Below are 99,805 nucleotides of genomic sequence, written 5' to 3'. Positions count from 1 at the left end.
TTTATCCAAAAATTGCCTAAGGCAACACAAAACCAATTAAAAATGATTGCTTGAAACTAAATTTATTGCTTCTTTGCTTGATATCATGCGGTTTATAATCATTTTTTATGTTTCAAGTTTTAGTTTAGTTATCTATGAATTTACACCTAAGGCTACAACCGATAAAAATGAATTTATATTTCTGATTGCATCAATGATACTACCGATACTTGTTCATCACTTTGCCTTATATTTTTTCAAAATAGATACGTCCATCTTAAAGGCAGAGGATGAGTTTGTTCAAAAGGATATTATTCGTCCTCTAAATTTCCTGCTCTTGACATGTTTTACTATACTACTTATCATATACGGCTTTGAAGTTTATTTTGAAAACTCACCAGTGGCGGAATTCAGTAAGTACATAATGTTTATTCTAATGTTCATGTTCCTCAGCATTATCGGATTCCTCAGCAACAAAACCAGAGCTTACTTACAGCATCAGATATATAAATCCAACGAAAAACAGCTACAACAACTAGATTTGTACACCAGAGAAATTGAATCCATGTACCAAGCCTTGAGAGGTTTTCGCCACGATTACACCAATATGTTAATTAGTCTGAAAGAAAGTATCGACTCTGGCGAAATCAGTCAGGTAAAAGACGTTTACGATGAGATTCTGGTCTCTGCCAACTTGAGAATGGTTAACCAAGCCGAAAATACAAATATCAATGAACTATCCAACATTAAAAACTCCGCCTTAAAAAGTGTCCTCTTCTGGAAAATAACTGAAGCCAGAGAACATGGTGTAGCTATTAATGTTGAAATCAAAGAACCAATAGTTGATTTGAAGATGGATATCTTGGATGCTATTCGTATGATTTCTATTCTGATTGACAATGCCATTGAAGAAGCAAAACAAACAGCTAAACCTACTATAGAATTGGCTTTTGTGAAAGAAGCTGATAGCATCATTGTTACGGTAAGGAATAGCAAGACAAGTAAAGACATCCCTATTGGAAGACTGTTTGAAGCTGGATTCTCTACTAAGGGAAGCAACCGAGGGATGGGGCTATTTAATGTAAAGGAAATTTTGTCGGCCTATAATTATGTGGATATTGATACCGAAATTTTGGATGATTCTTTTACACAAATGATAAGGATAAGGGGTAATGATGAGTGAATATTTTTATCTTAGAGGATGATGTACTTCAACGCAAAAAGATGGAAACTATTGTAGCAGATTCCTCAAAGAGATTAGGAGTACCCATACAACAATTAGTGTCGACAGGGAAACCTACTGAACTATTAGATAGTATTGATGGACAAGGTAGCAATCAGCTGTATTTTCTTGATATCGATATTAAGAATGCAGAGAAAAAAGGTCTAGAAGTCGCCAAAGAAATCAGAGAAAAAGATGAACTGGGCATGATTGTTTTTGTGACGACGCATTCGGAGTTTGCTCCCTTAACCTATGCTTACAAAGTGAGTGCCTTAGAGTTCATTTCCAAGGAGGTGCCAGACCTTGAGAAGCGGATTGAGGAGTGTATAAAGCATGTCTATTCAAGAAAAGACAACCGAGATTTTGGGGATCCCTTTATTTTTGAGAACAAGTATCGAAAGTTTAAGCTACCATTTTCAGACCTTTTGTATTTTGAAACATCTGACCAGCCTCACAAGCTTGTTTTAATCTCAAAAAAGAGAAGAATCGAGTTTTACGCAAAACTTTCCGAGATTGAAAGCCTAGATAATCGCTTGTTCAAGTGCCACAAGTCCTTTGTCGTCAATCTGGATAACGTTATTGAAGTCGATAAAACTAACCTAGTCCTCTACTTTTTTAATGGTGAAAGCTGCTTAGTTTCTCGTAGAAAAATGAAATATGTATCAGATTGGCTAAGTAAGAAAAAAGCCAAGACGGGTCTTGAATCCTAAAGAAGTATATACTTTTGATAGTTGATTCAATAGGTCATAAGTGACACAAGATGAAACAGCAGGAATAAGAGAGTTTTGAAGCTTTCACAAGAGTCGAGATAGTATTTGTATTGTAACGCTTTGGTACCATCATGTTTGAGTTACGGAGGTGACTAGGATTGATTGAAGACAATAGAATAAAATTATCCTTACGACTGAAAGAGTTATTTATTGACTGGCTTTTCATTTGTTGCTATTTAGGAGTTTTGTTTTTATTAAGCGCCATATTCTATTATTTGGTTTATAAAGGCATTCCGTCATTTTCGGAAGCTGAGTCACAACTTATAGCAACCGTAACGTCTGTTATTCCAGTTGTTCTGATTTTTTCTTATTTAGACTTTAAGGGTGGGAGTTTAGGAAAGAGAACATCAAAGCTATTTGTTTATTTTAAACAGAAGAAATTTAGATATAGCTTGATAAGAAATATCATAAAATTTCTACCGTGGCAATTAGGTCATATAGGAACGATACGAGGGATATATATGGGGTTCGACAATACCAGTTTGGTAATGCAAACTACTGCATATGTATTGCTTATAACCTTGCTAATGATGGGGGTGTTTCGAAAAGATAAACGACATTTAGGGGATATGCTTGCAGGAACACAGGTACAAATAGTTCATGATGAATTTTAGTCTGACTTTTTATTTGCAAAAGAGAGGAAATGGAGCTTGAATTCGAGTATAGCTTCTTTATATTTATGAAAGGTGGTTAAACATGTTCGAATGGATTCAAAGTGCCGATTGGGCAATTTTATTCTGGATACAGCAGACCATGAAAAGTGGATTTCTTGATGTTGTCATACCCTTGATTACCAAACTTGGAGATGTGGGGGCTATTTGGCTCTTGTCAGCTGTCGTTATGTTATTTACAAAAAAATACCGCAAATGCGGCATTATGCTTTTGGTTGGTCTTGCTATTGGTTTTCATATAGGGAATTTGTGGCTGAAACCAATGATTGCTCGTGACCGACCTTCTTGGATTGACTCTAGTGTGCAGATGTTGGTATTTAATCCAAAAGATTTTTCTTTTCCTTCAGGTCATACGCTTTCCTCTGTCATTGCAGCGACGATTCTAACCCTTAATAACCGAAAGTTTGGTCTCATTGCCATCCCGCTTGCACTATTGATTGCTTTTTCAAGGATGTATCTATATGTTCATTTCCCATCCGATATATTAGTTGGTGCATTCTTGGGTGTTTTGATAGGCTACGCTGTCGTTTGGAGCTTCGATAAGTTCCCAACTCTTATCCAACGGCTCCACAAGAAGCGAGATTCCTATGCTTAACGAAAGGAAATAGTTAATAGGATGATGTTTAACTAGTCACAACAACCGCTTGCACCTTTCATATTGATAAATTGCTGAAACTAAGCTCTTAGAAGGTAAAATTTTATCACGAATAGTAAGGTCTATTTCAAGAATATTTGGTGTTTTTTATTGACTGGTGTTGAATTATTTTATACTATAGCAGTACTTATGATATAAGAAAGAGGTGAGTATCTTGCATATCCAAAAGAGTGATATAGGTTCAATTATACTAAACTTAGTATTTCTTGTAGTAACTGGCTATAATTTTACTAGGAATTTAAGTCCATTATTTTTGGTGTTAAATACTATTGGGTTTGTTGTGTTTCTATTTGTTACAGCAAGTATTGTAACAAGAAGTTTTTTAAAGGAATAATTTAGATAACAGAAGGCTGGGAGAAAATAAGTATCACAGGAAAACAAAAGAGTTCTAAAAAAGTTTATCCGAAATAACGGTGTAAAGCATAGCTGACGCACAGTGGATGTTTCGACTTTAGTCGATTACAGCCACGTAGACAGCTAAGCCGTGAGACCAAGGCTCATGGCGGTGCCACCGTTCTCATTTCGGATAAACTTTTTTAGAACTCTTTTGTTTTTTAGAGATAGAGCCCCTTCTCATTTCTGAGCGATTATATTTCTAAGCAGAAACAATCAGTCTAGTTATCTATCACCATTATAAATACTATTCTTAACAATCACATAATCAACCTTACGAATGGCTTCAAGGTCTTTACCGCCTGCATACGAAATAGCAGACTGCAGGTCTTCTTGAATTTCTTTCAAGGTATCACCAAGGTCACCACGTTGCGGAATCATCTCGATTTTTCCTTCAACATTGGTACGAGTGCCTTTTTGGTATTCAGAGGCACTACCGAAGTATTCTTTGTAGAGCTTGCCATCGATTTCTTTTTCAGAGCCTGGAGATTGCTTGTGTCCGGCTAATAGAGAACCAACCATGACCATGGAAGCACCGAAGCGAACGGATTTTGCAATATCGCCGTGGTTACGGATTCCGCCATCAGCGATAATCGGTTTGCGAGCAGCCTTTGAGCACAGACGAACGGCTGCTAATTGCCAACCACCAGTACCGAAGCCCGTTTTCAGCTTAGTAATACATACACGACCTGGTCCAATCCCAACTTTAGTCGCATCAGCGCCAGCCAACTCCAGCTCACGCACGCCCTCAGGAGTTCCCACGTTTCCAGCAATCAAGAAAACTTGCGGAATAATAGCTTTAATATGTTTAATCATAGAAATAACCGTATCTGAATGGCCATGAGCCACGTCGATCGTAATATAATCAGGGACAAGATTCTTTTCTTTTAATTCTTCAACAAAAGCATATTCATTTTCCTTAACGCCAACACTAATCGAAGAAATTAAGCCTTTTTCCTTCATCATAGCGATAAATGGTATGCGGCTTGCTTCGTCAAAGCGGTGCATAATATAGAAATAGTTGTTTTCTGCCAACCACACAGCAAGCTCTTCATTAATAACGGTTTGCATATTGGCTGGAACGACAGGGATGTTAAAGGTATGTGGGCCAAAGGTAACTTGAGTGTCACATTGAGTTCGGCTGGTCACGATACATTTATTTGGTACCAGTTGTATATCTTCATAATCAAATACATCCATTAAGGTATCCTCATTTCTTTATTGTAATCACACAGTCTATAGAATAGCACAAATCATTCATTTTGAGAAGAAATAAAACCAACCGCCCATCATGGAGAAAAGCCTGCTAACTGTGCTATACTTTTCTTAATACAAAACATACCGAGGTGAAATGACATGTTAGAAGAAGAACGCAAGCAAATCGATGCCATCGACGCCCAACTGATTCCGCTTTTGGAAAAACGATGGGACTTGATTATCCAAGTGGCTAACCAAAAACGAGCCCATAATATTCCCGTATTCGATGCTAGGCGTGAACAGGCTATTTTAGAAAAAGTGGCAGAAAAGGTCAGCAATCCTGATTACAAGGAAAGCCTACAAGACTTATACAGCCACTTATTTGACCTGTCTCGAGCTTACCAAACCAAACTATTAGACCAAGACTAAAAGTGTTAAATTTCTATAAATATTGCACAAAGTAACCCAAAGTCAGTATAATAGAAGTTAGTGAATAGAAAAATGGAGGGAAACCGATGAAATCAGATACTAGTGAGCAAATTTTAAAATTACTCGAAACAGATAGCCGTCTGACCCCAGAAGAGATTGCTGTATTACTAGGTTTAGACGCAGAAGAAACCAAAAAACGTATTGAAAAGTTAGAAGAAGAAAATGTTATTTGTGGTTACCATACCCTTATCAATTGGGAAAAAACAGATGATATAAATGTGTCTGCCGTTATTGAATTACGGGTTAATCCGCAACGTGGGATGGGATTTGACCGGATTGCTGAAAAAATCTACCAATTCCCTGAAGTGGATGCCCTCTATTTGATGTCAGGTGGTTATGATTTTATGGTGCAACTGAAAAAGGCGCCAATGCGTGATATTGCTTCATTTGTTTCCAACCGTTTATCCATTATTGAAGAAGTTCAATCAACCGCTACCCACGTAGTCTTGAAGCAATACAAAGATCATGGGACCCTATTTGTCCAAAAATCCGGTGACCAACGGATGGTGATCACTCCATGATGGAAGGTTTTTTAAGTAATAAAGTCAAAGACATCAAACCATCTGGCATTCGCCGCTTTTTTGAAATCGCTAGCGAAATTGAAGACGTTATCTCACTTGGGGTGGGGGAGCCGGATTTTGATACACCTTGGCATGTTCGTGACGAAGGGATTTACTCGCTTCAAAAAGGACAAACCTTCTATACGGCTAATGCAGGTTTAAAAGAACTGCGCCAAGAGATTTGTAACTACATTTACCGCAAGCAGGGGGTTCTTTATGACCCAACAACGGAAGCTTTAGTAACAGTTGGTGGTAGTGAAGCCATTGACTTAGCCATGCGTGCCCTTTTGAATCCGGGCGACGAGGTTATCTATACGGAACCTTGTTATGTGTCCTATTTGCCTTGTGTAGTCTTATCTGACGGTATTCCAGTGTCTATTTCTTTAAAAGAGGAAAACCAATTCCGCTTAACCGCTCAAGAGTTGGAGGATGCCATTACACCTAAAACCAAGATCGTTGTCTTGTCCTTCCCTAACAACCCGACTGGTGCTGTGATGACTCGCCAAGATTTAGAAGCTATCGCTCAAGTTATCAAAGAGCACAACCTCATTGTGATTTCGGATGAAATTTACAGTGAGTTAACCTACTCCGATACACCACATACGTCTATCGTTGAGATTGATGGCATGAGAGAACGCACCATTTTGATTAACGGATTTTCAAAAGCCTTTGCCATGACCGGTTGGCGGATGGGCTATGCCCTAGCACCTGCTGCCGTTATGGAGCAAATGATTAAAATTCACCAATTCACCATCATGGCGGCACCGACTACCAGTCAGTATGCCGGTATTGATGCCTTGAGAAACAGCGATGAAGATGTTGCCATCATGCGTGAGAGCTATAACCAACGCAGACGCTACCTTTTAAATCGTATGGAACATCTAGGCTTGCCATGCTTTGAACCATTTGGCGCTTTTTATATCTTTCCTAATATTTCTGAGTTTGGTATGACCTCAGAAGATTTTGCTACCAAATTGATACAAGAAGAGCGGGTGGCTGTTGTACCCGGCACAGCTTTTGGAGAAAGCGGCGAAGGCTTTGTACGGATTTCTTATGCCTATTCTTTGGATAGCTTGAAAAAAGCCATCGAACGAGTAGAACGCTTTGTGAACAAGCTTAGACAAGAAGGTTAAACTTGCTTACGAGTGCGAGCCTCTAGCTTATCGGTCGGAAATAAGAACGGTGGCACCGCCGAAAGCCTTGGTATCACTGGCTTAGCTGCCTACGTATCTGTAATTCGGCTGACGCCGAAACAGCTACAGTGCGTCAGCTATGCTGATACACCGTTATTTCCAACCGATAAGCTAGAGGCTCTTTGATAAGTCGAACTCTTATTATAGATAAAGCTTTTTGTCTTAAGGGTAAGCCTATTATGAGAAAAATCATTCGTTAAAGAGCTCCAACGAGGAATAAACCACTTTTATTCCTCGTTGGAGCTCTATTTTTAGGTGGGTTTCTCATAATCCAAGGGCAGCAGAGTACTTTTGGGCAAAATATGACCTATTTGCAGGTCAATTATTAGAAAACCCACTGATTATGACTACCTAACGAGGAATAAACCTTATTTATTCCTCGTTAGAATAGCGTTTTTGGTTGATTTTCTCATAATTCATTAGTTTCAGGGCGTATATTGCTTGAATGGACCCTGTTTTTGAGGTAATTATGAGAAAAAGAGTTATTTTTAGTTTGCTAACGAGGAATAAAAGTGGTTTATTCCTCGTTAGAGGTCAAATTTTGATTGGTTTTCTCATAATCTTCCCTTATTGAGCCTTTTAAAGACCTAAACCAGTCAAAAGGGAACAAATTATGAGAAAGACTATCTATATTATGTCATTTACTGGGAGTAGATCACTTCTACTCCCAGTAAATCATCGACTTTAGCCTCCTTTTCTAATAATTCATAACAAATTTCGCTTTTATCACTTATATTGTAGGATTATCAGTTGAATTATGAGAAAAACTATCTATATTATGTGATTTACTGGGACTAGAGTACTCTACTCCCAGTAAATCACTGTATGGAGCACTATCTTCTCATAATTCATTACTATATGACCTTTCTTTACTAGCTCAACAAAAGTATTTCCGTACGCTGAATCCAAAATGACGGGGGGTAACGCATAGCTGACGCATAGTAGCTGTTTCGACTTTAGTCGATGACAGATACGTAGGCAGCTAAGCCGTGAGACCAAGGCTCACGGCGGTTCCACCGTTCCCATTTCCGATTCAGTTTACGGAAATGCTTTTCTGATTTAGAAATAGAAGTTATTGATACAGACTTTTTTCTATCCCTGCAGTACTACCGTTTTCATTTCTAAGCTCATTATCTGGTGATTCGACTATCTTAAGTAAAAAAACCTACATTTATTAGATTTAGGCTTGCTATTGTAGAAAACTTATAATAAAATGACCTTATCGATGTAAAATCGAAAAATTAGGAAAAGGAGGAAACACTTATGCGTATCATTGCTAGAACTACTCATAAAACAGTTGAATATTGCAACAAAATCCTCCTTACAGCATCTTTGTAACCATTTGAACTTCATGTATAATGACTTTTTATGGCTATTTATCTGCATTTGTGTAGGTGAATAGCCTTTTTTTGCGCATTTTCATGTGTTGGTAGCATAGGTGTTGATAAGGGGAATCATTAACAATGTAAGAAAAGGAGAACAGTTATGAAACTTATTATAGAAGAGCTAGGCTTCTTCTTTAAACAACACAAATTCCGATATGTTTTAGCCTTCATCTCCATGATTATCAGCACGATTGCCTTGGTTTTACCAGCACGATTTGTTGGGCAGGTGATTGACGAGATTGTTCGTCAGACCTTGACTTGGGAGACGTTATATCGGTATATTGTATACTTTTTATTAGCTATTATTACAGCCTATATTTTTGAATTTATCTGGACCTACTTTATTTTTGTGGGTTCCTACCAAGTCCAAAGTACCTTTAGGGAGCGGATGATGCAGCACTTGCTCAGTCGCAAAGCACCATTTTATAGTCGGTTTCGCACGGGGGACTTAGTGACTCGTGGGAGTGAGGATATTCGTGTGCTGGGCATGACGACTGGTTTTGGTATGTATGCCTTTTTGAATTCTAGCTTGATTCTGATTGTGGTCTTGACCATGATGAGTGTCTTCGTTTCGTGGAAGCTCATGCTGGTTGCTATGATTCCATCCCCAATTCTGGCCTATCTTTTGTATAAATTAGGGACTTCCGTGGACGCTAAATTCAACAAATCCCAAGAAGCTGTTTCTGAGATGAACAATGATGTGCTAGAAGTTATTGATGGTACTTACGTGGTTCGAGCGTTTGGACAAGAAGAAGCCATGATTAACAACTTCAAGAAAAGCACGTCAGAAGCTTTGGAAATGAATTTAGAGGTTGCCAAAATCGATACAATTTTCTGGCCACTAGGCGGTATCTTTATGGCAGTTAGCTTGGCTTTGGGTCTGATGCTAGGTGGTTATTTAGTGCAAAGTGGTGAAGTGTCTGTAGGGGGAGTGGTTTCCTTCCAAGTTTATATCGGGCTAATTGTTTGGCCGGTCATGACTATTGGGGAAGTTGTAAACGTTGCCCAACAAGGAAATGCCTCTATAAAAAGACTTCGCGAAGTCTTCACAGCCAGTGATTCTATTGAAGAAGGTGGACAAACTAAGCTGGACGAAATCGAAAATATTCGCCTCAAAAATTTCAGCTTCTGGTACCCAAATGAAGAAACTCCAATCCTTAAAGACTTGGATTTGCAGATTAAAAAGGGTGAAACAATCGGTATCGTTGGGAAAACTGGTGCTGGTAAAACGACCCTAGTCCAACAGCTCTTGCACCAATACCCTTATAAGGGGCAAGATATCACTATCAACGGCCAATCCATTTTAGACTTTGATGCCCAAGAGCTTCAAAGCAAGATTGCCTATGTGCCGCAAGAACATATCTTATTTTCTAGGTCTATCCGTGAAAATATGTTCTTCGGGAAGGAGGATGCTAGTGACGAGGAGATTTACCGTGCTCTGCATCTAGCGTCGTTTGAGGCGGATGTGAAAAGTATGCCCAAACAGCTAGATACCCTAGTTGGGGAAAAGGGAATTAGTTTGAGTGGTGGGCAAAAGCAACGCCTGTCCATTGCCAGAGCCTTTATTCGTGACAGTGAAGTATTGATATTAGATGATGCCCTGTCGGCAGTAGATGCCAAAACAGAACAAACCATTATCAGCCACATCCAAGAAGAACGAAAGGGACGCACTAACCTGATTACTTCTCACCGATTGTCAGCTATTCGCAATGCTGACTGGATTTTCGTCTTGGACCAAGGCCAAGTTCTGGACCAAGGGACGCACCAAGACTTATTGGCTAAACAAGGTTGGTATTACCAACAGTACAAACGCCAAGAAATGGAGGGAACAGAAGATGCTTAAAACTGTCAAACGCCTCCTCTCTTATCTTAAATACCATAAGGCAAGTTTTTTCATGGGAATTGGCCTCCTTATGTTGACAACCTTAATGGGACTATACTCGCCAATGGTTATCAAAACGATCATTGACCAAGTCATCACCCCAGCTGGACAAGGGGATGGTCTACAAGCAGGACTCTTATTCCAACTGCTAGCCTTTTATCTTTTCTTAAATCTGGCTTCGTCACTAACCAGTATCTATGGCAGATATACCTTAAAAAAGGTATCAAATCGTATTGTCAAAGACTTGAGAGACCAAGTTTTTGCTCATGTACAAAAATTACCAATTCAATATTTTGACTCCTTGCCAGCTGGAAAAGTTGTTTCTCGTATTACTAATGATACAGAAGTCTTGCGTTCGCAATTTTATGAGAGCACTATTTCTACTATCTTTAATAGTATCATCTTGATTATTGGAACCTATACCGCTCTATTTCTGCTCAACCCATCCCTGACTACAGGGCTCTTGCTCATTGTTCCGGTGGTTCTGGTTTGGCAAATTCTTTATTCACGTTATGCCAGCCGTTATACGAAGGCTTTGCGGGAATGGGTGAGTGATTTGAATGGAAAGCTCAATGAAACCATTCAGGGCATGTCTATCGTGCAAGCTTTTCAACAAGAAAGCCGTATTTACAAAGAGTTCAAGGCAGCTTCACAGTCTTGGCAAAAGGTAGGGTCAAAATTCCTCTTGCTTGATGCAACTCTGTCATGGGGCTTGAGCGGCTTTTTCAGGAATGCTACAATGCTAGCGGTTGTCGTCTATGTGGGTACGCAATTCTTAGGCGGAACCTTTGGACTAACTGCTGGGGTGCTTTATGCCTTTATCGATTACATCAACCGTCTTTTCGACCCGATTGATGCCTTCGTCCAAGTTATGTCCAGCTTCCAACAAGCCATTGCTGCTGGAGGACGTGTGTTTGAACTATTAGACACACCGATTGAAGAATCCCCAGATCAGGAAATGGTTATGACACAAGGAGAAGTGGTATTTGATCAAGTAAAATTTGCTTATAAGGATGATAACTACGTCCTAAATGACATTAATTTTACCGCGCAAGCAGGTCAAACGGTCGCCTTTGTTGGGCACACAGGTTCAGGAAAATCTTCCATTATGAATCTGCTCTTTCGATTTTATGACCCTAATCAAGGAACCATCTCTATTGACGGACAAAATACTAAGGACTATTCCCGCAAAAGTGTTCGCAAGGATATGGCTATTGTTTTGCAGGATCCTTACCTCTTTAAGGGAACCATTGCCAGCAACGTCAGTATGAATAACCCTTCAATTAGTGATGCAGAAATTGAAGAAGCCTTGATTCGTGTTGGTGCCAAGCATTTGATTGAGCGTAGCGATAAGGGCATCCATTTTGCGGTTAGAGAAAAGGGGGCGGACTTCTCTTCAGGGGAGCGCCAACTGATTTCATTTGCCAGAGCTTTGGTCTACAATCCTAAGATTATGATTCTGGATGAGGCAACTTCGCACGTGGACACTGAGACAGAGGAAACAATCCAGCACGCTATGAGTGTTCTGGAAGAGGGGCGGACGACCTTTATAATCGCCCACCGCCTGTCAACGATTCTCAATGCCGACCAAATTATCGTTCTCGACAAGGGACGGATTATCGAGCGTGGAAATCACCAAAGTCTGCTGGATCTAGATGGCGTTTACGCCGAAATGTATCGCATGCAGGCTAAGAGTATGGAAGTGTAACAGAGGAACTAACCTCTAGCTTATCAGTTGGATAAGCTAGAGGTTAGTTTTTGTGGTTCGAAAAGTAGGCATACTGAATCAGGGACAAGTACAGACCAGACGTTTTAGTAGTTATTTTACTTATTTTTTACTTGTTAGGAACATTTGGGGGACACTCCAAATCATTATAGGCACAGTTAGTAAAAAATTCGTAGAACATGATAAACTATAAGTAGTAAATATATGAGAGAAAAGTGATTGTAATGAAACTAGAAGAATTCACAATGGTAGAAGGTATGGAATTGCAGGAAGTTTATGGAGGTGGAAAGGTTCTAGCGGCAATAGGTGCTGTAGGTTGTGGAGTAGGTGGTTTTTTAACAGGTGGTGTAGCTGGTGCTGCGGTAGGTACAGTAACTTTACCTATAATTGGGACTGTCGGCGGAGCGGCAGCAGGAGCATGGGGAGGGGCAATTACAGGCGCAACTACCTGTGGACTTGCTGGAGTGGCAATTAATTAGCCTATGAAAAAATTTGCTATTTTTATTTTAATTAGTTATTTCATATTCACAATTTTATATTTATTGTTTCCATCCATACTAAAATTTGTGTTTGCCTTTTTTCTTATAGAAAATCTCATTTTTATCTTTTTGTATTTGAAGAATATACGAAAAAAGTAAGATTAAACTATAGTTTTCATCTTATTCTTCGGGAGTAATTTAATAATAAGAGTAATGGATTAAAAATTCTCCAGCTCCTTAGTTAGAAATTACAGTACAATTAATGTTATTTCCAACTGAGGGGCTAGAGCCTTTTTATAGAAAAATACTAGTACCGGTTTGGGAGATTGTGCCCAAACTTTTTTATTTTCTATTTTCCCCCATCTCACTTGACACCCCGTAAAAAGATAGTATACTTAGTATATGAATAGTTATTCATATATAACCTCAAGGAGTGATTCAGATGGCTACTCAAGAACATAAACATCAACATAGAAAAGAAAAAGAACATCATCATACTCACCAACACAATCACGAAAGCAAATTACCGGTCATTTTATATGGTGTGGGCTTGGCTACTTTTATTGTTGGCCTAGTTATCCATGGCAGTCAACCTACACTTAGCACTATTCTCTTTATTTTCACCACATTTTCTGCTGGTTACCATGTCATGGGCGAGGGATTCGGCGATACCATTCGTAATAGTGTAGCCGCGAAACGCTTTGTGCCCAACATTCACTTGTTGATGATGCTGGCTGCAGTTGGTGCTGTAGCTATTGGCAACAGTGAAGAGGCAGCTTTATTGATTCTCATCTTTGCTGGGGCTCATTTCCTTGAAGAATATGCAGAAGGCCGCAGTAAAAAAGAGATTACTCAATTGCTCAAATTAAACCCATCAAAAGCACGACTAATCCAAGCTGATGGTTCTTACAAATCAGTTGCGGTAGAAGAATTGAACATCGGTGACCGACTTCAAGTATTAACCGGTGACCAAATTCCGACTGATGGCTTAATCACTGACGGAGTTACAGTGATTGATGAATCTACTATTAACGGTGAAAGCATGCCTAAGGAAAAGGTTGTTGGCGACCAAGTGTATGCAAGTACTATCAACCAAGCGGGTAGTTTTACCATGGAAGTGACCAAGGATAGCAAGGACACCGTTTTTGCGAAAATTCTCCAATTAGTTGAAGAATCTCAAAGTTCCTTGTCCAAAACAGCGACTCGCATTCAAAAGATTGAACCGATTTACGTGACGATAGTCTTGGCTATCTTGCCAATTCACATTCTTTTAGGACCAGCACTATTCTCATGGACTTGGTCTGAGAGCCTCTATCGGGGCATGGTCTTCTTGATTGCTGCCTCACCCTGTGCTCTAGCAGCCAGTGCCGTTCCAGCCAGTCTATCCGCTATTTCTAACCTGGCTAGCAAGGGCGTTCTCTTCAAAGGCAGCGCAACCTTGGCCAATCTCCAAGACATCAAAGCCATCGCCATGGACAAAACTGGCACCCTAACCCAAGGTAAACCAAGTCTAACCGACTCCTATTTTGGAGCATCTGGCAAATTGGCTCCAGAAACTATTAAGGAATACCTTCAAGTGATTCAGGCTATGGAAGCACAATCTAGTCACCCATTAGCGTCTGCCATTACTAGTCATTTGAACCAAGAGTTGGCTCAAGAAGAAGGCATTCAACTACCTGTTGAGTCCATCGAAAACATCATTGGTGTAGGCTTGTCTGCGGACTATCAAGGTCATCTTTATCAAGTTGCCAAACCTAGTCATTTTCCAGAAGTTGATGTGGACTTTTCTGAAGAAGTTGCTCGCTTAGGGGCGCAAGGCAAGACGGTGGTACTCTTGGCGCGAGACGGTGTCGTTTGGGGCTTGATGGCCTTCATGGACTTGCCAAAACCTCAGTCGCTTGATGCGGTTGGCTACTTCAAAGAACAAGGCGTGCATGCGGTCATGATAACAGGTGACGCAGTGGCAACGGGGCAAGCAATCGGCAAGAGCTTGGGTATGGACCAAGTTTTGGCCAACGTGATGCCAGAAGATAAGGCAAAACATGTGCGAGACTTGCAAGAACAATATGGTCAAGTGGCCATGGTCGGTGACGGTGTCAATGATGCGCCAGCTTTGGTGACTGCCGATATCGGAGTTGCCATGGGACAAGGAACCGACGTGGCTATCAATGTGGCAGACGTGGTCTTGATGCAAGATGACTTGTCTAAACTGGTTGCCGCCCACAAAGTCTCCAAACGTATGAACCATATCGTCAACCAAAACATGATCTTCTCTATGGCAGTGGTTGTACTTCTAGTAGTCCTAAACATCCTAGGGCAAATGGATATCGCTATTGGGGTTATTGCCCATGAAGGGAGTACTCTGGTAGTTATTGCTAATAGCTTACGGTTGTTGCTTAGTCGGGAGTAGAAGAACTTCAAAAAATCCTCTGATAGTCTACCGTGCTATCAGGGAGAGGCTGGGCAAAAAGTCTGTAATAAAATGACAAAGATTCTAAATCATAAAAGAGTTCCCCAAAAATCTATCCGTACAAAATGGTGGCACCGCCGCAAGCCTTGGTCTTTCGGCTTAGCTGTCTACGTGGTTTGTAAATCGGCTGAAGCCGAAACATCCACTGTGCGTCAGCTATGCTTTACACCGTTCTGTACGGATAGATTTTTGGGGAACTCTTTTATTTGGTTACCATTTGGACTTTTTGCCCAGTCCCTATACTGGTAATAGGGCGTTCAAGTATTTAAAGAAAGGACGCTTTAAAAAAAACAAAAAAATAATGCTTTTACTTTAAAGATGATGTATACTAGCATAGATAAATAAAGTGGAGGTATGTAAATGGAAGAGTTGAAATTGGGTGAAATGATCAATAAAGCAATTGTTGATGGTACTTTATCTGGCTATTTAAACTATTTAAATGAGCGGAAAGAAAAACAAAGGGAAATGAATATTAGTGGGGCCTATGCTTGGGTAAAAGGAAACCATATTGATAATCAAGTATCCATAATTGGTCAACAGCAAAAAATAAAATTTAAGATTGAAAAAGCTGGTTACAGCTGGGAGTACCTACAATTCACCGTTAGTGAAAATGATGAAGAGTATATGTTTATTGTAAAAAATTCTAAACAGGTTGAGAAATCCATCGATGAACAAAAACAACGAGGCAAAACTGATAATTATTTGACAAGTTTGGCTGACATAAATAGAAACATATTTAAAAATACCGAAAAGAGAAGGGTACAACAAAATGTACAAATTAAACTTGAATTAGATAGTCAAGAAGAAGTGAACGCTATAATGGAGGGTACACAATTACAAGTACATCAACCATATGCAAGGTTTTATATTGTGACCTACGAAATTGATGATGCAACTAAATTTATTACATCAATCAAACTAACAATGCCTAATCGTCAAACGATGAACTTGGAACTAATTGAAGATTTAACGCATTTAATTGAGAAAAGTATTCACCAAATTACTGCTGATGACGTAGAACCAATCCGTAATGAAAAAGGTTCCGATTCAAGTGTTTTTTCTGGAGATACAAACTCATTTGGGTATAGTGTACCTGAAGCAGATTCTGGAGAAGAAACAGGTACTGGAAACTAATTGGTATTGATAACGCAAGGAGTGATATAAATGTTTTTCGGAGAGAAATTACAAAGTGTCAGAGAACTAAACGGGCTCTCCAGAAAGGAACTTGCTGACAAGTTAAGCATAAGTGAACAAGCCATATGGCAGTACGAGAATCAATATACCGTACCCAGATTTGAAGTAGTTAATGAATTAAAAATGATATTCCATGTAAAAAGTCAATTTTTTTATACAAAACCGTTTGTAACGAATGTTTCTAAAATTGAAAATATTGCCTATAGAGCTGAAGATAGAGATTCTCGAAAAAAAGCAAAGATGGAAACGACTTTTGTAGACTTTACTAGCTACTTTATAGATAAATTTGAAAGTAAGTTAAATTTATTACCTAGTCCGCTTCTTAGATTAAGAGATGAGTCAATGCGTCTCTATCATATGTCGAAAGAAGGAAGTGATGAGCTACTACAACTTGAAAGGATTGCAAACAAAGCTAGACAAGTTCTAGGTGTGCAATCCAACGCTGAGCTTCTTTACAAACTTGAAATTGCTGGAATCTATATATTAGAGAAAAATATGGGATCTACTATTGATGCTTATAGCACATGGACCAGTTATGGTAAACCATTTATCATTCTTGGCAATAAGAAAAAATCTGCTGTCCGAAGAAATTTTGATTTAGCACATGAACTAGGGCATTTATTGCTACATTATACTATCGATATGGATAGCTTAACCAAAGATGAGCATAAAAAAATTGAGAAAGAAGCCAATGATTTTGCTTCATTTTTCTTGCTTCCCAAAAAAGAGTTCTTAGAAGAATTTTCGACCATTACAAAGAGATCAAATCCTGACTCATATTTGGATATGAAAATAAAATTCATGGTTTCCATAGGTGCGCTAGAGTATCGTGCTTATAAATTGGGCTTGTTGACCTTTGAAGAGAATCGTTATTTTTACGCTACTTTGAATAAGAAAGGTTACCGAACGAATGAACCCCTAGATACAGATATCGCTACTATCAGACCGGGGAAAGTACGTTCATTAGTAGATATTATTTTTAAAAACCATATTTTTTCCTTAACCGGTATCTTAAATGATTACTATATTGATCGTTCATTTTTAGAATCACTTTTTTGTCTTGAGACCGAATTTTTAAATAGGTATTTTGAAAATCATAGTAGGCAATATTTTAATGAATCAAACATAGTATCTTTATTTGCTGAATAAGGTACTTAATTGGTGCGAGATTGGTATGAACACTAGAGTCATAATCGTATACTACAGTGTTTTTATAAAGTAAATACGCTATTTTCAACTAGGAACATCAGGCTAGTAGTTGAAAATAGCGTATTTTTGTAATTTTTATGACTCTTGTCCAATAATAGTTCGTTTCAAATTTTCTTGAACCTTCCTTAAAGTAGAGCCTTTACCAAATGGAAAGTATCTAGATAGCTTTGGACGCAGATGGACTTCGCGAGTTTTAAAGTCGACTTTAATAATGTTTTTAGGTTGGATCAAACAAGAGCGATTAAGAAGAAACAAGTTAGGATAGGCTTTTACATAATCCCTTAAATTTCCATAAAATTCATAAAGTCCGTCTCTTGTATATAAGACGAGTTTATGTGGTGTATCGGATGTTTCCAACAAAAGGATGTCATCAATGTTAATGGTAAACACCTGTGTTCCTATCGAGAAGATAAAGGCTTTTTTTTGTTCTGTTGTTAGATGGTCAATTCTTTCTTGGGCAAGGTTTAAGAGTTCGAAAATCTCGCTTCTAAATGCATCTAGATCAGTTGTTTTTGTGACAAAACCTAACGCTTCTAACCGTCTTTTCAAGGTTAAAGGAATCATCTCTTCATGACTACTAGTAAAGATGATTTTAGCCTGAACATCTTGTTTTCGGATTTGTTGAGCAAGTGCAATGCCGTCAATCTGGTGGTTTAGGTCAATATCAAGAAAATAGATACCTTGTTTTGGTTCAAATTCTTGAAGATAACGTTGGGCATCCTCAGGAGATTGTGTTGCTAAAGCTAGTTTGAAAGGCTCATCATGCCCCATCATATAGTATTTTATTAGTGTCACAATAGTGTTTAGTTGGTCCTTCATATCTTCACATATGATAATAGGATAGGTCATGTTTCCTCCTTACTTCCATTGCATGATGAGTTGAATGGAAAAGTTTTTGGCATTTTTGTGGTATTGAATAAGTAGATTAGGGTTTCTGTTCTTAATTACTTGAAGAGTGGTTAGTCCGAGACCTTGGTGCCCTTTTTTTGAAGTGACACCTTTTTTCAGCATATCTTCAATGTCCATATCTGTTGGGAGATAAGTGTTTTGAATCAAAAACTCTAATTGTTGAGCATCTTGATAGATCATCATGGTAAGTTCTGGTTCAAGAGACTCTTTTGCTGCTTCAATAGCGTTGTCTAAAGAAATTCCCAATGCCCGAATACAATCGAATATAGGAATAGGAACATGGTCAAAAGGGGTGAGACACTCAAAATGACAATTAATATTGAGTTCGCTAGCCTCGAATAGCTTAGCCATAATTAAGCTTTTTAAGCGAGGTTCTTGAATGTTTTTGCATTGAATAGCATCAAATTTAGGCTTAGATAAATAGTTAGCGGAATATTCTTCTAATTCTTGAATGTTTTGAATGGATTTTTGTTCCTGATTGGCAGAGACAGATTCTTTTAAACTGATGAGTATATTTTTGTAATCGTGCTTAAACCGTGAGAGCTTGTCTTGTCGCTCTTCAAGTTGATTCATATAGCTTTTTAAACTATGTAACTCTTGCTCGAGCAATTGAGTTTCGTACTTTTTCTTTTGTCTTTCGGTTGTCTGTATAAAAAGATAAACTATAAAAATTCCTTGGATGATTAAGAAGATGGCTATTCCGATGATAAATGCTTGAAACGCTTGGTAATGATGAGCAGCGTAGGCTAGTAATGTTGCTACAAGAAAAATATAAAGGAGAAGGAAAGATGTGTTTTTTGTCGAGTAATTATCGAGAAGAGAAAAAATAGAGAATTGTTGGTATATAAAAATAAATACCAATAAAAAAATGATTTTTATGGTCAGTATGAGAAAAACAAAGAAAAATCCATGGCTAGAATAATTAGAAAAAAGTAAAATCATAAGTGCTGAACTGAAGAGTTGCATACAATATAGGGCTAATATACTGATTAGTACCTTGGTTAGAAGATAGAAATCTATATCGTTCTTTTTTTTGAATATGAGGTATGTTGAAAGAACAAGTAAGACATCTCCAAATTTAGTGTATAACTGAACGAAGTATACAAAGGCAAGAAGTACAATTGAAAAAATCTTCTTTTTTTTGCTTAGAGTAGAAAACATTGAAGTGTTGGAGAGAAAAAAGAAGATTATTAAATACAGAGATAGATTACATACTAGTAAAAATAATTGAGCTTTTAAGTCCACGCTAATCAAAACTGTTCACCCCTTTGATAATTTAAGTATATCAAAGGGGTGAAGGATTAACAATGTTTTAAAAATGATATGAAACAGTATAACAAATCTAGCCCAGGGACATTATAATCGTACACTACAATTCCTCCTTATTTTCAATTAAACAAAATTAGTGATTTGATTAATCATTAGTTTGTCATAGGTAGCGATAATAATGTTAAAACTATCCTAAACAATATCAAAATCTATCCTGAACGTGCAATACTAAACAAAAGTGACGTTCAGGATATAAAATGATATGATTCAGGATACTTTTTATAATTGGAAGGGTATCCATGATATTCTAAGCATGTAGTTAAGAAAGGCTGATTAGATGTGTCGGGACAGAAGCTAGGAATGGAGGATGGTGGTGTTGCCTATTGACGAACAAAATTAGTTGGCTGTCACTTTATTTGTTAGGATGAAAAAGAAAGGAAGCACTATGAAAATAAAAAATATTGTAATACTATTTTTAAGCATTATTACCTTAAGCACTATACTACCTAGCATATCAGCAGTATATGCTAGCGAAAACTCACAGGTAACATTCACTCAGAAAGATGCTGATTCATTGATACCAGTATTTGAAGCAATTGAAAGTATTCCTGATAATTTATTAGAAAGTGGAGATAGTACCGAAATAAACAAATATTTTCAAAATTATGGTGTTGAATTAAATGTATATAACAATAATATAGGTGAAGAATCATCTGATATTTCAATAATTACACCAAGAGCGAACTATTGGAGATGTGGACTAGCCATTGGACAGTTATTGCTAAGTGTCGCAATACCGGCTACTCAAATAGCAAAAATTAAAAAATATATAGCTGCTCTTGGTGGAGCGTGGAATGCTGCTAAATTACTAGTAGGAGCAACTAGTGTATCTGAAAAACTACAAGGAACGTTATCAGCTTTGGCTGGGATATTGATGTCATTAACTGGAATATCAGACATCAAGGATTATTGTTTTGGATAGTTTATTAATAGTTGCTAACATTATATTAATGATACTTGTAATCTTGCTCTACTCAGAAAAAAATAAAACAGCGACTGTTTTCACAAAAATATTGATTGATAATAAAATTCTTGAAAAGGAACTCAAAAAAGAAATCTCCACAAAGACAGAAAAAGAGATGTTAAAATCAATCAATAAACAGTATAAAGTAGGTTTAATTAATTCCACAAAAATATTGAAATCGATAAAAGCAAAAGAATAAAATAATTCTTTATCCAAAGTAGCTAAAAAAGTTAAATAAAGTTAAATAAAGTTAAATAAAGCAAAAAAAGAAAGTTCTTGCTAAACTAACCTCAAATCGATCAAGAAACGAGGCGAGAAGACTTGCAAGAACTTTCTAATACCCATTTTACTTCAGTTTTACTCATTTTGATAGATGATCACCTACCCAAATATCCAAAACCAATGGAAATTTTAATGTCATACTCTTTATTATGACTTTCAATTAACAATAAAGTATGGGTTATGTTATTTAACTTGAATAGATAGAGAAAAAAGCAATAGCTAGTCTATACACTAGCTATTGCTTTTTAATTGTGACAGTTATAATTTTTATTGAGTGATAGTTAATAAATGCTTTTTCAAATTATCTAAGTTTTCCCCCCTATTTGTACCAATTGTATAATTTTCCTTATTTACAGTGACTTTATTTTTTTGAAAAATGGTTATTTCCTGAACAACTTTATCTTCTTTATAAAATACCACTTGGTAACCATAAGCTCTCTCTTGGTCTGTTATTTCTGTACCACTAAACGTAGAACCATTAGTTGAGTTACCAAATAGACTTTCTATATTTCCTAACAGGTACTTCATTTGTGTCGGGTCTTTTCCAGATGTTGTGTTTTCAGCGCCTTCATCTTTTTTAACAACAACAGTGAAGTAATCAGCTTCATTTGAAGAGATAATCTTTGCATTATTGTTTTGACAAGCTCCTAATACACAAGAGATAAGTAAAAACACCCCTGATAAAAAAGCGATTTTTATAATTTTCATCTCACAACCTCCATTTCTAAGTGAGTATCTTAACGAATAGTCTAATGAATGATTACTCTGTTTAAAATATAAGCATGTCCTCCTTTAGGGTAATTTTTATTTTAAAAAAGTAAGATTTGAACAGTACACCTATAACACATTATAACATGGCGGTATATAACAAAGTTCAAACTATCCTGAACCCTATCAAAATTCATCCTGAACGTATAATTAGGTGAGAATGACGTTCAAGATATAAAAAGGTATGGTTCAGGATAGTTTGAACGTTAAAAGCGAATTTTGTGGTATTCTAAGAATATAAAATAACAACTACATAGGATGAGGTACTCTATCACCTTTTGAAAACATATTTTGATACGAGGAGTGATTGTAGTCATGAAAACTGAACAAATAAATTATTTGATTGTTATTATAATGCTTGTAATGATGTTTTTTAACCTCTTACCTAGTACATTAATATTTCGACTGCTGTCAATCATTTTAATGTTACTAGCTGGATACGGGATTGTTAGAACACGAAAGGAAAAGAAATCTAGTTTATACTTTTATGTGATTTTTATTGGCTACTTATTGGTTTTGATATTTAGCTTTAGATTTTGAAAATCTAGTTTCGCTAAAGAGAATATATAAGAATCATTAGACAAACAGAAACAGTTTAAGTATTTTGGACAAAGGTAGCTGAAAGATTAAGTGATAAGTAGACTCTTAAAAGGGAACTCAAGAATAACGATACATTTTAAAGTACTGGAGGTGGTCTTATATGGAAAACAATACATTAAAGCGGAGCTTAGTAATCACTCTGGCAACATTTGTACTAGTTTTTGTCTCCAACCTAGTTTGGTTTTGGATAAAAACAGGGAGTGTCAGCGGGAATATATTATTTAGTCTTGGCGTCTCACTCACTGCTTGTATTCTTGTTCTTGTTCTTGTGATTGATAAAGTGTTTCGGAAGTAAGTTTTGTCAGCTTGCGTTAGAGCAATTTGCTTTGTATTTTAGATAGCCATTAGCTAATGAACCAACTCTTTAACGAGGAATTTCATTAGCTTTTTTCATATTCAAGTCATAAATTCCTGTGGTTCAGGACACATTGCCCCGTTAATCATTATGTCACTTTTAGCCCTGTGTTTATAGAAGCTGCTTCGATATAGCAAGTATGAATGAAAAAATCAGGCGATTACTTGTCTTGATGGAGCTGGGTTCATGATATACTGAGAGTAAGATAAAAATAGGTGTTTAAATATGTCGGTCAGGGTTTAAAAAAACTAGATATTAGTCATTATGGATTTTTTGCTAAACCCCATAAAGGAGTAAACGAGATGAAAAATCAAGAATTTCAAAAATTATTTAATTTGATTCTGATAGCCTCTGTCATTTTATTAATTGTGTTTGATCAGCTGTCGCCTTTAAATGAACAGGGCTTTGAGGTTGTTAAATATGGTTTACTGATTGCCCTCCAATTGTTTTTACAAGGCTATAGGCTTAAAAAGAAAATACCCTTTGAACAAAGTAGGTTTGAAACAGTTGCAAGTATCGTACTAATAGTTAGCTCGGTTATTGGCTTGGTTAGGGTGGGAATGAAGTGATGTTTAATTGCTATCACTACTATTGTTGCTATAGACTGGAATAAAATACCCCTCAAATGTTGGATGTTTAAGTCTAACATTTGAGGGGTTACTTTATTTACTGCGTATATCTTGCTTAGCTTTATATACTAGTAATAATGTTTCTAAGTATCCTTTAAATTGGCTGGCAATATTCTTTAGTTCAAGATGCTTTGCATACTCCCTGTCTTTAATGTAGTTCTTCCAATAGATTTCATTCATGTCTTTATTTGCAATTATTTCATCAACTGTAAAGAACCAATCTTCAAATAATTCTTCGTTAATAGATAGGTCGTTATGACGAAACGTCCATGTATTCTCAAAAGCATCATAGAAACTTGTGATACTCGGCCTATGTTGATAATTTAGAATCAAATGTATATCATAAAAATCTTTCATTCTAGAATTCCTTATCCCTAGATTCAGTATTATTTCTGTCTTTTCAGCAAGAATCGTCTCAATCGGATAGGCGTATAAAGTGATGGCTTTTTGTTCATCTTTTTTTTCGTTAAAAAGTAAAGGGATGGGGATGATTTTTGCTTGAGGAATGATGGGGTCACCAATCCCTATATCTAAGTCAAAATGAATACTTGAGTTGCCTTCTAAGAAAGTCATTTTAAATTTTGCTCGGAAACCATCATATGTTCTTTCTTTTTGCGTATCCAGTAGGTTAAGCAATTCAAATTGTAGATCATCATTCAAGTCAATAGCAATAATGCTTTTGAGCATTCTTAGGATATTATCTCTATCTGCTGCTATATCTTTTAACAGGGTATCTAAATCTTTTGTAGTTCTTTGCTTTACGTTGAAAATGGTTCCAAGTAAAAAACCACCCTTGATGATAAAGTTATCTCTATAGTCACTTTCTTGTAACCTTAATAAGAATCTTTCAGCAGCGTATCGTATTCTATACTCTTCAAAACTAATTTTTGAGTTTTCTGCTTTTATTAAATCTTTTAGCCTATTTGACTTCATTATTCATTGTACCTTTCTTAATGTAATTGTAATTCCCACATATACTTATCTAACTCTTCTAATACACCCTGTTGGTAGGCTATTCTTCTTAATCGCTTGCTGTCCCTAGGGTATAAAGCATAGTATTGTCTTAATGCTTCGTATTTAACTTCTTCTTCTGTCTTAGAATTTGGAGTTAATATATCTGCTATAGTTCTTTCAGCAGAGGTAACCTGAACAAGATTGTTATTATTTGTGCTTCTCATAACAATCTGACTATTACCTATTGGGTCATTTTTTGTTAGTAAGATAGGATCATTTTTGGAATAAGTGAAGACAAGTGATTTATTATTATTGTATACTTCACTATGAATTTTAATGGCATGGTTTGCCTTTTTTTCTAATTGAGAAAAATTGTAATTTTTTGGCATACTCATAATAGTTCTTCGAGAAATTACATCAGTTAAATTGAGCATATATAAAGCAGATTCATGTGAAATAACTGCTCTTGAATATTGAGCTTGAAAGACAAATGGTGCATCCAAGCTTTTATGAGGGAATATATAAGTGTTGTTTGATATTTCTTGTAGTTTATATTTGTGGATGAATTTATCTAAATAGTAATCACTAATACCAGCTTTATTCATTAGTTTTTTCACTATATTTCCATTGTATTTTTCGGACTGAACAAGAAATAAAAATTCTTTGGATTCTACAGGTGGTAGTTTGGAATCCAATAAATACTCTTTTAATTTATGTGTAAAGAAAGGTTCCTTTAAAAAATTAATAACTTGTGACAGTTGTTCATAGTTAAGGGTACTTACCATATCGTTAATTATACTTTTTTTCTCTTCTATACTTTTATCAGGACTCTTATCAGGTTCGTTTATAAAAAAATCATCTAAGTTATAATTCATTTCCTACCCTCCTTTATTATTAATATTTTATCATTTAACTAGTAAAATTGAAAGTGTAATTAGTTATTTGTTCAAAAAAATAAAAAATAATGAACATTTTTTATTTTTTTAACCACTATTAACAGAAGATTGAGTAGTTAAATGTATAAATTTATACATACTTTTTGGGTTTAATGACGTGTTACGGATAGGGTCTTTTTCATATCATAGAAGAATCAACGTTTCATCATATATTACATTGATTGTAAGAGAATAAAATTAGATAAAATAAAAGACGATATCATAAAATGAAGATTTTCCTAATGGGTTATTGTGTGAAATAGAAAAATTATTCTAACACTGAACATAACTCTCTTTAGTGTTAGAATACATATGTTTTGATTTAGGTTTCGAATTCTAACAAATAGTTATGCCAGCAGTGATCTATAGATTTTACAAGTTGAAAAGGTTACTATTCCTAAGTTTGACAGTAGTGTATGGAAACCGTAAAATGAAATAAATAGCAATAAACTAATAAACTAGTCAAATAAGGGATATCAAAATATTTTATGAGATTGAGGAGGGACTACACATGAAAAAAGTTGTGTTTTTCATACCGGCAATACTATTTACAATATTATATGGCAGTTTAGCACTAGGTGGCGTGGGTTCGATAAACCCAATTGCTATTGCTTGCTTAATTTTGTTTTGGATTGCAGGTATCTTGTTAAGCAAAACCATATTTTGGGGTGGGGTACTGGGATTAATCCCTGGGGCATATTTTGTTTATTTGGGTACTCAAGAAACTGGACAAGTGTTTAATGAAGCACCGATTGGACTTATTGTTTTACTCTATTATGCGGCATGTATGTATTTTGTCTTTAGAAAAGGTTATTAGTGTAATTTCCATACTACTATTACTCATTTCCCTTGTTTTATTTTCCCTACTTCATACCGACATATCAAAACTTGTTACAGTTACTGTTGACCTCACAAAATGGCTGGATGTAGGCTTTTATTTATGGCAATGGGCTTGGTACAGTTTGATTGCTGGTATGGTGCTTAATATTCTTGCATTTGTTTTAAGAATGAAAAAAACTAATTAAAAAATGTTCCTGTTCTACGTTCAAGACATAAAATGCTTTGTTTCAGGATACTTTTAACAAAACTGCCTCACTTTATGCTAAGTTATGTTTATAAAATAGTTATCAGTAGACACCAAACTTTTGAAACATCATTTATAAGGAGCGGAGACAAGATGGACACAAGAGATAAAGATAAAAACATAAGCAGATTTTTACTGATTGTTACTTTGATTTTAGGCATTAACATTGTTCTCTTTAAAATTGCTAGCTTTTACTTTTTCCGAAGTGACATCCTTGATTTTGATTTCTGGCTAGGTGTAGTCTTAGTTACTTATAGTGGCTACGAACTATTTGAAAAGAAGAAAATTTTATAGAGATAGTTGATAAGTGGGTATAATCATCATACTGAGTAAAAAATTTCTAAACCAATAAAAAAAGCAGTCCTCACAACTATGTAAGGATTGCTTTTTTATTGGTTTAGAGCTTTTTCATAGGTATAAGCAAAAAGTTGGGTCTATAACAAAAGAGTTTCCGACAAAGCTATCAGAAATAACGGTGCAAAGCATAGCTGTACGCACAGTGGATGTTTGGAGCTTTCGCCGTTACAGCCACGTAGACAGCTAAGCCAGTGAGACCAAGGCTTACGGCGGTGCCACCGTTTCGATTTCTGATAGATTTGTCGGAAACGCTTTTGTGTTTTAGAAATAGATGTTATTTTTATGGACTATTTACCCAGTATTCAGTACATTATGCAAGGCATCTCTAGTCAAAAAACATAACTACCATCATAGCGACAGATATAATGCCAATAACAATTAAACTGTAAATTGGAGCAGTAAAGGCCAGGACTAAGGCAATGACATAGCCACCATATAATATTGACCTGTAAGTAAAGTTGACAGTAACATCCCTTTTTGCTTCAGGGTTATCTTTCAACACTTGCCAATCCAAGACTTGGAACATGACACTCCACAAGAGTAGTACCACGATAAACAGAACTCCCGGCAAGGTATCATTAGGTGAACGGCCTACCCAGTTTGATGTAAAAGGTACTAAGGCCAGTAAGAAGACCCAGATGCCATTAAATAGATAGGTTTGTTTGGAAATAATTTTTGCTTTTTTGAAAAGATTGTGGTGATTGTACCACACCGTATAAATCAGGGTGAAGCTAATAAAGTAAGCTAAGAAAACGGGCCATTCTTCAACAAGACTGGCTAAGGTATTGTATTGTGGTATATGCAGTTCTAACACCATGATGGTAGCTGCGATGGCAATAATAGCATCTGTAAAAGCTTCTAATCTATTTTTATTCATTTTTACATCAATCCTCCTTATACATACTATATTTTATAGGGAAAATCATCGTTTATCAATTAGGTTAGACTATATTTTTAAACTAGTCCAAGCAGCGTGTTGTCCGGCTGTGTGTCCCGTTACGAAAGCAGCCGTAATATTGTAACCACCTGTGTAACCGTGAATGTCCAGTAGTTCACCGCAAAAGTACAAGCCACTAACTTTTTTGGACCCCATGGTTTTAGGGTCAACTTCTTTAGTGCTCACACCGCCACCTGTCACAAAGCCTTTTTCGATGGGCAAGGAGCCATTTACCGTGAAGGTGAAGCCTTTGATGAGTCCAAGTAGGGCTTCTTCTTGTGGTTTGGTGACTTGGTTGATGGGGAGCTGTAAGGGCAGGTCTAAACGGTTTAGTAGAAATTCTGCGTAGCGTTCGGGCATCCATTCTTTTAGGAAGGTTTTGACCGCTCGCTGTGGAGATTCTTTTAGCCAAGCTTGCCATTCTTGAGCCAGAGAGCCTAGTGACCGGTTTGGCAGCAAGTCCAAGTGCATGGTAACTTCTTTGGTGACTTCTCTTTGCTGGATTTGGTAGACAAAGCTGGAGCAGCGCAAGACGGCTGGCCCCGATATGCCGAAATGAGTGAAAATCATATCCATCTGATGGGTGACAACTGCCTTTCCTTTTTTGTTGAGGACACTTAGGGCGATGTCTCGTAGGGAGAGGGCTCGTAGATTTTTGTCAGCGATAAAGGCTTCGTCACTGGTTAGGGGAACTTCGGTTGCAAACAGTGGGGTAATGGTGTGACCGGCAGAACGAGCCAAAGCATAACCATCACCAGTAGAGCCTGTTTTGGGGTAGGACTTACCACCCATGGCTAAGATGACAGATGTTGCGGTTAGGGCTTCACCGTTATCCAAAAGGACACCTGTTACTTGTTGATTGGCCACCAGAAGTTTCTTGACTTGGACATTCGTTCTAACGCTAACGCCTAGTTTTTTAATCTCCTTAATGAAAGCTTCTAAGATAGTCTTGGCGGAATCTGTAGTAGGAAAGAGCCTACCATGGTCTTCCTCTTTGAGCGCCACACCACGTGATTGGAAAAAATCAATAATATCATGATTGTTGTACTGAGAAAAGGCACTGTATAAAAAGCGACCATTTCCGGGGATGTGGGCAATAATTTCTTCAGCTGGTCTAGCGTTCGTTACATTGCATCGAGTGCCACCAGTTAGGAGCATTTTTTTACCTAAGCTAGGATTTTTTTCTAACAATAGTACCTTAGCACCATTTTGCGCTGCGGTGACCGCCGCCATAAGCCCACTAGTCCCACCACCCACAACAATTACATCATACGAATCCGTCATAAATTTCCATCCTTTTCTCTTATCTCAACTTGTCGTTTGAATCTTAAGTCTTTGTCATTGTACACAAAAAATAAGCTGAAAACTAGCATGATGGTTAATAAGTTGTCACTAATAACCTCAGTTTTTAAGCAGAGATAGGCCTAGCCGATTGACAACTACCTACATAGCTAAGGAGCAGTCAAAAAGTCCTTGCTGCCATTTAAACAAAAGAGTTTTGCGAGAATCTTACCAGAAATAACGGTGTAAAGCATAGCTGGCGCACAGTGGATGTTTCGGCTTTAGCCGATTACAGCCACGTAGACAGCTAAGCCAGTGAGACCTCGGCTCACGGCGATGCCACCGTTCTCATTTCTGGTAAGATTCTCGCAAAACTCTTTTGTGGTTTAGAAATAGAGGTTATTCTTAAGCCTGTATTGTTATGCCACCATTCTCATTTCTGACCGTTTTTCTGGCGCTCTATTTTTCACCTATAACAGCCGAATCCCCACCTTTTTCACAGCACCATTTGCTAGAATTCACTCTCAATCATGGTATACTAGTATCGAATAGAAAAGGAGGAATCCCCATGTCCTATATCTCAATCCAAGAAGAAACCAAAGAATATAAGAGCGGTGAAACCAGCACCTTAGCCAATGACCGCGTCTCCTTCGACATTAACGAAGGCGAATTTGTGGTGATCTTAGGCCCATCCGGAGCAGGCAAATCAACCGTGCTCAATATACTGGGTGGCATGGATTCACCAACATCTGGAAAGGTCATCGTTGACGGAGAAGACATTGCTCAATTCAATGACAAAGAACTCACCAAGTACAGAAGAGAAGCAGTCGGATTTATCTTCCAAAACTACAATCTAATCCCTAACCTGACAGCCAAAGAAAACGTTGAAATGGCGGTACAAATCTCTCCTCAAGCCAAAGACCCTATTCAAGTTCTGCAAGATGTGGGGTTAGGCAACAAACTTGATCATTTTCCTGCTCAGTTATCTGGTGGGGAGCAACAACGGGTGTCTATCGCTAGAGCAGTTGCTAAACAGCCTAAACTCTTACTTTGCGATGAGCCAACTGGAGCTCTGGACTTTGAAACCGGCAAACAGGTACTACATCTCTTGCAAGAAACCTGTTGGGAGCTAGGAACAACGGTTATCGTTATCACCCATAACCAAGAAATTTCCAAGATGGCAGACCGTGTTATTAAGATTAATAGTGGACAAGTGGAGAAGATTACGGTCAATGAAGCGCCGCTAATGGTAGATCAAATCGAATGGTAGGATGTGAGAATTAATGAAAAAGAAAGCATTAAGGCGTGATATCTTCCAAGAAATCCGTCTAACCTTCACCAAGTTTATATCGATTGTTTCCATCATTCTTTTGGGTGTAGGTTTTTTTGCCGGAATTAGTGCTACAGGGCCAGATATGATTTTAACGGCGCAATCCTACTATAAAAACCAACAACTAGCCGATATGCGTGTGGTGTCTACTATGGGGATCACGGAAGACGATCTAACCAAGTTGCAAGAGCTAGGGGATGTCAAATTAAGCCCCTCTAAAAGTGTGGAGATGTCTATCGATGGTGGAGGGCAAGTACTAGATATTCGACAATTGCCAACTGCTCAGGATGCCAATCAGCTCGTGTTGACACAAGGTCGCTTGCCCCAAAATACAAAAGAAATCCTACTTGATGCCAGTGCTGCCCTAAGTCATCATTACCAATTAGGACAGACCATTACCTTAAAAACTACTAAAAGCCAAGACGACTTAAGTCAGGAAGAAAAGGATGCTCAGCCTCATTTGGTAGCCAATGACTATACCGTGGTCGGCTTTGCCAACTCGCCCTTGTATATTCAACAGTTTAACCGTTCTTCGCCACAAAGTTCTAGCCTGATTGATGGCTTTGCCTATGTTATACCAGACGATATCAAAGGAGAAGTCTATACTGAGGTCTTTGTGCGTCAGAATGCTTTAGCTGGCCTGAATTTTAATGGAGACGACTACAAAGATAAGGTTAAGGAATTAATTGACTTAGCTGAAATATTGATGAATGGACAACCCTTGGCTCGTATCAATACCATCAAGGAAGAGGCACGTTTGAAGATTCAAGACGGGCAAAAGAAAATTGATGATGCCAAAAAAGCTATTAGTGATGCTGAGAAGAAATTAGCTGATGGACGCAAAGAGTTGGACGAAGGCTGGAAAACCTATCAGACCAATCTCAATGATTTCCAAAACAAGATTAGCCAAGGTCAGGCTAAATTAGACGAGTCTAAGAGCCAGTTGGACAGTTCAAAAGCTGAGATTGATAGTGGCTGGCAAACCTATTATCAAAACAAGGCGCTCTTGGATCAAGGGAAGGCGCAACTAGCTAGTCAAGAAGCTGTTGTTGAGCAACAGGTACGAGCAGGACTGGAACAGATCAACCAGATTCAGGCACAATTCAATGCCATTAAGGTGGTACCAATCCCTGACCGACCTATGGAAATTCCTAACCCAGATAAGCCAAAACCACCAACGGAATCAAGTTCATCGGACTCATCTAGCTCTTCAGACTCTTCCAGTCAGGAGAGTATACCAGATACCATTATTATCTATGTTCCAGCACCACCACCATTTACACCGGAAGAAAAGCAAGCCATGATGGTTCGTGCAGCTAACGGTGACCCCGAAGCATGGCAAATTCTCTTACAAGCTTATGCGACTGCTTTTATTCCCAAAGAAGAAATTCAAGGATTAATCGACCAAACGAAAAGTAAATTAGAAGGAGCTATGACTCAGTTCGAGCAGGCCAAAGCTGATTTACAAGCTCAAGAAACGCAACTAGTGGCTGGTAAAGCGCAGTTGGAAAACTCCCAAGCACAATGGGAAGCTGGTTATGAGCAGTGGGCAAATGGGCAAGAAACCTTGTCTAGCCAACGTATCAGCGGTCAGGAACAATTGGACCAAGCCAAAGAAAAGCTAGACGCTTCGGAGAAAGAATACCAAGAAGGTTTAGAAACCTTTACTAAAACCAAAGCGGAACATCAGCCAGATATTGATAAGGGAGAGGTAGACATTGCTAAAGCCAATGCGGACTTGGAAGATCTGGCAGAACCAGAATATTATTTCTTTGACCGCACCATCAACCCCGGCTATCAAGAGTATGCAGCCAACGCTGACCGTATGTCGGCTATCGCTCGTATCGTACCTCTCTTCTTTTTCTTGGTAGCTGCCTTAGTCAGCTTCACCACCATGAAACGGATGGTAGATGAACACCGATCCCAAATTGGAACCATGAAGGGTTTGGGCTATGGCAACTTTGACATTGCTAAAAAATATTTGGTTTATGCTGGTTTAGCGGCACTAATTGGTTCGGTTTTGGGCTTAGCGATTGGTTACCAGCTTTTTCCGAGAGTTATTTTCAATGCTTATTCCAGTCTCTATAATTTTGCCGACTTCACGATTAGTAGTTATTGGTCCTACACTATACTGTCTTTACTGATGGCCTTCTCTTGTACTTTGGGTGCCGTTGCTCTTGCAGGAGTAAGAACCTTTAGAGAAAGTGGCGCTAGTCTGATGCGACCACGACCACCAAAACAGGGGCACCGAATTTTATTAGAACGAATCGGCTTTATTTGGAATCGATTGAGTTTCAGTAGAAAGATTACCATGAGGAACCTCTTCCGTTACAAAGGCAGAAACTCTATGACGGTTATCGGAATAGCCGGATGTACCGCCTTGATTGTAACAGGATTTGGGATTTCAGATTCTATTTCCGGACTTGCTAGCAAGCAGTTCGAGGAATTGACCACCTATACAACCATCGTATCCTATGCCGATGATGCTAGCCAAGAACAAAAGGATCAGCTAGAGTCCTCTTTGTTAGCCAATTCAGAAGTAGAAAGTCTCTTTACTGCTAGCACTAGCCAAATTGATTTGGTAATCGATGGGGAAAACAACCAGCAGGTGACGGTCCTTGCACCGTTGGAGGGAGATTTTTCTGCTCTAGTCCACCTCAGACAGCGTAGGGACGGGCAGTCGCTCACCTTGCCAGAATCAGGTGCCATCATCACAGAGAAACTAGCCAAATTGTTAGGGCTATCAGTAGGAGATACGGCAACTGTGAAGGATACAACCGACAAAACCTATACCTTCACTGTAGCTGGCATTACGGAGAATTACTTAGAGCACCGACTCTATGTGTCACCAACCACTTATAGTGAAGCTTTGAAGAAACCGATTATCGAAAACACAGTCTTCCTTAAACTAAAAGGCAATGAAAGTGAACAAGCTACATTTTCAAGGAAGCTAAACGAAGAAAAAGGCGTTCTATCCGTCATGCAAATGGGCTCCATCGTGACGTCCTTTAAAGATACGATAGCCAGCTTGGACATTATTACTATCGTCTTAATTGTTTCAGCGGCTACTCTAGCCTTTATCGTTCTCTATAACTTGAGTAACATCAACATTTCTGAGCGGTTAAGAGAGTTATCGACCATTAAAGTTCTAGGTTTTTACCCAAAAGAAGTGTCCATGTATATCTTCCATGAGCTGTTCATTCTAACTATTTTAGGGATTGCATTTGGGTCTGCTTTAGGTGCTGTCCTGAATATCTTCGTATTGAAAACGGCTGAGATCGACCTCATGCTATTCCCAGCTCAAGTTTCATGGCTTAGCTACCTCTATTCGGCAGTTCTGACCTTAGTCTTCTCTAGCGTAGTTATGCTAGCAATGCATAGGAAATTACTAAAAGTTAACATGGTAGAAGCTTTGAAAGCAGAAGAATAAAAGATAATGAAATAAGCTCCAGAAATCAGATGGTTGATTTCTGGAGCTTATTTCTCCTCACAAATGAGATAGTTGCGCAAAACTCTTTTCTTGAATCGCAGTCTGGAATTTTTGCCCAATCCCGTTTCATTTCTCTGTTAAAAAGGGGGGCAAGGTATTATGGTGTGTGGCTGAGCTTTCCCCTTGTATTTATGAGCTTTCATTTAGACATTGAAAAGATGAGTATTGACGAATTATGAGAAAATAGGCTCAAAACTGATGATTTACTGGGAATAGAAGTGTTCTACTCCCAGTAAATGAGCTAAAATAGATAAGTTTTCTCATAAATCCCTCTAATTTAAGTCCTAAAAGAACAAAAAGGCTCAAATAATGATGAATTATGAGAAAACAGGCCCAAAACTGATGATTTACTGGGAATAGAGTACTCCTACTCCCAGTAAATCAGCCAAAATAGATAAGTTTTCTCATAAATCCTTCTAATTATAGCCCTAAAAGAACAAAAAGGCTCAAATAATGACGAATTATGAGAAAACAGGCTCAAAACAGGTGGTTTACTGGGAATAGAGTACTCCTACTCCCAGTAAATGAGCTAAAATAGATAAGTTTTCTCATAATTCAAACGAAAAAGGAGCCCCTAGATAAGCAATCAAAAATGAGATAGCTAGGTAGATAGTCCTATCATAATACAAAAGAGTTTCTGAAAAATTTATCCGAAATAATGGTGTAAGACAGCACCGTCTTTTCGATTTCGGATATATTTTTCAGAAACTCTTTTGTTTAGTGATAATGCAGACCATTTAGCTAGCCTTCTTATCTGCATAATGATTTGGTAGCACGATATTCACCACAATCGCAATGATGGCGCCAATCACCGTATCTAAAACACGTTGGATGGCAAATGAAATATTTTCATCATTTTCCACATTAAAGTAGATGACGCAAAAGGTGGCGCAGGTGCTGATAATACCAGAAGGGTTGAACTGGTTGCTAAAGAGGATGATGATAATGACCGCTAGTGGCGCAAAAATAATATCGGCATATCCTCCTAGACTCAAAGAAACTTTTATGTAAATAAAAATAGCTGCTAAGACACCACCCAAAATATTCCCAAAAACACGGACCTTTCCAAAGGTAACTGTCTCATTATGGTCCGTTCGTAAGGTAAATATCGAGGAAATTGCCGCCAACATGGGGGAACCACGATTGATCAATTTGAACAAGAGAACACAAAGCCCTACAGAAATAGCTGTTTTGGTGGTTCGCAAGCCGATATGAAATGGACTTTGAGGTTTGCTTGGCATAAAATTCATCCTTTCCAATGTGATAAAACCATCTTTAAGAAAAAAATACCACATTTTAAGTGTAAAAACAAGGAAATTACTTTCAATTATACACGTATTAAGTGTATAATAGGCATAGGTAAACAATAAAAAGATAAGTGCAAGGAGGAAATATCATGAATGAAGCGTTAGTACAATTAGTCTTAGAAGCCGTTAAGGAGCAATACGTTAACGAGAAAGCTTTTTATAGCAACGAATTAGGCATCAGCCCTCAAAGTTGGGACCGCTGGAAAAAAGGTCAACAAGGTCTCAAGTACGATAACATGCAGATTCTATCTGTTCTTTTTACTGATTATGAATGGATGTTGGTACGCAAGGTTTGTCGCAATGCGGAAATATTCCCTGAAGTAGCCGCAGATCCTGTCGCAGAGTACAAGCAGCTGAAGTTCCACACCGCTACAAAATGGATTCAACGAGGAGTGGCAACTGTCGAGTGGCGTAATGCTGATAAGGTTCAAGGCATTAAGAAACAGCACCTCACTACCCTAAGAATTTCCGTCAATTATGGTTTTTGGAGCTACCAAGACATTATCGAGTTACACCTACCAAGCCTAGTACGCCAACAAATTGAATCAGAAAAAGTGACCTTATTAGAATGGTTTGACGACTATTCTAAAGATACTTTACAAGAAATTAAGGCTGTAACAGAATAGTAAACATTAAAATCGAATAAAATTGACGGCTATCTGGGTGAGTTTATGGTAAAATTGTTCAATGAATAGGATTTTTCATGTGTACTTTTAAATGACGTTTAAGGAGACAATGTGGCGAAAAAATATAAGAAAAAAAAGATGATCTACCACGCTAAAAGAGGCTTCCGACTATCAGCGCAAGTAATTGTTTTAGGCTTGCTTTCTTTGGTCAGTGTGATTATTGTAGGTGTTCTGTCAGCCGTTAATAGCCAACCGCCTCAACCAGATGTAGCGGCAGAGAAACGACAATTTATTGAAACCTTAGCTCCAATTACCCAAGAAGTCTACAAAGAGTATGGTGTCTTGCCCAGTATTAGTCTATCCCAAGCCATTTTAGAGAGTGACTGGGGAACTAGTTCTTTGGCAGCACAATATTATAATCTGTATGGAATGAAAGGTAGTGGTGCAAGTCCTAGTGTTGATTTGGAAACTTCGGAATTTCACGATGGGCAATGGGTGCAGATTACTGGTCGTTTTCGTGTCTTTTCTTCATGGAAGGAGTCGATTGTGGATTATGCCATGCTGATGGTGGAGGGTGTAGACTGGAATCCCAATCTCTACCAGCCAGTTTTACAAGCTAGCAACTACAAAGAAGCGGCTCATGCCTTAGTAACAGCGGGATATGCAACGGACCCAACTTATGCAGAAAAATTGATTCAAATGATTGAGGAATATAACCTACAAGAGTACGATACATTGCCACCGACACCAGTGGAGTCGAGCAAGAACTAGTGGGGGTGGACACCATTGCTAGCTATATGATAAAAGAAATAATTCGTAACCTAAATCCTAGGTTGCTTTTTGATAAAGGAGAAATGTAATGACCAAAGATAAAGTAAACATCCCATCTGTCATGTCTGATCTACGTAGAGAGATTGTTCATGTTCCAGATATTATTCGCTCTTGTTCCGGTATAAGAATTTATGGTCGTCGCATTCGTTCGGTCTTATTCTCAACCGACGTTTCCATTATCAGCAACACAGATGCCGATGCTGTTTTGGCTGTCTATCCCTTTACACCTAGTCCAACCATCATCAAGAGTATTATGGTGGTGTCTTCTATTCCGGTTTTCGCTGGTGTGGGAGGCGGTCTAACAACTGGATTTCGTTCAGCAAATATGAGCCTATTTTCCGAGTCTGAAGGGGCTATGGCTGTGGTTGTTAATGGACCAACTCCAGCAGAAACCATCGAAAAAATTGATCAAATGGTGGATATTCCAATTATCTACACGGTAGTTTCTAGTCAATCAGCCATTCAACCACGCTTGGATGCCGGAGTGGATATCCTTAATGTTTCCGGTGGCCCTAATACGGCAGAAATCGTTCGCAAGCTGCGCCAAGACTTTCCAGATGTACCAATTATGGCTACAGGTGGCCCAACAGAGGAGACCATTCGTCAAGTCATCGAAGCGGGGGCTAATGCCGTTACCTACACACCGCCTTCCAATGGTGAACTATTCAAAGAAAAAATGATTAAGTACAGAACTAAAGAAGAGAACCAACACTTACAGGAAAAAAGTTAGAGGACATAGAAGTTAACAAATGGGGATGAGGGGTGTTAGAAATGAGTCAGTTACTACCAGGTCACAGAGTTGGAATCATAGGGGGGAGCTCACAGAACCTGTCAATTATACAAGCCGTACAGCTAGCTGGATATGAAGCTTTTATCTATCGGACAGAGGCTGAAATGGATTTTCCGGCAGCAGATTCACAAACAGTTGGGAGCTACGAGGACAAACAAGCCTTGATGGACTTTGCCCAAACGGTTGACGCGCTCTTGATATTAAGCAATGCTGTGGATATCGATATTCAGTTTGCACTCAGCAGTAAAACTCGTATCTATCAATCCTTTGAGTTGGCAGAAGTGGCACAAAACCGATTAGTCGAAAAGCTTTTTTTAGAAGAGCGAGCTATCAATCTAGCACCCTACAGTTTGATTACGACTGTTGGAGAACTACCAAGCGCCCTAACCAGTATCGGCTTTCCAGCAACCTTAACGGCTAATCGCCCGCAAGGAAAAGAGGAGACGTATATGATTTACGACCATGATATGGACGATCATGTCTTAGAAATGGTTACGACTCAACCTTGCATGCTAACGGCTTGGTTACCTACTAAGCGCTCATTTACCGTGTCTGTTATCAAAGATTTTGACAATCATCAGACTATTTTACCAATTACTGAAAACACTTATGTAAACGGACGATTGAAATTTTCTATTGCCTCAAAACGGATGAATCCTGAATGGGTAATTGAACTAAAACGGATTGCTTATAAGGTACTGGAAGGGGTAAATGGTACTGGTCTGGTTAGTTTAAACATCTTTATGGCGACCAATGGTATTTTTTATGTTGACAAGGTGGACCGTTTGCCTCTGCCCAATCAATGGTTCAGCCAAAAACAGATTGACTATTCAACGGCGCAGCTGATGGTGCGTTTGGCGGTCAGTCTTCCCATCAATTCAGTAGAGTTAAAAAAAGAGACCATCCTTATCCCTATCTATCAACATATGATGCAAAAAATTGACTTGTTAAGCTTAATCAAACCGTCTTGGGAAGTGGAGTATTTTAACCGACAAGCTAGCCAAGCAGATGACATTGTGGGAGTTTTACGTTTAAGTGGCGATTCCAGTGTGGATTTGTTAAATGAAATCGACACCTGTGACATTTTCCAGACCAAGTAACTTGGTTGATAGGCATCTTCTAGCCATAAATATCAGTTATCGGTGGGTGTGGTGATTTTTTTTGGGGAAGCTATTCCAAAAGAATCACCACATCGACTGTCTGAGATGTCGCTCTTCAACTAAACCTAACGAACCAAGTCTCAAAAACCCAAGATGAAAGGAAGTCTCCTGTGACAAATCTAAAACTTGTTCAAGGTATGAACCCCAGACAAAAAGAAGCTGTTTTACATGTGGAAGGCCCCTTGCTGATTATGGCAGGTGCTGGAAGTGGTAAAACACGAGTTCTAACTCATAGAATGGCCTATCTCTTACAAGAATATGACGTGAATCCGTGGAATATTCTAGCTATCACCTTCACCAATAAGGCTGCTAGAGAGATGAAAGAACGGGTGGAAAAATTAGTAGGTAGCCAAGCACAAGATATGTGGGTGTCAACCTTTCACTCCATGTGTGTTCGCATCCTCAGACGGGAATGCGAAAAACTAGGCTATGCTAGAACGTTCACTATCAGCGATCCTAGCGAACAACAAACCCTTGTTAAACGTATCATGAAAAAACAAAATATCGATTCCGATAAATTTAGCCATCAGATGGTTTTAGGCAAGATTAGCCAAGCCAAAAATGACCTCTTAGGCCCAAATGAATTTGAAAGCTACAACAAGGGCTATATCGACTCAATAGTGGCAAAAATCTATAAAGACTACCAAAAAGAACTCAAACAAAGTATGAGCATGGACTTTGATGACCTCATCATGCTAACGGTTCAACTCTTCCAACAATTCCCTGAAACCTTAAGCTTCTACCAAAACAAGTTCCAGTATATTCATGTGGATGAGTACCAAGATACCAATCATGCCCAATACAAACTCGTCAAACTCCTAGCTGAAAAACTAAAAAATATCTGCGTTGTAGGAGATGCTGACCAAAGTATTTATGGCTGGCGTGGAGCTAATATGGAGAATATCTTAGACTTTGAAAAAGATTACCCCAACGCAAAAGTCGTGCTCTTAGAACAAAATTACCGCTCAACCAAAGTCATATTAGAAGCGGCTAATCAAGTCATTCAAAATAATCAACAACGAAAAGAAAAGAATCTTTGGACAGAGAATGACCAAGGGCAAAAGATTAGCTATTACCGAGCACAGTCCGAACAAGATGAGGCTCTCTTTGTTGTCAGTCAAATCCAAGAGCACATAGCCAATCAGCGAATGAACTATGATGATTTTGCCATACTATACAGAACCAATGCCCAATCACGTATTTTGGAAGAACGCCTTTTAAAAGCCAATATGCCTTACCGTATGGTCGGTGGACAACGATTCTACGACCGCTTAGAAATCAAGGATATTCTAGCTTATCTACGGCTTTTGATTAATCCCTATGACGACATGAGTTTTAGACGGGTTATCAACTCCCCAAAAAGAGGGGTAGGCCCAGCCAGTCTAGAGAAATTAGCTGATTTTGCTAGCATGCACGATATGTCCTTACTAGAAGCTAGCCGAAATAGCGTCTTAGCCAATATCAAAGGCAAGGCTGGTAAAGGGATTAGCGACTTTGCTAAAATCTATGAAGATATAGCCAAAATGCAAGAATTTTTACCGTTCAGTGAATTGATTGAAGAATTTATCAAACATACGGGCTATATTCAACAACTACAGTTAGCCAACAACTTAGAGTCCGATGCTCGAATTGAAAATATTCAAGAGTTCATTTCTGTGGCTAAACAATTTGAAAAGGACCGCTTGGACTTGGAAAGTGAAGAGCCGGCACTCATTCAGTTTTTAACTGACCTAGCCTTGGTTAGTGATTCTGATACGCAAGACCAAGAGGGCAGGTCTGTCACCATGATGACCCTGCATGCTGCTAAGGGGCTAGAGTTTCCAGTCGTTTTCTTGGTCGGTATGGAAGACGGTATTTTCCCATCAAGTCGCTCTATTATGGAAAACGATGATGTGGAAGAAGAGCGTCGTTTGGCCTATGTAGGCATTACTCGTGCAGAGGAAAAACTATATCTAACCAATGCCTATTCCCGCCTACTTTACGGCAGAACCCAATCCAATAGAGCCTCTCGTTTTATCGATGAGATTGATCCTAAACTTTTAGACGAAAGCCGTGGAAGCCTGTCAAATGGCTATAGCGGAGGGTATGGATCTTCTTATGGTAAGACCTCTTCATACGGCGGCTCCTCTTATAAAGAAAGTACGTATACAGGTAGCTCATTCACTTCTTCAAGAAGTTCCCAATCGTCATTTCAAAAGAATGCATCTAGCGACCGTTCTAGGATGGTTGCCAACAAGGCTATGTCAACACCACACAAGGCTAGTGCCAGCTCAGCAGAGACGGAAACGTGGCAAGTTGGTGATAAAGCAGAACATAAGAAATGGGGCATTGGAACAGTTGTTAAAACTAGTGGAAAAGATACCAGCCTAGAATTAGATATTGCCTTTCCTTCAGAGGGGATTAAGCGTCTCTTGGCTAGCTTTGCCCCTATTACCAAAGTAAAAGATGCTAACCAATAACCATTCAGTAAGGGAGAAATGTTATGACTATGACAGAACACGAAGCAAAACTTGCCATAGACAAATTACGACAAGAGCTTGATGCCAATAGCTATGCCTACTATGTAAAAGATAGTCCTTTGATTTCCGATAGTGACTATGACAAGCTTTATCAAGAGTTACTGCAATTAGAGGCGGACTTTCCGTCTCTAGTTACAGCAGACTCACCCAGTCAACGTGTAGGTGGAATGATCCTATCAGGCTTTGAAAAAGTTGTTCATCAAGTACCCATGCTCAGTTTGTCTAATGCTTTTAACAAAAATGACTTACTGAGTTTTGACCAACGTTTGCGAAAACTGACAGAACAAGACTTGAATTATGTTTGCGAACTTAAAATTGATGGTCTATCCATTTCTCTCCAATATGAAGATGGTATCTTGGTTAGAGGAGCAACTCGTGGAGATGGAACAATTGGCGAGGACATCACCCAGAATATTAAAACGGTTAAATCCATCCCTTTAAAACTGCAAGAACCTATCAGCCTTGAGGTTAGGGGCGAATGCTTTATGCCCAAACAATCGTTTATAGCCCTCAATATGAGTCGTGAACAGGAAGGGCAAGAAGTCTTTGCCAATCCACGCAATGCTGCAGCAGGTAGTTTGAGGCAACTCAATTCAGCTATCACAGCAAGTCGGAATCTTGATGCCTATTTATATAGCACGGCAGATGCCAAATCATTTGCAGCAAACAGCCAGGAAGAACTCTTAGAAAGAATGACTCAACTTGGCTTTCGAACTAATAATTTGAGACGAATTTGTGGTACAATAGATGAAGTTTGGAGCTTTATCGAAGAGATGACGCTAGAACGCAACCAACTGCCATATGAAATCGATGGGATTGTGGTCAAGGTAAACCAGTTTTCTGCTCAAGAGGAGATTGGTTTTACCGTTAAAGCACCTAAATGGGCTATAGCCTATAAATTCCCAGCAGAGGAAGCCCAAACGATTATTCGTGATATAGAATGGACTGTGGGCAGGACCGGTGTTGTGACACCGACTGCTATCATGGACCCAGTGCAACTTGCTGGTACTATTGTTCGTAGAGCAAGTTTGCATAATGTTGACTTGATTCGCCAGCGTGATATTCGCTTATTGGATACAGTTGTCGTGCATAAGGCGGGAGACATTATTCCTGAAGTCACTCGGGTTATTTTAGAAGAGCGACCACTTGATTCACAACCCTATCCTATCCCACAAACCTGCCCAACCTGTCACAGCAACCTAGTTCATCTAGAAGAGGAAGTGGCACTGCGTTGTATCAACCCAAAATGTCCAGCCCTTCTTAAGGAAGGTTTGACCCATTTTGTCTCCAGAGATGCCATGAATATGACGGGCATTGGTGTGCGAATTATTGACCAGCTATTTGAAAAACACTTAATAGAGGATGTAGCTGACCTCTATCGTTTGACCCTAGACCAATTACTAACCATGGACAAGGTCAAAGAAAAATCAGCCAGCAAGATGCTACAAGCAATTGAAAAAAGCAAAGAAAATTCTTTGGAACGCCTCTTAACAGGTCTCGGAATTCGTCATGTAGGTACCAAGGCAGCCCTACAATTGGCTCAGAATTTTAAAACCCTTGCCAATTTGATGCAAGCTAGCCTAGAAGATCTCTTACAAATTGATGGTCTAGGTACAGTGATTGCTGATAGTGTACAAACCTATTTTAGCCTAGAACCAGTCCAAGAGATGATGCAGGAACTGCAAGATGCTGGAGTCAATACTATCTATCTAGGTCTAAGTTTGGACGAGATTGAGTCAGTAGACTCCATTTGGCAAGATAAAACGGTGGTCTTAACAGGGACCTTGGACAACTATTCTAGGTCAGATTTGAAGAAGATGATTGAGTCGCAGGGCGGTAAAGTAACGGGATCAGTTTCTAAAAAAACAGATCTTGTTGTTGCCGGAGAAGCGGCAGGAAGCAAACTAGACAAGGCCTTGGAACTAGGAATTCCAGTCTGGTACCAAGATGACTTGGACCAGGCCATGGAAGGAAAGGAAAATGAATGATGAATAAAAAACAAGTGCTAGGATTGATGGCAACCAGCCTCTTTCTAACGGGTTGTGTTGGTTTGGATAACCTATCATCACAATCCAGTGGCGATCAAAAAACTAGTGAAAACACAGTGACGGTACAATCGACAACCAATCAGCTATCCAATGATTATTACCGCGCTCTTATTATTGATGGAAAATACCAACCTAGCCAGTCAAGAGGGGTTAGCTTGAGTTTAAATTCTGGCTTTAACATGCGGAATTTTGAGACAGGTTTAATCGGTTTGTCACGCAATATTTTCCCGACTAGCCAATATTTTTTCCAAGAGGGACAAATTTTAAATACGGCAACCATCAATAGTTGGATTAATCGTACCAGTGATACCAATCCAGAAGGCTTAAACCCAGCAGCTACGGGAGACGCAGCGGGGGCTGGCAGAACTCCTTATTACCTAGCTCAAATTCTAGAGCAAGACTACATGATTCAAACAGAAAATAACTTTGAATTGGGTGGTATCAGTATCGGATTGGCTATGAATTCTGTTGATTACTATACGGCTAATGATGTCAACCTCCATCAAGAAATATCTGATGAAACCTTGCAAGAACAGGGCAAGGCCATGGCAAACACCATTCTAACGCGCTTGCGCCAAAATGATGCGTTAAAGAGTGTACCTATTGTTTTTGGTATCTTTAAACAAACCAGTGAAGATGATATTGGTGGTGGTACCTATGTTTTGGAAGCTACCTCTATCGAAGGAACTCAGGTCAGTGAATGGATACCGCGGAATAATAAGATTGTGGTTCTGCCTTTATTAGAAGGCGACCCAACAGAAGAGTCCATTGCTTTTGAAAACTTTAGAAGTGAAGTGCAAAACTTCTTCCCTAATCTTTCCGGAGTGACGGCTCGAGTGAATTATTCCGACAATGTCGCTAAGAAAATGGTCGTTTCTGTCATGACTCAATTTTATGGCGAATCAGAGATTATTGCTTTAACCCAACACGTGACCGATGTAGCCAATAAGTACCTACCGAAAGCTGTACCGGTTGAAGTTAGAATATCTTCCATTAACGGTATGGAAGCATTCCTCATGCAGGATATGGAAAAAGGTGTCTTTACCTATCATGTTTTTGACTAAGTCGTTTCAGACTTAGCCAAAACTGATAGCAGCTAGGTTACCTTAATCAAGTAAAAATAAGAATAAAAGTGAGGCAAACGAGATGGCAATTGAAGAAAAAGAAGTTCACCATGTGGCTCGGCTAGCTAAACTAGCATTTGCAGACGACCAAATCATTCATTTTACAGAACAAATGAGTGATATTATCGATATGGTTGAAGAACTAGAATCCGTAGATACAAGTGGAGTACCAATTACGACACACGGCTATGCCTTAGTCAATGTTATGCGTGAAGATGTGGCAGATGCAGGAACACCACGTGAGTTACTAATGAGAAATGTAAAAACGTCAGAAAATGGATACATACAAGTGCCCGCCATTATGGGCGCAGATGAGGAGGGTGAAGCATGAGTTTTTTTCAAGATAAAACCTTAGTGGACTTGCATGAAGGCTTGCGCAAGAAAGAGTTTACGTCTCTTGACTTGACCAAAGAAACCTTTAAAGCCATTCGAGACATCGATCCTAAAGTTGAGGCCTTCCTGACTTTAAACGAAGAAGCTGCACTCCTTCAAGCACAAGCTGCTGACCAAAAAGGCTACAGTGAAGAAGTGTCTTTACAAGGATTACCAATCGGTATCAAGGATAATATTGTTACAAAAGATCTAATCACTACTGCTGCTAGCCGTATGTTAGAGGACTTTAACCCAATTTATGATGCGACTGTGATGGACAAGTTGAATGAGATTGGTGCGGTTACTGTTGGAAAACTAAATATGGATGAGTTTGCTATGGGTGGGTCTACTGAAACATCTTACTTTAAGCAAACCAAAAACCCTTGGGATTTAAGCAAAGTTCCCGGTGGTTCAAGTGGTGGTTCTGCTGCTGCTGTTGCTTCAGGACAAGTCTTAGCCTCTCTTGGTTCAGATACAGGTGGTTCCATTCGTCAACCAGCTAGCTTTACTGGTGTTGTAGGGATGAAACCAACATACGGACGTGTGTCTCGTTTTGGATTGATTGCTTTTGCCTCAAGTTTAGACCAAATCGGACCATTTACCCGTACAGTAACGGATAATGCTTTGGTATTAGAAGCTATTTCCGGTTATGACAAACGTGATTCAACAAGTGTTAAGCAAGCTGTGCCTGCCTATCATAAAGGCTTGACAGGGGATATTAAAGGTATGAAAATTGCTTTGCCTAAGGAATATTTTGCAGAAGGTGTCGATAAAGAGGTTCAAGAAGCTGTCCTTAAAGCAGCAGAACAATTCAAAGCTTTGGGCGCAACGGTTGAAGAAGTGTCCTTGCCTTACTCAAGATACGGAATTCCTGCCTACTATATTATCGCATCATCAGAAGCGTCATCTAACTTACAACGATTTGATGGCATTCGTTATGGCCATCGTTCAAATAAGGCGGAAACCTTGGACGAGTTATATGTTAAGAGCCGTTCAGAAGGCTTTGGGATGGAAGTCAAGCGCCGTATTATGTTGGGAACCTTCTCTTTAAGTTCAGGCTATTACGATGCTTACTTTAAAAAGGCTGGACAAGTAAGAACCTTAATCAAACGTGACTTTGAACAAGTTCTAAGCCAATATGATTTGATTCTGGGACCAGTTTCTACGTCAACCGCGTTTGGGTTAGGGGAGCACAATGATGACCCAATCAGTATGTATATGTCTGACTTACTAACTGTTCCTGTTAACCTAGCGGGGCTACCAGGGATTTCAGTTCCAGCTGGTTTTTCCAAAGAGGGATTGCCAATTGGTATCCAATTGATTGGTAACTATTTCCAAGAACAAACTATCTACCAAGCGGCCTACGCCTTTGAGCAAGCAAATGACTATTATTTGCAACGCCCAAGTTTATAAGGAGGACTATAAATGAATTTTGAAACCGTAATTGGGCTTGAAGTCCATGTTGAATTAAAAACAGAATCCAAGATTTTTTCTCCTTCGCCGGCTCATTTTGGTGCGGAACCTAACACCAATACCAATGTTATCGACTGGGGTTATCCAGGGGTTCTACCTGTTATGAATAAGCGAGCGATTGAATTTGGTATGCGAGCAGCACTTGCCTTGAACTGCCAAATTTCTCAAGAAACAAAATTTGATCGTAAGAACTATTTCTATCCTGACAACCCAAAGGCCTATCAAATTTCGCAATTTGATTATCCGATTGGGCATGATGGGTGGATTGATATTGAAGTTGATGGCATGACCAAACGTATTCGCATTGAACGGGTTCATTTGGAAGAGGATGCTGGGAAAAATACGCATGGAACAGATGGCTTTTCTTATGTTGACTTGAACCGTCAAGGAACGCCTTTGATTGAGATTGTGTCAGAAGCGGATATGCGTTCTCCTGAAGAAGCTTATGCTTACTTGGAAGCCTTGAAACAGATGATTATGTTTACTGGCGTTTCCGATGTCAAGATGGAAGAGGGGTCTATGCGTTGTGATGCCAACATCTCTATTCGTCCTTATGGGCAAGAAGAGTTTGGGACTAAGACTGAGTTGAAGAACTTGAACTCCTTTAACTTTGTGCGTAAAGGCTTGGCTCATGAAGAAACTAGACAGGCCAATGTCTTGCGTGTCGGTGGAATCATCCAACAAGAAACCAGACGATATGATGAAACGACTGGTCAAACTATCCTGATGCGGGTTAAAGAGGGATCGAGTGACTACCGTTACTTCCCTGAGCCTGACCTACCAAACTTGCAGATTTCGGATGAATGGGTAGAAGAAGTGCGCCAACGCATTCCTGAAATGCCAGCCAAACGCCGTGAACGCTACACCAAAGAATTTGGTTTGCCAGATTATGATGCTATGGTCTTGACGCTTTCAAAAGAAATGTCAGACTTCTTCGATCAGACAGTGGCAGCTGGAGCTGATCCGAAACTAGCCTCCAACTGGTTAATGGGTGATATTTCAGCTCATTTAAATAGTCAAAAATTAGAACTACATGACTTGAAATTGAGTCCAGAAAGCTTGGCGGAAATGATTCGCTTGATTGAAGATGGGACTATCAGTTCTAAGCTTGCTAAGAAAGTTTTCTTGCTTTTGGCCAATGAAGGTGGTACTGCTAAGGGTGTTGTTGAGAAACATGGCATGGTGCAGTTAAGCGACCCAAGCCAATTGTTGCCAATTATCCAAGACGTTTTAGCCAATAACCAACAATCTATTGAAGACTACAAGAACGGAAAAGATCGTGCGGTAGGATTCCTAGTTGGACAAATCATGAAGCAAACAAAAGGTAAGGCCAACCCAGGAGTGGTTAACCAATTGTTGCAGGATGAGTTGAAGAAAATTTAATAATGAGTTTATGGAAACCTAGAAGCCGTGGTGCTTTTAGGTTTTTTGTTTTGGATTATGGTAGTCGAGCATCCAGAGCATCTGTCGGGAATGAGAACGGTGGCACCGCCGAAAGCCTTGGTCTCTCGGCTTAGCTGTCTACGTGACTGTCTATTGTCGAAAAAGTCTATTCACAAAGAAAGTTACAGCTAGGTCGTTTTGCCTTTCTTTTTCTAGTAGGTTATTGTGTGCCACTCTTGTTATTTATGGTTGGATTTTTAGTCATTGGTCTGATGAATGGCGTTAATCCATTTATTTTGCCAATTTCCTACTACAGTCAAACAGGGTTAATGGTGACTTCGATTGGGGCATTTCTTGTCCAAAGTATATTGTATCAGGTTCTTGGTCTCTTGGTTATCTACCAATTGGTCCGCCTTTTCATTTGTTTGGGAGCTGATTTACCTTTGATTTTGATTGCCCTTGTCCTGGGTTGGTTGCCTGTGATGGTGTCATCCAGTTTGTGAACTTATCTGCCTATGGTGCATGCACAATCTCTTTATGTGTTTGCAGAGAAAAGTAGTCATCTGCGCTTTTCACTTCAGGAGGGGGTTATCTTGTTGGGTGTTGATGCTCTGGTGATAACGGGAGTGTTGGCGCTTGTTAGGAAGAGGAATCAGATATATTTTATTTAGGTTGTTTTGCTTTAGTGTATAGGGTATATCATTTCAACTTAGCTAGTTGGATTAGTTTTAACCTTTCAATAATATAAATATAAGGTTTAGGTAAAAAATATATTTAAAGCTATTCTTATTAGATGAGCATCGCTAAATCAAGAGCTTTTTCTTTAATCTATAAAAAACTTTAGATGATTAGTCAAAAATCAATAGGATACATACACGCTAAGGTTGCTATGCTGTACACCTTGATTTTACTTAAATTATCTAAAGTTTTTTATGTTTTTTGTTTTGCAAATAGAAATTCCCAAATTATAAATGTTGAGTTAAAGGAGGTAGATTATTTTTATGAGAATTATTTTTTTATTTTTGAAGTTGCTGATAGTAGAAAATGATTAATCTATATCAAAAAAATTTAATACAAATTGGCATTTTAGGGGATTATTACCAGACTGTATTTGGAACTATTTTAAGTATAATTAAAAATCTTTTTATTTTTAAACTTTTTAAAACTGATAGCATGAAAAATTTAAACAACCACGCTAATGTTTCTAAAAAATTACAAAATAATTAATATATCATTACATATCATAAAATAATATAGATGTTTAATTTTATTTATATATAATATTACTTAAGGAAACGTTTACTTAAAATTATCATGAGGAGGATTTAAATGGATGGAATGGAAGAAATTTCGTTTTTAATGATTGCAGATATTGGAGAAGCAAAATCATTAATCATGAGTAGTATTGATAAAGCATCAGAAGGGAACTTTGATACGGCTAAAGATTTAATCAATGCCTCCAATAAAAAAATGGGACAAGCACATGAGAGGCATTTTGGATTAATTCAAAATGAAGCACAGGGCGAAAAAATCGCATTGGATTTATTGTTTATCCACGCAGAGGATCAATTGATGAGCACATCACTTTTAAAAGATTTGGCAGAAAAATTAATTATAATGTATGAAAAAATGTATGACTTAAAAAACAAATAAGGAGGGTTTTGTATGAATAAGGAAAATAAGATTTTAAAAAGCATTAATAATTTTGCACAAAAAATGGCTTCACAAATTTATTTTCGTGCACTCAGAGATGCTTTTGTTACAACTGTTCCTTTTTTAGTTTTAGCTGGTCTTATGATATTAATTAACAATGTTATTATCAATCCTGAAACTGGGTGGTTAAACAATTTAATTTCCAATACTACCTTAGCAACTTGGCAAGAAATTGGTAATAAGATAATCAACGGGACTATGAATAGCTATTCACTATTTATCGGAATCTTAATTTCATACAGCTTAGCAACTAGTCGGAAGGCAAGTAATCCAATCTTTTCATCTATCGTTACAGTTGCTGTATTATTCATCGTTTTGCCACTAACAAGTTTCGCCACTCCAATTGGCAGCGAACAGATCATAGAAATTTCTGGATTTGTTCCATATTCATATTTGGGAACAGGAGGGATTTTCGTTTCTATTCTTTGTTCCATTCTTTCAACAGAAATATTTGTCAAATTATCTAGTACAGATAAATTAAAAATTAGATTAACAGGTGGAATACCTCCTGCTGTTGCTCAAAGTTTCGAAGCGCTAATTTCAATCATCTTAACCTTATTAATATTTAGCTTTGCTTCCTTTTTAATTCATTTGACAACTAGTTTTGAAATTCATGATTTAATCAATAAAATGATACAAGCCCCTTTAGTCAATCTTACTACTAGTTTACCTGGATTTATTATTTTATGCGGAGTCACAAACTTGCTGTTCGCCTTAGGAATTCATCCTAGCGGTATTGTTAATCCAATATTAGAGCCACCTTTGTTAGTTGCTATGCAACAAAATACTGAAGCTTTTGCCAATAATTTGGATATTCCGAATATTATTGTTCTTCCATTTAGAGACTTATACGGGCATATAGGAGGAACAGGATCCACTATTGCATTGATAATTGCGATTATCTTATTTAGTAGAAAAAAAGCCAATCGTGATTTTGCAAAAATGGCTGGACCTTTAGGTGTGTTTAATATTAACGAACCAGTAATTTATGGATTTCCTGTTGTCTTTAATCCATTAATTATGATTCCTTTTGTGATTGGACCTTTAATTTCATTTTCAGTTGCATATTTTGCAACATGGGCTGGTTTAGTATCTAAAATTGTAGTTTTTGTTCCATGGTCAACACCACCACTGATTAATGCATATATGGCTAGTGGGGGCGATATCAGAAATGTGATTTTACAAATTGTTCTAATTGCATTGATGGTAGTTGTCTATTTCCCATTCTTAAAAGCATATGAGTTTAGTATGGGAGTGGAAAGTAATAATAATTCTGGTCCTGAAAATATATCAATCCAAAACTTATCAGATCAAGATTCAGACAATTTCGATGAGTTTAAAGATTTTATGTAGGAAATTTGTGTAGACTTGAAAGGGGAAAAACAATATGCAAGATGAAATCTTAAGCGGATTTCCACCAAATTTTTTATGGGGATCTGCTTCAGCAGCCTATCAAGTCGAAGGCGCTTGGAATATAGATGGGAAAAGTGAGTCTGTTTGGGATTGCTTTGTTCGAATAGAAGGTAAAACATTTAAAAACACAAATGGTGAAATTGCTGTGGATCACTATCATCGTTTCAAAGAAGATATAAAACTTATGGCAGAGCAAGGTTTGAAAGCCTATAGATTTTCTATTGCTTGGACTCGTATTTTCCCAAATGGTCGTGGAGATGTTAATCAATCCGGAATAGATTTTTACATGAATTTAATTGATGAGTTACGAAAAAATAAAATTGAGCCCATTGTTACACTGTATCATTGGGATCTCCCACAAATATTGCAAGATGAGTATGGTGGTTGGGAAAGTAGAAAAATTATACCTGATTTTGTCAATTATGCTAAAACTTTATTTGAAGCTTTTAATGGAAAAGTTAAATATTGGATAAGTTTAAATGAACAAAATATTTTCACTTCTTTTGGTTGGCAACAAGCTTTGCATCCACCAGGAAAAACTAATGACAAATTATTTTATCAGGTAAATCATATTGCAAACCTAGTTAATGCAGCAACAATAAATATTTTTCATGAATTAAATATTTCAGGTCAAATTGGTCCCAGTTTTGCCTATACACCACAATACTCTTATAATAGTGATCCAATAAATGTTCTAGCAGCAGAAAACGCTGAAGAATTAACTGCAAATTTTTGGTTAGATGTTTATTTATATGGTTCATATCCTCATGCAGCTGTATCATATTTAAGGAAACAAGGAGTAATGCCAAAAATAACTAAAGAAGACGAGATACTTTTAAAAAGTGCTAAACCTGACTTTATTGGAATCAATTATTACCAAAGTTCTACTAATAGTTATAATCCATTGGGAGGAGTTGGCAGAGGTAATTTAAATACCACAGGAAAAAAAGGAAGTGTTAAAGAATCTGGAGTCCCTGGAGTCTATAAAAAAGTAGTCAATCCATATACCAATCGAACTAATTGGGATTGGGAAATTGATCCTATAGGACTTAGAATTGCAATAAGAAGACTTACTAGTCGATATCGTATGCCAATATTAATCACAGAAAATGGTTTAGGTGAATATGATAAAATAGAAAATGGCAAAGTACATGATTATTACCGTATTAATTATCTTTCTGCACACGTAACTGCAATTCAAGAAGCAATATCTGATGGCGCAAACGTGTTAGGTTACTGTACATGGAGTTATACAGATCTACTAAGTTGGTTAAATGGTTATCAAAAAAGATATGGTTTTATATACGTTGATCAAGATGAAACACAAAACGGAAGTCAAGTACGATACAAAAAAGATAGTTATTACTGGTATAAAAATTTAATAGAAAAACATAGCGAATTAACTAATAGAAAGGTGAAGTGTGAGTGATGGTGAACATTTTATTGTGTTGTAATGAAGGTATGTCAACAAGTTTTTTAGTAAAGAAGATGCAAGATATTGCAACAAAAAATCAATTAAAAGTAAGAATCTGGGCTGTTTCAGAACCCAAAGTTGATACGGAGAGCTTAGAAGCAGATGTTGTTCTTTTAGGTCCACAAATTGCATTTTTGGAGGAAGCTATCACCAAACGTCTAGGTGGTCGTATCCCCGTCGAGACGATAAGTGCAGAAGATTTTGGTCGCATCAATGCATCAACTATTTTAAAGAGAGCACTAACATTGGTCAGAGAAAACAAAAAAAACTGAAAGTAGGTTAGTTTTATGCTGAAAATGGGTCTTATTGGCTTTGGAAAGAGCGCAAATCGTTATCATTTGCCCTATATAAATCTAAGAAAAAACATTCAAGTTAAAACGATTTACAATTTATCAAGAAATCCAGAACTTGAACAGGAATATGCTGAAAAAGGGGTGGATTTTACTACTGATTTAGAATTTCTACTTAATGATAACGAAATCCAACTTATTTCTATTTGTACCCCAGCACACACTCATTATGAATTAGCTAAAAGAGCAATCCTTGCAGGAAAGAATGTGATTGTTGAAAAACCATTTTGTTCAACGCTTTCTGAAACAAAGGAATTATTAAATTTAGGAAAAGAATACAATGTTATGGTAATGCCTTTTCAAAATCGTAGATTTGATGGTGACTTCTTAGCTCTCAAACAAGTTTTAGAGCAAGGCTATGTTGGCGAACCATTGGAATTAGAAACACATTTTGATTATTATCGTCCAACAAATACTCCAAATCCAGGACCAATTGTTGAGGGTACATTCTTTGGATTGGGAATTCATACAATTGATCGAATAATTTCCTTATTTGGTCGCCCACAAAAAGTAGCTTATGACATTCGTTCTGTGCAAAATAAAGGTAGTCTTGATGACTATTTTGATGTTGATTTGCACTACAGTAATCAATTCAAAGCCAAAGTAAAAACCTCTCATCTTGTAGCCAAAAGTTATCCTCAAATAATTTTACATGGAACTAAAGGAAGCTTTATTAAATATGGTATTGATCAACAGGAAAATGATCTGAAAGCTGGCATTTCTCCTGATGCCCCTGGATTTGGACACGATTCCCCCAATCAATATGGTAGTTTGAGATATTTAAATACAAATGGGGATTGGATTGAAAAACAAATTCCAACCCCCGTCGGAGACTATGGTCGTGTTTATGACTTTGCTTACGATACAATTATTAATGGAGCACCAAAACTAGTTAGTGACGAAGAAACAATCACCAATATAGAAATTCTAGAATCTGGATTTATTCAAGAAAATCCTAGTGTTTTCAAATTGGAGAGTGGCAAATGAAACGATTACTTATGTGGGTATCTTCTGATTTTAAAGGATTGGAGAGCTCTCTTACAATAAAAGATGCTATTTTAAAGTCTGAAGGAAGAACAATCATTTGTGATATCTCAGCTGAAACGTCACCTCTTTATAAAGAAGTTACCAATGGTGAATTATTAGCAGCCTTTGGATCTGACTTATTATTATTAAAAGACATTGATGTAAAAAATCCTATTATTAGTGGTTTAGAAAATGAAGCTCAACCACTCGAAAAGCTAAGGGATTTAACCGGATTAGGAGTAGGTATAAATCTTGAAATTACTGATTATGGCCCAAAATTCAAAAGTTTTAACTCAGAAAGCCTGGTCGCTGCAATAAATTTAAATCCTGATTTTATATCTCTAACTGGCTATAATAAACCAGAAGTCACACCTGAACGAATCAGAGAAGACTTGAAGATGATTCGCACAAGATATGATGGATTTCTTATGCTTAACCCTGTCGTGTCACACGGAATGGAGCTGGATATCACAAATCTTATTAGCTATATTGATGCTGGTACTGATCTAATTGTCCTTCCTGCACCAGGTTCTGTTCCCGGTGTTACTGAAGATCTATTGTTTAATTTAACAACAGAAATAAGAAAAAAAGGGGCACTAGTCTCTGCTACTGTTGGAACTTCCCAAGAAAGTACAGATGAATCAACAATAAAAAAAATAGCTTTGTCCGCCAAACGTTCAGGTGTAGATGTGTTTGAACTTGGTGATGCAGGTGCTTCTGGTATTGCTTCATTAGAAAATATTTTTTCTGCTTCAATTGCAGTTAGAGGTAAACGCCATACATATACTCGTATGGCGCGTTCTGCTAAACGTTAGTTAAAAAAATAACGGCTTTTTTTCCAAACACTTACACCCTATCGATTTACTAATTTTCAAATTTTTATATTTTACCTAGTAAGTTAGCATATCAAATCAAAAAGGATCAGAAAATAGATAATCTTGAGATTTAGAAACTAATTTTGAAAATAAATATTGCGTAAGATATAGATAAAACAAGCCATTTCTATGCCTATTCTTAGACCTGAGATGGCTTGTTTTCTGTTTTTTTGTAACTCAAAATGTTTATTACTACTAAACTGCTTACAAAACACTTCATTTATAGACAATATACTAGATTGTGTGATACATTAAAACCATGCAAAAAAAATATATGACTAGTAACTAAATTATATATATATAATTATGCAAAAGAACAGTGAAAGGATTTGAATTTTTGATGAATTCAAAACCAAAGTATATAAAAATTTATGAAGATATTAGAGATAAAATTATGTCTGGTGAATATAAAATAAATCAAAAACTGGCCGATGGCAATACTCTAGCAAAACAATTTCAAGTTAGTGCTATGACAGTGAAACGAGCACTAGATGAGTTGGTTTCTGAAGGTTTTATTGTCCGAAGACAGGGTGATGGTAGCTACGTTAAAAATTGGAACAAAGGACAGAGCTCTAATTTTTATTCCATAAACGGTACTTATATTCGTTTTCCAAATCAAGTTACCTCTAAGGTTCTAAAATTTGATATAGAGTATCCTACAAAAGAAGTTGCAGAGAAATTATCGATCCAAGAATCTGACTTCATTTATGTTATCAATAGACTTAGGTTAATTAATGATATTCCCTCAATAATAGAATACACATATATGCCTATTACAGTTATAAGTAATTTGAGAATACAGGATGTTGAATCATCAATATATCGATATATAAAAGAAGTCTTACAGTTAAACGTACAAAGTTCATTTCTAAACATTATTGGTTGTCGCCCAACAGAGTTAGAGAAAAAGCATCTTCAACTTTCGGATACTGATTTTTTAATGCAAGTTGAGCAAATTGCAAATTTAGATGATGGTCGTATATTTGAGTACTCTATTGCACGTCATATTCCTGAAGAATTCGAGTTTAAAACATTATTATTTAACAATTAATGTCCCCACTAAAGTAATTAATTTTTTGATAAAAAGCTAATTTGCGCTTATATTAACTCATATTATACTAATCAGAAATTTTTCATTCAGTCCGTTCTGCTATCTTATCTTTTTCTAGCCACTAACCTCATCAGACTCACAGTATATCTTCAACGCTTCATACAGAAATTCTGCACTACCTTCTTTGATAGCATCATAATATGCTTTAAAACGAGGGTCTTCTACATAAAGTTGACCTAGTCCAAGATGGGCTTCTTTTGAGTAACTAGGCCATGAGTAACCCAACCATTTTCTGTGTAGTTCGCAAACTTCTTGGGCTAGTTGGCTGCTAGGGTCGCCTTGTTCCAAAGCTAATTTTAAGGTTTCATTTATCTGTAAGGATAGATTTTCCATTTCTGTAAATTCTTGTGGGCTTAGTTCCAGCATTTTTGCATTACTCTCATCTATGGTCTTGTCACCGTATTTCTCTCGAATCTCTGCACCATATTCTTTTTCATTCTCTTGAATCATTTGTTTCTTAAAACCTTCAAATTTTTCTTTGTCTGTCATTTTTATTTCTCCTTTCTTTTGAGCCAATGTCTTTTCGACAGTTGTAATTAACAAGTCAAGCTGTGTTTTTTTCGCTTTTAATGCCAGCAAATGGTCTTGAAGTGCCGACATACTATCATAATCTTTTGAGTGCACTATTTGTTTAATGTCGTCAAGTTGAAGTCCAAGTTCTCGGTAAAATAAGATTTGTTGCAAGAGGTCGACTTCTTTTTGGCCATAGATTCTGTAGCCGTTACTGCTAATTCGCTGTGGGGATAGCAATCCAATTTCATCGTAATAGCGCAAGGTTCTATTGGTCAGTCCAGCAAGATTTGCGAGTTTATTAATGGTGTACTCCATGTTTGCACCTCCTTGATACGTATAGGCCGATATTTTAATAGAAAATATTCTATCATTCACACTAGTGTTATGCTCTACCCATTTAAGCATAAGTTAACTATAAACCATTCCGTAAGGTAAAGGTCAACACTTTTTTTAGATTGTATAAAAGGAATTTAATTTATAAAATGGATTTTCTAGTCGCAAAAGAGTTCCCGAGTAATGGCTCAGAAATCGAACTGGCGCTATAGGTGATGGGCAAAAAGTCCATATTCCTATAAAACAAAAGACTTTCCGGAAAATATATCAGGAATAACGGTGTAAAGCATAGCTGACGCACAGTGACTGTTTCGGCTTTAGCCGATTTACAGTCACGTAGACAGCTAAGACCGTGAGACCAAGGCTCACGGCGGTGCCACCGTTTCGATTCCTGATATATTTTCCGGAAAGTCTTTTGTGGTTTAAAAGTAGAATTTATTACGGGTTATTCACCCAACTTCTATTCCAACAGATGTATCTGAGAACTCAAATGCGTACATAAAATAAATGTTTTAGCTATCTGATTTCTCAGCTTTTTCATGCTCCTCATACTGAGACAGCCGTTTGTTCATTTCCAGATAGTAACTAACCACAATACCGGAAAGGCAGCCGAAAAAGAGGAGCCCATATAGTGCCAAGAAGACACTGATCACTCGACCGATGATGGTTGTCACAACGATATCGCCGTAACCTAATGTGGTTGAGGTCACAAAACAGTACCAGATGCTGTCGCCAATGTTGGTGATGCTAGGCTCGAAAATGTATAAACCTACAGCAGCTATCAACAGATAAACGACAAATGAAGCAATAAACTTTGTAAAGCCAGTTACTTGTAGAATTCTCCATAAGACTCTTGACGGCTTTAGATGTGCTGGTTTTCTTGAATGATTGAACATAGTTTTTCCTGCTTTCTATAGTGAAGTTAAGTGAATAATACCTATTTCAAACTTCATTAGCAAGTGAAATAATTGAGAAATGTCAAAATTATGATATAATTATGACATAAATATCATATGTTTATAAAAAAGATAGAAAGAAGGAGTGTAATCATGAAGAAGTCAAATAAGTGGCTTTTCTTACTTGTTGGGATTTTGTATCTTGTGGCGGCATATTTTGTATTGACTAATCCTGTCTTGAACTTAGCGTCTTTAGGCATTATTTTATCTGTTTCTATTTTATTTGATGGGATTTCTCAAATCATAGCTTATTTCAGTGCGGAAGAAAAAAGTGGTTGGAACTTAGCTAACGGTATTTTCTCTGTTATTGTCGGTGTATGGATGTTGAGCGGCACATTCTTAGAATTGGCCCTATCTATTCCGATGATTTTTGCTTTCCTAGTCCTAATGATTTCTGTTACACGATTGATTTCTGGATTTGAAGTCAAAAGAATTGGTCTTAAAGAAGGCGGCAATTTCTTAGTGATTTCTGGTATTATTGGAGTCCTTATTGGTCTTGTCTTGCTTTACCATCCAGTATTGTCTGGAACAATTATTACGACTGTCATGGTCATTGCATTAGTGTATCAAGCAGCAATAAATATTTGGTTATTTTTCAAAGCGTAGTGACATCTAGCTAAAGATCACCTTATTTTCTCCCCCCCTTAGAAGCTTCCGCCAGAGTTTCTGAGGGGTGTTTCTTTTCAAAGAGTCATTCTCTAATAAAAAAATAAATTTTTCGAAATATCTTCTAAAAAGTGGTACACTTGACTCAGTATTAAGTAACTAATCATTCCTAAAAACAGACAGCGAAAGGAAGTGAATGGGTAATTTTTCCAATCTCCCATGGGAAATGACGCCCCTACATTATGACAATCACAAGCTATCCAGATGACAGTTTAACGCTACACACTGATTTGTATCAAATAAATATGATAAAAACCTATTGGGACCAAAATTTCCATAATAAACATGCTATTTTCGAAGCTTATTTTCGTAAAATGCCTTTTGAAAATGGTTATGCAGTTTTTGCGGGACTTGAACGTTTGGTTTCCTATATCAAAGACTTACACTTTTCACCAGCAGATATTGATTACTTGAGAGACTTGGGTTATTACCCAGAAGATTTCTTGGCCTATTTGGCGGATTTTTCATTTCATGGAAATATCCGTTCTGCTCGTGAGGGAGAACTTGTTTTTGCCAATGAGCCTATTGTGCAAGTAGAAGGTAGCCTGGCAGAATGTCAGTTGATTGAAACGGCCTTGTTAAATATTATCAATTTTCAGACCTTGATTGCGACCAAGGCTTCTCGTGTTAGAATCGTGGCTGAGGGAGACCCAATCTTAGAGTTTGGAACGAGACGGGCTCAAGAGCTAGATGCGGCTTTTTGGGGGACGCGTGCGGCTTATATTGGTGGTTGCGATGGCACTAGTAATGTGCGAGCGGGTAAAATTTTCGGTATCCCAGTTTCTGGAACGCATGCACATTCCCTAGTCCAAGCCTTTAGGGACGATTATCTGGCCTTCAAAGCCTATGCGCAATCCCACAAGGACTGTGTTTTCTTAGTAGACACCTATGATACATTGAAATCAGGGGTGCCTAACGCCATTCGGGTTGCCAAGGAAATGGGTGATAAGATTAACTTTAAAGGGGTTAGGATTGACTCTGGCGATATGGCTTATACTTCTAAAAAAGTTCGCCAACAACTAGACGAAGCTGGCTTCCATGATGCAAAAATTTATGCGTCCAGCGATTTAGATGAAAAAACCATTTTAAACTTGAAGATGCAAGGAGCAAAGATTGATGTGTGGGGAGTTGGCACTAAGCTCATTACGGCTTACGATCAACCAGCGCTAGGGTGTGTGTACAAGTTGGTTAGTATTGAAGACCAAGAGGGAAATATGGTGGACACCATGAAAATCTCCAGCAATGCCGAAAAAGTTTCCACGCCGGGTAAAAAACAAGTTTGGCGTATTACGCGTAACAGCAATGGCAAGTCTGAAGGGGATTACGTTGCTTTGTGGCACGAACGACCAGACCAAGTGGATGAACTCTTCATGTTCCATCCCGTTTATACCTACATCAATAAAACGGTAACGGATTTTACAGCGCGTCCTGTCTTGCAAGATATTTTCCTAGATGGCAAGTTGGTCTATCAAATGCCTGAATTGAAAGAAATAAAAACCTACTGTGACCGACAACTAGATGAGTTGTGGGATGAATACAAACGTATCCTAAACCCGGAACCATACCCAGTTGACCTATCTCAAGAAACCTATGACCAAAAAATTAGTAGTATTGAGGCTATTCGCCAAGAGGTAAAAGAAAAGGCTGAACAAATTCGTATCTAGACTCAAGGAAGGAGTTTGTAGGATGAGACCATTGCAAAAAGAAATTATTGAAACGTTGAAAGTAAAATCTAGCATTGATCCACAAGGAGAGATTCGAAATAGCGTTAACTTCCTTAAGGATTACCTTATCAGATATCCATTTTTAAATGGCTACGTCTTGGGGATTAGTGGTGGGCAAGATTCTACCCTTTCTGGTATCCTAGCACAGATGGCGGTAGACGAGCTCAACCAAGAACAAAGCGAGAAGACCTACTCTTTTTATGCTATCCGTTTGCCTTATGGGGTACAGGCAGATGAGCAAGACGCTATGGACGCTATTGCCTTTATGAAGGCTGAGCAAGTGTTACGAGTAGACATCAAACCGGCCGTGGATGCGACTTGGGACAGTCTTGTGGCAAGTGGCATGACTATTAGTGACTTTAATAAGGGGAATATCAAGGCTCGGCAACGGATGATTGTTCAGTATGCTATTGCTGGCCAAACCAATTGTGCGGTTATCGGAACAGACCACGCAGCTGAGTCAGTCACTGGATTCTATACTAAGTTTGGTGATGGTGGTGCGGATATTTTACCGATTTGGCGGTTGAACAAAGCCCAAGGAAGAGAAATGCTGCAAGTTTTAGGTGCACCTACTAGCTTATACGAAAAAATTCCAACAGCTGATTTGGAAGACGACCGTCCTAGTCTGCCTGATGAAGTGGCACTTGGGGTGACTTATCAAGATATTGATGCCTACCTTGAAGGGAAAGAAATTACAGAAGCATCCGCTCAAACGATTGAATCTTGGTATATAAGAACTCAGCATAAACGTCACCTGCCAATTACCTTATACGATACTTGGTGGAAATAATTTTTCTATTAGTGACAGGATAAAAATTTACACAGAATAGAATGCATTTCTGATGTATTTGCCAGAAACTCTTTTTGTTTTTTGAGTAGAATATGCAAAAAATAGTTTGCCTGTACCTAATTTATTGAAAGCGTGTGTTATTTCACAAAAACATATGATAGAATGGTAGTAGAAACAAACTTATTTTAAAAAAGTATAAGGGGGATAACAGTGAAAATTATTGTCGTGTCGACTCCGGAAAAAGGAGCAGAAGAAGCTTTCAAAGTTTTTGAAAATGCCCATAAGAATGGCGCTCAAGTATTTGGTCTAGCTACAGGGTCAAGCCCAATTGGATTGTACGAACTATTGGTTAAAAGTGATCTAGATTTTTCTGACCGAGTATCTGTTAACTTGGATGAATATGTAGAGTTAGCAGGTAGTGATCCTCAGAGCTACAAGTATTTTATGGAGGAGCATTTATTCCATATGAAACCATTTAAAGAAAGTTATCTGCCAAATGGCTTAGCCGAAGATGCTAGTGCTGAAGAAGCTCGTTACAATAAAATTCTAGCAGCGAATCCTGTAGATTTACAATTGTTGGGGATTGGGAGTAATGCTCATATTGGCTTTAATGAGCCGGGAACACCATTTGATATCCAGACGCACAAAGTCAAATTGACCGATGAAACCATCGAAGCTAACAAACGATTCTTTGAACGTGAAGAAGATGTACCAAAGTATGCTTATTCTATGGGGCTGAAATCTATTATGGATGCTAAAGAGATTGTTTTGGTTGCTTTTGGTGAAAATAAAGCTCAAGCGGTTGAAGATATGATTAACGGGCCAATCACAGAGGATGTGCCAGCAAGTATCTTGCAAAAACACCCAAATGTGACGGTTATTGTTGACCAAGCGGCTGCTTCACAGTTGAGTAAAGAGGTTTAAATATTTTTCTTAAGTTATTTGAGCTTGGGCAAAAAGTCCGTATCAATAAATCTGCTCTTCAAGCACAAAAGAGTTTCTGTGAAATAGACCAGAAATCAAAACGGTGGCACCGCCGTGAGCCAAGGTCTCACGACTTAGCTGTCTACGTATCTGTAATCGGCTAAAGCCGAAACAGCTACTGTGCGTCAGCTATGCTGAAACACCGTCATTTCTGGTCTATTTCACAGAAACTCTTTTGTTGTATTAGTTAGTCTAGGTGGACTTCTTATTCACCCTTTTTGTGATTTTAAAATTTAAGTAATGCCTTGATATAAGTTTTATCTTATCATATATTATATAATGGATAATGTGGAAATATAGTCTGGCAGGGTGTCTTAATATGGTTAATGAAAAGATAAGTATTTTTCCTTTTTAAGCGTAGAATGACAATGCCAGAGCTTGCAGAAAAAAGAAACTACCCCTCAAAATCATAGCAATGGGTTAACGAGGGACAACTTTACCGAAAAAGAAACGTGTGCAATTTCTACTGCTCTTAGCTGTAAGATTGACATTTCTTTTTCCTTGAATGAAATAGGAGAAAATATATGACAGTGAAACCTTTTATTAAATGGGCAGGTGGTAAAAGTCAATTACTCCCTGATATACGAAAGAAATATCCTAAAGAGTTAGGAGCGAAAATGAATAAATACTGTGAACCTTTCATTGGTGGTGGTGCAGTTTTATTTGATTTACTTTCGAACTACTCCTTTGAGGAAATCTTAGTAAATGATATAAACCAAGAACTTGTAAATACATACAAGCAAATTAAAAATCATGTTAACGAACTGATACCAGAATTACAATCAATACAAGATATTTTTTGGCCAATGGATACAGAATGTCGAAAACAATTTTATTATGAGAAGCGAGAACGATTTAATTTTTTAAAAATTCAAGATGAGGATAGTATAAATATAGAGAAAGCAGCATTATTTATTTTCCTAAACAAAACTTGCTTTAACGGATTATTTCGAGTGAACAAAAAAGGCTTTTTCAACGTACCCATGGGGGCATACAAAAAACCTATTATTTGCGATAAGGAAAATCTAACTGCAATTAGCAAGCTGTTGTATAATGTTACAATAACTTGTGGTGATTATAAGAAATGTGAAAAATTCATAGACGAAAATACATTTGTGTATATCGATCCACCATATCGCCCCTTAACTGAAACAGCAAGCTTTACTTCCTACGCTGAAACTCCTTTTGATGATAATGAGCAACTAGCGTTAGGTAAATTTATAGACAATATACATTCTTTAGGTGCAAAGATTGTTTTAAGCAATTCAGACCCAAAGAACAGTAACCAGCAAGATAACTTTTTTGATGAACTTTACAAGAAGTACAGTATCAACAGAGTATCGGCAAAACGTATGATTAACCGAAACGGTGGTAGCAGAGGCAATATAAGTGAATTATTAATAACAAATTTCACAGGAGATGACAATGAATGAACCAAATTAAAAAATATCAATCTATAGGTATCCTTTCTGAAAATGCAGCATTTGAATATCTTCTTTCAACTCTAAAGGATACTATTCGCACATATGATTTCTTTGTAGCGTGGGGAAAGGTTTTAGGCAATGTTTCCAAAATTGAAATCCCACTTAATATTTTGAATAGCCTTATAGGGAAATCAGATATTGCAACTGAACTCAGAGAATTAATAAAGAATTATCCGGAAATCGTACCCGTTATACCTGTATTGATCGCAGTGCGTAACCAAAACATTAATATTGCTGATATAGGCGGTGATATAACATACTCATTTACTAAAAGGAAGAGCTATACTGATGAAGAAATCGAGAAAATTATTTTATTCTCCGATAAATGTGGATTATTAAAAATTCTATCAGATAAAAGTATTAAAAATCTAGTAGATTATGTAATTGGTGTAGAAGTTGGACTTGATACTAATGCTCGTAAAAATCGCAGTGGTGGTGCTATGGAAGCTCTTATAGAGGTCTATGTTAAAGCAATTTGTGATGAACATGGTTATAAATACCTTGCTCAAGCGACAGCAGCTAAAATAAAATCTGAATTTGGTAAAGAGGTCAATACTGACAAAGCAGATAGACATTTTGATTTTGCTATCGACGCAGGAGATATGCTGTATTTGATGGAGGTAAACTATTACGGTGGTGGTGGTTCTAAACTAAAATCTGTAGCAGGAGAGTTTAGCAGTTTGTTTTCACTTGTTAAAAATGAAAATACAGGATTTATATGGGTTACAGATGGTAAAGGTTGGTTGACAGCTAAAAGACCATTAAGAGAAACTTTTGATATTACAGATTACGTAATGAATATTAATATGATTGAGCAAGGATTGCTTGAGGAAATTGTTACAAAGGGGCTGTGATTGTGGCAAAAAGTAAGGTAATAAAATGGGAGCCGGAAAACTTTGAACTTGAAATGACTACTCATTGGTCTTTTCCAGAGCGTGGAAACTGGGCTACACATGATGCAAAATGGCGAGGTAATTGGTCACCTTATATTCCTCGTAATTTATTGCTCAGGTACTCCAATGAAGGAGATTTTGTACTTGATCAATTTGCAGGCGGTGGAACTACCCTTGTTGAAGCAAAGCTTTTAAATCGCAATATAATCGGTATTGATGTAAATGAGGTGGCACTTGATAGGTGCCGTGACAAGGTAGATTTTGAGCATGAGGGAGCTAGCGGTAAAGTTTATATACGTAAGGGTGATGCACGAGATTTGCACTTTATCCAAAATGAAAGCATAGATTTTATCTGTACCCACCCACCCTATGCAAATATTATTCAATACAGTGAAGGTATTAATGAGGATTTGTCCCACTGTAAGATTCCACAGTTTTTAGAGGAAATGAAAAAGGTAGCTGCTGAGAGTTACCGAGTCCTTAAAAAGGACAAGTTCTGCACTATTTTGATGGGTGATACAAGAATTAAAGGGCATGTTCAACCTATGAGTTTTGAAGTTATGAAAATCTTTGAAGCACAAGGATTTAAGCTGAAAGAAATAATAATAAAAGAACAACACAACTGTAAAGCAACGGGGTACTGGAAAACTAATAGTGTAAAGTATAATTTTTTGTTGCTTGCACATGAATATTTGTTTGTGTTTAGAAAGTAATGAACGTAGAAAAGAGTCGTAAAGTTGAAAAAAGGTAATTCTCACAGAAATTGTGGAATTACCTTTTTTGTTAACTAGGGGAGCTTTCTGCAAATACGCAATGGGATAGTATTTTTCGTAATAAATACTGCAAGATTACAACTATTTATTTCTCAATACTGGTAATAAAAAGTTGCACGTCTCTGATGTCATCAACAGTTCCAGAGCCTTCGATATTTTTTATTAATTTTAGCCCATATTCTCTCACAATTTTTTCACTGGACCCACAAAATGATTTTCCATGTTTTTCCCGATCCCCATTATTAACAAAGCCAGCTATTAATTCTCTATATTTTTTGATGAACTTTTTTGTAGTTCTTGGAATTTTTCCAGAACCAACATTTCTGGTGACAAGAATGCATTCTTCGGATAAGTGTTTAGTGACAGGTTGGCTTTGATACCCCAATGATTGTGCAAATTTTTCTCCCAGTCCTGTTAAGCTATCGTATACAATAATCATCATTGACACGCCTTTCTCTTGAACTATTTCCAAAATTTTATTGTTAACCATAAGGCTAATCCAATTATAGGGATGAAACTAATGACTTTGACAATAAAGTCCATCTCGAAGCCATAAATATAAACTAAGGATAGTAGAGCTGTTAACCATATAGACGTTACTTTAAAGATAGGTGATAGTTCAGAAACTAAGCAAACACCTATTGTTAGTAACACCAGTCCTCCAATGACCATACTCATAAAGTCACTGTTCAAAAAATTTAATGGAAATAAAAACCCACCGTAAATAACTGTGCAAATACCTATTAAAGCTAAACAAATTCCAAAGATTGACAAGCCACTCATTTTAAAATCCTCCTTTGATGTCATTTCGATTCCTCCTAGTTATAATTTATTTTCTAATAAAAATGAATGAACTATTTTATGCATTCATTCATTTTTGTTAAAAAGAAAACCAAATGTTTTCTTTACGTTGATAATAGCCCTTTACAAAAGTACTTAACTAATAGTTTTAGCGTTTGTTCATAGTCTTTGAATTCGCTTGAAGTGATATTTACATCTAAATAATAAATTAAGTCATATACTCTCATTAATTCATCAATACTTCGGTCATCGAAATGTTTCTCTTTAAGCATATTTCTTAGTGTCGTGGTTAGGAAAATATGGAATGTGTTTCTTTGTTTTCCTTCATCAGAAGCATAATATTGGTGGAGGATATTAGAAATGGGTGGATTGTTCCATTCTGCTAAAATTTTGTTGTTTGTGACTTGATTGAATGTGTAGTCAAATATTGTTTCAAGTAGCTCTTCCACTGTTGTATGATTCAAATTAAGGCGACGGATTAAATCATTTCGTACAGTCTCATTTTCTTGTATATAAACTTCTAAAAATAAGGCTTCTTTGGAGTCGAAATAATTATAAAATGTACCAGCAGCTATACCGGATGACTTTGCTATTTCTGAAATATTTGTTTTTTTATATCCCTTTTTCAAGAATACATCGCGTGCTGTATCTAAGATGGTCTCTTTTTCAATACGCATAGAAATCCCCTTTCTACAATATGAATGAATAATATTTTTAATTCATTCATATTGTACTGCTATTTCTAAAATTTTACAAGAGAAACATATGATTAAATTTTTAGTGAAACATAGTTAGTTAAAATAGAGGCTCTATAGTAGAAGTCATATAGTAGCTTTTTGCATTTATCCAACCAAGCACTTATTACGTCTACAAGCCCATTTTTTTGTATAATATAAGATAAGTTACAGGAAAGGAGCGAGTTATGAAGATACTAGTAACAGGTTTTGACCCATTTGATGGGGAGATGATGAACCCTTCTATGGAGGCTGTTAAACGATTGCCCAAAATTATTAATGGGGCCAAGGTTGAGACTCTTGAACTGCCCACAGTTTTTCAAGTAGCCGCCAAACAGTGTCGAGATGCAATCTTAGACCGTCAAGTTGATGCTGTATTATGTGTAGGCCAAGCAGGTGGTAGAGATGGTATCACGCTTGAAAGAGTGGCGATTAACTTAGACGATGCACGGATTCCAGACAATATGGGACAGCAACCTCTTGATTCTATTATCCAAGCTGATGGACCAGCAGCCTACTTTTCAACCTTACCGATTAAAGCCATGGTTCAAGCGATTCAAGAAGTGGGCATTCCAGCATCTATTTCTAATACGGCTGGGACTTTTGTCTGCAACCATATCATGTACCAAACGCTTTACATGGCGGCGCATGAGTTTCCACATCTCAAGGCTGGATTCATGCATATTCCATTTATGACAGAGCAAGTGGTAGACAAACCGGGTCAGCCAGCTATGGATTTGGCACATATGACAAAGGGGCTGGAGGCCGCCCTACATGCTTTAGTGGACTATTATGATAAGGAAGATTTGCAGATAAGTGGCGGCAAAGAATTTTAAGACATTTGTAAGCAGATATTTTGTCACTTTATTATTTATCTGATATGATATAAAATAATTCAGGCCTTGAAAGCTTGCAAAGGAGATTTTCAGAAAGAAGAATCCATTTGCAAAAAAATAGTTGGCCAAGAATAAAAAGGAGGAAGAAAATGAAGAAGTCTACTAAAGTTACCCTGTCAGCATTACTATTAACCACCCTGGGATTAGCAGCATGTGGAAATGGTTCGACTGATACTACAGGCAACTCAACAGATACTAAGAGCATTACCATTACCACTTTCGGAGAACTGACGACTTTGGATAGCGCCGTTTATGATGACGTTCCAACCTCTGATATGATTGGACAAGCTTTTGAAGGTCTATACCGTGTAACAGGCGACAATGACATTGAACTAGGAATGGCTGAAAAAGATCCGACCATTAGTGCGGATGGTTTAGTCTATACATTTAACATCAGACCTGATGCTGTTTGGTCTGATGGAAACCCCGTTACAGCTAACGACTTTGTCTTTACTTACCGCAAGTTAGTGGATCCAAAAGAAGCGACTGGTGCACAATCTGTTGATGTCTTTAAAAATGGAGAGAAAGTTAGAAATGGTGAATTGCCAGTTGAAGAGTTAGGTGTAAAAGCGATTGATGACAAAACCTTAGAAATCACCTTAGAATACCCAGCACCATACCTACCAAAACTGTTGACAGGAACTCGTTTCTTACCACAATCTGAAAAAGTTGAAAAAGAACAAGGCGACAAATATGGAACAAGCTCTGACACAGTTGTCAGCAACGGACCATTTACCGTTCAAGGATGGACTGGCTCAGAAGTAGAATGGCAATTGGTAAAAAATGACAAATATTGGGATGCGGCTAATGTGGCGCTCGATTCTGTGAAGGTGAACGTGTCAAAAGAAGTATCTACTTCTGTGACACTATTTGACGCTGGAGAGGTTCAATATACTGCTATTAGTGACCAATTTGTTGAACAATACCAATCTCAACCAACCTTCCATACGCAACCAAAAGCTTTGACGGGTTATATGAGTTACAACGTTGACCGTCCAACTACTGGTAATGTGCACTTCCGTCGTGCCTTAGCTATGGCATTTGATAAAGAAGCCCTTGTTAAGAACGTTCTAAAAGATGGTTCTATTGCCTTGAATGGTATCGTGCCAACTGATTTTGGCACCAATCCAACTACTGGTGCAGATTTTCGTGCGGATAGTGGCAACTATTTAGCCTTTAATGTTGCTGAAGCTCAAAAAGAGTGGGAATTGGCTAAGGCTGATTTAGGCGTTTCTGAAGTTACGGTGACCTTAATCACTTCTGATACAGGAACTTCTAAGTTAGTTGGGGAATATCTACAGGCACAAATTCAAACGAATTTACCAGGTGTGACCTTCAACTTGCAACCAGTACCTTTAAAAAACCGTTTGGAATTGCAACGGGCTGATGACTTTGACATCTTCTACGGTACTTGGACACCTGACTACCAAGATCCAGTCAATTTCTTGCAACAATACACGACAAATGGTGGGATCAACTTTGCTAACTACTCTAACCCAGCTTATGATGAAGCAGTTAGTCAAGTTCAAAACAATCTTGCTAATGACCCAAGCGCTCGTTGGAACAAGATGTTAGAAGCTGAAAAAATTGTTATGGATGATGCGATTGTGGCACCTATTTACCAAGGAGCTCAAAGTTATCTGCTGGCTGATAATGTGACCGGATTAGAAGTATTACCATTTGGACGTTCTATTAACCTGCGCCAAGTGAATTTGAAATAGATTTGATGAAACCAGCGCCTTTTGTGGGGGCTGGTTTTTTGTATGGAGAGTGATCCTCTATAACGGGGGCTGAAATCAATGAGGCGGCGGGGCTGGGTAAAAAGTCCAAATGGTAAGCAAATAAAATAGTTCCCCAGAAATCTATCCGTACAGAACGGTGTTTCAGCATAGCTGACGCACAGTGGATGTTTCGGCTTCAGCCGATTACAGCCACGTAGACAGCTAAGCCAGTGAGACTTTGGCTCACGGCGGTGCCACCGTTCCCATTTCGGATAGATTTCTGGGGAACTATTTTATGATTTAGAAACTTTTTTATTTTATTACAGACTTTTTACCCAGCCCCGACAGCTACTGTGTACTAGTCGTGCTCGACACCGTGATTTTAGATCCCAGAGCTAGGGACTCGTTTTTTTAAAAGGAATTAGCATTTACCAAAAATATGATTTGATATTTTTATTCTGTTTAAATAGATACGGAGAACAAAAAATCTGCTGATTTTATGTCTAAAATAGAATGTAAAAGGTTTCAAGCACTAGAAAAGAATCGGAGTTTGCGGTATACTTAACAAGTAAAAATAATGTATTTCCAAGGAGGAAAAAATAATGAGTCGTTTAGTAAGTATGACGGACATGTTAAACAAAGCAAAAGAAGGAAAATATGCTGTTGGTCAATTCAACATCAACAACCTTGAGTGGACACAAGCTGTTCTAGAAGCTGCACAATCAAATAACTCACCAGTTATTTTAGGCGTTTCTGAAGGTGCTGGTAAATACATGGGTGGTCCTGTTGTTGTGGCTGCTATGGTTAATGGATTGTTGGACTCAATGGATATCACAGTTCCAGTTGCATTACACTTAGACCATGGTTCATCTGTTGAAGTATGTAAAGAGTATATCGATGCAGGTTTTTCATCAGTTATGTATGACCATTCTCATTTCCCAATTGACGAAAACATTGAAGAAACTAAAAAAGTTGTGGAATACGCACATGGTAAAGGCGCTTCTGTTGAAGCAGAAGTTGGTACTGTTGGTGGTACTGAAGATGGCGTTACGGGAGGAATCAACTACGCTGACCTAAACGAATGTAAACGTATGGTTGAAGAAGCTGGTATCGATGCTCTAGCAGCTGCATTAGGTTCTGTTCACGGAACTTACGAAGGTGAACCTGTTTTAGGTTTCGACGAAATGTTAGCTATCTCTGAAGCAACTAACGCTCCATTAGTATTACACGGCGGATCAGGAATCCCAGAATTCCAAATCAAAAAAGCTATCGAACGTGGACATGCTAAAATTAACGTAAACACTGAGTTACAACAAGTTTGGACTGCAGCAGTTCGTGAAAAATTAGCTACAGATCCTAAAGTTTACGACCCACGTAAAGTGATTGCACCTGGTAAAGCAGCAATCGTTGCAACAACAAAAGCAACTATGGATATCTTTGGTTCAACGAACAAAGCATAATTCATAAAAAAATAAAAAGCGTCCATCATTTATTCGATAAATGGTGGACGCTTTTTCTCTTATCTCGAACAGGCAATTCCTACAAGGACAATTCACTTTCATGGTATAATTAAGGCATTAATAAGTGCTGTCATTAGTAGAATATCGAAAAAAAGAATCAAGTGGGAGAGATTTTACATAATAAGCTAAATGAGAAAGAACAACCCAATATACACTCGATAAAATCTAGAAATATATAACCAAATCCCAAAAAACATCTAGGAGGAAGAACATCATGCCAAATAAGATTACGGAACTATTAGGAATTAAGTACCCAATCATCCAAGGAGCCATGGCACAAATCGGCCGTCACGAATTAGCGGCTGCTGTTTCCAATGCTGGCGGACTCGGTATCATTTCATCAGGTGGGATGACTGCTGAGGAATTACGTCAAGAAATTAGAGATTGTAAATACCTGACCGATAAACCATTTGCTGTGAATTTACTGTTAAAAGTGAAGAATATCCCTGAATTAGTAGATGTGATTATTGAGGAAGGGGTAAAGATTGTGACGACTGGTGCTGGGACGCCTAAGCTGCTTATGCCATTGTTTAAAGAACATGGAATTCTTGTTATTTCAGTAGTTCCATCCGTTAAACTGGCTCAAAAGATGGAGGAGCTTGGCGTTGCTGCTGTGGTAGCGGAAGGCATGGAAGCAGGTGGACATATTGGCGAAACAACAACTATGTCTTTGGTTCCTCAAGTTGCTCAAGCAGTATCCATCCCAGTAATTGCAGCTGGTGGTATTGCCAATGGAGCAGGTTTAGTAGCTGCTTTTGCCTTAGGGGCTAGTGGTGTCCAACTAGGAACTGCCTTTTTAGTGGCTGAAGAATGCCCTGTGCCGCTCTCATACAAAGAAGCCATTCTGGCTGCTGATGACAGAGCCACAGCGGTCACTGGTCGTTCGATTGGCATGGCGGTTAGAAGTTTAAGAACCCCTATTATCGAAAAATATTTGGAAGCAGAACAGAATGGTGCCAGCCCTCAAGAATTAGAAGCCTTGACTAAGGGTTCTCTGCAAAAAGCTGTTAAAGAAGGCGATTTGAACACCGGAACCTTTATGGCAGGGCAAATTAGTGGCTTGGTTACTGAAATCAAACCTGCCAAAGACATTATTGAAGAGCTGGTTCTTGACGCTAATCAAGTGCTGGCTAACATAGAAATCCCTACTTTATAATCTCTTTAGCTAGTCACCCTGCCAAGGTCGTTCAACAATATGCGTGTCTGTTAGACGGATGCTAAGCCGGTTATTGAGCAAATCAATGACGTTTTCTTGAAACGTATCCACTTGGCTAATAGGTATAGAACACAGGAAAACAACTTGGTCACTAAAGACTCGGTCTAAAACGGTGATGGCTTCTTGGGCTAGGTAGTTGTCCAACTTACCCATATCTGTATATTGAATAGTTAGTTCCACTATCTGCTCTAAGGAGCATTCAGCAATGCCCAAATGACTAAGAGCGGTAGCTGTAGCTTGTGTATAAGCACGTATTAGTCCACCAGCACCTAGTTTAGTGCCACCAAAGTAGCGTGTCACAATGGCCAAAACATTGTGTACTTGATTCTTCTTCAAGACTTCAAGGATAGGGACACCTGCCGTTCCGCTAGGTTCTCCATCATCGGAGGCACGTTGAACTTGGTCCTGTTCTCCTATCACATAAGCGTAGCAATTATGATTAGCTTTCCAATGCTCTTTTTTGACGGCTTGAATAATACCTAGAGCTTCTTCTTCAGTTGTCACCCGTTGTAGGTGGCAGATAAAACGAGAGCCTTTAATGTCGATCTCATGATTTCCGGGATTTAGTAGTGTTTTGTAACTTTCTAGCAAGTGACTCACCTCTTTCCTCTATAGTTTATCACAGAGCTAGTCTTGTGTCAGAATGAGATGCTACGGATGAAACGGTTATCATAAGGCAGGAGCTTGCCAAATCATCGTTTCCATTACCAAATAAATTCCGTCTGTGGTATACTGTTGTGGAATTGTAATATTTATTGATACTAAGGAAAAGAATTTTTTAATAGATTGGGGTTATGATGAATGAAGATTGCTATAGTAGCTGATAGTACAGCCTACATTTCAAAAGAAGAAATAGAAACGTCAGGCATTTATATCTTGCCATTATCGGTTATTTTTGGACAGGAAACCTACTTGGAAGATATTGAGATTGATTCAGCAACGTTTTATGACAAGGTTCGTGGGGCAAACGAGTTACCTACGACTTCGCAACCGCCAATTGGGATGGTCTATGATTTATTTAAAAAGCTAGCTAAAGAAGGCTACGATGCTATTATTTCTATTCATCTCTCCAGCAAGATTAGTGGTACCCATCAATCTGTTGTGGCGCTTTCTGAAGATTTAAAAGATGAGATTGCTATCTATCCGGTTGATTCTGGAGTATCTTGTGCGGTTGAAGCCCGTGCAGTTCAGCTGGCTGTCAAATTAGCTAAGGAAAATCGCCCGCCTGAGGAGATTGTTGAGCGTATTCAGCACCTATTGGACGAGTCTTATGAGTATTTTATTGTAGATGATTTGAGCCATTTAAAACGTGGTGGCCGGTTATCAGCAGGCGCGGCTGCTGTAGGTTCTCTGTTGAAAATTAAGCCGATTCTAACTTTCGAGGACAAATCTATTGTAGTGTTTGAAAAAATTCGGACGCAACAAAAGGCTATGAAGCGAATCGAAGCGGTTTTTGAAGAAATCACTGGTTCTAAAGATGGATCTGGTTATGATATTGCCATTATTAACGGGAATTGTCCAGACAAGGGTGACAAGTGGATAAAAGAGGTTAAAAAGAAATTTCCTAAGGCGACTGTTCACGCTGAATATTTTGGGCCTGTTATTGGAACGCACTTAGGTGAGGGTTCTCTTGGCTTTACTTGGGCTAAAACTTTAGACCATTATTAAATGATTGTTTTATAGGAAACACCACAAAGTCAGCTTTGATTTTGTGGTGTTTTTTTGTGCAGAGAGTGAGTCTGCAACTCACTTGCATGGAATCAAGCGGTGGTACCGTGAGCCAAGGTCTCACTGGCTTAGCTGTCTACGTGGCTGTAATCGGCTAAAGCCGAAACATCCACTGTGTGTCAGCTATGCTTTACACCGTTCTGTACGGATAGTTTTCTGGGGAACTATTTTATTTGGTTACCATTTGGACTTTTTACTCAGTGCTAACGACTACTGTGCATCAGTTATAGTTGTTACGCCGTTACTTTCAACGTACAAGCAGACTTTTGTTTGTAACATTTATATTTTTCAGTCATCTCATTAACTTTTTCTAACTAATTTGCGTATCTATAGTATGAAGGCTCGTAAATTAACAGAAAGGGTGATGGTCTTGTCGGGGGATGTTTCGAGTCTGGTAGACTCTCTTTTAGAACAAGCTAAGGGGCGGCTTCTTAGAAGGGGAGAGTTTTTGGGGATTGACGATCCCTTTCTTTTGGACGAACTATTACAAAACACACCCCAGATTGATCGGGTTCAAGGCTTTGTAAAAGATAAATCAGGATGGGTTTGTTCTCGTTGTGGTACCAAGGATGCTGAACTTAGAGCGATTGGACCTTGTACTTGTTGCCATAAAGAATGTTTTTACTGTTTGGCGTGTCTGCAAATGGGCAAAATCAAACGGTGTTCTTGGCTTTATACCCATTCAATCCAAGAAGAATCAGTAGGCTCAAGCCCTACTAGGAGTGTTGAGGTCTACTACAAAGGGCAACTATCTAAAGAGCAGGCGGCCATTTCACAAGAATTAGTCGATATTTATCACCGAACTGAGAATAAAAACCATTTGGTATGGGCGGTAACGGGGGCGGGCAAGACGGAGATGGTCTTTGCGGTTATAAAAACCTGCCTAGAAGAAAATGGACGTGTGGCTATCGTATCGCCACGGATTGATGTCTGCTTAGAGCTTGCACCTCGGTTATGCGAAGCCTTTCCCAACCAAACTCATGACTTGCTTTATGGAGAGAGCCCAAGCAAGTATAGTGGCGCTGAGATTACTGTGGCGACCACCCATCAGATGTTGCGCTTCAATAAGGCTTTTCAGCTCATCATTGTAGACGAGGTAGATGCTTTTCCTTACACCAATCAAGAAATGCTGCCCTATGCGGTGTCACGAGCCCTTAGCCCCAACGGACAAATGATTCAATTAACTGCAACACCAACAAAGGAAATTCATAAACAGATTGCTAAGAATCAATTAAGCCTATCCATCTTGCCTGCTCGCTATCACCAAAAACCTTTACCACAACCTAGCTATCGCTGGATAGGGGATTGGCAATTGTATCTAAAACAGGGTCAATTACCTCCAACTATGAAGGCTTGGATAAAGGGAAAGTTGCATCAAAAGAAAATGTTTTTACTCTTTGTACCTTCCATTACCAGTCTAGAACCGTTAGAACTAGCTTTAAAATCAAGTTTTCCTTTAGCCCGATTCACTACAGTTTCCTCGGTTGACCCACAAAGGGTGGAGAAGATTGCCAATATGAGAAAGCAAGAATATGACTTTCTCGTGACGACAACCATTTTAGAGAGAGGAGTAACTTTTCCCGGTGTGGATGTTTTTGTATTGGGCGCAGAACAAGAAATTTTTAGCCGGCAAGTTTTGGTGCAAATTGCTGGCAGAGTAGGCCGAACACTTGACTGCAGTCGTGGACAGGTCATATTTGGCCATTTTGGCAAGAGCCGTGCTATGGTCGAAGCTAAAAAAGAGATTAGGCAGATGAATCGCTTAGCAAGACAGAAAAACCTCATAAAATAAGTCGTCATCCCTCTTATTTAACCATATACTGACTGAGTAAAATGCTTTACAAAAAATTCTCTATTTGCTTAAATAATAAGAAAATGAATGAGAGAAAGAGGCATACTTATGAAAAAGATATTAGTGGTTTTGACCAATCAAAGTCAGTATGGGGATAATCCTGAAGCAACAGGTCTTTGGCTATCAGAGGCAACCGAATTTGTTAGAGAAGTTACTAAAACAGGCTATGAAGTTGACTATGTGAGTCCAAAAGGTGGTTATGTCCCAATTGACCCACGTAGTTTAAAGCCAAGATACGCCAAAGAGGAAGATATGGCATTTTATCGCTCAGAAGACTTTCAAAAAAGAGCTTTGTCAGAGTCGTTTGCGGCAGACCAGATTCATCCAGAAGACTACATAGCCATCTACTATGCTGGTGGACATGGAGTGGTCTGGGATTTTCCAGATAATCCAACATTACAAACGATTAGCCAGACCATCTACCAAGAAGGCGGCTACATTACCTCTGTTTGCCATGGTGTAGCAGGCTTGCTCAATCTCAAAGATGAATCTGGGCAATACTTGATTAAAGGCAAGACCATCACCGGCTTTACGCAAATGGAGGAAATACTGAGTGGGAAAAATAAACTAGTCCCATTTGGTACTGAAAAGGAAGCTAAAAAGCGTGGGGCTAACTTTGTCCAAAAATTGCCTTTTACAGCTTTTGCCACTCAAGATGGACGCTTGATTACCGGACAAAACCCTATGTCAGGAGCGGCTGTAGGAAAATTATTGGTTGAGAATTTACAAAAACAAACAAATTAATAAGATTGGAAAGGACTGATTGAATGAGAGAGAAGAGCTGTATTTGGTGCCAGAAAAATGAGCCCACTGACAGTGTCTTTCAGCTACTCTTTAAACCTCATCCCCATCCGTCCTATGTTTGCCAATCTTGTCAAAACATCTTTCAGCCTATTGAGCCAGACAAAGCCTGTAGGGGCTGCGGCCGAAGTCAAGAAGGGCAAGACTATTGTTATGATTGCGTGCGTTGGCGTAGAAACGAAAAGGAGTGCCTAGCTAATCAAGCTATATTTGTCTATGACCAAGCTGCTAGAGAGTGGATCAATCGGTATAAGTTTGAAGGAGACTGTCGTTTAAGTTTTCTAGTCCAAGCGGCGCTGAAGCGAAGTCTGAAACCTTATGTCAAAGACAAGACTTACATTATTTGTCCCATTCCGCCATCTAAGAAAAGTCTCTATAAACGAGGGTTTGATGCCGTAGCCCACCCGCTCAAGCAAATAAACTGTCGCTATACTGAATTGCTAGTGTCCTTGTCCAATGGCAAGAAGCAATCAGACAAAAGTCGTCAGGAGCGAATGTTGTTGCAAGGGGCGTTTGCCTTAAAAGAAGAGGAAGCTCATATGATAGATAAAAAGGTACTTCTAATAGATGATGTTTATACTACAGGGGCCACCTTGCATTGTGCTTACGATCTTCTAAAAGATAGCGGATTTAGCGAAGTGAAATCCCTTACACTTTTTCGTTAAGAAAGTTGTAAACGATTGAATTATTTAAGTTAATCACTTATAATGAAAGTAGATAATATCATACTGAAGCAATACCTAAGAGTGGTCCTTAGGCGATTTCTTCAATCTGGGTAACCAGATGAAAGGGGAGACAGTTATGTTCAAATACAATATCCGTGGAGAAAATATTGAGGTCACTGATGCCATCCGAGCTTACGCAGAGAAAAAGATTAGCAAGCTTGAAAAGTATTTCGCAGATGTACCAACAGCAATTGCTCATGTTAATCTAAAAGTTTATACAGAAAAAACTGCTAAAGTAGAGGTAACCATCCCACTTCCTTATCTCGTTTTACGTGCTGAAGAAACTTCAATCGATTTATATGGAAGTATCGATTTAGTAGTTGATAAACTAGAAAGACAAGTTCGTAAATATAAAACTAAGATTAATCGTAAATCTCGCGAAAAAGGCTTCGATCTTCTTGTGCCAGAACAAGTGGTTGAGGAAGAAGAGGGCATCGAAATTGTACGTACCAAACAATTTGAATTAAAACCAATGGATAGTGAAGAAGCTGTTCTTCAAATGAATATGTTAGGCCATAGCTTCTTCGTGTTTGAGGATGCTGAAACAGAAGAAACAAACATTGTTTACCGTCGTAAAGATGGGAAATATGGATTGATTGAAACAAATTAAGTTTAATTAGATAAAAACAAGCCACTTTCTGAAGTATTTTCTTAGAAAGTGGTTTATTTGTGTTTAAATCTTTAGATAAGAATGGTAGAATGATTAAGATGCATGTAGTGTCAATAGATGACATGGTGCAAGACTATACCTGACGTATTCAGGGAAGAATCTAACCAAGGAGCGAATAGAATGGCTAATTTTTTAAAACAGCTAATTGAGAACGATAACAGAGAGTTACGTAAATTAGAAAAAATTGCCGATAAAGTTTTGGCTTACGAAGACCGTATGGCAGCTTTAACGGATGAAGATTTCCCGCTTAAAACAGAGGAATATAAAGTGCGTTACCAACAAGGTGAGGATTTAGATGCTTTACTCCCTGAAGCCTTTGCCTTAGTTCGTGAAGGGGCAAAACGTGTATTGGGGCTCTTTCCCTATAAAGTCCAAGTCATGGGTGGAATAACTCTTCATGACGGGAATATCGCTGAGATGAAAACTGGGGAAGGAAAAACCTTGACGGCAACCATGCCTGTATACCTAAATGCCTTGTCTGGCGATGGGGTTCACGTGGTAACTGTCAATGAGTACCTAGCTACTCGTGATGAAAAAGAAATGGGTGAACTTTATCGTTTCCTAGGCCTAACAGTAGGGTTGAACTTAACCGGTAAAACACCAGAAGAAAAACGTGCGGCTTATGCTTCAGATATTACCTACAGCACTAACAACGAATTAGGCTTTGATTACCTACGTGATAACATGGTCGTTTATAAGAGCCAAATGGTTCAACGACCACTGAATTTCGCTGTAGTCGATGAAGTCGATTCTATTCTAGTCGATGAAGCTAGAACACCTTTGATTATTTCCGGGCAAGCTGAAAAATCAACCGTGCTATATAACCGTGCCGACTTTTTTGTTAAAGGCTTAAAAAATGAAGAAGATTATACCATTGATGTAACATCTAAAACCATTTCATTAACAGATGAAGGAATAACTAAGGCAGAAAAAACTTTCCGTTTGCCGAATTTGTATGATATTGACAACGCAGCGTTAATCCACCATTTAGACCAAGCGTTACGAGCTAATTACATTATGTTGCGCGACATTGACTATGTGGTTGATGAAGGAAAGGTGAAGATTGTTGATGGCTTTACTGGACGTATCATGGAAGGCCGTCGTTATTCTGACGGGCTCCACCAAGCCATTGAAGCTAAAGAAGAAGTTGAAGTGGAAAACGAATCAAAAACAATGGCGACCATCACCTTCCAAAACTACTTCCGTATGTATCGCAAGTTATCAGGGATGACAGGTACAGCTAAAACGGAAGAAGAGGAATTTCGTGAAATTTACAACATGAACGTTATTTCAATTCCAACCAACCGCCCTGTTATTCGTATCGATGAGCATGACGTTATCTACCCAACTCTAAAGAGCAAATTCCGTGCCGTTGCTAGAGATATCAAAGCAAGACACGAACTAGGTCAACCAATTCTAGTCGGAACCGTTGCTGTAGAGACTTCTGAATTGCTGTCCAACATGTTGAAGCAAGAAGGCATCCCTCACGAAGTTCTAAATGCCAAAAACCACTTTAAAGAAGCAGAAATCATCATGTCTGCTGGTCAAAAAGGTGCGGTAACCATCGCGACCAACATGGCTGGACGTGGTACCGATATCAAGCTTGGTAAAGACGTAAAGGAACTTGGTGGTTTATGCGTTATTGGTACAGAAAGACATGAGTCTCGCCGTATTGATAATCAGTTGCGTGGACGTTCTGGTCGACAAGGTGACCCAGGTGCCACCCAATTCTATCTATCTTTGGAAGATGATTTAATGCTACGTTTCGGTGGCGAAAGAATGCAACAAATCTGGTCCCGTTTGAACCTAGATGGCGAAGACGAAGACTACATTCAAAGCAAAATGCTATCCAGACAAGTTGAATCCTCACAAAAACGTGTGGAAGGAAACAACTACGATACTCGTAAGAGCGTCTTAGAGTACGATGAAGTGATGCGTGAACAACGTGAGATCATCTACTCTCAACGTCTACAAATTATTAACGAAGAAAACTCCCTAGAAAAAGTTACTCAAGGTATGATTCGTCGTACCATTCATCGTATGGTTGAAAATCATACACTAGGGGACAAGAAGGACTGGAATCTAGAAGCGATTAAGGACTTTGCAGCTAGCGCCATCCTTCATCCAGACGAAGTGTCCATTGAAGACTTTGAAGGCAAAACGCCGCTTGAGATAGAAGCGTGGCTAAACGAGAAAGCCCTAGCCATTTACCGTGAAAAACAAGAACAGTTAAACGGTAGCGAACAAATGCTAGAGTTTGAAAAGGTTGTTATTCTACGAGTGGTCGACCGTAAATGGACTGACCACATCGATGATATGGACCAATTGAGACAAGGTGTTGGCTTGCGTGGTTACGCTCAAATGAACCCATTAACCGAATATCAAACAGAAGGGTTTGACCGTTTCCAAGCTATGGTTGCAGCAATCGATTACGATGTGACTCGTATTCTGATGAAATCTCAAATTCGTCAAAACTTGCAAAGAGAACAAGTTCAGGGGGCTCGCAGCGTGATTGCTAGCGGAACAGACCGTCCTCGTGTTCAACCACAAGAAGTTCCTGGGCAAGCTTTAGAACAAGAAGAGGTTCTTGAAGAAGCTACAGTTGCTCCAAGAAAAGAACTAAAAAAAGGCCATAAAACCAAAGCACGCTTTGAAAAAGGCCGTAGCTCTCGTAAAAAATAAAACCAAACTGTAGAGATGAGGCACTCTTCTAATCACCCCGTGTGGCTAGAAGAGACAGCCTCATTCTTCATCTAGACAATCAGTAAAAACTATGGAGGTAAGTCATGGAAATCAGTGAAATTAGAAACACACTAGAAAAAATGCAGCAACAAATAAACTCTTATAGGGGGTCTCTTTGACCTAGATAAGCTAGAACAAGACATCGCTAGTCTAGATCAAGAAATGGCTGAACCGGGTTTTTGGGACAATAATGAATCAGCACAAGTGGTCATCCAAAAGAGCAATGAATTAAAAGCAGTCTACGATACCTTTCATCAGCTTGAAGTAGCTTATGAAGAATTGGAACTCCTATTTGATATGCTTAAAGAAGAACCGGATGAAGAGATTCATCAGGATTTAGTGGAGCAGTTACAGAGTTTAGAAAAAGACCTGAACCAGTATGAATTAAGCATGCTACTTAGCGGCCCTCACGACAAGGAGAACGCTATTTTAGAACTCCACCCCGGAGCTGGCGGTACAGAGTCACAGGACTGGGGCTCTATGCTGATGAGAATGTATACCAGATGGGCAGAAAAGCACAACTACAAAGTTCAGATCCTTGATTATCAAGATGGGGAAGAAGCAGGTATCAAATCAGTTACCTTATTAATTGAAGGGCTCAATGCTTACGGCTATTTGAAGGCGGAAAAAGGGGTGCACCGTCTGGTAAGAATTTCACCATTTGATGCTGCTGGGAAACGTCATACGTCTTTTTGTTCGGCGGATGTCATGCCTGAAATTCAAGGGGATGTTGATATAGAGATTAATCCAGACGACCTAAAGATTGACGTTTACCGTGCCAGTGGAGCGGGTGGGCAGCACATCAATAAAACTTCTTCAGCGGTGCGGATTACCCATATCCCAACTGGCATCGTAACCCAAAGTCAGGCGCAACGGTCTCAATTTAAGAACAAAGATCAAGCTATGAGTATGTTGAAATCCAAGCTTTATCAACTAGAAGAAGAGAAAAAAGCTCAAGAGCTAGCTGAAATCCGTGGCGAACAAAAAGAGATTGCTTGGGGTTCACAAATCCGTAACTATGTTTTCCACCCATATTCCTTGGTGAAAGACTTAAGGTCAGACTATGAAACAGGAAATATCTCTGCTGTTATGGATGGTGATTTGGACCCGTTCATGGATGCCTATCTCAAATGGACCTTACAAGATTCAAGTAATCAAGAGATGGAATAAGGCCTTGCTTAAGGAATGACATAGCATTGTAATATGATTTCAATGGTAATTCCTCAAAGTCATGCTATAATTGTCAGAGTATTATGGGCATATAGTCCATAGATGTAACCATTCTTAAGTAAGAAAATTTAAAAGCAAAGTAAGGTGAAATAATGATTGAAATGATGAACGTATCCAAAAAGTATCCTAATGGCATTACGGCGATCAATAACCTGTCTGTTCAAATCGATAGCGGGGAATTTGTCTATATCGTAGGCCCATCTGGTGCTGGGAAATCAACCTTTATCAAGATGATGTATCGTGAAGAACAAGCTAGCTCAGGACGAATTAAGGTTGGAAAATATGATTTGATGAAAATTAAACATCGAGATATTCCATTTTTACGCCGTTATGTAGGGGTGGTCTTCCAAGACTTTAAACTTCTACCACGGTTGACGGTATTTGAAAATATTGCCTATGCAATGGAAGTTATTGAAAAAGGACCAAAAGAAATCGAACGTCGTGTCAATGAAGTGCTTGAATTGGTAGGCTTAAAACACAAAGTTCGTATGTTTCCCAATGAGTTATCTGGTGGGGAACAACAACGGGTAGCTATTGCACGAGCAATTGTTAACACACCCGGAGTCCTTATCGCCGATGAACCGACTGGTAACCTGGATCCAGACACTTCCATGGAAATTATGGAAATTCTCCAACAAATTAATGCTCAAGGAACAACTGTTTTAATGGCAACACACAACAGCCACATCGTTAATGAGATGAAGCACCGTGTTATTGCTATCGAAAACGGCCGTATCGTCCGTGACCAACAGGAAGGAGAGTACGGATATGAAGATTAGAACCTTTTCTCGTCATATACGTGACGCCTTCAAAAGCCTATTTCGTAATGGGTTAATGAGTTTCGGTGCGATTAGTGCCGTATCCATGACGCTAGTCTTAGTTGGATTTTTTATTGCAATTCTATTCAACGTCAACCAAATAGCGACCGAGATTGAAAATGATGTCAATGTGCGTGTTTATATCGATTTGGCAGCTGACCAAGCTAAACAGGATGAGCTAAAAACAACGATTGAGGGATTGGATAATGTCGCAAGCGTGACTTTCCGTAGTAGAGATCAAGAATTAGATGATATCACTAAGAGTTTTGCTCAAGAATTCGAACTCTTTAAAGATGATGGAAACCCTCTTTATGATACCTTTGAAGTGAGCACAACTAGCCCAGATACCACAAAACCCGTTGCAGAAGCTATTGAAAAAATAACCTATGTGGCTAAGGTAAACTATGGTGGTGCTCAAGCTGACAAACTGTTTGCAACTATCGGAACAATTAGAAATATTGGGATTGTTATTATTGCTGGTTTGCTTTTAATTGCTGTATTCTTAATTTCCAATACCATCCGCTCAACCATTTATGCTCGTCGTACTGAAATTGAGATTATGAAACTGGTTGGTGCCAAAGATTCTTATATTCGTTGGCCTTTCTTCTTAGAGGGCGGTATTATCGGATTGTTAGGTTCGATTGTGCCGATTATTCTCTTGTGGCTTGTCTATCTTTCTGTATACGGAAACGCATCAAACTTCCTAGCAACATCTAGTTTGACCCTATTGAACCCTAATCCTTTCCTAATCCAACTGTCCTTGATATTGGCAGCTATCGGAATCGTGATTGGCTCATTCGGTTCTATGTTCTCCGTCAGACGTTTCTTGAAAATTTAAAACTAAATCCCCTTAGATACTTAGTCTAAGGGGATTTTTATGTGCCGAAAATAGCTTGGGGTAACTTTGTTTTCGATTCTCTGTATGAAGGGGCTGGGCAAAAAGTCTGTGATAAAATAAAAAAATTCTAAATCATAAAAGAGTTCCCCAGAAATTTATCCGAAATGAGAACGGTGGCACCGCCGAAAGCCTTGGTCTCACCGGCTTAGCTGTCTACGTGGCTGTAAATCGGCTAAAGCCGAAACATCCACTGTGCGTCAGCTATGCTTAACACCGTCCTATAAGGATAAATTTCTGGGGAACACTTTTATTTGGTTACCATTTGGACTTTTAGCCCAGCCCCTTGTAAGTTTAGGACTATCAGGTTATATTTCTCTACCGCAAACTAATCATAGTAATCCCAAAAATTGCCCCAGTGGAATCAATATGATTGGTAGGAAGATAGCAGGGATATAGTTTGTGACCTTTAATTGGGTCATTTCTAACAGATTGAAGCCTAGGCCGATTAGTAGGACAGAACCGACTGTGGACATTTCAGTAATGGTTACTTGGCTTAAGAAGGGGGCCAAAAAAGAAGCTGACAGGGTTAAGGTGCCTTGGTAAACTAAAACGGCCAGGGCAGAAAAAGCAACCCCGATGCCATGGCTGCTGGCCAATATAAGAGCAGTAATCCCATCTAAGATAGACTTTGTATAAAGCATCTGATTGTCGTTTGCTAGGCCACTTTGTAGTGATCCTACAATTGCCATAGCGCCAATACAAAATAGCATGGTAGCTGACATAAACCCTTGAGCAAAGGTTGATTCGGGATTATTTTTAGCCACAATACCTTGAAGATGATTGGCTAACTGGATTAAGAGTTTATCCAATTGCAATGCTTCGCCGATAATACCACCGATGACGATGGAAATAATGACAATAATCATGTTCTGACTATTAAGGCTACCTTCAATTCCAATGACTAGAATGCAAAGAGCGATTCCTTTCATAATCATATCGTTGAACCGTGGTGCCAAGCCTTTGTGGATGACTAAGCCCAAGAGTGAGCCAACAATAATGCTAGCCGTATTAACAAGAGTTCCCAAATAAACGCCTCATTTCTCTAGAAATATTTGACAAGTAACTATGTAACAATCAGTGTCTAGTATAACACAGCTAACCATTTGGAGAAGCATAATGACACTTTTCAAGCAAACATCCTTGACGAAACTCCCTCAGCCTAGTATTATCTTAATTGGGCTCCCTAAGTCATTTACTATCAAATGACGGACAGGATGCATAAGGAACCTATAACTAGCTCCCCCTTTTCGAGTTATTCGGAATGGGGGTTTTATATTTTTATTACCTAATATGGAAAAGGAGCAGATAAATGACAAAGTATATTTTTGTAACAGGTGGCGTTGTGTCATCGATCGGTAAAGGAATTGTGGCAGCATCACTAGGGCGACTATTAAAAAATAGAGGGTTAAAAATTACCATTCAAAAATTCGACCCATATATTAACGTTGACCCAGGAACTATGAGTCCTTACCAACATGGAGAAGTTTTTGTAACGGATGATGGTACAGAAACTGACCTAGACCTAGGGCACTACGAGCGTTTTATTGATATTAATCTAAATCAATATTCTAACGTCACTACTGGTAAAGTCTACTCTGAAGTTATTCGTAAGGAAAGAAAAGGGGACTACCTTGGGGCGACCGTTCAAGTTATTCCTCATATTACTAATGAAATTAAAGAGAAGATTATGCGTGCAGGGGAAACAACCGATTCTGACATCGTGATTACTGAAGTTGGGGGAACTGTTGGGGATATTGAATCTTTACCATTCCTAGAAGCTTTGAGACAGATGAAATCAGATGTTGGTGCTGAAAATGTTTTATATATTCACACAACTTTACTGCCTTATTTAAAAGCAGCTGGTGAAATGAAAACCAAACCAACTCAACACAGTGTGAAAGAGTTACGTAGTTTAGGGATTCAACCAAATATTTTGGTGGTTCGTACGGAACAAGAATTACCAGAAGGCATTCGCCAAAAGCTAGCAAGCTTCTGTGATGTGGATGCAGATGCGGTTATTGAATCACGTGACGTGGAAACACTCTACTCAATTCCTTTGAACCTACAAGCTCAAGGTATGGATGATATCGTCTGCAAACATTTTGGCTATACTGATCTTCCTGCCGCAGATATGACGGCTTGGAAAGAACTAGAAACAACCGTCTTGAACCTGAAAGAAAAAACAAAGATTGCTATTGTTGGGAAGTATGTCGCTTTACCAGATGCTTATCTATCTGTAGTGGAATCCTTGAAACATGCTGGGTTTAAACACAATACCGATATTGACATTGATTGGGTTCAAGCAGAAGATATTTCGGATGAAAATGTAGCTGAACGTTTAGGGCAAGCCGATGGTATCCTAGTGCCAGGTGGATTTGGTAACCGTGGGATTGAAGGTAAGATTGCAGCCATCAAATATGCTCGTGAAAACAATGTACCTTTCTTTGGAATTTGTTTAGGTATGCAGCTAGCATGTATCGAGTACGCTCGTAATGTTGTGGGCTTAGAAGGTGCAGATTCAACGGAGGAAAATCCAGAAGCTAAGCACAATATTATCGATTTGATGGCAGACCAGCAAAATGTTGACAAACTCGGTGGCACACTTCGTTTGGGTCTCTATCCTTGTCAATTGAAACCAGGTAGCGTGGCACAGGCCTTGTACGGTCAAGACCTTGTTCACGAAAGACACCGCCACCGCTATGAATTCAACACGGAATACCGCCAAGCCTTGGAAGAAAAAGGTTTTGTCTTCTCAGGAACTTCCCCAGACAATCGTTTGATGGAAATCATCGAAATACCAGAGCATCCTTTCTTCGTGGCTTGTCAATTCCACCCAGAATTTGTCTCCCGTCCAAATCGTCCACAAAGTATCTTTGACGGATTTGTCAAAGCGGCTCATAAAGGGTAATCCTATTCAATTATGACAAAAGGTATGGGTAAAAATCTCTCTAATTAATAAAGCAAAAGAGTTTGCGGAAAAAGATTCAGAAGTGACGGTGTATAGCCATAGCTGATGCTCAGTAGTTGTTGGGGCTGGGTAAAAAGTCCATAATGACTAATATTTATTTTTAAATCACAAAAGAGTTTTGCGAAAATCTTATCAGAAATGAGAACGGTGGCACCGCCGTGATCCTAGGTCTCACTGGCTTAGCTGCCTACGTGGCTGTAATCGGCTAAAGCCGAAACATCCACTGTGCGCCAGCTATGCTTTACACCGTTATTTCTAATAAGATTTTCGCCAAACTCTTTTGTTTGTATAGCGCCTGGACTTTTTGCCCAGCCTCTTACAGATACGTAGACAGCTAAGTCGTGAGACCAAGGCTCACGGCGGTGCCACCGTTTTCGTTTCTGAATCTTTTCCGCAAACTCTTTTGTGATTTAGAACGTTATTTTATTCTTTCTGACTTTTTTGCTCAATTCCTTTTTATATAAGATTTTCCAGATTTTGGATGGAAATTATGGTATGATATTTTGACTGAAGTGTTTACTGATAAAATTTTGACATAGAAAATTGGAGCTTATCTAATGAAGAAACAAACTTCTACACAACGACTTTTATTTATTGCTTTACTAGCAGCGCAGGGAATTATTCTTGGGTTGTTAGAGCAGGCGATTCCTGTCCCATTTGCTTTTGCACCTGGGGCAAAGCTCGGTTTAGCCAATATTATCACTGTTATTGCCCTTTATACCTTGTCTGTCAAAGAGGTTTTGGCGGTTATTGTTATGCGTACCTTACTGACTACATTGTTAGGTGGCACCTTTTCGACCATTTTATATAGTGGCATGGGGGCGCTTTTTAGTTTTGTGGGTATGTATTTGGTCAAACAACTGGGTCCTAAACGGGTATCGATGATTGGTGTCAGCGCAACAGGTGGAATTTTGCATAATCTAGGACAACTCTTTGTAGCAAGTCAAATTGCGCAGTCATGGACGGTCTTCCTCTATTTACCTGCTATGTCTATCGTAGGGATTTTTTCTGGGGTGGCTATTGGGATAACGGCCAACTACTTGATTAGCCATGTTAAAACATTAGGCTTCTATTTTTCGCAGCAAAATAAACCAATGGATGAGTAAATAAATTGTGTTCATAAACAAAAATCGAGCCTCTAAGGCAGCGACTAAAATCAAAATGGTGCAACTACTTGTGTTAGATACCGTGATTTTAGCTTCTGCCCTAGAGGCTCTTTGTTTAATAAATGCCTGGTTTACATACGTCTTTCCAAATAACGAGCAGTTAACATCCAGGTAGCTTGCCCAATAAAAATAACGACTACAATTGAAAAGAACACAACTTTATTCATATAGCCCATAAAGATTAAGGCAAACAAAACTAAGACTAATAGAGTGGTCATGACCGCAAAACCAGTCGCCAATGACGCATTAGTAATAGCAATATTTCGTTCGTCATTTTCTAAGATAGTTTGTTCTTTTGAAGGTTTGAAAAATTGAAAGCTTAGAATAATCAGTAAGGTGCCAATTAATGTTGTTCCATAGACTAGCAAATCAGGACGTGGTATGGGTAAATTTTCATGCCATCCAAACCAGTAAGTGACTAGTCCTCCTATTAGGATAACCAATCCGCTACTCAACTCAATCACTTGTACTTTCTCTTTCATGTTGTCTCCTCCTCATATAAGAAAATATCCTCAATGGTCAAATCAAAATATCGGGCAATCTTAAAGGCAAGTAGAATAGAGGGGTTATACCGTCCGTTTTCTAGGGAACCAATTGTCTGACGAGATACCTCAAGTACGACAGCCAACTCTTCTTGTTTAATTCCTTTTCGCTTACGCAACTCTTCTAAACGGTTTCTCACAATATTCCCCCTTTTTAATGGAAAGTCAACTTTCCTTATTTGCTTCATTATAAGACTACCAACCCCTGTATGTCAAGTTAACTTTCCGTTCTGAAATTCTAAACCACAAAAGAGTTTTGCGGAAAAAGTGTTCAGAAATGAGAACGGTGGCACCGCCGTGAGCCTAGGTCTCACTGGCATAGCTGTCTACGTGGCTGTAATCGGCTTTAGCCGATTACAGCCACGTAGACAGCTATGCTTTGCACCGTTATTTGGACATATTTCTCGGGTTTCTAACAAGGGTTGACTTCTTACATTGTACCTTTATATTGGCCTTGGATAAATCATCCGAGTACTAATATAAAGATTTTTTGTCATGGAATAGGTGGATAGTTTAATACAACACTGATGAGTAAATGTTATAAAAGCAAGAGCAAATTGAAATTGCCTATGTATTTTTATAACTGCAATTGATAATTGCTAGGTATTTTAATAAATATAAGCTATCTTAAAAATAGAAAAAAATTTTTTATCGTTATTAGTTTTGGCAATCAAAGACACCTGCTTTTTTATTACATTACATAGGACTAAAGTGATGAAAATTGAATGCTACGTGATATAGTTAAACATAGTAAAGCAATTTTAATGTGACTTTGTACATTTTTATAATGCATTTAAGAGTTGCTAGTAATAGTCATTAATATATTTTATTTTATAGTAAAGGAAGATGTCGTAGCTATGCTTAACGAAATTTTAAGAGAAAAAAGGAATGAATTAGGGCTGACCCAACAAGAAATAGCGGATAGATTAAACGTAACTAGACAAACAGTTTCTAGTTGGGAAGTTGGAAAAAGTATTCCAGATATTTCTAGTTTAATTGATCTAAGCGAGCTGTATGATATTTCCTTAGACTATATGTTAAAGGGGGATAAACAAGTGACTGATAAACTGAAAGAGGATACTGTGGAATTAAAATTTTTAAGATTTTTTTCTAAAACAACTTTAATTGTAGTGGGAATTTTATTGGCAATAACCATGCCTGCGTTAATTATATTTGCTGCAGCAGCGTTTATTTATATTACAGTTTTTAAAAAACAAAATATAAAAATAATAACCAGTGTAAGGGAGTCGAATACAATGAAAAAAAGTTCAAGTTCTTTGGGACAAGCTTTAACAGATTCTTTTTCAATTATTGGTGGCATGACTATGTTTTATATCATGTTATCGTTTTTTATTGGAAAGGGTGATATGATTGTTAACGAGCGAAATAAAATAGTTCTGATAATTTTATTTATAGGATTTTCTATAGGAGGATATTTTAAGTATAGAAGAAACAAAAAATAAATAGTTTACTATTACGTAGATCTGTTTTGTTATTTAGCATAGGGGTTGACATAACTTAGCTTATACCCAGTTATGATACATCGAGGATCACAGAGTTTATTCCTGTAAATCTCTACTGGTCTAGCTCAAGTCACAAAAGGAGCTGGGCAAAAAGTCCAAAAGGTAACCAAATAAAAGAGTTCCCCAGACATCTATCCGAAATAGCGGTGTAAAGCATAGCTGACGCACAGTGGGTGTTTCGGCTTCAGCCGATTACAGCCACGTAGACAGCTAAGCCAGTGAGACCAAGGCTCACGGCGGTGCCACCGTTCTCATTTCTGATAGATGTCTGGGGAACTCTTTTATGATTTAGAATGACTATTATTTTATTACAGACTTTTCGCCCAGACCCCCTTTTTTAACTAGCTAGTTAAATTTGAAAGAGGATTTTTGACACTAATATCACATAAATGTTTTTAGAAGAATCTAGCAAAATTCTTAAATTTTTTATGGAACACTAGTGATACAAGCTAAGTTTTTAATTCAGCAAAGAGCTATTTTTTAGAGGCATGAACAAAACACATTAGCAAGCATCAGAAATATTTTTAAAAAGCATTTGCTCAAAAAAGGCTTTTCACATAGACAAATCACAATATGTGTACTATAATTAACAAGCAAAATCGTATTATTTTATGCACTTATTTCACATAGAAATTAAAAAGGAGTAGGAGAATGATAGAAAAAAATATTGTTATTGTTGGCGCTGGCTTTGCAGGGGTATCTGCTGCCAAACACTTGTCACGTCATTTTAAGAAGAACAAAGATATAGTCATCACGCTTATTGACCGCAATCCATACTTAACATATATGACAGAATTGCAGGAAGTTGCTGGAGGACGAGTTGAACCAGAAGCCATCCAATATGACTTACAAAAATTGTTTGCACATTCAAAAAATGTCAACCTAGTAACCGATTCTGTTGTTGGACTAGACAAAGATAAAAAAGTTGTTACAACAGCTCACGCAAGTTTCCCATATGATTATTTAGTCATCGGTATGGGGGGAGAAGCTAATGACTTCGGGGTTCCGGGTGTGAAGCAACATGGGTTCACCTTATGGTCAATGGAGGATGCTGTCATCATGCGTGACCACATTATTTCTTGTGTGGAACGTGCTGCCAAAGAACATGATGTTGTCAAACGTAAAGCCCTATTAACCTTCACAGTTTGTGGTGCAGGATTTACAGGGGTTGAGTTGGTTGGAGAGATTATGGATTGGATTCCAGTTCTAGCTAAACAATACAACTTAAACAAAGATGAATTCTCTCTTTACATTATCGAGGCAGTCAGCACCATTTTGAATATGCTTGAACAAAAAGATGCCCTTAAAGCAGTGAAGTTCATGGAAAAACGTGGCATCAACCTAATCAAGGGTAACGGAATTAAAGAAGTTAAAGCAAGCTCAATTACCTTGGCTGACGGTACTGTGATTCCAACCTACTCCTTGTTCTGGACAGCTGGTGTCAAAGCCAACACTGAATCAGAAGTTTTCGGCTTTAAAACAGCTCGTGCTGGACGTATTGCCGTTAATGAATTTATGCAAGTTGATGGCCAAGAAGACATCTTCGTTATCGGTGACTTAGCTTACTACGAAGAACCAGACAAAGAAAATAACCCAAACCCACAAATTGTACAAGCGGCAGAACAAACTGGAGCAACAGCTGCTAAGAATATTACGGCTAAAATCGAAAACACACAAGCTGTTCCTTATAAAGGGAAATATGATGGTTTCATGGTTTCAATCGGCTCTCATTATGGCGTAGCTTTCCTAATGAATAAATACCACCTAAGTGGATTCTTTGCTATGCTGATGAAACATATCGTCAACATCAAATATTTCTTAGAGATTTTCTCTATGTATTATGCAATTCAATATGTCATGCATGAGTTTTTCCATATTAAAAACCGCCGTAATATCTTCCGTGGACACCTGTCTCGTTATGGAAATGTTTTATGGTCATTGCCACTTCGTCTTTTCTATGGTGGAATGTGGACTATCGAAGGAATTAAGAAACTCTTTGGTATTTGGGGAGCAGAAAGTTGGTTCTTTGGGGAGCACTTAGCCTTCCCATTTGAATGGCTACAAGACCCAACGACAGGTGCATCTGCTGTTGTTGAAGAAGTTGCTAAAGCACCAGCCTTTGCCTTTAACTATACCTATGGTGAAGAGCCGATGATGGTTCTATCAAAAATGCCAGGTTGGTTTGAAGCTATCATGAAAATCATGGTGCCAAACGTTGAAGTAGCTTATCTAATGCAAAAAGTGATGACCCTAGTTGAATTAGCTATTGGTTTAGCCATTATGGCTGGTTTCCTAACATGGATTGTTAATGCAGTTACGATTGGTTTAGTAGGAACTTTCGTATTGTCCGGTATGTTCTACTGGGTGAATATGTGGTTTGTACCAGTTGCCATCGCCTTAATGAACGGTTCAGGACGTGCTTTCGGATTAGACTACTACATTATTCCATGGTTCCAAAAAGTTGCAGGAAAATGGTGGTACGGAGAGTCTAAGAACATATACGGATTCGACTCTAGGTCCAATAAATAAACAATTATGATGAAGGTGGCACTCGTTGTCACCTTTTTTTCAACAAATTATGTTTAGGCAACAATTCAAAGAGTTTCCCATTCAAGAAATATAAAGGAGTAAATCTAGTGTCTGTTCATGTAATGTGGGATGATTACCCTCAATTAAAAAGTGAATTAGAAGCGGTCAAGCAGATTATGCTTGATGCTATCCAATTGTCCAATAGTGATGTGAAACAAGCCATCATAACCATGATAGAAGACGGAGGAAAAATGTTGCGACCAGCCTTTTCCTTGCTCTTTTCTGGTTTTCAAGAAGAAAGAGACTTAAAAAAAGTTTATGCTATTACGGCATCGCTAGAGTTTCTTCATCTGGCAACTTTAATGCATGATGATGTCATTGATGACTCAGATTCAAGGCGAGGACATGCGACTTTGAATGCACAATTTGGCAATCGGGTAGCTATCTATGCTGGGGATTATCTTTTGACAGTTTGCTATAACCTCTTGGCAGACTATGTCGATGATTTGACGGGGATTAAACGTCCGGTCAATGGCATGGAAAAGGTTGTTGATGGTGAACTAATGCAGATGAAACGCCGGTATGGGATAGATATATCTATCCAAGATTACCTTAACCAGATTGAGGGGAAGACGGCCGAGTTGTTTTCTCTAAGTTGTTATTCTGGAGCTTACTACGCAGACCCCAAAGAAACAAAGGGTATTGCTATTCGTTCTAAGCGGATTGGTTACAATATTGGTATGGCCTTTCAATTATTAGACGATATCTTGGACTACACTGAATCTAGCCAAAATCTAGGTAAACCAGTTCTAGAAGATGTGCGACAAGGGGTCTATTCGGCGCCTCTGATATACGCTTTACAAAGTCAGCCTGGCCCGCTTATCAAATTGTTAGAAAAGAAAGCTAGTCTTAGCGACAAAGACTTGTTAAAAGTACAAAAATTAGTCATAAAACACGGTGGCGTTGAAAAAGCTAAATCTCTAGCTGAGTTGTATACCAAAAAAGCACTCAACCAAATAGAAGAGCTGCCACCATGTACAAGTCGTGACCAATTGGCACAACTAACCAAGCAATTGTTAGAACGGAAATTTTAAGGATTTTTCACAAAGATTCATAGAGACTAGAACTTATTATAGAACAAAAAGGGATAAATAGACTTTTTAAAGAAGTATTCATCTCTCAAAAACTTTTGTTTTATTTCACAAAAAGGCTAGACAAATGAGCTAGAAATAGGTATGATATGTATGTGAAAAAATTATATGAGACTTGTCTCAAAAAAAATAGAAGGATGGGTATAATAATGGAATTAAAGAAAAAATTATCTGTAGCAACAGTTCTTTTAGCTTCAACATTTGTTTTAGTAGCGTGTGGAAACGGTGCTGACAAAGCTTCATCTTCATCAGAAGCAGCGTCAACTTCAGAAGTAGCATCTTCATCATCAGAAGCAACTTCAACAAGCACAGAAGCAACAACTGACAAATTAGTAGACGGAACATACACATTAGAAACAAACGCTGACAAACGTGGTTGGGCAACTAAATTTGTTATCACCGTTAAAGATGGTAAGATTACTGAATCTGACTACGATAACTTCAACGATAAAGGTGAACGCAAATCAGCTGACAAAGCTTACCAAGAAAGCATGGCAGCTAAAACAAACGGCGTTGGACCAGAACAATACTTCAAAGCTTACAACGAAGGCCTTGTAACTTCACAAGACCCAGCTAAAGTAGAAGTAGTAACTGGAGCAACTCATTCTCACGAATCATTTGTTGAATACGCTGAAAAATTAATTGAAGCAGCTAAAAAAGGCGATACAACAACTATCAAAGTTGAAGTACCAGCTGAATAATCTTTGATTTAAATATTTTATAGCGAACAGACTGAGTGTTGAACTTAGTCTGTTCTTTTTTATGGAAATTGATTATACTGGTAGACGACAAAACGTTTAAGGAGTTAGACTATGAAAAAAACAAAGCTCATCAGTATGTTGGTAGTAACAGTACTACTAGGCTTCCTTTTGACAGCGTGTGGCAATCGTGCCAGTTCGGAAAGAAAGGTCATCTTAAGCCCAGTTAAAAAGACAGAATTTCTTTTAGGAACGGTTATTTCTTTACAGGTATATCATGAAGATACAGAAGAAATTATTGATCAAGCCTTTCAGATGGTTAAGGACTTAGAAGCGAGAATTACTGTTAATCAAGCTGGCTCTGAAGTTGATCAGGTCAATGATTCTTCAGGCATAGCGCCAGTTAAGGTTAGTCCAGAGATTTTCCAATTAATCCAAGATGGTCTGCTCTATAGCAAAGAGTCTCAAGGGAGTTTTGATATTACAGTAGGACCTTTGGTGAATTTATGGCGAATAGGATTCGATGATGCAAGAAAGCCATCTCAAGAAGAGATTGACCAAACCTTGCCTTTGGTAGACTACTCTAAGGTAGAAGTCAATGAGGTAGACTCTACGGTTTATCTACCAGTAAAAGGGATGAAGCTTGACCTTGGTGGGATTGCTAAAGGTTATATTGCTGATAAGATTTGGGCCTTGTTTAAGGAAAACAATATCTCAACCGCAGTGATTGACTTAGGTGGAAATATTGTGGTTATGGGCGGTTCGCCTGCTAGGGATGGTGTTGCTTGGAACGTTGGTATTCAAGACCCTTTCCAAGTGAGAGGGACAACTATAGGAGCTATCCTTGAAAAAGATATGAGCTTAGTTACTTCAGGTATCTATGAGCGCTATCTAGAAGTGGATGGCAAAACCTACCATCACATACTGAATCCCAAAACGGGGTACCCTTATGATAACGATATTGCAGGAGTTTCCATTATTGTCAATAATTCAACCAGAGGGGATGCTCTATCAACAACAGTTTTTTCTCTAGGATTAGAAGCTGGCTTAGCCTATCTCAATAAAGAAAGCAATGTATCTGGTATTATCGTTACCAAAGAAAATGGTGTTTATTTGACTGATGACATCAAGGATACCTTTACCTTAACGAATGATGCTTTCACCTTAAAAAATTAAAAATCAGGAGTTTTATCTTATGACTTTATCATCATTTTTAGAATTAGTAGAAATCAAAACCAAGATCGCTAGTCTGTTTCCTTTTTTAGTGGCTCTAGCTTACTGTGCTTACTATTATCAATCCTTCAATTGGATTAATACTGGCTTATTTTTTGTTGCTATGCTGAGTTTTGATATGGCAACAACAGTTATGAACAACACCATGGATTATATCAAGGCTAAAAACCTTACCTACAAAAAGGAAGAGAACGTTTTAGGGCGAGATGGAATTTCTGTTAGATTAGCTTTCTCTATTTTAATTGGAATGGTAACTTTATCTGCTTTGATTGGGCTAGTTTTAGTTTATCGTACTAATCTCTTGCTCTTACTAGTAGGACTTGCTTGCTTTTTTATCGGTCTCTTTTATACATTCGGACCTATTCCAATTTCAAGAATGCCTTTAGGAGAGATTTTATCTGGCTTTACTATGGGATTGGGTATCTTTGGGATTATGGTCTATATTAATGTTCCAATTGAAACAACGGCCGCTATTTTTTACCATAACGGCATTCTGACAGGTGCGGTTGACCTTGTTTTTCTGGCTAAGGTATTTCTACAGGCTCTGCCTTTGGTCTGCACCATTGCCAATATTATGCTCAGCAACAATATTTGCGATTTAGAAACAGATATTAGTAATCATCGCTATACTTTGGTTTACTACATTACTAAAGAAAGAGCTTTGTTACTCTATCAATGGCTTTATTATACGGCCTTTCTAGCCATTACCTTGGCAGTCTTGTTAAGAATTAGTCCATGGCTCATGTTAGCAACATGGTTACTTTTCCCAATGATACAAAAAAACATCAAAACCTTCCAAGCCAAACAAGAAAAGTCGACCACCTTCGTTTTAGCCATTAAAAACCTTGTCTTACTTCATAGTTTGCAGATTATTTTATTACTAGTAGCGACTGTGATAGGCAAAGGCTAATAGGGACTGGGTAAAAAGGCGTATCAATAAAATCTATTTCTAAATCACAAAAGAGACTCCCGATGGGGTTGTCAGAAATCAAAACGGTGGCACCGCCGTGAGCCTTGGTCTCACGGCTTAGCTGCCTACGTATCTGTAATCGGCTGAAGCCGAAACAGCTACTGTGCGTCAGCTATGCTTTGCACCGTGATTTCTGACAACCCCATCGGGAGTCTCTTTTGTTAAGTTAGCATAATATACCGGTCTTTTTACCTAGCCTCTATTTAGCTCGTAAATAAATTGATTTACTAGAAACTGTTGACAAGAGACGCTTAAATCTCTATGATGAAATATGTATAGAATGAAAATCGTCAGTAAATAGAAAGTAGTGGAAAAATGGCTCAAAAAAAAGCAGCGTTAGCCTGTTCAACTTGTGGTTCACGGAACTACACTATCACCTTAGGACAACACCAACGCGTTGAACGCTTAGAATTAAAAAAGTTTTGTAAATATTGCGGGAAAATGACCCTACATCGTGAAACCAAATAAAGAAAAAGCAAGGAGATTTATAGAATGAAATTTTTAGCTAGTGTAGTAGAAGAAATGAAACTTGTCACTTGGCCAACTGGTAAAGAAGTAAACCGCTATACAACAACTGTAGTTGCTACGGTGATTGTATCCGTGATTTTCTTTGCAGCTGTTGACTATGGAATTGGCGCTTTGGTAAATACCTTATTAAAATAGATAGTCATTTAAAGACTATGGTGGTATACTGAAATCAATAAAAGAAAACCTTTCTCATTGGAAGGTTTTTTATTATGGCGTAATGTACAGAGGAGTAAGTCAAAATATATTGAAGGAGGAAGCAAATGGATTCAGCAGATTATGGCAAACAATGGTATGTTTTACACACCTATTCAGGTTATGAGAACAAAGTTAAGACCAATATTGAATCACGGGTAGTCAGCATGGGGATGGAAGATAATATTTTTCGTGTCATCGTGCCAGAAGAAGAGGAAGTCGAAGTAAAGGACGGCAAGTCAAAAACAGCCGTGCATAAAACATTCCCAGGATATGTCTTGATTGAGATGATTATGTCAGACCAAGCATGGTACATTGTTCGTAACACACCTGGTGTAACAGGTTTTATTGGATCTCATGGAGCTGGTTCAAAACCATCGCCATTATTACCAGAAGAAATTGAAGTCATTTTAAAACGCATGGGCGTTCAAGAAAAAGTGGTTTCTGACATTCATGTAGAAGTTGGCGACTACGTTATTATCACAGAAGGTGCCTTTGATGGCATGTCTGGTAAGGTCAGCGAAGTGGACCAAGAGAAACAAAAACTAAAAGTTATCATTGAAATGTTTGGTCGTGAAACTATTGCTGAGCTAGATTTCATCCAAGTTAAAGAAGACGATACTTATTAATAAAAATCACTTGCAGTCCAGATAGAATTCTGGTAAACTGTCATGGTGCTTAATAGGCACAGTAACAAAGTGGGAGGAGAAATCTTCATCTCCATTAAACCACGCGCGGAACAATCAAGGAGGTATGTCTCGTGGCTAAAAAAGTTGTAAAAATTGTAAAGTTACAAATCCCAGCAGGTAAAGCAACTCCTGCACCACCAGTTGGACCTGCATTAGGTCAAGCTCAAATCAACATCATGGGTTTTACGAAAGAGTTTAACGCTCGTACAGCAGACCAAGCTGGATTAATCATCCCAGTAGTAATCTCTGTTTATGAAGATCGTTCATTCGATTTCATCACAAAAACACCACCAGCAGCAGTATTGTTGAAAAAAGCTGCTAAAGTTGAAAAAGGTTCAGGCGAACCTAACAAGAAAAAAGTTGCAACCGTAACTCGTCAACAAGTACAAGAAATCGCTGAATTAAAAGCACCAGATTTGAATGCAGCAGACGTAGAAGCTGCTATGCGCATGGTCGAAGGTACAGCCCGTTCAATGGGATTTGTTATCGAAGGCTAAAAACCAAGGCAGCTTCCAGAGAAGTCCGTTCTAGAAAAGAGTATCCGCTCTATGGACTTCAGTGGGAGGTAGAACCGCTAAAACCACACAATAGGAGGAAATTATTATGGCAAAGAAAAGTAAACAATATTTAGAAGCCGCTAAAAAAGTTGATTCAACTAAAGCATATCCAGTTGCTGAAGCAATTGCATTAGCAAAAGAAACAGACTTCGCAAAATTCGATGCATCTGTAGAAGTTGCATACCGTTTAGGAGTAGACCCTAAGAAAGCTGACCAACAATTACGTGGAGCAGTAGTCCTACCAAATGGTACTGGTAAAACGCAACGTGTATTGGTATTTGCTAAAGGTGAAAAAGCTAAAGAAGCAGAAGCTGCAGGAGCAGACTATGTTGGCGATTCAGAATTAGCTCAAAAAATCCAAGGTGGCTGGTTTGACTTTGACGTTATCGTAGCAACACCTGACATGATGGGTGAAGTTGGTCGTCTAGGACGTGTCTTAGGACCTAAAGGCTTAATGCCAAACCCTAAAACAGGTACAGTTACTATGGACGTAACCAAAGCTATCGAAGAAATCAAAGCTGGTAAAGTAACTTACCGTGTTGACCGTGTTGGAAACATCCACGTACCAATCGGAAAAGTATCTTTTTCAGATGAAAAACTAGTTGAAAACATGAAAACAATTCATGAAACACTATTACGTGTAAAACCTTCAACAGTTAAAGGTCAATATATCCGTAACATTTCAGTTACAACAACATTTGGACCTGGCGTGAAAGTAGAACTTTCATCTCTATAATAAAATAATACTTGACTATACTAAGAGTATTCAGTACAATTAGTCCTAGTTGAAAATGCGACCGAAGACAGTAGGGGGCTAGCGCCTTAATCAACCTACCGAGGGAGATACAAGTCTAACTTTTATTCTCTATGTCTGTGTCGACATAGAGAATTTTCTTTTTTAGCCTAAGCTAAGACAAAAATTCTCTATGACCGAATAATCAGGAGGTGAATCAAGGAATGAGCGAAGTAATCATTGCAAAGAAACAAGAACAAGTTAATCTAGTGACTGAACAATTCAAAAATGCAGCATCTGTTGTAGTTGTGGATTATCTAGGATTAACGGTTGAACAAGTAACTGACTTACGTAACCAATTGCGTGAAGCAGGCGTTCAATTTGCCGTTGTAAAAAACAGCATTTTGTCACGTGCAGCACAAGCAGCAGGCCTAGAAGGAATGGATGACATTTTTAAAGGACCATCTGCAGTTGCATTCAGTAATGAAGATGTAGTAGCGCCAGCTAAAATCTTAGCAGATTTTGCCAAAAAAGCAGATGCTTTAGAAATTAAAGCAGGTGTGGTTGAAGGCAAAGTATCTTCAAAAGAAGCTATCGAAGAACTTGCAAAACTACCAAACCGCGAAGGCTTACTATCTATGTTACTATCTGTACTACAAGCACCAGTCCGCAATACAGCATTGGCTTTCAAAGCTGTTGCAGATCAAAAAGAAACAGCAGCATAAACAGGTTTTCCTATTTACTAGCTAGCTAACAAAAAAATTACCTTAAATGGAGGAAAAACAAAATGGCATTAAACGTAGAACAAATCATTGCTGATATCAAAGAAGCAACTGTATTAGAATTAAACGAATTAGTAAAAGCAATCGAAGAAGAATTTGGCGTAACAGCAGCAGCTCCTGTAGCAGTAGTAGCAGGTGGCGCAGCTGAAGCAGCTGAAGAAAAAACTGATTTCGACGTAGAATTAACTTCTGCTGGCGACTCAAAAATTAAAGTTATCAAAGTTGTTCGTGAAGCAACTGGTCTTGGCTTGAAAGAAGCTAAAGCTTTAGTTGATGGCGCACCTGGAATCGTTAAAGCTGGCTTAAACAAAGACGATGCAGAAGCATTGAAAGCTCAATTAGAAGAAGTTGGAGCTTCAGTAACTCTTAAATAATTCTAATGATGATGATTGAACCCTAGGGACTTATGTTCTTAGGGTTTTTTTGTTTACTCTCGGACTACTAAGAGTTTGCTATAAAAAGTATGGTAGTTCACTTTATTAATAATCGCAAATAGTGATGATCTCTCTAGAGGTTAATAGTAAAAATAAATGTGTCCAAAATTTGTGTAATTCAGCAGTCGATTAACTTCTCATTATAATAATTATATGATAGAATGTGTTTGGAATATGTCTGGAATGTTGTTGCGTCATGAAAACGGTTTTGGGAAAAGGAGACGGGGATGAAACGTATATATAAGATACCCATAGTGCTAGTTGATTAACCACCCAAACATTCAAGACCAATGGAAAATTTTAATGTCCCATACTCTCTTTTATGAGCTTCAATCAACAATAGATTATAAAGAAGCACCGTTAATTGTA

At 38.2% G+C, this 99,805-nt stretch carries 92 protein-coding genes, 1 pseudogene and 1 other annotated feature; of the genes and pseudogenes, 73 read left to right on the top strand and 20 right to left on the bottom strand.

Going from position 1 to position 99,805, the window contains the following annotated elements:
- The first annotated feature begins 403 nt into the window (after positions 1–403).
- From NPA36_RS07260 to NPA36_RS07245, 4 genes are all read left to right on the top strand, one after another.
- Positions 404–1,162: a sensor histidine kinase gene (locus NPA36_RS07260; protein ID WP_256945454.1), complete on the top strand. Its 759-nt coding sequence runs from the start codon at positions 404–406 to the stop codon at positions 1,160–1,162.
- A complete protein-coding gene (locus NPA36_RS07255) occupies positions 1,159–1,911 on the top strand; it encodes a LytR/AlgR family response regulator transcription factor (RefSeq protein ID WP_256945453.1) in 753 nt (250 codons plus the stop codon). Before NPA36_RS07260 ends, NPA36_RS07255 begins: the two co-directional genes overlap by 4 nt.
- A gap of 158 nt (positions 1,912–2,069) precedes the next feature.
- Entirely contained in the window at positions 2,070–2,585 is a 516-nt protein-coding gene (locus tag NPA36_RS07250; RefSeq protein ID WP_256945452.1) for an RDD family protein, read from the top strand.
- Positions 2,586–2,667: 82 nt separating this feature from the next.
- Positions 2,668–3,237, top strand: a complete 570-nt coding sequence (locus NPA36_RS07245) for a phosphatase PAP2 family protein (RefSeq protein ID WP_256945451.1) — start codon at positions 2,668–2,670, stop codon at positions 3,235–3,237.
- Positions 3,238–3,915: 678 nt separating this feature from the next.
- Here NPA36_RS07245 and NPA36_RS07240 read toward each other — a convergent pair.
- Positions 3,916–4,890, bottom strand: coding sequence for a GMP reductase (locus NPA36_RS07240; protein ID WP_256945450.1), 975 nt, complete (start codon positions 4,888–4,890; stop codon positions 3,916–3,918).
- 156 nt (positions 4,891–5,046) lie between these two features.
- On the opposite strand from NPA36_RS07240, the gene NPA36_RS07235 reads away from it, so the two are divergent.
- The 9 genes from NPA36_RS07235 (at position 5,047) to NPA36_RS07195 (ending at position 17,414) form a co-directional block, all read left to right on the top strand.
- Positions 5,047–5,316: a chorismate mutase gene (locus NPA36_RS07235; protein ID WP_256945449.1), complete on the top strand. Its 270-nt coding sequence runs from the start codon at positions 5,047–5,049 to the stop codon at positions 5,314–5,316.
- An 86-nt stretch (positions 5,317–5,402) separates the two neighbouring features.
- Entirely contained in the window at positions 5,403–5,897 is a 495-nt protein-coding gene (locus NPA36_RS07230; RefSeq protein WP_256945448.1) for an Lrp/AsnC family transcriptional regulator, read from the top strand.
- The gene (locus NPA36_RS07225) at positions 5,897–7,069 is read left to right on the top strand and encodes an aminotransferase class I/II-fold pyridoxal phosphate-dependent enzyme (RefSeq protein WP_256945460.1); all 1,173 of its coding nucleotides are present in this window, start codon (positions 5,897–5,899) and stop codon (positions 7,067–7,069) included. Before NPA36_RS07230 ends, NPA36_RS07225 begins: the two co-directional genes overlap by 1 nt.
- Before the next feature lie 1,545 nt (positions 7,070–8,614).
- A complete protein-coding gene (locus tag NPA36_RS07220) occupies positions 8,615–10,357 on the top strand; it encodes an ABC transporter ATP-binding protein (RefSeq protein ID WP_256945447.1) in 1,743 nt (580 codons plus the stop codon).
- Positions 10,350–12,104: an ABC transporter ATP-binding protein gene (locus NPA36_RS07215; RefSeq protein WP_256945446.1), complete on the top strand. Its 1,755-nt coding sequence runs from the start codon at positions 10,350–10,352 to the stop codon at positions 12,102–12,104. Before NPA36_RS07220 ends, NPA36_RS07215 begins: the two co-directional genes overlap by 8 nt.
- Before the next feature lie 242 nt (positions 12,105–12,346).
- Positions 12,347–12,601: a bacteriocin gene (locus NPA36_RS07210; RefSeq protein ID WP_256945459.1), complete on the top strand. Its 255-nt coding sequence runs from the start codon at positions 12,347–12,349 to the stop codon at positions 12,599–12,601.
- Positions 12,602–13,043: 442 nt separating this feature from the next.
- Positions 13,044–15,011, top strand: a complete 1,968-nt coding sequence (locus tag NPA36_RS07205; protein WP_256945445.1) for a heavy metal translocating P-type ATPase — start codon at positions 13,044–13,046, stop codon at positions 15,009–15,011.
- Positions 15,012–15,431: 420 nt separating this feature from the next.
- Positions 15,432–16,205: a spr1630 family ClpXP-sensitive toxin gene (locus NPA36_RS07200; protein WP_256945444.1), complete on the top strand. Its 774-nt coding sequence runs from the start codon at positions 15,432–15,434 to the stop codon at positions 16,203–16,205.
- Positions 16,206–16,235: 30 nt separating this feature from the next.
- A complete protein-coding gene (locus tag NPA36_RS07195) occupies positions 16,236–17,414 on the top strand; it encodes a spr1629 family repressor/antitoxin (protein WP_256945443.1) in 1,179 nt (392 codons plus the stop codon).
- Between the two features lie 135 nt (positions 17,415–17,549).
- Here NPA36_RS07195 and NPA36_RS07190 read toward each other — a convergent pair whose 3' ends face one another.
- Together NPA36_RS07190 and NPA36_RS07185 are read right to left on the bottom strand one after the other, a co-directional pair.
- On the bottom strand, positions 17,550–18,323 hold the full coding sequence (locus NPA36_RS07190) for a response regulator transcription factor (RefSeq protein WP_256945442.1): 774 nt from the start codon (positions 18,321–18,323) through the stop codon (positions 17,550–17,552).
- Positions 18,324–18,332: 9 nt separating this feature from the next.
- On the bottom strand, positions 18,333–18,956 hold the full coding sequence (locus NPA36_RS07185) for a GHKL domain-containing protein (protein ID WP_256945441.1): 624 nt from the start codon (positions 18,954–18,956) through the stop codon (positions 18,333–18,335).
- 1,141 nt (positions 18,957–20,097) lie between these two features.
- On the opposite strand from NPA36_RS07185, the gene NPA36_RS07180 reads away from it, so the two are divergent.
- Both NPA36_RS07180 and NPA36_RS07175 read left to right on the top strand, forming a co-directional pair.
- Complete coding sequence (locus tag NPA36_RS07180; protein WP_256945440.1) at positions 20,098–20,634, top strand: hypothetical protein; 537 nt, start codon at positions 20,098–20,100, stop codon at positions 20,632–20,634.
- Positions 20,627–20,875, top strand: coding sequence for a hypothetical protein (locus NPA36_RS07175; protein WP_256945439.1), 249 nt, complete (start codon positions 20,627–20,629; stop codon positions 20,873–20,875). The genes NPA36_RS07180 and NPA36_RS07175 overlap by 8 nt, the downstream gene beginning before the upstream one ends.
- A 350-nt stretch (positions 20,876–21,225) precedes the next feature.
- On the opposite strand, the gene NPA36_RS07170 is transcribed toward NPA36_RS07175, so the two are convergent.
- Positions 21,226–21,666, bottom strand: coding sequence for a hypothetical protein (locus NPA36_RS07170; RefSeq protein ID WP_256945438.1), 441 nt, complete (start codon positions 21,664–21,666; stop codon positions 21,226–21,228).
- A 1,317-nt stretch (positions 21,667–22,983) separates the two neighbouring features.
- Between NPA36_RS07170 and NPA36_RS07165 the strand changes: the two genes are divergently transcribed.
- Entirely contained in the window at positions 22,984–23,250 is a 267-nt protein-coding gene (locus NPA36_RS07165) for a hypothetical protein (RefSeq protein ID WP_256945437.1), read from the top strand.
- Between the two features lie 93 nt (positions 23,251–23,343).
- Here NPA36_RS07165 and NPA36_RS07160 read toward each other — a convergent pair whose 3' ends face one another.
- Both NPA36_RS07160 and NPA36_RS07155 read right to left on the bottom strand, forming a co-directional pair.
- Positions 23,344–24,243: a nucleotidyl transferase AbiEii/AbiGii toxin family protein gene (locus tag NPA36_RS07160; protein WP_256945436.1), complete on the bottom strand. Its 900-nt coding sequence runs from the start codon at positions 24,241–24,243 to the stop codon at positions 23,344–23,346.
- Positions 24,244–24,260: 17 nt separating this feature from the next.
- Positions 24,261–25,139 carry a hypothetical protein gene (locus NPA36_RS07155; RefSeq protein WP_256945435.1) on the bottom strand — a complete coding sequence of 293 codons (879 nt, stop codon included), beginning with the start codon at positions 25,137–25,139 and terminating at the stop codon, positions 24,261–24,263.
- A 571-nt stretch (positions 25,140–25,710) separates the two neighbouring features.
- On the opposite strand from NPA36_RS07155, the gene NPA36_RS07150 reads away from it, so the two are divergent.
- Together NPA36_RS07150 and NPA36_RS07145 are read left to right on the top strand one after the other, a co-directional pair.
- On the top strand, positions 25,711–26,016 hold the full coding sequence (locus NPA36_RS07150; protein ID WP_256945434.1) for a hypothetical protein: 306 nt from the start codon (positions 25,711–25,713) through the stop codon (positions 26,014–26,016).
- A 360-nt stretch (positions 26,017–26,376) separates the two neighbouring features.
- Positions 26,377–26,577, top strand: coding sequence for a hypothetical protein (locus NPA36_RS07145; RefSeq protein ID WP_256945433.1), 201 nt, complete (start codon positions 26,377–26,379; stop codon positions 26,575–26,577).
- Between the two features lie 388 nt (positions 26,578–26,965).
- On the opposite strand, the gene NPA36_RS07140 is transcribed toward NPA36_RS07145, so the two are convergent.
- Both NPA36_RS07140 and NPA36_RS07135 read right to left on the bottom strand, forming a co-directional pair.
- Positions 26,966–27,517, bottom strand: coding sequence for a TMEM175 family protein (locus NPA36_RS07140; RefSeq protein ID WP_256945432.1), 552 nt, complete (start codon positions 27,515–27,517; stop codon positions 26,966–26,968).
- A gap of 69 nt (positions 27,518–27,586) precedes the next feature.
- Complete coding sequence (locus NPA36_RS07135) at positions 27,587–28,861, bottom strand: BaiN/RdsA family NAD(P)/FAD-dependent oxidoreductase (RefSeq protein WP_256945431.1); 1,275 nt, start codon at positions 28,859–28,861, stop codon at positions 27,587–27,589.
- Positions 28,862–29,426: 565 nt separating this feature from the next.
- On the opposite strand from NPA36_RS07135, the gene NPA36_RS07130 reads away from it, so the two are divergent.
- Together NPA36_RS07130 and NPA36_RS07125 are read left to right on the top strand one after the other, a co-directional pair.
- Positions 29,427–30,128 carry an ABC transporter ATP-binding protein gene (locus NPA36_RS07130; protein ID WP_256945430.1) on the top strand — a complete coding sequence of 234 codons (702 nt, stop codon included), beginning with the start codon at positions 29,427–29,429 and terminating at the stop codon, positions 30,126–30,128.
- Positions 30,129–30,141: 13 nt separating this feature from the next.
- Complete coding sequence (locus NPA36_RS07125) at positions 30,142–33,618, top strand: FtsX-like permease family protein (RefSeq protein ID WP_256945429.1); 3,477 nt, start codon at positions 30,142–30,144, stop codon at positions 33,616–33,618.
- A 797-nt stretch (positions 33,619–34,415) separates the two neighbouring features.
- On the opposite strand, the gene NPA36_RS07120 is transcribed toward NPA36_RS07125, so the two are convergent.
- Positions 34,416–34,919: an FUSC family protein gene (locus NPA36_RS07120; RefSeq protein WP_256945428.1), complete on the bottom strand. Its 504-nt coding sequence runs from the start codon at positions 34,917–34,919 to the stop codon at positions 34,416–34,418.
- Between the two features lie 155 nt (positions 34,920–35,074).
- Between NPA36_RS07120 and NPA36_RS07115 the strand changes: the two genes are divergently transcribed.
- The 18 genes from NPA36_RS07115 (at position 35,075) to NPA36_RS07030 (ending at position 55,213) form a co-directional block, all read left to right on the top strand.
- On the top strand, positions 35,075–35,611 hold the full coding sequence (locus NPA36_RS07115) for a hypothetical protein (protein WP_256945427.1): 537 nt from the start codon (positions 35,075–35,077) through the stop codon (positions 35,609–35,611).
- Between the two features lie 111 nt (positions 35,612–35,722).
- The gene (locus NPA36_RS07110) at positions 35,723–36,382 is read left to right on the top strand and encodes a glycoside hydrolase family 73 protein (protein WP_256945426.1); all 660 of its coding nucleotides are present in this window, start codon (positions 35,723–35,725) and stop codon (positions 36,380–36,382) included.
- Between the two features lie 88 nt (positions 36,383–36,470).
- Positions 36,471–37,172: a beta/alpha barrel domain-containing protein gene (locus NPA36_RS07105; RefSeq protein ID WP_256945425.1), complete on the top strand. Its 702-nt coding sequence runs from the start codon at positions 36,471–36,473 to the stop codon at positions 37,170–37,172.
- A 41-nt stretch (positions 37,173–37,213) separates the two neighbouring features.
- A complete protein-coding gene (locus NPA36_RS07100) occupies positions 37,214–38,332 on the top strand; it encodes an ATP-grasp domain-containing protein (protein ID WP_256945424.1) in 1,119 nt (372 codons plus the stop codon).
- A gap of 197 nt (positions 38,333–38,529) precedes the next feature.
- The gene (gene pcrA / locus NPA36_RS07095) at positions 38,530–40,851 is read left to right on the top strand and encodes a DNA helicase PcrA (protein WP_256945458.1); all 2,322 of its coding nucleotides are present in this window, start codon (positions 38,530–38,532) and stop codon (positions 40,849–40,851) included.
- Positions 40,852–40,874: 23 nt separating this feature from the next.
- Positions 40,875–42,899, top strand: coding sequence for an NAD-dependent DNA ligase LigA (gene ligA / locus NPA36_RS07090; RefSeq protein WP_407932801.1), 2,025 nt, complete (start codon positions 40,875–40,877; stop codon positions 42,897–42,899).
- Positions 42,899–44,023: a CamS family sex pheromone protein gene (locus tag NPA36_RS07085; RefSeq protein ID WP_256945423.1), complete on the top strand. Its 1,125-nt coding sequence runs from the start codon at positions 42,899–42,901 to the stop codon at positions 44,021–44,023. The genes ligA and NPA36_RS07085 overlap by 1 nt, the downstream gene beginning before the upstream one ends.
- Positions 44,024–44,105: 82 nt before the next feature.
- Positions 44,106–44,414, top strand: coding sequence for an Asp-tRNA(Asn)/Glu-tRNA(Gln) amidotransferase subunit GatC (gatC, locus tag NPA36_RS07080; protein ID WP_256945422.1), 309 nt, complete (start codon positions 44,106–44,108; stop codon positions 44,412–44,414).
- Positions 44,411–45,868: an Asp-tRNA(Asn)/Glu-tRNA(Gln) amidotransferase subunit GatA gene (gatA, locus tag NPA36_RS07075; protein ID WP_256945421.1), complete on the top strand. Its 1,458-nt coding sequence runs from the start codon at positions 44,411–44,413 to the stop codon at positions 45,866–45,868. The genes gatC and gatA overlap by 4 nt, the downstream gene beginning before the upstream one ends.
- Positions 45,869–45,880: 12 nt before the next feature.
- Positions 45,881–47,311 carry an Asp-tRNA(Asn)/Glu-tRNA(Gln) amidotransferase subunit GatB gene (gene gatB / locus NPA36_RS07070; RefSeq protein ID WP_256945420.1) on the top strand — a complete coding sequence of 477 codons (1,431 nt, stop codon included), beginning with the start codon at positions 45,881–45,883 and terminating at the stop codon, positions 47,309–47,311.
- 227 nt (positions 47,312–47,538) lie between these two features.
- Positions 47,539–47,814, top strand: a complete 276-nt coding sequence (locus NPA36_RS07065) for a hypothetical protein (protein ID WP_256945419.1) — start codon at positions 47,539–47,541, stop codon at positions 47,812–47,814.
- Between the two features lie 826 nt (positions 47,815–48,640).
- Entirely contained in the window at positions 48,641–48,964 is a 324-nt protein-coding gene (locus tag NPA36_RS07060; RefSeq protein ID WP_256945418.1) for a PTS lactose/cellobiose transporter subunit IIA, read from the top strand.
- A gap of 12 nt (positions 48,965–48,976) precedes the next feature.
- Positions 48,977–50,377: a PTS sugar transporter subunit IIC gene (locus NPA36_RS07055; protein WP_256945417.1), complete on the top strand. Its 1,401-nt coding sequence runs from the start codon at positions 48,977–48,979 to the stop codon at positions 50,375–50,377.
- Between the two features lie 34 nt (positions 50,378–50,411).
- Positions 50,412–51,866 (top strand): glycoside hydrolase family 1 protein, encoded by a 1,455-nt coding sequence (locus NPA36_RS07050; RefSeq protein WP_256945416.1) that lies wholly within the window; start codon positions 50,412–50,414, stop codon positions 51,864–51,866.
- On the top strand, positions 51,866–52,183 hold the full coding sequence (locus NPA36_RS07045) for a PTS sugar transporter subunit IIB (protein WP_256945456.1): 318 nt from the start codon (positions 51,866–51,868) through the stop codon (positions 52,181–52,183). Before NPA36_RS07050 ends, NPA36_RS07045 begins: the two co-directional genes overlap by 1 nt.
- A gap of 15 nt (positions 52,184–52,198) precedes the next feature.
- Positions 52,199–53,248, top strand: coding sequence for an oxidoreductase (locus tag NPA36_RS07040; protein ID WP_256945415.1), 1,050 nt, complete (start codon positions 52,199–52,201; stop codon positions 53,246–53,248).
- Positions 53,245–54,102, top strand: coding sequence for a DUF7916 family protein (locus tag NPA36_RS07035; RefSeq protein WP_256945414.1), 858 nt, complete (start codon positions 53,245–53,247; stop codon positions 54,100–54,102). Before NPA36_RS07040 ends, NPA36_RS07035 begins: the two co-directional genes overlap by 4 nt.
- Before the next feature lie 400 nt (positions 54,103–54,502).
- On the top strand, positions 54,503–55,213 hold the full coding sequence (locus NPA36_RS07030; RefSeq protein WP_256945413.1) for a GntR family transcriptional regulator: 711 nt from the start codon (positions 54,503–54,505) through the stop codon (positions 55,211–55,213).
- A 114-nt stretch (positions 55,214–55,327) separates the two neighbouring features.
- On the opposite strand, the gene NPA36_RS07025 is transcribed toward NPA36_RS07030, so the two are convergent.
- From NPA36_RS07025 to NPA36_RS07020, 3 genes are all read right to left on the bottom strand, one after another.
- A complete protein-coding gene (locus tag NPA36_RS07025; RefSeq protein WP_256945412.1) occupies positions 55,328–56,101 on the bottom strand; it encodes a MerR family transcriptional regulator in 774 nt (257 codons plus the stop codon).
- Between the two features lie 478 nt (positions 56,102–56,579).
- Positions 56,580–56,660 carry a hypothetical protein gene (locus tag NPA36_RS10300; protein WP_407932802.1) on the bottom strand — a complete coding sequence of 27 codons (81 nt, stop codon included), beginning with the start codon at positions 56,658–56,660 and terminating at the stop codon, positions 56,580–56,582.
- On the bottom strand, positions 56,632–57,015 hold the full coding sequence (locus tag NPA36_RS07020; protein WP_256945411.1) for a potassium channel family protein: 384 nt from the start codon (positions 57,013–57,015) through the stop codon (positions 56,632–56,634). The genes NPA36_RS10300 and NPA36_RS07020 overlap by 29 nt, the downstream gene beginning before the upstream one ends.
- A gap of 153 nt (positions 57,016–57,168) precedes the next feature.
- Here NPA36_RS07020 and NPA36_RS07015 point away from each other — a divergent pair, with 153 nt between their 5' ends.
- The 7 genes from NPA36_RS07015 to NPA36_RS06985 all read left to right on the top strand — a co-directional run bounded on the left by NPA36_RS07015 (position 57,169) and on the right by NPA36_RS06985 (position 64,329).
- Positions 57,169–57,681, top strand: coding sequence for an HdeD family acid-resistance protein (locus tag NPA36_RS07015; protein WP_256945410.1), 513 nt, complete (start codon positions 57,169–57,171; stop codon positions 57,679–57,681).
- 242 nt (positions 57,682–57,923) lie between these two features.
- Complete coding sequence (locus NPA36_RS07010) at positions 57,924–59,405, top strand: nicotinate phosphoribosyltransferase (protein ID WP_256945409.1); 1,482 nt, start codon at positions 57,924–57,926, stop codon at positions 59,403–59,405.
- Positions 59,406–59,427: 22 nt separating this feature from the next.
- Complete coding sequence (nadE, locus tag NPA36_RS07005; protein WP_256945408.1) at positions 59,428–60,255, top strand: ammonia-dependent NAD(+) synthetase; 828 nt, start codon at positions 59,428–59,430, stop codon at positions 60,253–60,255.
- Positions 60,256–60,465: 210 nt separating this feature from the next.
- Positions 60,466–61,179: a glucosamine-6-phosphate deaminase gene (locus NPA36_RS07000; RefSeq protein ID WP_256945407.1), complete on the top strand. Its 714-nt coding sequence runs from the start codon at positions 60,466–60,468 to the stop codon at positions 61,177–61,179.
- Between the two features lie 584 nt (positions 61,180–61,763).
- Positions 61,764–62,672, top strand: a complete 909-nt coding sequence (locus tag NPA36_RS06995) for a DNA adenine methylase (RefSeq protein WP_256945406.1) — start codon at positions 61,764–61,766, stop codon at positions 62,670–62,672.
- Positions 62,669–63,577 carry a type II restriction endonuclease gene (locus NPA36_RS06990; RefSeq protein ID WP_256945405.1) on the top strand — a complete coding sequence of 303 codons (909 nt, stop codon included), beginning with the start codon at positions 62,669–62,671 and terminating at the stop codon, positions 63,575–63,577. Before NPA36_RS06995 ends, NPA36_RS06990 begins: the two co-directional genes overlap by 4 nt.
- 2 nt (positions 63,578–63,579) lie before the next feature.
- Positions 63,580–64,329, top strand: coding sequence for a TRM11 family SAM-dependent methyltransferase (locus NPA36_RS06985; RefSeq protein WP_256945404.1), 750 nt, complete (start codon positions 63,580–63,582; stop codon positions 64,327–64,329).
- Positions 64,330–64,474: 145 nt separating this feature from the next.
- Here NPA36_RS06985 and NPA36_RS06980 read toward each other — a convergent pair whose 3' ends face one another.
- The 3 genes from NPA36_RS06980 to NPA36_RS06970 all read right to left on the bottom strand — a co-directional run bounded on the left by NPA36_RS06980 (position 64,475) and on the right by NPA36_RS06970 (position 65,867).
- Complete coding sequence (locus tag NPA36_RS06980) at positions 64,475–64,831, bottom strand: class Ib ribonucleoside-diphosphate reductase assembly flavoprotein NrdI (RefSeq protein WP_256945455.1); 357 nt, start codon at positions 64,829–64,831, stop codon at positions 64,475–64,477.
- Positions 64,832–64,851: 20 nt separating this feature from the next.
- On the bottom strand, positions 64,852–65,196 hold the full coding sequence (locus NPA36_RS06975) for a hypothetical protein (RefSeq protein ID WP_256945403.1): 345 nt from the start codon (positions 65,194–65,196) through the stop codon (positions 64,852–64,854).
- A gap of 98 nt (positions 65,197–65,294) precedes the next feature.
- On the bottom strand, positions 65,295–65,867 hold the full coding sequence (locus NPA36_RS06970) for a TetR/AcrR family transcriptional regulator (protein WP_256945402.1): 573 nt from the start codon (positions 65,865–65,867) through the stop codon (positions 65,295–65,297).
- Between the two features lie 245 nt (positions 65,868–66,112).
- On the opposite strand from NPA36_RS06970, the gene pcp reads away from it, so the two are divergent.
- The 4 genes from pcp (at position 66,113) to NPA36_RS06950 (ending at position 71,217) form a co-directional block, all read left to right on the top strand.
- Positions 66,113–66,760, top strand: a complete 648-nt coding sequence (pcp, locus tag NPA36_RS06965; RefSeq protein ID WP_256945401.1) for a pyroglutamyl-peptidase I — start codon at positions 66,113–66,115, stop codon at positions 66,758–66,760.
- Positions 66,761–66,909: 149 nt separating this feature from the next.
- On the top strand, positions 66,910–68,541 hold the full coding sequence (locus tag NPA36_RS06960; RefSeq protein WP_256945400.1) for a peptide ABC transporter substrate-binding protein: 1,632 nt from the start codon (positions 66,910–66,912) through the stop codon (positions 68,539–68,541).
- 602 nt (positions 68,542–69,143) lie between these two features.
- Positions 69,144–70,001, top strand: coding sequence for a class II fructose-1,6-bisphosphate aldolase (gene fba / locus NPA36_RS06955; RefSeq protein ID WP_256945399.1), 858 nt, complete (start codon positions 69,144–69,146; stop codon positions 69,999–70,001).
- 274 nt (positions 70,002–70,275) lie between these two features.
- Positions 70,276–71,217 (top strand): nitronate monooxygenase family protein, encoded by a 942-nt coding sequence (locus tag NPA36_RS06950; RefSeq protein WP_256945398.1) that lies wholly within the window; start codon positions 70,276–70,278, stop codon positions 71,215–71,217.
- A 9-nt stretch (positions 71,218–71,226) separates the two neighbouring features.
- Here the strand turns inward: NPA36_RS06950 and NPA36_RS06945 are convergent, their stop codons facing one another.
- On the bottom strand, positions 71,227–71,868 hold the full coding sequence (locus NPA36_RS06945) for a YigZ family protein (RefSeq protein ID WP_256945397.1): 642 nt from the start codon (positions 71,866–71,868) through the stop codon (positions 71,227–71,229).
- Positions 71,869–72,078: 210 nt separating this feature from the next.
- On the opposite strand from NPA36_RS06945, the gene NPA36_RS06940 reads away from it, so the two are divergent.
- The 9 genes from NPA36_RS06940 to ftsX all read left to right on the top strand — a co-directional run bounded on the left by NPA36_RS06940 (position 72,079) and on the right by ftsX (position 82,681).
- The gene (locus NPA36_RS06940) at positions 72,079–72,945 is read left to right on the top strand and encodes a DegV family protein (protein ID WP_256945396.1); all 867 of its coding nucleotides are present in this window, start codon (positions 72,079–72,081) and stop codon (positions 72,943–72,945) included.
- 394 nt (positions 72,946–73,339) lie between these two features.
- A complete protein-coding gene (locus NPA36_RS06935) occupies positions 73,340–74,797 on the top strand; it encodes a DEAD/DEAH box helicase (protein WP_256945395.1) in 1,458 nt (485 codons plus the stop codon).
- Between the two features lie 108 nt (positions 74,798–74,905).
- Complete coding sequence (locus tag NPA36_RS06930) at positions 74,906–75,601, top strand: type 1 glutamine amidotransferase domain-containing protein (protein ID WP_256945394.1); 696 nt, start codon at positions 74,906–74,908, stop codon at positions 75,599–75,601.
- 23 nt (positions 75,602–75,624) lie between these two features.
- Complete coding sequence (locus tag NPA36_RS06925; protein WP_256945393.1) at positions 75,625–76,323, top strand: ComF family protein; 699 nt, start codon at positions 75,625–75,627, stop codon at positions 76,321–76,323.
- 136 nt (positions 76,324–76,459) lie between these two features.
- Positions 76,460–76,993: a ribosome hibernation-promoting factor, HPF/YfiA family gene (gene hpf / locus NPA36_RS06920; protein ID WP_256945392.1), complete on the top strand. Its 534-nt coding sequence runs from the start codon at positions 76,460–76,462 to the stop codon at positions 76,991–76,993.
- A gap of 180 nt (positions 76,994–77,173) precedes the next feature.
- Positions 77,174–79,735 carry a preprotein translocase subunit SecA gene (gene secA / locus NPA36_RS06915; protein WP_256945391.1) on the top strand — a complete coding sequence of 854 codons (2,562 nt, stop codon included), beginning with the start codon at positions 77,174–77,176 and terminating at the stop codon, positions 79,733–79,735.
- A gap of 104 nt (positions 79,736–79,839) precedes the next feature.
- Positions 79,840–80,965, top strand: a protein-coding gene (gene prfB, locus NPA36_RS06910) for a peptide chain release factor 2 (RefSeq protein ID WP_407932798.1) whose coding sequence is annotated in 2 segments (ribosomal slippage) — positions 79,840–79,899 and positions 79,901–80,965 — 1,125 coding nt in all. Because the reading frame shifts where the segments join, the coding sequence is not laid out codon by codon here.
- A 152-nt stretch (positions 80,966–81,117) separates the two neighbouring features.
- Complete coding sequence (gene ftsE, locus NPA36_RS06905; RefSeq protein WP_256945389.1) at positions 81,118–81,804, top strand: cell division ATP-binding protein FtsE; 687 nt, start codon at positions 81,118–81,120, stop codon at positions 81,802–81,804.
- Positions 81,794–82,681: a permease-like cell division protein FtsX gene (gene ftsX, locus NPA36_RS06900; protein WP_256945388.1), complete on the top strand. Its 888-nt coding sequence runs from the start codon at positions 81,794–81,796 to the stop codon at positions 82,679–82,681. Before ftsE ends, ftsX begins: the two co-directional genes overlap by 11 nt.
- Positions 82,682–83,070: 389 nt before the next feature.
- On the opposite strand, the gene NPA36_RS06895 is transcribed toward ftsX, so the two are convergent.
- Positions 83,071–83,766 carry a DUF554 domain-containing protein gene (locus NPA36_RS06895; protein ID WP_256945387.1) on the bottom strand — a complete coding sequence of 232 codons (696 nt, stop codon included), beginning with the start codon at positions 83,764–83,766 and terminating at the stop codon, positions 83,071–83,073.
- Between the two features lie 284 nt (positions 83,767–84,050).
- On the opposite strand from NPA36_RS06895, the gene NPA36_RS06890 reads away from it, so the two are divergent.
- Positions 84,051–85,649 carry a CTP synthase gene (locus tag NPA36_RS06890; protein ID WP_256945386.1) on the top strand — a complete coding sequence of 533 codons (1,599 nt, stop codon included), beginning with the start codon at positions 84,051–84,053 and terminating at the stop codon, positions 85,647–85,649.
- A 617-nt stretch (positions 85,650–86,266) separates the two neighbouring features.
- Positions 86,267–86,815 (top strand): Gx transporter family protein, encoded by a 549-nt coding sequence (locus NPA36_RS06885; protein WP_256945385.1) that lies wholly within the window; start codon positions 86,267–86,269, stop codon positions 86,813–86,815.
- A gap of 131 nt (positions 86,816–86,946) precedes the next feature.
- On the opposite strand, the gene NPA36_RS06880 is transcribed toward NPA36_RS06885, so the two are convergent.
- Positions 86,947–87,357, bottom strand: a complete 411-nt coding sequence (locus tag NPA36_RS06880) for a hypothetical protein (protein ID WP_256945384.1) — start codon at positions 87,355–87,357, stop codon at positions 86,947–86,949.
- The gene (locus NPA36_RS06875) at positions 87,354–87,557 is read right to left on the bottom strand and encodes a helix-turn-helix transcriptional regulator (protein WP_256945383.1); all 204 of its coding nucleotides are present in this window, start codon (positions 87,555–87,557) and stop codon (positions 87,354–87,356) included. The genes NPA36_RS06880 and NPA36_RS06875 overlap by 4 nt, the downstream gene beginning before the upstream one ends.
- Before the next feature lie 717 nt (positions 87,558–88,274).
- Between NPA36_RS06875 and NPA36_RS06870 the strand changes: the two genes are divergently transcribed.
- From NPA36_RS06870 to rplL, 13 genes are all read left to right on the top strand, one after another.
- Complete coding sequence (locus tag NPA36_RS06870; RefSeq protein ID WP_256945382.1) at positions 88,275–88,880, top strand: helix-turn-helix transcriptional regulator; 606 nt, start codon at positions 88,275–88,277, stop codon at positions 88,878–88,880.
- 711 nt (positions 88,881–89,591) lie between these two features.
- Positions 89,592–91,469, top strand: a complete 1,878-nt coding sequence (locus tag NPA36_RS06865; protein ID WP_256945381.1) for an NAD(P)/FAD-dependent oxidoreductase — start codon at positions 89,592–89,594, stop codon at positions 91,467–91,469.
- 107 nt (positions 91,470–91,576) lie between these two features.
- Entirely contained in the window at positions 91,577–92,563 is a 987-nt protein-coding gene (locus NPA36_RS06860; protein WP_256945380.1) for a polyprenyl synthetase family protein, read from the top strand.
- Between the two features lie 206 nt (positions 92,564–92,769).
- The gene (locus NPA36_RS06855; RefSeq protein WP_256945379.1) at positions 92,770–93,321 is read left to right on the top strand and encodes an FMN-binding protein; all 552 of its coding nucleotides are present in this window, start codon (positions 92,770–92,772) and stop codon (positions 93,319–93,321) included.
- 111 nt (positions 93,322–93,432) lie between these two features.
- Positions 93,433–94,494 (top strand): FAD:protein FMN transferase, encoded by a 1,062-nt coding sequence (locus NPA36_RS06850; RefSeq protein WP_256945378.1) that lies wholly within the window; start codon positions 93,433–93,435, stop codon positions 94,492–94,494.
- 19 nt (positions 94,495–94,513) lie between these two features.
- The gene (menA, locus tag NPA36_RS06845; protein WP_256945377.1) at positions 94,514–95,461 is read left to right on the top strand and encodes a 1,4-dihydroxy-2-naphthoate polyprenyltransferase; all 948 of its coding nucleotides are present in this window, start codon (positions 94,514–94,516) and stop codon (positions 95,459–95,461) included.
- A gap of 375 nt (positions 95,462–95,836) precedes the next feature.
- A complete protein-coding gene (gene rpmG, locus NPA36_RS06840; protein ID WP_256945376.1) occupies positions 95,837–95,989 on the top strand; it encodes a 50S ribosomal protein L33 in 153 nt (50 codons plus the stop codon).
- Between the two features lie 24 nt (positions 95,990–96,013).
- Positions 96,014–96,184 (top strand): preprotein translocase subunit SecE, encoded by a 171-nt coding sequence (secE, locus tag NPA36_RS06835; RefSeq protein ID WP_256945375.1) that lies wholly within the window; start codon positions 96,014–96,016, stop codon positions 96,182–96,184.
- 125 nt (positions 96,185–96,309) lie between these two features.
- On the top strand, positions 96,310–96,870 hold the full coding sequence (gene nusG, locus NPA36_RS06830; RefSeq protein ID WP_256945374.1) for a transcription termination/antitermination protein NusG: 561 nt from the start codon (positions 96,310–96,312) through the stop codon (positions 96,868–96,870).
- A 131-nt stretch (positions 96,871–97,001) separates the two neighbouring features.
- Positions 97,002–97,427 (top strand): 50S ribosomal protein L11, encoded by a 426-nt coding sequence (gene rplK / locus NPA36_RS06825; RefSeq protein ID WP_256945373.1) that lies wholly within the window; start codon positions 97,002–97,004, stop codon positions 97,425–97,427.
- A gap of 106 nt (positions 97,428–97,533) precedes the next feature.
- Positions 97,534–98,223, top strand: coding sequence for a 50S ribosomal protein L1 (gene rplA / locus NPA36_RS06820; RefSeq protein ID WP_256945372.1), 690 nt, complete (start codon positions 97,534–97,536; stop codon positions 98,221–98,223).
- Between the two features lie 43 nt (positions 98,224–98,266).
- Positions 98,267–98,390, top strand: a sequence feature (ribosomal protein L10 leader region).
- 54 nt (positions 98,391–98,444) lie between these two features.
- Positions 98,445–98,945 (top strand): 50S ribosomal protein L10, encoded by a 501-nt coding sequence (gene rplJ / locus NPA36_RS06815; protein ID WP_256945371.1) that lies wholly within the window; start codon positions 98,445–98,447, stop codon positions 98,943–98,945.
- 62 nt (positions 98,946–99,007) lie between these two features.
- Positions 99,008–99,376 (top strand): 50S ribosomal protein L7/L12, encoded by a 369-nt coding sequence (gene rplL, locus NPA36_RS06810; protein ID WP_256945370.1) that lies wholly within the window; start codon positions 99,008–99,010, stop codon positions 99,374–99,376.
- A 325-nt stretch (positions 99,377–99,701) separates the two neighbouring features.
- Here the strand turns inward: rplL and NPA36_RS06805 are convergent.
- Positions 99,702–99,805 (bottom strand): annotated as a pseudogene (locus tag NPA36_RS06805) (IS982 family transposase); the annotation flags it as partial.

It is taken from the genome of Granulicatella seriolae, assembly GCF_024543085.1.
Lineage (GTDB): Bacteria > Bacillota > Bacilli > Lactobacillales > Aerococcaceae > Granulicatella > Granulicatella seriolae.
The sequence above is the reverse complement of the archived record's forward strand: the minus strand, read 5'-3'. Positions and strand labels throughout refer to the sequence as shown.

Bases quoted from the DNA above. Each gene is read 5' to 3' on its own strand.
- NPA36_RS07260 (WP_256945454.1), top strand. From the start codon at position 404: ATGTTTATTCTAATGTTCATGTTCCTCAGCATTATCGGATTCCTCAGC.
- NPA36_RS07245 (WP_256945451.1), top strand. From the start codon at position 2,668: ATGTTCGAATGGATTCAAAGTGCCGATTGGGCAATTTTATTCTGGATA.
- NPA36_RS07240 (WP_256945450.1), bottom strand. From the start codon at position 4,890: ATGGATGTATTTGATTATGAAGATATACAACTGGTACCAAATAAATGT.
- NPA36_RS07235 (WP_256945449.1), top strand. From the start codon at position 5,047: ATGTTAGAAGAAGAACGCAAGCAAATCGATGCCATCGACGCCCAACTG.
- NPA36_RS07230 (WP_256945448.1), top strand. From the start codon at position 5,403: ATGAAATCAGATACTAGTGAGCAAATTTTAAAATTACTCGAAACAGAT.
- NPA36_RS07225 (WP_256945460.1), top strand. From the start codon at position 5,897: ATGGAAGGTTTTTTAAGTAATAAAGTCAAAGACATCAAACCATCTGGC.
- NPA36_RS07220 (WP_256945447.1), top strand. From the start codon at position 8,615: ATGAAACTTATTATAGAAGAGCTAGGCTTCTTCTTTAAACAACACAAA.
- NPA36_RS07215 (WP_256945446.1), top strand. From the start codon at position 10,350: ATGCTTAAAACTGTCAAACGCCTCCTCTCTTATCTTAAATACCATAAG.
- NPA36_RS07210 (WP_256945459.1), top strand. From the start codon at position 12,347: ATGAAACTAGAAGAATTCACAATGGTAGAAGGTATGGAATTGCAGGAA.
- NPA36_RS07205 (WP_256945445.1), top strand. From the start codon at position 13,044: ATGGCTACTCAAGAACATAAACATCAACATAGAAAAGAAAAAGAACAT.
- NPA36_RS07200 (WP_256945444.1), top strand. From the start codon at position 15,432: ATGGAAGAGTTGAAATTGGGTGAAATGATCAATAAAGCAATTGTTGAT.
- NPA36_RS07195 (WP_256945443.1), top strand. From the start codon at position 16,236: ATGTTTTTCGGAGAGAAATTACAAAGTGTCAGAGAACTAAACGGGCTC.
- NPA36_RS07190 (WP_256945442.1), bottom strand. From the start codon at position 18,323: ATGACCTATCCTATTATCATATGTGAAGATATGAAGGACCAACTAAAC.
- NPA36_RS07185 (WP_256945441.1), bottom strand. From the start codon at position 18,956: ATGAATCAACTTGAAGAGCGACAAGACAAGCTCTCACGGTTTAAGCAC.
- NPA36_RS07180 (WP_256945440.1), top strand. From the start codon at position 20,098: ATGAAAATAAAAAATATTGTAATACTATTTTTAAGCATTATTACCTTA.
- NPA36_RS07170 (WP_256945438.1), bottom strand. From the start codon at position 21,666: ATGAAAATTATAAAAATCGCTTTTTTATCAGGGGTGTTTTTACTTATC.
- NPA36_RS07165 (WP_256945437.1), top strand. From the start codon at position 22,984: ATGAAAAATCAAGAATTTCAAAAATTATTTAATTTGATTCTGATAGCC.
- NPA36_RS07160 (WP_256945436.1), bottom strand. From the start codon at position 24,243: ATGAAGTCAAATAGGCTAAAAGATTTAATAAAAGCAGAAAACTCAAAA.
- NPA36_RS07155 (WP_256945435.1), bottom strand. From the start codon at position 25,139: ATGAATTATAACTTAGATGATTTTTTTATAAACGAACCTGATAAGAGT.
- NPA36_RS07150 (WP_256945434.1), top strand. From the start codon at position 25,711: ATGAAAAAAGTTGTGTTTTTCATACCGGCAATACTATTTACAATATTA.
- NPA36_RS07145 (WP_256945433.1), top strand. From the start codon at position 26,377: ATGGACACAAGAGATAAAGATAAAAACATAAGCAGATTTTTACTGATT.
- NPA36_RS07140 (WP_256945432.1), bottom strand. From the start codon at position 27,517: ATGAATAAAAATAGATTAGAAGCTTTTACAGATGCTATTATTGCCATC.
- NPA36_RS07135 (WP_256945431.1), bottom strand. From the start codon at position 28,861: ATGACGGATTCGTATGATGTAATTGTTGTGGGTGGTGGGACTAGTGGG.
- NPA36_RS07130 (WP_256945430.1), top strand. From the start codon at position 29,427: ATGTCCTATATCTCAATCCAAGAAGAAACCAAAGAATATAAGAGCGGT.
- NPA36_RS07125 (WP_256945429.1), top strand. From the start codon at position 30,142: ATGAAAAAGAAAGCATTAAGGCGTGATATCTTCCAAGAAATCCGTCTA.
- NPA36_RS07120 (WP_256945428.1), bottom strand. From the start codon at position 34,919: ATGCCAAGCAAACCTCAAAGTCCATTTCATATCGGCTTGCGAACCACC.
- NPA36_RS07115 (WP_256945427.1), top strand. From the start codon at position 35,075: ATGAATGAAGCGTTAGTACAATTAGTCTTAGAAGCCGTTAAGGAGCAA.
- NPA36_RS07105 (WP_256945425.1), top strand. From the start codon at position 36,471: ATGACCAAAGATAAAGTAAACATCCCATCTGTCATGTCTGATCTACGT.
- NPA36_RS07100 (WP_256945424.1), top strand. From the start codon at position 37,214: ATGAGTCAGTTACTACCAGGTCACAGAGTTGGAATCATAGGGGGGAGC.
- pcrA (WP_256945458.1), top strand. From the start codon at position 38,530: ATGAACCCCAGACAAAAAGAAGCTGTTTTACATGTGGAAGGCCCCTTG.
- ligA (WP_407932801.1), top strand. From the start codon at position 40,875: ATGACTATGACAGAACACGAAGCAAAACTTGCCATAGACAAATTACGA.
- NPA36_RS07085 (WP_256945423.1), top strand. From the start codon at position 42,899: ATGAATAAAAAACAAGTGCTAGGATTGATGGCAACCAGCCTCTTTCTA.
- gatC (WP_256945422.1), top strand. From the start codon at position 44,106: ATGGCAATTGAAGAAAAAGAAGTTCACCATGTGGCTCGGCTAGCTAAA.
- gatA (WP_256945421.1), top strand. From the start codon at position 44,411: ATGAGTTTTTTTCAAGATAAAACCTTAGTGGACTTGCATGAAGGCTTG.
- gatB (WP_256945420.1), top strand. From the start codon at position 45,881: ATGAATTTTGAAACCGTAATTGGGCTTGAAGTCCATGTTGAATTAAAA.
- NPA36_RS07060 (WP_256945418.1), top strand. From the start codon at position 48,641: ATGGATGGAATGGAAGAAATTTCGTTTTTAATGATTGCAGATATTGGA.
- NPA36_RS07055 (WP_256945417.1), top strand. From the start codon at position 48,977: ATGAATAAGGAAAATAAGATTTTAAAAAGCATTAATAATTTTGCACAA.
- NPA36_RS07050 (WP_256945416.1), top strand. From the start codon at position 50,412: ATGCAAGATGAAATCTTAAGCGGATTTCCACCAAATTTTTTATGGGGA.
- NPA36_RS07045 (WP_256945456.1), top strand. From the start codon at position 51,866: ATGGTGAACATTTTATTGTGTTGTAATGAAGGTATGTCAACAAGTTTT.
- NPA36_RS07040 (WP_256945415.1), top strand. From the start codon at position 52,199: ATGCTGAAAATGGGTCTTATTGGCTTTGGAAAGAGCGCAAATCGTTAT.
- NPA36_RS07035 (WP_256945414.1), top strand. From the start codon at position 53,245: ATGAAACGATTACTTATGTGGGTATCTTCTGATTTTAAAGGATTGGAG.
- NPA36_RS07030 (WP_256945413.1), top strand. From the start codon at position 54,503: ATGAATTCAAAACCAAAGTATATAAAAATTTATGAAGATATTAGAGAT.
- NPA36_RS07025 (WP_256945412.1), bottom strand. From the start codon at position 56,101: ATGGAGTACACCATTAATAAACTCGCAAATCTTGCTGGACTGACCAAT.
- NPA36_RS10300 (WP_407932802.1), bottom strand. From the start codon at position 56,660: ATGAAAAAGCTGAGAAATCAGATAGCTAAAACATTTATTTTATGTACG.
- NPA36_RS07020 (WP_256945411.1), bottom strand. From the start codon at position 57,015: ATGTTCAATCATTCAAGAAAACCAGCACATCTAAAGCCGTCAAGAGTC.
- NPA36_RS07015 (WP_256945410.1), top strand. From the start codon at position 57,169: ATGAAGAAGTCAAATAAGTGGCTTTTCTTACTTGTTGGGATTTTGTAT.
- NPA36_RS07010 (WP_256945409.1), top strand. From the start codon at position 57,924: ATGACAATCACAAGCTATCCAGATGACAGTTTAACGCTACACACTGAT.
- nadE (WP_256945408.1), top strand. From the start codon at position 59,428: ATGAGACCATTGCAAAAAGAAATTATTGAAACGTTGAAAGTAAAATCT.
- NPA36_RS06995 (WP_256945406.1), top strand. From the start codon at position 61,764: ATGACAGTGAAACCTTTTATTAAATGGGCAGGTGGTAAAAGTCAATTA.
- NPA36_RS06990 (WP_256945405.1), top strand. From the start codon at position 62,669: ATGAACCAAATTAAAAAATATCAATCTATAGGTATCCTTTCTGAAAAT.
- NPA36_RS06980 (WP_256945455.1), bottom strand. From the start codon at position 64,831: ATGATGATTATTGTATACGATAGCTTAACAGGACTGGGAGAAAAATTT.
- NPA36_RS06975 (WP_256945403.1), bottom strand. From the start codon at position 65,196: ATGACATCAAAGGAGGATTTTAAAATGAGTGGCTTGTCAATCTTTGGA.
- NPA36_RS06970 (WP_256945402.1), bottom strand. From the start codon at position 65,867: ATGCGTATTGAAAAAGAGACCATCTTAGATACAGCACGCGATGTATTC.
- pcp (WP_256945401.1), top strand. From the start codon at position 66,113: ATGAAGATACTAGTAACAGGTTTTGACCCATTTGATGGGGAGATGATG.
- NPA36_RS06960 (WP_256945400.1), top strand. From the start codon at position 66,910: ATGAAGAAGTCTACTAAAGTTACCCTGTCAGCATTACTATTAACCACC.
- fba (WP_256945399.1), top strand. From the start codon at position 69,144: ATGAGTCGTTTAGTAAGTATGACGGACATGTTAAACAAAGCAAAAGAA.
- NPA36_RS06950 (WP_256945398.1), top strand. From the start codon at position 70,276: ATGCCAAATAAGATTACGGAACTATTAGGAATTAAGTACCCAATCATC.
- NPA36_RS06940 (WP_256945396.1), top strand. From the start codon at position 72,079: ATGAAGATTGCTATAGTAGCTGATAGTACAGCCTACATTTCAAAAGAA.
- NPA36_RS06935 (WP_256945395.1), top strand. From the start codon at position 73,340: ATGAAGGCTCGTAAATTAACAGAAAGGGTGATGGTCTTGTCGGGGGAT.
- NPA36_RS06930 (WP_256945394.1), top strand. From the start codon at position 74,906: ATGAAAAAGATATTAGTGGTTTTGACCAATCAAAGTCAGTATGGGGAT.
- NPA36_RS06925 (WP_256945393.1), top strand. From the start codon at position 75,625: ATGAGAGAGAAGAGCTGTATTTGGTGCCAGAAAAATGAGCCCACTGAC.
- hpf (WP_256945392.1), top strand. From the start codon at position 76,460: ATGTTCAAATACAATATCCGTGGAGAAAATATTGAGGTCACTGATGCC.
- secA (WP_256945391.1), top strand. From the start codon at position 77,174: ATGGCTAATTTTTTAAAACAGCTAATTGAGAACGATAACAGAGAGTTA.
- ftsE (WP_256945389.1), top strand. From the start codon at position 81,118: ATGATTGAAATGATGAACGTATCCAAAAAGTATCCTAATGGCATTACG.
- ftsX (WP_256945388.1), top strand. From the start codon at position 81,794: ATGAAGATTAGAACCTTTTCTCGTCATATACGTGACGCCTTCAAAAGC.
- NPA36_RS06890 (WP_256945386.1), top strand. From the start codon at position 84,051: ATGACAAAGTATATTTTTGTAACAGGTGGCGTTGTGTCATCGATCGGT.
- NPA36_RS06885 (WP_256945385.1), top strand. From the start codon at position 86,267: ATGAAGAAACAAACTTCTACACAACGACTTTTATTTATTGCTTTACTA.
- NPA36_RS06880 (WP_256945384.1), bottom strand. From the start codon at position 87,357: ATGAAAGAGAAAGTACAAGTGATTGAGTTGAGTAGCGGATTGGTTATC.
- NPA36_RS06870 (WP_256945382.1), top strand. From the start codon at position 88,275: ATGCTTAACGAAATTTTAAGAGAAAAAAGGAATGAATTAGGGCTGACC.
- NPA36_RS06865 (WP_256945381.1), top strand. From the start codon at position 89,592: ATGATAGAAAAAAATATTGTTATTGTTGGCGCTGGCTTTGCAGGGGTA.
- NPA36_RS06855 (WP_256945379.1), top strand. From the start codon at position 92,770: ATGGAATTAAAGAAAAAATTATCTGTAGCAACAGTTCTTTTAGCTTCA.
- NPA36_RS06850 (WP_256945378.1), top strand. From the start codon at position 93,433: ATGAAAAAAACAAAGCTCATCAGTATGTTGGTAGTAACAGTACTACTA.
- menA (WP_256945377.1), top strand. From the start codon at position 94,514: ATGACTTTATCATCATTTTTAGAATTAGTAGAAATCAAAACCAAGATC.
- rpmG (WP_256945376.1), top strand. From the start codon at position 95,837: ATGGCTCAAAAAAAAGCAGCGTTAGCCTGTTCAACTTGTGGTTCACGG.
- secE (WP_256945375.1), top strand. From the start codon at position 96,014: ATGAAATTTTTAGCTAGTGTAGTAGAAGAAATGAAACTTGTCACTTGG.
- nusG (WP_256945374.1), top strand. From the start codon at position 96,310: ATGGATTCAGCAGATTATGGCAAACAATGGTATGTTTTACACACCTAT.
- rplA (WP_256945372.1), top strand. From the start codon at position 97,534: ATGGCAAAGAAAAGTAAACAATATTTAGAAGCCGCTAAAAAAGTTGAT.
- rplJ (WP_256945371.1), top strand. From the start codon at position 98,445: ATGAGCGAAGTAATCATTGCAAAGAAACAAGAACAAGTTAATCTAGTG.
- rplL (WP_256945370.1), top strand. From the start codon at position 99,008: ATGGCATTAAACGTAGAACAAATCATTGCTGATATCAAAGAAGCAACT.